This window comes from Rhodococcus sp. MEB064 (genome assembly GCF_000834565.1).
GTDB lineage: Bacteria > Actinomycetota > Actinomycetes > Mycobacteriales > Mycobacteriaceae > Rhodococcoides.
In genome coordinates this window covers 1-85,811 of sequence record NZ_JXQS01000020.1, presented here as the reverse complement: position 1 = coordinate 85,811, position 85,811 = coordinate 1, and the positions used below count along the sequence as shown (strand labels likewise).

Genomic DNA, 85,811 nt, shown 5'->3' with positions numbered 1-85,811 from the left:
AGCGACGTTCGCGCATCATCGGGGTCCTCGGAGCCGTGGTGCTCCTCGGGCTCGTCGCCGTGGGAGGGGTGTGGGGAGTGTCGAAGGTGTTCGGCGGTGGCGCCGCGCAGGCCGAGGACTATCCGGGCCCCGGTGGCGCCGCAGTCGTCGTCGAGGTCAACCCCGGCGACACAGCTCAGGAGATCTCGACCGCGATGGCGGACAAGGACGTGACGGCCAGTTCCGCCGCGTTCTACGAAGCTGCCGTGCAGAACACGGCCATGAACGCTGTACAGCCCGGCTTCTACCGGCTGCAGTCCCAGATGACCGCGGCCGACGCCGTCGCCACGCTCGTCGATCCGACCTCCCGCGTCGGTCAGATCCAGATCGCGGAGGGTCGACAGCTCCACGACTCGACCGACGTCAACACCGGTGCGCTCCGCAAAGGCATCTACACGCTGATCTCCGAGGCCAGTTGTGCTGTCGGAGAGGGTATTCCGTGTGTGAGCTACGACGACCTGAACCTCGCCGGAGCCGGTGAGGACCCGTCGGCACTCGGTGTCGCCGACTGGGCCACCGACGCGGTTCGCCAGGTCCCGGATCGGGACCGTCAGCTCGAGGGCCTCATCGCCGCGGGCACGTTCAATTTCGATCCCAGTGCGTCTCCCACCGACATCATCCGTCAGCTGGTGTCCGAGAGCGCCACCGTGTACGAGGACACCGGCCTTCTCGACGCCGGTGCGACATCGGGTCTCGATCCGTACCAGGTGCTGGTCGCGTCGTCGTTGATCGAGCGTGAAGCGCTGCCCCAGGACTTCGCGAAGGTTGCCAGGGTCATCCTGAACCGCCTCGCCATCGGCCAGCGTCTCGAGTTCGACTCCACCGTCAACTACTCGCTGGACACCACCGAGGTGGCCACGACGGACGACGACCGTGCGCGCGTCACGCCGTGGAACACCTACGCCAAGGAAGGCCTGCCGGCGACGCCGATCTGCTCGCCCGGTGTGGGAGCAGTGCAGGCAGCGGAAGCACCCGAGGCCGGCAATTGGCTCTACTTCGTCACCATCAACGCGGCGGGGGAAACGCTGTTCACGGACGACTACCAGGTGCACCTGGACAACATCACGAAGGTCGAGGGCGGATTCCTCGACAGCGGCCGGTGACCTCGGACGACCGCCGCGCGGCGGTCCTGGGATCGCCGATCGAGCATTCGAAGTCGCCGGTACTGCACGGAGCGGCCTACGCGGCACTCGGCCTGTCGGGATGGACCTACGACCGCATCGAGTGCACCGCCGAGCAGCTCCCCGGCCTGGTGAGCGGTCTCGGTCCCGAATGGGTGGGGTTGTCGGTGACGATGCCGAACAAGTTCGCCGCCCTCGAGTTCGCCACGGAACGCACGGAACGAGCAGAGATCGTCGGATCGGCGAACACGCTCGTCCGTAGTCCGTCCGGGTGGCGGGCGGACTGCACCGATGTCGACGGTGTCACCGGAGCACTCGCCGACGCCGGTCTGACGGACCTGACCGGGCGGACCGCGGTCGTGGTCGGCGCCGGTGGAACGGCCAGGCCGGCGTTGGTGGCGTTGGCGTCGCTCGGAGCCCGGTCGGTGCGGGTGATCGCCCGCGACGAGAGCAGGGCACAGGGTGCGATCGCGTGCGGTCACGCCGTGGGACTCGACGTTGTGTGGGTCGGCTTCGACGCGTCGGCGATCTCCACCGCCGTGTCGGACTGCGCTGCCGTGGTGTCCACGGTTCCCGCGGACGGTGCCGCGCCCTTCGCCGAGGCGTTGTCCGCGGCGCCGCTCCTGCTCGACGCGATCTACGACCCGTGGCCCACCCCGCTTGCCGACGCCGTCACACGCGCCGGGGGAGTCGTGGTCGGGGGACTGTCGATGCTGCTGAACCAGGCGTTCGGTCAGGTGGAACAGTTCACCGGCATGCCGGCGCCTCGTCGGGACATGGCGGAGGCGCTCGCAGCGGCTCTCTGACGGCCGGACCGGCAGTAGCCCGACCTGTGGCGTTTCCGCTCCTCTCGGGCCATTGCTGCGCGGGATCCCGCCGAGAACTCGTGCGAGGGGAGCAGAAACACCACTCGCGAGTTATCCACAGGCACCCTCTCGGCGAGGTGGTTCGACGGATCGCTCGTGCGAGAGTCGCCCGATGACTGTCGCGTGTGTCGCACTGATCGGCTTCGGGGCGGGCTGGTTCGCTCCGACCGTCGTCGCGCAGTGGATCGGGTCGGCCGGCAGAGCTACGGCGCTGCTGTGTGCCGTGGCGTGCGCTGCGGTGTTCGCCGTCGCCTGCGGCGTGCGATCCGGTGACGCGTTCGCCGCGATCGGCTACTGGTGCGTCTGCCTCTCGCTCGTCGACTACTCGTGCCGCCGGCTGCCCGACATGCTGACGCTGACCGGCGCCGGGGCCGTTCTGGCCGCCGCGGTGTGGGACGGATTCGTCGTCGCGGCGCTTGTCGGAGGTGGACTGCTCGTCGCGTTGTACGTGGCGGTGCATCTGGTGAGCAGGGGCGGCGTCGGATTCGGCGACGTCAAACTCGCCCTCCCACTGGGTGCGTTCGCGGCGTCGGCCGGGGGCAGCAGCTGGTCGGCGGCCGCGATCCTGGCGCCGACGGCTACCGCAGTGCTGGGGATCGCCGGTTCCGGAGCCGGCCGAGGCTCGTCGGGCCCCGTCGATCGTGCTGTTCCGCACGGTCCGTCGATGTGCGCGGCGACCCTGGTGGCGTGGGTGAGCGTCGGCTCGTGAAAAGATCGAGCCGTGCTGCGATGGATCACTGCCGGAGAATCTCACGGCCCTGCCCTGGTGTCGATCATCGAGGGCATGGTGGCCGGAGTCGAGGTGACCTCCGAGGACATAGGAGCTCAGCTCGCACGTCGACGCCTGGGCTACGGCCGCGGTGCGCGGATGAAGTTCGAGGCGGACAAGGTCACCGTCATCGGTGGTGTCCGCCACGGGTCGACGTTGGGTGGCCCGGTCGCCATCGAGATCGGCAACACCGAGTGGCCCAAGTGGGAGACGGTGATGGCCGCGGATCCCGTCGACCCTGCTGTCCTCGCAGACCTGGCGCGCAACGCTCCGCTCACCCGTCCTCGCCCCGGTCACGCGGACTACTCGGGAATGCTCAAGTACGGCTTCGACGATGCACGTCCGGTCCTCGAGCGGGCCAGTGCCCGTGAGACGGCTGCGCGTGTCGCCGTGGGTACGGTCGCGCGACAGTTCCTCAAACAGGTGCTCGGCGTCGACGTTCTCTCCCACGTCATCTCCATCGGTGCCTCCGACCCGTACGAGGGGCCGGAGCCGTCCGCCGGTGACCTCGAGGCGATCGACGCCAGCCCGGTCCGCGCATTCGACGCGGTGGCCGAGCAGTCGATGATCTCCGAGATCGAAGCGGCCAAGCGTGACGGCGACACACTCGGCGGCATCGTCGAGGTCGTCGTCCACGGACTGCCCGTCGGACTCGGATCCTTCGTCAGCGGTGACAGCAAACTCGACGCCCAGCTCGCGGCAGCGCTGATGGGCATCCAGGCCATCAAGGGCGTCGAGGTCGGCGACGGCTTCGAGACCGCCCGACGCCGCGGCAGCGCGGCCCACGACGAGATCCTCCCCGGACCCGACGGCATCGTCCGCAGCACCAACCGTGCGGGCGGTATCGAGGGTGGCATGACCAACGGCGCTCCCTTGCGTGTCCGTGCCGCGATGAAGCCGATCTCGACGGTGCCGCGTGCCCTGTCGACGGTGGACATGTCGACCGGCGAGGGCGCGGTGGCCATCCATCAGCGCAGCGACGTGTGCGCTGTCCCCGCGGCCGGTGTGGTCGCCGAGACCATGGTCGCGCTCGTGCTCGCCCGGGCCACGCTGGAGAAGTTCGGTGGCGACTCCGTCTCCGAGACCGCCGGCAACGTCGCTCGCTACATCGAGAACGCGCACGCTCGACCACCCCGATGACCGGGGAGGCCGGAGGCCGGCCGCATGTTCCCGGGGAGGCCGGAGGCCGGCCGGATGTGCCCGGGGAGGCCGGAGGCCGGCCGCATGTTCCCGGGGAGTCCGGGCAGCCTGTCGTGCCGCGGGCTGTTCTCATCGGTCCGCCGGGTGCCGGAAAATCCACCATCGGCCGTCGGTTGGCTCGTGCGCTGGGCACCGATGTCTACGACACCGATGTCGCGATCGAACGTGAGACCGGCCGTACCATCCCGCAGATCTTCGCCGAAGACGGCGAGGCGGAGTTCCGTGCGATCGAGGAACGCGTCGTCATCGAGGCGCTGAGGTCGTACCCGGGCATCGTGTCGCTCGGTGGAGGCGCCATCCTGTCGTCGCGGACCCGCGACGCACTACGGGGGCACACCGTGGTGTACCTCGAGATCAGCATCGGCGAGGGTCTGAGGCGGACCGGAGCCACCACTGCCTCCGCGACGCGTCCGCTTCTCGCGGGTGCGGATCCCCGTGCGAAGTACCGAGAACTGATGCGCATCCGTCGGCCGTTGTACCGGGCGGTGGCTACGCATCGCATCCGGACCGACGGTCGCAGCCCGGCCCGCGTCGTCACCACCGTGCTGGGTCGTCTCGGCGTGTCGTCGGTGGACCGTGCGGATACCGCACCCACCCCGCCCACCCGCTCGACGCCGCGCCGTCGGATCAGGCGCAAGGGTGGTCGACCGATTCCGACGGATCCTCGGACGCCACCGCCGAGTGCGGCACGACCGACCGGATCCCGCCCCCCGCACGACCCGCCATCAACCGAGGAGAAGCGCTCGTGACAGAACCCGTACGCATCGATGTCCGGACGGCGAACCCGTATCCGGTGATCATCGGCCGCGGTCTGCTGACCGAGTTGGTCGAACAACTCGACGGCACCCGCACCGTTGCCATCTTCCATCAGCCGCCGCTCGCCGAGACCGCCGAGGCGGTCCGGGCGGCATTGGCGGACAAGGGGATCGACGCCCATCGCATCGAGATCCCGGACGCGGAGGACGGCAAGGACCTCGCCGTGGCCGGCTTCTGCTGGGAAGTCCTCGGGCGTATCGGCCTCACCCGCAGTGACGCCGTGGTCAGCCTGGGCGGCGGCGCCGCGACGGACCTCGCGGGGTTCGTGGCCGCAACCTGGATGCGCGGAGTGCGCATCGTCCACGTGCCGACGACGCTGCTGGCGATGGTCGATGCCGCGGTGGGTGGAAAGACCGGCATCAACACCGACGCGGGCAAGAACCTGGTCGGGTCGTTCCACGAACCGGCCGCCGTCCTGGTCGATCTGGTGACGCTGGAAACGGTGCCCCACAACGAGATCGTCGCGGGGCTGGCCGAGGTGATCAAGACGGGGTTCATCGCGGATCCGGTGATCCTCGACCTGATCGAGGCCGATCCGGCAGCGGCGCTCGATCCGAAGGGCGACGTCCTGCCGGAGCTGATCCGCCGATCGATCGAGGTGAAGGCGCGCGTCGTCGCGGCGGACCTGCGTGAATCGAATCTGCGCGAGATCCTGAACTACGGCCACACGTTGGGGCACGCGATCGAGCGCCGCGAGAAATACAAGTGGCGTCACGGTGCCGCTGTGTCGGTGGGTCTGGTGTTCGCAGCCGAACTCGGTCGACTCGCGGGCCGACTGTCGGACGCCGTCGCCGACCGCCACCGGACGGTCCTGCAGTCCGTGGGTCTGCCGGTGACGTACGACCCGGACGCGTTCTCCCATCTCCTGTCGGGAATGCAGACGGACAAGAAGAACCGGAACGGTCTGCTGCGCTTCGTCGTGCTGGACGACCTGGCCAAGCCGGGACGCCTCGAGGGGCCGGACCCGGCGTTGCTGGCCGCGGCCTACTCGGCGATCGCTCGCGAGGACGGTCCGTCCACCGCCTCGGTCTTCCTCTGACCCGCCGATCCACGGACTCGCTGATCCACTGACCCGACGATCCACAGACCCCGAACAGAAAGACACCCCGACCGGAATGCCGGTCGGGGTGTCTCGTTCTGCACGCTCTAGCTGGGTTCCTGCCACGCAGATCGCTGCTGGTCGCCCTTCGACAGGCTGGGCCCCTGCGAGGACGAACGCTGGTCGCCGACGGGCGCGAAGACCTCGGTGTCGGCATCGGACTCACCGCGACGGTTCGCCGCACCGGCAGGGGCGCCCGCGCCGACACGGTCACGGCTGTCGTCGGACTTCTCCGTCTTGCCGGGGCGCAGGTTCTCGGACTTCTTGTCCCCGCGGCCCGCGAGCCAGCGGCCGATGGTGACCGCGATGACGGCCGGAACGAAGACCAGCAGGATGGTGAAGGCGGCCCCGGACGTCAGTTCGAAGAAGATGGTGTTGCTGCTCACCGCGATGTTCGCGACGGCGGTGAAGAGCCACGAGACCAGCCCGGCGAGAAGGCCCGCGACGATGGAGGCCTTCAGCCACAGCATGGTGAAGTCGGTGCGGTTGTCGCCGTCCTCACCGCGCCGGTGCGAGGAGATGCCGTCGATTCCGCCCCACACGAAGGCAATGAGAACGACCGCGACCAGCGTGATCATCCGCAGAACGGATCCCTGCGACGGCCATGAGCTCACCGCCAGCGCCAGCAGCACTCGCGCCACCACATGAACCAGCGCCATCCCCACACCACGTACAACCCACCCAGTCATGCTGCACACAGTAATCACCACCGCCGCGGCCATGTGTGTCTGCCCACATATTCGTCTCCCGCGGGGCGCTCCGGGCGAGACGGTGATCGGTCAGTAAGTTCGAAGGATGTCTTCTCCCGACCGCGTCGCACGACGCGATGCCCTTCGCGAACTGGTCCGCGAGCGCGAGGTCGACGCGCTGCTGGTGACCGATCTGCTGAACATCCGGTACCTGACGGGGTTCACCGGCAGTAACGCCTCTCTTCTGATCGACACGCACGATTCGGCGTCGGACGAGTCGAGGACCGTCCTGTGCACCGACGGTCGATACGTCACCCAGATCGGCGAGCAGGTGCCCGATCTCCGGGCCGTCATCGATCGGGCCGGGCCGACCCGTCTGCTGCAGGACGCTCTGGACGGTCGGGCCGCGGGGGACCGCGCGCTCACCGTCGGTTTCGAGTCGCACGTGGTGTCCGTGGACGAGCACCAGTCGTGGACGGACGCGGCAGCAGGCGTCGAGCTTCGTCGACTCCCGCGTCTGGTGGAGAAGCTGCGGGTGGTCAAGGACGAGTCGGAGATCGACTCGCTGCGTGCTGCCTGCGGCGTTGCCGACGCGGCTCTGGCGGCCCTGATCGAGCGCGGCGGTATCTCGGCGGGACGTGCGGAGAAGCAGGTCGCGACCGATCTCGAGTTCCTGATGCTCGAACTCGGTGCGGACGCCATCTCCTTCGAGACGATCGTCGCGGCGGGCGCCAACTCGGCGGTGCCCCATCACCGTCCGACGCGGGCCGTTCTTCAGCAGGGCGATCTGGTGAAACTCGACTTCGGTGCGACCGTGGACGGGTACCACTCGGACATGACGCGGACCTACGTTCTGGGCGAGCCCGCGGAGTGGCAGCGTGAGCTGTACGACCTGGTCGCCCGCTCCCAGGCGGCCGGACGTGACGCTGTCGCGCCGGGCGCCGACGTGCAGGCCGTCGACGGAGCGGCGCGGTCCGTGATCGTCGCGGCCGGCCACGGCGACAAGTTCCTGCACGGCCTCGGCCACGGCGTGGGGCTCGAGATCCACGAAGCGCCGGGAATCGGTGCGACATCCACCGGTACACTGCTCTGCGGTGCAGCGGTGACGGTCGAGCCCGGCGTGTACTTCTCCGGTCGCGGAGGCGTACGGATCGAGGACACGCTCATCGTCCGAGAGGGCGAGCCGGAGTTGCTCACACTCACCGGCAAAGAGTTCACCGTTCTGTAGGCCTCTCGCGGGGCCTCGCGGGAACTTCAACGAACGACACGCACAACCGACATGACAGAGGAGACGCGAAGCAAGTGGCTTCCACCAGTGATTTCAAGAACGGTCTTGTGCTCAGCATCGAGAACCAGCTGTGGTCCATCATCGAGTTCCAGCACGTCAAGCCCGGCAAGGGTCCGGCCTTCGTGCGCACCAAGCTCAAGAACGTCACGTCCGGCAAGGTCGTCGACAAGACGTTCAACGCGGGCGTGAAGGTCGAGACCGCGACGGTCGACCGACGCGACATGACGTACCTGTACCACGACGGCACCGACTTCGTGTTCATGGACGGCGACACGTTCGATCAGATCTCGGTGGCCGAGGCCACCATCGGCGAGGTCTCGCGTTTCCTGCTCGAGAACATGAAGGTGCAGGTCGCGATGCACGAGGGCGTGCCGCTCTACGTCGAGCTCCCCGTCACCGTCGAGCTGATCGTGCAGCACACGGACCCGGGCCTGCAGGGAGACCGCTCCACCGGTGGCACCAAGCCGGCAACGCTCGAGACCGGCGCCGAGATCAACGTCCCGCTGTTCATCAACACCGGCGACAAGCTGAAGGTCGACTCGCGTGACGGCAACTACCTCGGGCGCGTGAATTCCTGAGTGAGCGAGACTGCTGGTACTCCGGACCGGTCCGCGGGCGCGGGCAAGCCGGCGACGAAGAAACTGGGCGCGCGTCACAAGGCACGTAAGCGCGCTGTCGACTTCCTGTTCGAGGCCGAGGCGCGGGATCTCGATCCCGTGACTCTGGCGACCGAACGGAGCGAGCTCTCCGCTCACGAGGAGACGGTGGCCCCGGTCAACGCCTACACCACGACACTGGTCACGGGTGTCGCGGAGAACCTCGACCGTGTCGACTCGGTGATCGGTGATCACCTGCATCAGTGGACGTTGGCGAGGCTTCCCGCCGTCGACCGCGCGATTCTGCGGGTCGCGGTGTGGGAGCTGCTCAACGCCACCGATGTGCCCCCGGTCGTCGCGGTGGACGAAGCCGTCGAACTGGCCAAGCAGCTGTCCACCGACGACTCGCCGTCCTTCGTGAACGGTGTTCTCGGCCAGATCGTGCTCGTGGCTCCGCAGGTCCGTGCCGCCGCCGCAGCCAGACCCGCCTCCGAGCGGGCGGCCGTCACGACCGACGACGTGACGGATACCACGGACGACGACGCCCGGCCGGCCACCTCGAGCTGATTCGAGGGCCGGTCGCATTGCTATGCTGATCGCGCCAGATTTCCTTTAACGATCCGTCCAGTGAGGCGGAGAAGGAGGTCACCCACTCTCGTGTCCTCAGACGAGCCAGGTACCCCACCCCAGCCCCGGGAATTGTTGTCGTCGGCAGATGTCGGCCGCACGGTCGCCCGGATGGCCCATCAGATCATCGAGAAGACCGCGTACGGCTCGCCCGACGCCGCGCCCCTCGTCTTGATCGGCATCCCGACACGCGGATCCATCCTCGCCACGCGGTTGGCGGATCGGATCGAGGAGTTCTCCGGAACCCGTCCTCCGGTCGGATCCCTCGACATCACGCTCTACCGCGACGACCTGCGGAGCAAGCCGCACCGTGCCCTCGAACGCACGTCCGTTCCCGATACGGGTGTCGACGGCGCGCTCGTCGTGATCGTCGACGACGTGCTGTTCTCGGGTCGCTCGGTCCGCGCCGCGCTGGACGCGCTCCGCGACCTCGGTCGTCCCCGCGCTGTCCAACTGGCCGTGTTGATCGACCGTGGTCACCGCGAGCTTCCGCTCCGCGCCGATTACGTCGGCAAGAACGTACCGACGGCGCGCACCGAGGACGTGTCGGTACTGCTCGACGAGCACGACGGCCGAGACGGGGTGCAGATCTCGTGACCACGAGGCACCTGTTGTCGACGATGGATCTGAGTCGCAGCGATGCGACCGACATCCTCGACGAGGCGGAGCGGTTCGAACAGGCACTGCTGGGACGCGACGTCCGCAAGCTGCCGACGTTGCGCGGCAAGACGGTGATGACCGTCTTCTACGAGAACTCGACACGCACACGCGTGTCCTTCGAGGTCGCGGGCAAGTGGATGAGTGCCGACGTCATCAACGTCAGCGCGAGCAGTTCGTCGGCGTCCAAGGGCGAATCTCTGCGGGACACGGCGTTGACGCTGCGCGCGGCGGGTGCGGACGCTCTGATCGTCCGCCATCCAGCGTCGGGTGCGGCGCATCGCATCGCGCAGTGGACCGCGCTTCCCGACGGTTCCGGACCGGCCGTAATCAACGCCGGTGACGGCACCCACGAACATCCGACACAAGCACTGCTGGACGCGTTGACCCTGCGCCAGCGTCTCGGCGGGATCGAGGGGCGTCGCATCGCGATCGTCGGCGATGTGCTGCACAGTCGCGTCGCACGGTCCAACGCCTTCCTGTTGGCGACGCTGGGCGCGGACGTCATCGTGGTCGCGCCGAGGACTCTGCTGCCGGTCGGCATCGAGACGTGGCCCGTGACGGTCGCGTCGTCACTCGACGCCGAACTGCCCGCCCTCGACGCCGTCATGATGCTGCGGGTCCAGGCCGAGCGGATGAACGGCGGTTTCTTCCCATCGGCCCGCGAGTACTCCATCGGCTACGGGTTGTCCCAGAAGCGGTTCGACATGCTCCCGAGTCACGCGGTGGTGCTGCACCCGGGTCCGATGCTGCGCGGAATGGAGATCGGTTTCTCCGTCGCCGATGCGCCGGAAACCGCTGTCCTGCAACAAGTCCAGAATGGAGTCCACGTGCGCATGGCCGTGCTGTTCCGTCTCCTCATCGGGTCCGACGTCTCGGGCACGACCGCATCGGGGGTGTCGTGATGAGCGGCTCCGTGATCATCCGGGGAGTGCGCCCGTACGGCGAGGGTGAGCCGGTCGACGTGCTGATCACCGACGGAATCGTCGACGCCATCGGTGCCGACGTGTCCGCGCCCGACGACGCCGAGGTGGTCGAGGGCGGTGGGGGAGTTCTCCTGCCGGGCTTCGTCGACCTGCACACGCACGTCCGTGAACCGGGACGCGAGGACACCGAGACGATCGAGACCGGTTCCGCGGCAGCAGCTCTCGGTGGATACACCGCCATCTTCGCGATGGCGAACACGTCGCCGGTAGCGGATTCGGTCGTCGTCACCGACCACGTGTGGCGACGCGGACAGGAAGTCGGCCTCGTCGACGTGCACCCCGTCGGTGCCGTGACGGTGGGGCTGAAAGGCACTGCTCTCGCAGAGATGGCGACCATGAACGCCGGGGTCGGCGCCGTGCGCATGTTCTCCGACGACGGGCACTGTGTCGCGGATCCGCTGCTCATGCGGCGTGCGCTCGAATACTCGGCCGGCCTGGGCGTGCTCATCGCACAGCATGCAGAGGAACCTCGACTCACCGAAGGCGCTGTCGCACACGAGGGTCCGACCGCCGCGCGGCTGGGGCTTGCCGGGTGGCCTCGTTCGGCGGAGGAGTCCATCGTCGCGCGCGACGCCATCCTGGCTCGTGATGCGCGAGCGCGCGTCCACATCTGCCACGCGTCCACCGCCGGCACCGTCGAACTTCTCGACTGGGCGAAGAAGCAGGGAATCTCGATCACCGCCGAGGTCACCCCGCATCACCTGTTCCTCGACGACTCCCGCCTCGAGACATACGACGCGGTGAACAAGGTGAACCCCCCACTGCGCGAGAGCAGCGATGTCGACGCGCTGCGCAGGGCCTTGGCCTCGGGCGTCGTCGACTGCGTCGCCACGGACCATGCGCCGCATGCGGAGCAGGACAAGTGCTGCGAATTCTCGCAGGCGCGTCCGGGCATGCTCGGACTCGAGACGGCGTTGTCCATCGTGGCATCGACGATGGTCGAGACCGGTCTGCTCGACTGGCGCGGCGTCGCGAGGGTCATGAGCGAGCGTCCCGCGGAGATCGTGGGACTGACCGATCAGGGCCGGCCCATCGCCGTGGGGGAGCCGGCCAACCTGACCGTCGTCGATCCCGACGTCCGGTGGACGGTCGACTCGCGCGCCCTGGCGTCGTTGTCGTCGAACACCCCGTTCGAGGCACTCGAACTGCCTGCCAAGGTCACCGCAACCCTGTTGCGTGGCCGCATCACCAGCCGCGACGGTGTCGCCGCTGCTCCTTCAGGAGGCGTGAACTAGATGGACAGAGTGTTGCTGGTCGCCGGATTCCTGGTGTTCTGGGCCGCGATGATCGCCCTCATCCTGTGGGGGTGGAGAAACCGCCAGAAGCGTCAGAGCGACGCGATCGGAACGCTTCCGAGCGCACCGGACGCCCTCGGCGACGTTCGCGTGGCGTCCTGCACCGGCCTCTACGTCGGCTCGACGCTGGCTCCGAGCTGGCAGAACCGCATCGCCGTCGGTGACATCGGCCATCGCGCCACCGGAACCCTCACGCGGTACGAGACGGGCATCCTGCTCGAACGTCACGGGGAAACCGACATCTGGATGCCGCAGGACGCCCTGCGGGCGATACGCACCGAGCGCGGGCTGGCCGGGAAGGTCATGACCAAGGACGGCCTGCTGGTCGTGCGATGGGAACTGCCCACCGGCACCGAGATCGACACCGGCTTCCGAGCCGACGACAAATCCGTCTACCCCGACTGGGTCGACGACACCACTTTCAGCAGCGAAGACGAGAAGGAGACCGCGTGAGCACTCAGGACGCTGCGGCATTGGTCCTCGAGGACGGGCGGGTCTTCCGCGGAACCGCGTTCGGTTCTCGGGGTTCCACCCTGGGCGAGGCCGTGTTCTGCACCGGGATGACCGGCTACCAGGAGACACTGACCGACCCCAGCTACCACCGGCAGATCGTCGTGGCCACCGCGCCGCAGATCGGCAACACGGGGTGGAACAGTGAGGACAACGAGTCCGTCGGACCGACAGGAGAGGCCGACGACTCGAAGATCTGGGTCGCCGGATTCGCGATCCGGGACATCAGCCGACGCAGCTCGAGCTGGCGGTCCAGCGGAACACTCGGCGACGAGATGGACCGACAGAACGTCGTCGGCATCGCCGAGATCGACACCCGCGCCGTGGTGCGCCATCTCCGCACGCGCGGGTCGATGAAAGCGGGCATCTTCTCCGGTGACGCCCTCTCCGACGTCGACTCCCTCGTCGCGACGGTGCGCGACCAGCCGAGCATGGCGGGCGCCGACCTCGCCGGCGAGGTCAGTACCGACACCGGGTACACCGTCGAGCCGGTGGGCGAGGCGCGCTACTCCGTCGTCGCCGTCGACCTCGGCATCAAGTCCAACACCCCCAGAATGTTCGCGCAGCGCGGTATCCGTGTGCACGTCGTTCCGGCGGACGCCGACATCGATCGGGTGCGCGCGCTCGGTGCGGACGGGGTGTTCCTGTCCAACGGGCCGGGTGACCCCGCGACCGCCGACTCCGTCGTGCGGCTCACCGAGCAGGTGCTGGGAGACGGAACGCCGCTGTTCGGTATCTGCTTCGGCAACCAGATCCTCGGTCGCGCCCTCGGCCGCAGCACCTACAAGATGACCTTCGGACACCGCGGCATGAACATCCCGGTGATCGAACACGGCACCGGTCGCATCTCGATCACCGCGCAGAACCACGGATTCGCGCTCGAAGGCGAGGCAGGGGAGGAGTTCGACACCCCGTTCGGACGCGCCGTGGTCAGCCACACGTGCGCCAACGACGGCGTCGTCGAAGGTGTCCGCCTGCTCGACGACTCGGCCTTCTCGGTGCAGTACCACCCCGAAGCCGCGGCCGGTCCCCACGACGCCGAGTACCTCTTCGACCGTTTCCTGCAGCTCCTCGACAAGAAAGCCGGCCAGTAATGCCACGGCGCACAGACCTCCAGCACATCCTGGTCATCGGATCGGGACCCATCGTCATCGGCCAGGCTTGCGAGTTCGACTACTCGGGCACCCAGGCCTGTCGCGTGCTGCGCGAGGAGGGGCTGCGTGTCAGCCTCGTGAACTCGAACCCCGCGACGATCATGACCGACCCGGAATTCGCGGACGCCACCTACGTCGAGCCCATCACCGCGGAATTCGTGGAGAAGGTCATCGCGAAGGAGAAGGCGGAAGGTCACCCGATCGACGCCGTCCTCGCGACTCTCGGCGGACAGACCGCGCTGAACTGTGCGGTCGCATTGCACGAGCAGGGCATCCTCGAGAAGTACGACGTCGAGCTCATCGGCGCCGACTTCGAGGCCATCCAGCGCGGCGAGGACCGGCAGAAGTTCAAGGACATCGTTGCGAAGGTCGGTGGCGAGAGCGCACGCTCGCGCGTCTGCTACACGATGGACGAGGTTCACGACACCGTCGCCGAACTCGGCCTCCCCGTCGTCATCCGCCCCAGCTTCACCATGGGCGGTCTCGGTTCCGGCATGGCGTACACGACGGAGGATCTCGACCGCCTCGCCGGCGGCGGCCTCGCGGCGTCGCCGTCGGCCAACGTGCTCATCGAGGAGTCCATCTACGGATGGAAGGAATTCGAACTCGAGCTGATGCGCGACAACCGCGACAACGTCGTCATCGTCTGCTCCATCGAGAACGTCGATCCCATGGGCGTGCACACCGGCGACTCGATGACCGTCGCGCCGGCCATGACGCTCACCGACCGCGAGTACCAGACGATGCGCGACCTCGGCATCGCCATTCTCCGCGAGGTCGGGGTGGACACGGGTGGCTGCAACATCCAGTTCGCGATCGACCCGAAGGACGGTCGCCTGATCGTCATCGAGATGAACCCGCGTGTCTCCCGGTCGAGCGCCCTCGCGTCGAAGGCGACCGGCTTCCCGATCGCGAAGATCGCGGCGAAGTTGGCCGTCGGCTACTCGCTCGACGAGATCGTCAACGACATCACGGGCGAGACTCCGGCATGCTTCGAACCCACGCTGGACTACGTCGTCGTCAAGGCGCCCCGGTTCGCCTTCGAGAAGTTCCCCGGCGCGGACCCCACGCTGACGACCACCATGAAGTCGGTCGGCGAGGCGATGAGTCTGGGCCGCAACTTCTCCGAGGCGCTCGGCAAGGTTCTCCGGTCCCTCGAGACCAAGGCCGCCGGCTTCTGGACACTGTCGGACGACGTGCTGGCGGGGGATCGCGCGCGCGATCTCGATGCCGTGCTCGCCGATCTGAAGGTTCCGACCGAGGGACGCATCTACGACGCGGAACTGGCCCTGCGCCTCGGCGGCACCGTCGAGGAGGTCGCCGCCGCGTCGGGCATCGACCCCTGGTTCGTCGACGAGATCGCCGGTCTGGTCGAGCTGCGAGGTCGCCTGCTCGACGCCCCTGTTCTGGACGAGAACCTGCTCCGCCGCGCCAAGCACTCCGGACTGTCCGACGGGCAGATCGCCGCACTGCGTCCCGAGCTGGCCGGTGAGGACGGCGTGCGGTCGCTGCGGCACCGCCTGGGCGTGCGGCCGGTGTTCAAGACCGTCGACACCTGCGCAGCCGAGTTCGAGGCCAGGACGCCGTACCACTACTCGACGTACGAGCTCGATCCCGGCGCCGAGTCCGAGGTGGCGCCCCAGACCGAGCGCGGCAAGGTGCTCATCCTCGGCTCGGGCCCCAACCGCATCGGACAGGGCATCGAGTTCGACTACTCGTGCGTCCACGCTGCGACGACACTGTCCGCGGCCGGGTTCGAGACCGTCATGGTCAACTGCAATCCCGAGACCGTCTCCACCGACTACGACACGGCCGACCGGCTTTACTTCGAGCCCCTGACGTTCGAGGACGTGCTCGAGGTCTATCTCGCCGAGAAGGAGTCCGGCGAGGGCGGACCGGGAGTCGTCGGCGTGCTGTGCCAGCTCGGCGGTCAGACCCCGCTGGGTCTCGCGCAGCGCCTGCAGGACGCCGGTGTGCCCATCGTCGGAACGTCGCCCGAGGCGATCGACCTGGCCGAGGACCGCAAGGCCTTCGGCGAGGTCCTCGTCGCGGCGGGGCTTCCCGCGCCGAAGTTCGGTACCGCCACCACCTTCGAGGGCGCCAAGCGCATCGCCGGTGAGATCGGCTACCCGGTGCTGGTCCGGCCGTCGTACGTCCTGGGTGGGCGCGGCATGGAGATCGTCTACGACGAGGCGTCGCTGGACGACTACATCTCGCGTGCCACCGAGCTGACACCCGAGCACCCGGTCCTGGTGGACCGGTTCCTCGAGGACGCCATCGAGATCGACGTGGATGCGCTGTGCGACGGCACCGAGGTGTACCTCGGTGGAGTCATGGAGCACATCGAGGAGGCCGGCATCCACTCCGGCGACTCGGCGTGCGCACTGCCGCCGATCACGCTGGGTCGGACCGACATCGACGCGGTCCGCCGCTCGACGGAGGCGCTGGCGTTCGGCATCGGCGTCCGCGGACTCCTCAACGTCCAGTACGCGCTCAAGGACGACATCCTGTACGTGCTCGAGGCCAACCCGCGCGCCAGCCGAACGGTCCCGTTCGTCTCCAAGGCGACGGCGGTGCCGCTGGCCAAGGCTGCCGCGCGCATCGCGTTGGGAGCGACCATCGCCGAACTGCGTGCCGACGGTGTGCTGCCCGCGACGGGCGACGGCGGGCACTCCTCGTTCGACGCTCCCGTGGCCGTCAAGGAAGCGGTGCTGCCGTTCAACCGGTTCCGCAAGGCCGACGGCAGCGGTGTCGACACCCTGCTCAGCCCGGAGATGAAGTCGACCGGCGAGGTCATGGGTATCGACGCCGACTTCGGTACCGCGTTCGCGAAGTCACAGACCGCCGCCTACGGCTCGCTGCCGACGACGGGGTCGATCTTCGTCTCGATCGCCAACCGCGACAAGCGCTCGATGGTGTTCCCCGTCAAGCGACTCGCGGATCTGGGTTTCCGGATCCTCGCGACCGAGGGCACCGCAGAGATGCTGCGGCGCAACGGTATCCGCAGCGACGTCGTGCGCAAGCACTCGGACGTGCTGGCCGAGGGCGAGCGCACCATCGTCGATCTCATCCGCGAGGGCGAGGTGGACATGGTGTTCAACACACCGTTCGGCAACTCCGGGCCCCGCGTCGACGGCTACGAGATCCGCAGTGCCGCGGTGGCGCGCAACATCCCGTGCATCACCACCGTGCAGGGCGCCGCGGCCGCGGTGCAGGGCATCGAGGCGAGCATCCGGGGCGACATCGGTGTGCAGTCGTTGCAGGACCTGCATCGGACTCTGTCGACGTACGAGCGCGCCGGGACCGGACCGTCGGCGACGACCGAGCCGGTCACGGCCCGGTGACTCCGGCGACGCCCGTCGGCGGCGTCTGGCGTTCGCGTCTGACGGCCGCCGTCCGGGCGCGAGGCCGACTGTGCGTCGGCATCGATCCGCACGCAGCGATGCTCGACTCGTGGGGTCTCGACGACTCGGTCGACGGGCTCGAGCGATTCTCACGGATCTGCGTGGAGGCGTTCGCCGACGACATCGGCGTCGTCAAGCCGCAGGTGGCGTTCTTCGAGCGGTTCGGGTCCGGCGGATTCGCCGTACTCGAGCGCACGATCGCCGATCTGCGCTCGGCGGGTGTGCTGGTGATCGCCGACGCCAAGCGCGGCGACATCGGCAGTACCTCCGAGGCATACGCGCGGGCATGGCTCGAACCGTCGTCACCTCTCGCGTCGGACGCAGTCACGGTCTCGCCCTACCTCGGGGTCGGTGCGCTGTCCCCGTTCGTGGAGCAGGCTGCTGAGCACGGCTGCGGGCTGTTCGTGCTCGCGCGGACGTCCAATCCCGACGGCGCGGGCCTGCAACGGGCCGTCACGGACGGCGGAGCCAGCGTCGGGCAGTCCGTCGTGGACGAGGCCGTGGTGGTGAACACCCGCCTGAACGACGACGTCATGGGCCTCGTGGTCGGCGCGACACGCGGACACGGGCTCGATCTCGAGAATTTTTCGGGGCCGATTCTGGCGCCGGGTCTCGGCGCCCAGGGGGCGACGGCGGCGGAATTGCCGGGCTTGTTCGGCGGATCGTCAGAGTTGTTGTTGCCCAACTCTTCCCGCGACGTGCTTCGGCACGGACCCGACGTCGCGGAATTGCGGGACGCGGCGAGACGGGTGCGCGAGCAGGTCGAGGACGCGCTCGCCTAGCCCACCGCCGGACCGACACGGCCGCGGGGGGCGGGTTCGCAATCGGCGCCCTCCGACGGGTACGGTCGCTATCGCCGCTGGTCAATCCGGTGGCAGTGACTGGATCCACCAGAACAAGTGATGCATGCCACACCGTGGCGCAGCACGAACGCACAAGAGATTCACCGACGAGACGGAGGAACCGTGGCCCTTCCCCAGTTGACCGACGAGCAGCGCGCTGCTGCTTTGCAGAAGGCGGCAGCTGCACGTCGTGCCAGGGCTGAGCTCAAGGAGCGCCTCAAGCGCGGCGGCACCGACCTGAAGCAGGTACTCAAGGATGCCGAGACGGACGAGATTCTCGGCAAGATGAAGGTGTCCGCACTGCTCGAGGCCCTGCCGAAGGTTGGCAAGGTCAAGGCTCAGGAGATCATGACCGAGCTCGAGATCGCGCCGACGCGCCGCCTGCGTGGCTTGGGCGACCGTCAGCGCAAGGCGCTTCTCGCCAGGTTCGATTTCGAAGCCTGACGAGGACCGTGTCGACAGATAACGAGTCGACGGCAGTGTCGAGCGACAACACGTCGTTCAGGAGGGGTCGGCTGGTAGTACTGGCCGGCCCTTCCGCCGTCGGTAAGTCCAGTGTGGTCGCGAAGGTGCGCGAGCAGCTTCCCGATCTGTACTTCAGCGTGTCGGCGACGACACGTGCACCCCGACCCGGTGAAATCCATGGCCGGGACTACCGGTTCGTCGACTCCGCCGAGTTCGATCGCATGATCGCCGACGGAGAGCTGCTCGAGTGGGCCGAGATCCATCGCGGACTGCATCGCAGCGGCACTCCCGCCGCGCCGGTGCGCGACGCTCTCGCCACCGGTGAACCCGTTCTGCTCGAGGTCGATCTCCAAGGTGCGCGGGCAGTTCGAGCCGCAGCACCGGAGGCGCTGCTGGTCTTCATGGCACCGCCGTCCTGGGAGACCCTGGTGGGTCGACTGACCGGACGGGGCACCGAACCGCAGGACGTCATCGAGCGCAGACTCGAGACGGCGCGCGAGGAATTGGCGGCTCAGAGCGAGTTCGACACGGTCATCGTCAACGACGATGTCGAGCGGGCTTGCGCCGAGTTGGTATCCTTGTTGGTCGGTGGCGCTCCGGACGCTTAGTTCGGGGCCGTCACCCACGGAAGTCGTTCAGTTTTCATGTCCGGAGCATCCGCCCCGGTCAATCTTCAGGAGCATTGTGAGTAGTCCCTTGGCGAATGTGTCCGATTCCTTCACCAGTATCGACGTGGCGACGTACGACACCCCGCTGGGCATCACCAACCCGCCCATCGACGAGCTGCTCGAGCGCACGTCGTCGAAGTACGCACTGGTCATCTACGCAGCCAAGCGCGCGCGTCAGATCAACGATTACTACAACCAGCTCGGTGACGGAATCCTCGAGTACGTCGGACCCCTCGTCGAGCCGGGTCTGCAGGAGAAGCCGTTGTCCATCGCCCTGCGCGAGATCCACGCCGACCTTCTCGAGCACGTCGAAGGCGAGTGAGTTCCCTGTCTCCCTCGGTGGGAGCGCAGCGGCCGCGGCGGCACGTCGTCGTCGGAGTCGGGGGAGGAATCGCCGCCTACAAGGTGTGCGGCCTCATCCGACACTTCACCGAGGCGGGCGACGACGTCCGCGTCGTACCGACGGAATCGGCTCTGCAGTTCGTGGGCAGAGCCACATTCGAAGCATTGTCGGGTAATCCCGTCCACACCGGAGTCTTCGCCGACGTTCCGGAGGTGCCGCATGTCCGGCTCGGCCAGAACGCCGACCTCGTCGTCGTGGCTCCGGCCACGGCCGACCTCCTCTCGCGTGCCGCGGCGGGTCGTGCGGACGATCTGCTGACGGCCACGCTGCTCACCGCTCGGTGCCCGATCGTGTTCGCCCCGGCGATGCACACCGAGATGTGGGAACACCCCGCGACGGTCGACAACGTCGCCACGCTCCGCCGGCGCGGCGTCACCGTCATCGAGCCCGCATCGGGTCGTCTGACCGGCAAGGACACCGGCCCCGGCCGTCTCCCCGAAGCCGACGAGATCGCGGGTATCGCGGAACTCCTCCTCGAACGGCCCGATGCGCTGCCCCGCGACCTCGAGGGCCGCCGCATCGTCGTCTCCGCCGGCGGCACACGCGAACCCCTCGATCCGGTGCGTTTCCTGGGAAACCGCAGTTCGGGCAAGCAGGGCTACGCCCTGGCCCGGGTGGCCGCCCAACGCGGTGCCGACGTCGTGCTCGTCAGTGGCTACACCAGCGACCTCGCGCCGCCTGCGGGAGTGCGCGTCGAGACGGTCCGCACCGCCGAGGACATGCGCGCAGCCGTCACCGCGGCAGCGGTCGGAGTCGACGCGGTCGTCATGGCCGCCGCCGTCGCCGACTTCCGTCCCACCACCCTCGCGGCGAGCAAGATCAAGAAGGGCGCGAACGAGCCCGACACCATCGCGCTGACGCGCAACACGGACATCCTGGCCGGTCTGGTGGCCTCCCGTGACTCCGGCGAGCTGCCGGGCGACCTCGCGATCGTCGGCTTCGCCGCCGAGACCGGCGACGAGCACGGCGACGTCCTCACCCATGCCCGCGCGAAGTTGGCACGCAAGAAGTGCGATCTCCTGGTTGTGAATGCAGTCGGAGAGGGTAAAGCCTTCGAGATGGATGTCAACGACGGGTGGATTCTGTCCGCGGACGGGACCGAGACGGCTCTCGAACACGGATCCAAAGCCCTTATGTCGTCGCGAGTGCTCGATGCGCTCGTGGCGCTTCTTCCCGTCGCGGACTCGTCGTCCCTGTGTGAAGACTGTACGAGCGCCGACGACTCGAGGTGACCCGCACTGCCCGAGACGTCGGTGGGCCCCGCTATCGTCGACAATCAGCTCGGGGAGCCGTTCGATCATGTCGACACACTCAGTCATGCGTGTACGAGAGGAAACATCTGTGAGCACGTCCGCAAGTCGGCTTTTCACCAGCGAATCGGTCACCGAGGGGCATCCGGACAAGATCTGTGACGCCATCAGCGATTCGATTCTCGACGCGCTCCTGACCGAAGATCCGCGCGCCCGCGTCGCCGTCGAGACACTGGTCACCACCGGCCAGGTCCACGTCGCCGGCGAGGTCAACACCACGGCATACGCGGACATCCCGCACATCGTGCGCGAGAAGGTCCTCGAGATCGGATACGACTCGTCGGCCAAGGGCTTCGACGGCAATTCCTGCGGCGTCAACGTCGCCATCGGAGCACAGTCGCCCGAAATCGCTCAGGGCGTCGACAATTCGCACGAGTCGCGCGTCGAAGGTCTGACCGACGACGAGATCGACCGTCAGGGCGCCGGTGACCAGGGCCTGATGTTCGGCTACGCCATCAAGGACACGCCGGAGCTCATGCCTCTGCCGATCGCGTTGGCGCACAGGCTGTCCCGTCGGCTCACCGAGGTGCGCAAGACAGAGGTGCTGCCGTACCTGCGTCCGGACGGCAAGACCCAGGTCACCATCGAGTACGAGGGCAACAAGGCAGTCCGCCTCGACACCGTCGTCATCTCCACCCAGCACGCTGCCGACATCGACCTCGACAACATGCTGACTCCCGACATCCGCCGGCACGTCCTCGAGTCGGTGCTGTCCGAGCTCTCCCACGATTCGCTGGACACCTCGTCGGTGCGGTTGCTCGTCAACCCCACGGGCAAGTTCGTTCTCGGTGGACCGATGGGCGATGCGGGCCTGACCGGCCGCAAGATCATCGTCGACACCTACGGTGGCTGGGCCCGCCACGGCGGCGGCGCGTTCTCGGGCAAGGATCCGTCGAAGGTCGACCGCAGTGCCGCGTACGCGATGCGGTGGGTCGCCAAGAACGTGGTGGCCGCAGATCTGGCCGAGCGCGTCGAGGTCCAGGTCGCGTACGCCATCGGCAAGGCAGCGCCGGTCGGCCTGTTCGTCGAGACCTTCGGCTCGGAGAACGTCGACCCCGTGAAGATCCAGTCGGCCATCAACGACGTCTTCGACCTGCGTCCGGGCGCGATCATCCGTGACCTGGACCTGTTGCGTCCGATCTACGCGCAGACCGCCGCGTACGGCCACTTCGGCCGCACCGACATCGATCTGCCGTGGGAGAACACCGACCGCGCGGACAAGCTGAGGTCCGCCGCCGGCCTGTGAGCCGAGTCCGGTCGATTCCACGAGGAGTGTTCGAGAGCTGAGGGGGTCGGGGTCGGTGAGTGCAGCCGCCGCGGGTGGTGTGCGCGCACCGGCCCCGTCCGCCCCGGTGGCGCGGGTGCTTCCGATGCTCGCGCTGTCCCATCTCGATCGCGACTTCGACTACCTCGTCCCCGCCGACCTGGACGAGGTGGCGCAGCCCGGCGTCAGAGTGCGTGTCCGTTTCGCGGGTCGGCTCGTCGACGGGTTCCTGCTCGAACGAATGGATGCCAGCGAGCATCCGGGCAAACTCGGGTTCCTCGACAAAGTGGTGTCCGCGGAACCCGTTCTGAACGACGAGTTGCTCGGTCTCACCGAGGCCGTGGCGGCGCGGTATGCCGGAACGCGCTCGGACGTCCTGCGTCTGGCGATTCCTCCACGGCATGCTCGCGTCGAGAACGAGATGGTCTCGCAGGGCGTCCACGCGACGCCGATCCTGCGTCGCGACGGGTGGAGCGCTTACCGGCACGGCGGCGAGTTCCTCGACGCGCTCGCCGACGACCGAGCGCCCCGAGCGGTGTGGCAGGCACTCCCGGGGGAGGACTGGCCCGCCCGGTTGGCCGATCTGGCGGCGGTCACCGCATCCGTCGGCCGCAGCGCGATCATCGTGGTGCCGGACCAGCGTGACCTCGACCGGGTCGATGCTGCATGTCGTGCTGTCCTCGACGACTCCTCCGTCGTGGCGCTCGCGGCCGGTCTCGGGCCGGCCGAACGCTACCGACGCTGGCTCGCCGCCTCACGGGGAAGCGCCCGCGTGGTTCTGGGTACCCGCAGCGCGGTCTTCGCGCCGGTACGTGATCCTGGCCTCGTCGTCGTGTGGGACGACGGAGACGATTCGCTCTCCGAGCCACGCGCTCCCTACCCCCACGCTCGGGAGGTGGCGCTTCTGCGCGCCCACCGCAGTCGCTGCGCTGCCGTCGTCGGCGGAATCTCGCGTACCGCGGAAGCCCAGGCGTTGGTCGACACCGGGTGGGCACACGATCTGGTCGCTACTCGCGACACGGTGCGCGCGCGGGTTCCGCGGATCGTGGCGCTGGCGGACAGTGATCACGCACTCGCGCGGGACCCCGGCGCGCGGGCGGCCCGACTACCGGCCATCGCCTTCGCCGCAGCCCGAGCATCCTTGACGGCCGGACACTCGGTGCTCGTACAGGTTCCTCGCCGCGGGTACGTTCCGTCCCTGGCCTGCAGCAAGTGTCGAACTCCGGCTCGCTGCCGTCGGTGCCACGGACCGCTGGCGCTCCCGTCGGCAGCCGGTGCCGACGGCGCGGGCAGCCCGACCTGCAAGTGGTGTGGCACGGCCGATCCCGCCTATTCGTGCCCCACCTGCGGGTCCCGCGCCCTGCGTGCCGTCGTCGTCGGCGCCGGACGTACCGCGGAGGAACTGGGTCGCGCGTTCAGCGGGGTCACCGTGCGGCAGTCCGGCGGCTCCGCGGTGTTGGACACCGTGCCCGCCGGTCCCGCCATCGTCGTGTCCACCGTCGGCGCCGAACCCGTCGCCGACGGCGGCTACGGAGCAGCACTGTTGCTCGACGGGTGGGCCCTGCTCGGCCGAGCCGATCTGCGTGCCACGGAACAGACTCTGCGTCGCTGGATGGGCGCGGCCGCTCTGGTCCGACCGTCGTCGGACGGCGGGGAAGTCGTCGTGGTCGCCGACTCGTCGCTAGCCACCGTCCAGGCCTTGGTCAGGTGGGATCCGGTCGGACATGCTCAGGTCGAACTGGCCGAACGCACCGAGGTCGGATTCCCGCCCGCCGTGCACATCGCCGCGGTGGACGGAACGTCGGAAGCGCTGCATGCGCTGCTCGACTCCGCCCGGCTGCCGGACGACGCCGTGACCCTGGGCCCGGTGGATCTCCCTCCGGGCGAACGACTGCCGTTCGGTAGCGAGGTGGATGCGGACTCGTCGGCGGCCATCGAACGGATGCTGGTGCGGGTACCTCGGGGTTCGGGTGGGGCACTGTCGCGCTCGCTCGGCGAAGCGCGCGCTGTGGTGGGCGCGAAGAAGACGGCGTCGGCGCTGCGAATCCAGGTCGATCCGCTCCGCATAGGGTGAACGGCGTGCGCCTCGTCTTCGCCGGTACTCCCGAGCCTGCTCTCCCGTCCTTGCGACGACTCCTCGAGTCGAGTCGGCACGAGGTGGTCGGCGTCCTCACCCGGCCCGACACCACCGCGGGGCGAGGCCGCAAGGTCGTACGCTCACCTGTTGCGCAGCTTGCGGACGATCACGGGATTCCGGTCCTGCAGCCCGCCAAGCCGTCCGATCCCGAGGCCCTCGCGACTCTGCGTGAATGGGCCCCCGACTGTTGCCCCGTCGTCGCGTACGGCGCACTGCTGCCGCGTTCGGTGCTCGACATCCCACGGTTCGGCTGGGTCAATCTGCACTTCTCGTTGCTGCCGGCGTGGCGCGGTGCGGCGCCCGTCCAGGCCGCGATCGCGGCAGGCGACGACGTCACCGGTGCTTCCACGTTCCTCATCGAGGAGGGCCTCGACACGGGGCCGGTGTTCGGCATCGTGACCGAACGTGTGCGACCCACCGACACTGCCGGCGATCTGCTCGGCCGCCTCGCCGACAGTGGGAGCGTGTTGCTCGAGTCGACGCTCGACGGGCTCGAAGAGGGTGCGCTGCAGGGTGTTCCGCAGTCGACGGATGGTGTGTCGCACGCGCCCAAGGTGTCGGTGGACTCCGCGAGGGTGGACTTCTCCCGCGCCGCGCATCTCGTCGACCGCCACATCCGGAGCGTGACACCGGCGCCCGGCGCGTGGACGGAGATCGGTGACGTCCGCGTCAAGGTCGGTCCGGTGACGATGACCGAGGACGTACTCGAACCCGGTGTGGTCGAGGTGCGCAAGAAGGTGGTGCTGGTGGGCACCGGGACGACGGCTGTCGCACTGGGAACGGTGCAGCCGCACGGGAAGAAGCAGATGGCAGCGACGGATTGGGCGCGCGGCGCCCGCGATGTGAACGGAGCGATCGCGCGATGAGTGGCGAACAGACGCCCGGAGCCGGCGGTGGCGGCCAGCGGAAGAGGAACGGCGGGAAGGCCGGAGGCCGGCCGGGAGGGGGCAGCGGGAAGGCCGGCGGGAAGTCGCGGTCGGGGAATTCCCGGCCGAAGCAACCCGGTCGCCCGAATCCGGCCGATGCGGGTCTGGATCCGGCGAGGATCGCGGCGCGCGATGTGTTGCGCGCGGTGCGGGAGCGGGATGCGTACGCGAACCTGGTTCTGCCAGGGCTCTTGCGCGACCGCAAGCTCGACGAGCGTGACGCGGCGTTGGCCACGGAGCTGGCCTACGGTTCGGCGCGCGCACAGGGCATTCTCGATGCCGTGATCGAGCACGCGGCGTCGCGGCCGGTGTCCGACATCGACGGTCGGCTTCTGGATGTCCTCCGCCTCGGCGCGTACCAGTTACTGCGCACCCGTGTCGCGCCCCACGCTGCCGTTGCCACGTCGGTGGACATCGTCCGGAGCGAGGCGGGCCAGGGCCAGGCGGGTTTCGTCAACGCGGTCCTTCGACGAGTGTCGGAGCGTTCGAGCGAGGAATGGATCGAGCTGCTCGCGCCGTCGGCCGATCGTGATCCTGTCGCGCACTCCGCCTTCCGTCACGCCCACCCCACCTGGATCGCGCAGGCGTTCAACGACGCGCTCGGTGCCGATGCGGGCGAACTCGACGATGCGCTCGCGGCGGACGACGCACGGCCTCTGGTGCACCTCGTCGCCCGGCCCGGCGAGATCTCGGCGGACGAGCTGGCGTCGATCACCGGCGGCGAGGTGGGTCAGTGGTCTCCCTACGCAGTACACCTCGACAGTGGTGGAGACCCCGGTCGCCTCGACGCAGTCCGTGAGGGTCTCGCGGCCGTGCAGGACGAGGGCAGCCAGCTGGTCGCACGCGCGCTGACGCTGGCCGAGCTCGACGGGCCGGACGGTGGCCGCTGGCTCGACCTGTGTGCCGGACCGGGCGGGAAGGCTGCTCTGCTGGGCGCCATCGCGGCGATCGACGGTGCCACCGTCGATGCCGTCGAACCCTCCGAGCACCGGGCCGATCTGGTCCGCAAGACCGTGCGGGATCTACCCGTCACCGTGCACGCCGTCGACGGTCGGGACAGTGGCCTCGAGGCGGGATACGACCGCGTCCTCGTCGACGCCCCCTGCACCGGTCTCGGCGCCCTGCGGCGCCGCCCCGAAGCTCGGTGGCGTCGGCAGGCGTCGGACGTGGCGGGACTGGTCACGCTGCAGCGGGAGTTGCTCGCGGCGGCGGTCGACCTGGTGCGTCCGGGCGGCGTGATCGTCTACTCCACGTGCTCACCGCACCTTTCGGAAACCGTGGGCGTCGTCGCCGACGCGATCCGGCGGCACGGACTGACCCCCCTCGACACGTCGACGTTGGTCCCGGAGGTGCCCCGCGCGGCGTCGGGGACCTCGGTGCAGCTGTGGCCGCACCGGCACGGCACCGACGCGATGTTCTTCGCGGCACTGCGGAAGGCCGTGTGACGCGCGGTCGTCACGGGTCGGTAACGACCTCGGGGTACAACAGGGGAGTGACATCGTCCCGACGTTCCCACCGACACCGGTGGCCTCGCGCCGCGGTGGTGGGGGCGACAGTGCTGGTGTCGGCTGCGTGTTCGACGGGTGGGCAGAGTCAGCCTCGTCCCACCGATCACGTCGACCGCGTGATGGCCGAGCAGACCGCAGCGGCCACCGAGGACGCCGTCACGACTCGACGAGTGACCGTGTCGGTGATCGGCGACTCGTTCTCGGCCGGGTCGATGAACGACGTCGTGTGGCCCGACATCCTGGCCGAGGAACACGACTTCGCGGTGACCAATGCGAGTCTCGGCGGCGCGGGATACGTCGCCGGTGACGACTACCTGGGGACCTTCGCCGACCAGGTGCCGCTGGCGACCGACGGCGAACCGTCGGTGATTCTCGTGGTGGGCAGTGAGAACGACGCCGACGCGGACCCGTCGGACGTGCTGTCGAACGCGGGTGACCTGTACGCCGAGTTGCAGGAGCGATCACCCGGCTCGCGCATCGTCGTGATCGGGCCGATCTGGAGTGGGGGCGATGTCAGCGACGCGATGTTCGACGTCGACGCCGCCGTGGAAACGGCCGCGCTGTCCGCGGGACTGGACTACGTCGACACCCTCGACGCCGGGTGGCTGGCCGACCCGACGATCATCCAGGACGACGGTGACCACCCGACCGACGAGGGACAGTATCTGCTGGCCGGGTACATCGACGACGCCGTTCTGGGTGTGGACCCCGATCTATTAGGCTGACCGCTCGTGGCCGACCAGACTCCAGCGCACCCGATGATCGCTCCGTCCATCCTGTCCGCGGATTTCGCGCGGCTCGCTGACGAGGCCGCTGCCGTGGCCGGCAGCGACTGGTTGCACGTCGACGTCATGGACGCTCATTTCGTTCCCAACCTGACTCTCGGGTTGCCCGTCGTGAAGAGCCTGTTGAAGGCCACCGACATCCCCATCGACTGCCACCTCATGATCGAGGATCCGGCCCGCTGGGCCCCGCCCTACGCGGAGGCCGGCGCCTACAACGTGACGTTCCACGCGGAGGCAAGTGACGACCCGCGGGCGGTGGCCCGCGACATCAGGGCGGCCGGCGCGAAGGCCGGCCTCTCGGTCAAGCCCGGAACCCCCATCGAGCAGTACCTCGAGATCCTGCGCGACTTCGACACGTTGCTCATCATGAGTGTCGAACCAGGATTCGGCGGACAGAGCTTCATGCCGTCCGTGCTCGACAAGGCTCGGACCGTGCGGCGCCTTGTCGACTCCGGTGAACTCCGTCTCGTCGTCGAGATCGACGGGGGCATCAATGCCGACACCGTCGAGCAGGCCGCCGAGGCCGGAATCGATTGCTTCGTCGCCGGATCGGCCGTCTACTCCACCGAGGATCCGGCGCAGGCCGTGCGGTCGCTGCGCGCCGCTGCCGCAGCCGCGTCGCCGCACCTCAGCGCGCCGTGATGTCGCTCCCGACCGACAGCCCGATCGAGGCGGCGATGCGCCGGGCCATCCTCGCCTCGGAGTCGGCTCGGGGGATCAGCACGCCCAATCCGCCCGTCGGAGCGGTGATTCTCGACACGGACGGCCGGGTCGTGGGCGTCGGTGCGACGTCGGCTCCGGGCGGCCCCCACGCAGAGATCGTGGCGCTCGCGCAGGCCGGCGAGACGGCGCGCGGTGGTACGGCCGTCGTCACACTCGAACCCTGTGACCACACCGGACGCACGGGACCGTGCTCGGTCGCGCTCGTCGACGCAGGGATCGCTCGCGTCGTGCACGCGCTGTCGGACCCCAATCCGCTCGCGGCGGGAGGCGCGGGCACTCTCGCTCGCGCCGGCGTCGTGGTCGACTCGGGGATTCTGGCCGAGGAGGCCGCGGCGGGTCCTCTCCGGGCGTGGCTGCACCGCCAGCGCACCGGGAGACCGTTGATCACCTGGAAGTACGCGGCGACTCTCGACGGACGGACAGCGGCGCCGGACTCCACCAGCAAATGGATCACGGGGGAGACGGCACGCGAGCACGTCCACGCCGAGCGATCGCGGATAGACGCCGTCGTCGTGGGAACCGGCACCGTGCTGGCCGACGACCCGGCGCTCACCGCTCGGATGCCCGACGGGTCACCGGCGCAGCGTCAGCCGTTGCGCGTCGTCGTCGGCACCCGCGACATCCCGCCGACGGCACGAGTGTTGGACGATTCCGCGCCTACCCGGCTGATCCGGACCCGCGATCCGCTCGAGGTGGTGGCTGCTCTGTCCGACGTGAACGACGTGCTGATCGAGGGCGGATCCGTTCTCGTCGGCGCATTCCTCCGGGCCGGAATGGTCGACCGCGTCATGGCCTACATCGCGCCGATGGTGCTGGGCGAGGGCCCCTCGGCGGTGCGCGGCACGGGCGTCGGAACAATCGGGGACGCACTGAGGTTCCGACGAGTGTCGATGCAGGAACTGGGGGAGGACATCCTCCTCGAGCTCGTCCCGCGAGTGCTGTAAGGATGGACGGATGTTCACCGGAATAGTCGAGGAACTCGGCAGTATCACCGCGAAGGAAGACCTCTCGGACGCAGCCCGTTTCACGGTCAGCGGGCCGTTGGTCACGTCGGATGCGTCCCACGGGGACTCGATCGCCGTCAACGGAGTCTGTCTGACCGTCGTCGACGTGGTCGACGGAGCGTTCACCGCGGACGTGATGCAGGAGACTCTCGATCGGTCGTCGCTCCAGGCGTTGGCGGTGGGCAGTCGAGTCAACCTCGAGCGTGCGGCGTCCTTGGCGTCGAGGCTCGGCGGACACCTGGTGCAGGGACATGTCGACGGAACCGGCATCGTGCTCTCCCGCAACCCGTCGGACAACTGGACCGTCGTGCGCATCTCGCTGCCGCGCGACATCGCCCGGTACGTCGTGCACAAGGGATCGATCACGGTCGACGGAGTATCGCTGACGGTGTCGGCGCTGGGCGGTCAGGGTGACGACCAGTATTTCGAAATCTCCCTGATTCCAACCACCCTGTCCCTGACCACGCTGGGCACGGCCGAGCCCGGGACGCCGGTCAACCTCGAGGTCGACGTGATCGCGAAGTACGTCGAGCGGCTGCAGACCGCCGAGTAGAGGAAGGGCCCCTCGCGTAGGGGTCGTAGGCTGGAAGCAAGAAACAGATCTGTCCGAGACTGCGGACAGCAGACGTGGGGAGCGCACGGCGTGACCAGGTTCGACACCATCGAGCGCGCTGTCGCCGACATCGCCGCCGGCAAGGCCGTCGTCGTCGTCGACGACGAGGACCGCGAGAACGAAGGCGATCTCATCTTCGCCGCAGAGAAGGCAACACCCGAGTTGGTGGCCTTCATGGTGCGGTACACATCGGGATACCTCTGCGTGCCGCTGTCCGGTGAGGACTGTGACCGCCTCGGTCTACCTCCGATGTATTCGACGAACCAGGACAAGCACGGAACCGCGTACACGGTGACCGTTGACGCACGCGTCGGAATCGGCACGGGCATCTCCGCGTCGGATCGCGCTGCCACGATGAGGCTGCTGGCCGACCCCGAGACCGGGGCGAACGACTTCACCCGGCCCGGACATGTCGTGCCGCTGCGCGCGAAGGAGGGCGGAGTGCTCCGCCGTCCGGGTCACACCGAGGCCGCAGTCGACCTCGCCCGGATGGCCGATCTCCGTCCTGCCGGCGTCATCTGCGAGATCGTCAGTCAGAAGGACGAAGGCGAGATGGCGCGGACGGACGAACTCCGAGTCTTCGCCGACGACCACGACCTGGCGCTGATCTCGATCGCCGACCTCATCGCGTGGCGCCGCAAGCACGAGAAGCACGTGGTCCGCATCGCCGAGGCTCGGATTCCCACCTCGCACGGCGAATTCCGCGCCGTCGGCTACCAGAGCGTCTACGAAGAGGTCGAGCACGTCGCGCTGGTGCGCGGCGACATCGCCGGCCCGGACGGCGACGGCAGCGACGTGCTGGTCCGCGTGCACTCCGAGTGTCTGACGGGCGACGTCTTCGGCTCGATGCGATGCGACTGCGGTCCGCAACTCGACGCGGCGCTCGACATGGTGGCGCAGGAAGGCCGCGGAGTCGTGCTCTACATGCGCGGGCACGAGGGTCGGGGCATCGGACTGCTGCACAAGTTGCAGGCCTACCAACTGCAGGACGCAGGATCCGACACCGTCGACGCCAACCTCGCGCTGGGTCTGCCCGCGGATGCTCGCGACTACGGCATCGGCGCCCAGATCCTGGTCGATCTCGGCATCTCGTCGATGCGGCTGCTGACCAACAACCCGGCCAAGCGTGTCGGCCTCGACGGGTACGGCCTCCACATTACCGAGCGCGTCCCGATGCCGCTGCGGGCGAACGCCGAGAACCTGACCTACCTCAAGACCAAGCGCGACCGGATGGGTCACGACCTCGTCGGGCTCGATGCGTACGACACGCCGGTCGAGGCTCCCGACGCGGGAGGTCTCTGATGAGTGGCGCGGGTGAACCGTCGCTCCAGCTCGAGGGCGCGGAGAAGCTCCAGGTCGCCATCGTGGCCGGGCAGTGGCACGAGAAGGTCAGCACGGCTCTGGTCGACGGTGCGTTGCGCAAAGCGGACGAGGTGGGCTTGCAGAACGTGACGCTCGTGCGAGTGGCGGGTGCCATCGAGATTCCCGTCGTCGCTCAGCAGTTGGCGCGCACCCACGACGCCGTCGTCGCTCTCGGCGTCGTCATCCGGGGCGGGACACCGCACTTCGAGTACGTGTGCGACGCAGTCACCGCGGGCCTGACGCGCGTGTCCCTCGACGAGTCCACGCCGGTCACCAACGGCGTCCTGACCGTCAACGACGAGGAGCAGGCACTCGACCGCGCGGGTCTGCCCGGCTCGCGCGAGGACAAGGGCGCGCAGGCGGTCGCCGCCGCAGTGGACACGGCGTTGACACTGGAAAGCCTTCGTCGAGGTGAATCGGCATGACCGAGTCGGGATCCGCCGCGCCGACCGCGGACGAGTGGGAACTCGAAGCGCACCCGCGCAAGAGCGCCAAGTATGCGATCGCGGTCGCCGTCCTTCTCGTCGTGATCCATACGACGCTCGGCATCCTGCTCAGGACGGGCAACACCGGTGTGTTCTTCCAGCGCGCCGATCAGGTCGCGATGATCGCCATCGGATGCGGCCTGGCCGGCGGTGTTCTGCTGCTCACGCGCCCTCGCATCAAGGTCGGGGCGCAGGGAGTGCTGGTACGCAATCTGGTCACCGAGAAGTTGATCCCGTGGGATCTGGTGCGCGGCCTGTCCTTCTCGGCCGGCGCGACATGGGCGCGAGTCGAGCTGCCCGACGACGAGTACGTGCCGGTGATGGCGATCCAGGCGAACGACCGTGAGTACGCGGTGCACGCGGCCCGCACGTTCCGCGCCCTGGAGAAGAAGTACGCGACGCCCGTCTCCTGACCTGCCGTTCGCGCGATCAGGCGCTCACCCGACACCGTCACCCATCACGACGCCCTCGCGACGCGGATCCGCTCCGCCCGTCCATCCGTCGTCGGTTCTGACCAGCGCGCTCGACCCGCTCGACTGGTCGGCGACCGAGACCTGGTGGCCCATGGCGCGCAGTCGCGTGACCAGGGGATCGGCGGCCCCGTCGGCGGCGGCGTCGATGTTCGGGTGCTCGCCGCCGACGTTGGTCGTCGGGGCGTTGGCCGCACCCACGTTCGGCGCGGAGACCGCCTGCTGCGGGTCGAGTCCCCAGTCCAGCATGCTCACGAGGTTCTTGACGACGAACTGGATGATCACCGATCCGCCCGGTGAGCCGGTGACGAGACGGACGTCCCCTCGACTGCCGTCGTCGCCACGCTCGAAGACGATGGTCGGCGCCATCGAACTCCGTGGACGTTTGCCCGGTTCGACTCGGTTGGCCACCGGCACTTCGTCGGGTCCCGCGGGTTGCGCGGAGAAGTCGGTCAGCTGATTGTTCAGGACGAACCCCTCGGTCATGTGGAACGAGCCGAACGCCGATTCGACGGTGGTCGTCATGGCGGCGACGTTGCCGTAGCTGTCCGCGACGCTGATGTGACTCGTGCCCGCCTCGGGACCGGCGTAGCTGCTCAGCGGAACGGGACCGAAGTCTCCCGGCTGAGCGGTGCCCATGCTGCGCTCCGGATCGATCGACTTGGCCCGCTGTTCGAGGTAGCCGGGGTCCAGCAGACGGTCGGGGCTTCCACCCGGCAGCGGGATGTAGTCCGGATCGGCCACGTACTTGTCGCGATCGGCGTAGGCGAGCCGTTCCGCCTCGGCGATCAGGTGCACGCCCTCCGCGGTGGGAACCCCGCCGTCGGCATCGAGCGTGGTGGGTGCGTATTTCGCCATGTCGAAGTTCGAGAGGATGCCCATCGTCGACGCGACCGCGATGCCACCGGACGACGGCCCCGGCATCCCGCAGATGTCGTTGTCGCGGTACGGGGTGCAGATCGCATCCCGCTCCTCGGCCTCGTAGGAGGCCAGGTCGTCGAGCGTGATCCGACCGGGCGTGCGTCCGCCGGTGGTGTCGGCGGTCGCGTCGACGATCGACCGGGCGATGGCGCCGGTGTAGAACGCGTCGGCGCCGTCGGTGGCTATCGCACCGAGCGTCTTGGACATCGCCGGGTTCGTCAGGACGGTGCCGACGGCTTTCGGTGCGCCGTCCGGTTCGAGGAAGTACGCCGCCGATGCGGGATCGAGCGCCAGTTTCTGCGCGGAGTCCGCGATGGACGACGCCATCCGCGGACTGATCTCGAACCCGTTGTCGGACAATGTGATCGCAGGATCGAACAACGACTTCCAATCCTTGTCGCCGTGGTCGCGGTGAACGTCGTCGAGCATGCGCACCACACCGGGCACGCCGATGGACCGGCCACTTCCTCGCGCGTCGGGCAGCGGAGCGGACAGGTTCGCCGGGGCTCCGGGGGCGGCCGCGTCGTCGACGAACCGGAGATAGTTCTCGGTGGCCGAGGCCGGCGCCGTCTCGCGGCCGTCGTACGCCTGCAGGTTCTTCGACTCCGCGTCGTAGTACAGCAGGAACGCGCCGCCGCCGAGGCCGGAGCTCTGCGGTTCCACCAGGCCCAGAACGGTCTGCGCGGCGACCAGCGCATCGGCTGCCGTGCCGCCGTCGCGAAGCACCTCGCAGGCGGCCTCGGTGGAGACGGGATTGGCGGTGGACACCGCGTACGTCGCCGTCTTCACGGCAGTCATGCCGCTGCGGTAACCGGTCGCGACCTCCGGTGCGCCGTCCGCACCCGTTCCCGGCTCTGCCGTCACGGGTGTTCCCCCGCCGCCGACGACACACGTCGGCGCGTCCTGGGCGGTGTCGGTGGTGGACGAGCACGCGGTGGCGACGAGCACGGTCGCGGCGGTCAGGGCGACGAGGCGCAGAGGAAGTCCGGTCACGTGTCCATGAAACCGCGAACAGGCCGGCGCCGCCGGGTATCGGACCGATCGCTGCCGCCCGAGGTGCTCGTCGCCCCGGGGCACGGTGTCACACCCGGCGACTACCGTGGGGGTGTGTCCGACCCTGCTACCTACCGCCCGGCCACCGGAACCATTCCGGTCGAGCCAGGTGTCTACAAATTCCGCGACCCACACGGTCGAGTGATCTACGTCGGCAAGGCCAAGAGCCTGCGCAGCCGTCTCAACTCCTACTTCGCGGACATTGCCGGTCTGCACCCCCGTACGCGGCAGATGGTCACGACCGCGGCCAGCGTCGAGTGGACGGTGGTCACCACCGAGGTGGAGGCGCTGCAGCTCGAGTACAACTGGATCAAGGAGTTCGATCCTCGCTTCAACGTCCGCTACCGGGACGACAAGAGCTACCCGATGCTCGCCGTCACTCTGAACGAGGAGTACCCGCGGCTCTTCGTCTATCGCGGGCCGCGTCGCAAGGGTGTCCGGTATTTCGGCCCGTACGCCCACGCGTGGGCCATCCGCGAGACGCTGGACCTGCTCCTGAGAGTCTTTCCCGCGCGCACGTGCTCGGCCGGAGTGTTCAAGCGGCACAACCAGATCGGTCGTCCCTGCCTGCTCGGATACATCGACAAGTGTTCCGCACCGTGCATGGGCCGTGTGTCCGCCGCTGAACACCGCGCCACCGTCGAGAACTTCTGCGACTTCCTCTCGGGCAAGACGGACAAGCTGGTCCGCGAGCTCGAGGGCAAGATGCAGACCGCGTCGGAAAACCTCGACTTCGAGGCCGCCGCACGCCTGCGCGACGACGTGGGGGCGCTGCGCCGCGCCTTGGAGAAGCAGGCCGTCGTTCTGGGAGACGGCACCGACGCGGATCTCGTGGCGTTCGCGAGCGACGAGCTCGAGGCGGCCGTCCAGGTGTTCCACGTGCGCGGCGGCCGAGTGCGCGGTCAGCGTGGATGGGTGGTCGAGAAGGCCGGTGACGTCATCGACGCCGCGGCGCCTGCCGCAGACGAAGTGGACGACGAGGCCGACGCGACGACGGACGAGGCGACCGCATCGGACCTTCCGGCTCTCGTGGAGCAGTTCCTGACCCAGTTCTACGGCGAGCAGGCATCGTTGTCGGCGTCGACGGAGGACGGAGCGACCAACGCGGTGCCGCGTGAGGTGCTGGTTCCGGTGCTGCCGCCGAACGCCGACGAGGTGCAGGCGTGGCTGTCCTCCTTGCGCGGCAGTGCCGTGCAGCTGCGGGTGCCGCGTCGTGGCGACAAGCGTGCGCTCGCGGAGACCGTGCACCGCAATGCGATCGAGGCTCTGCAGCAACACAAGATGAAGCGCGCGGGAGACTTCACGTCTCGATCGGCGGCACTGCAAGGCATCCAGGAAGCTCTCGACCTCGACAGTGCCCCGCTCCGCATCGAGTGCATCGACATCTCGCACGTGCAGGGCACCGACGTCGTCGCGTCGCTCGTGGTCTTCGAGGACGGTCTTCCGCGCAAGAGCGACTACCGGCACTACTCCATCAAGGAAGCTGCCGGGGACGGTCATTCCGACGACGTCGCGAGCATCGCGGAGGTGACGCGTCGTCGCTTCCTGCGGCACGGCAAGGACTCCGGCGGTGACCTCGCTCCCGAGGCGTCGCTCGACCCGCAGACCGGGCGTCCCCGTCGGTTCGCGTATCCGCCCAACCTGTTCGTCGTCGACGGCGGCGCTCCTCAGGTCGCGGCGGCCGCCGAGGTGCTGGGCGAACTCGGTGTGACGGACGTCGCGGTCGTCGGTCTCGCGAAGCGCCTCGAAGAGGTGTGGGTGCCGGGCGAAGCTGATCCGGTCATCCTTCCCAGGACCAGCGAGTCACTGTTCCTGCTGCAGCGCGTCCGGGACGAGGCCCACCGGTTCGCCATCACGTTCCATCGCAGCAAGCGCTCGAAGCGCATGACGGCGTCGGCTCTGGATTCGGTCCGAGGACTCGGCGAGGCCCGCCGCACGGCTCTGGTCACGCACTTCGGTTCGGTGGCCAAGCTGAAGCAGGCGAAGGTCTCGGAGATCGTCGAGGTGCCGGGCATCGGGGAGACCACCGCCCGCGCCGTGCTGGAGGCGCTCGGGGTGCCCGCGGAGACTCCCGATGTCGGTTCTGTCGGAAACGAGAACGGAGCGGATGCGGTCGCAGTAGGCAATGATGAAGCGACCGACGAGGCCGGCGGGACGGCGTACCGCGACACGGTGACGGCAACGCAGCGAGGAACAGGACACCCGGGCGAGTGAACATGCAGCGAGAGCAGGTGGGGTTCACCGCCGAACCGGAGTCGCTCGCCGACATCGACGTGGCCCTGGTGACAGGGCTGTCCGGCGCGGGACTGGGAACGGCGGCCAAGGTCCTCGAGGACCTGGGGTGGTACGTGGCGGACAACATGCCGCCCGAACTCATCACACGGATGATCGAGATCGGTCGCACGTCGACACCGGGCATCGAGCGCCTCGCCCTGGTCGTCGACGTCCGCAGCCGCCTGTTCAACGGTGATGTCGCCACCCTGCTGTCGGATCTGACGGCGGTGGGTGTGCGACCTCGCGTGCTGTTCCTCGACGCGTCCGACGGTGTGCTGATCCGACGGTTCGAGTCCGTGCGTCGCAGCCACCCGTTGCAGAACTACGGCTTCGACGGCACCCTCACCGAAGGCATCGCGGACGAGCGCGAGCGTTTGGCGTCGGTCAAGGAAGCGGCCGACATCGTCATCGACACGACGTCACTGTCGGTGCACGGTCTCCGGGACCGCATCGCAGCCGGCTTCGGCACCGACATGGCGAACACCATCGCCGTCACGGTCGAGTCCTTCGGTTTCAAGTACGGCGTTCCGTTGGACGCGGACGTGTTGTGCGACATGAGGTTTCTGCCCAACCCCCACTGGATTCCCGAGTTGAGGGCGCTCACCGGTAAGGACGAGGGAGTGCGCGACTACGTCCTCGGGCAACCGGGCGCCGAGGAGTACCTCGACCTGTACCACCGGTTGGTCGGCATGACGCTCGCCGGCTACCGGCGGGAGGGAAAGAGATACATGACCATCGCCATCGGGTGCACCGGCGGCAAACACCGCAGTGTCGCGATGGCCGAGGCGTTCGCGGACCGCCTGCGCGACGACGCGGACACCAGCGTGCGCGTCGTCCACCGCGACCTGGGTCGCGAGTGAGTGCGGCCGGACCACGCGACGAGAACTCCCCGAGCATCGTCGCGTTGGGAGGTGGGCACGGGCTGTACGCCACGTTGTCCGCCGTGAGAACCCTGTCGAGGAACGTCACCGCTGTCGTGACCGTCGCCGACGACGGCGGGTCGTCCGGGCGCCTGCGGGCCGAGCTCGGGATGATCCCGCCCGGTGACCTCCGGATGGCGCTCGCTGCGCTGGCCGCGTCGGATCCCCGCAGCGCGCTGTGGGCCGACGTCCTCCAGCACCGGTTCGGCGGAAGCGGCGCTCTCGCCGGGCACTCCGTCGGCAATCTTCTTCTCGCCGGATTGACGGAGGTCGTCAAGGACCCCGTGGTCGCACTCGACGAGGTCGCCCACCTCCTCGACGTCGACGGACGTGTCCTGCCGATGTCGCCCATCGCCCTGGACATCGAGGCCGACGTCTCCGGGCTCGAGTCGGATCCGCGAGTGAGCCGGGTCATCCGAGGTCAGGTAGCGGTGGCCACCACGCCCGGCAAGGTCCGACGCGTGCGTCTGCTGCCCGTCGATCCACCGGCGACCGAACAGTCGGTGCGCGCGATCGAACGCGCCGACCTCGTCGTTCTCGGACCGGGATCGTGGTTCTCCAGTGTTCTGCCCCACGTTCTCGTTCCCGACCTGGCGGCGGCTCTGCGCAGAACAGACGCCCGCAAGGTGCTGGTACTGAACCTCGGACCGGAGCCGGGGGAGACCACAGGATTCTCGGCGGAGCGCCATCTCCACGTACTGTCCCAACACGCACCGGGTTTTCGGGTGCATCACGTGGTGGTCGACTCGGCGTCGGTACCGCCGGGTTCCGAGCGCGAACATCTGGCACGGGCCGCCGCAGTCTTCGGTGCGGACGTGATCTACGCCGATGTCGCGGGGGCGACACCACACGCACACGACGTCGCCAAGCTCGCGGCCGTGTTCGGCGCCGTTCTGGGCGCGGGTAGTCCCGCGTCCGCGGTCGACGACACGCGCCCTACCGACGGCGACACCAGCAGTGACAGCAGGAAGGAACCGACATCGTGGCCATGACAGCCGATGTCAAGGACGAACTCAGCAGGCTCACGATCACGCAGGTCAGCTGCCGCAAGGCAGAGGTCGCCGCGTTGCTGCGCTTCGCCGGAGGCCTGCACATCGTGGCCGGGCGCGTCGTGGTGGAGGCGGAGGTCGACCAGCTGTCCATCGCCCGGCGCCTCAAGCGCGAGGTCTTCGAGTTGTTCGGGTACAGCGCCGACGTGCACTCCATCGGCGCGGGCGGACTGCGGAAATCGACGCGCTACATCGTGCGCGTCGCCAAGGACGGTGAGGCGCTCGCGCGTCAGACGGGTCTGCTGGACATGCGCGGCCGTCCCGTTCGCGGGCTCCCGGCGCAGGTGGTCGGCGGCACGGTCGCCGATGCGGAAGCCGCCTGGCGAGGCGCCTTCCTGGCACACGGCTCGCTGACCGAACCCGGGCGCTCCTCGGCTCTCGAGGTCAGTTGCCCCGGACCGGAGGCAGCGTTGGCTCTCGTCGGTGCCGCTCGTCGGCTGGGTGTCGCCGCCAAGGCGCGCGAGGTCCGCGGCGCCGACCGCGTCGTCGTTCGCGACGGCGAGGCCATCGGCGTGCTGCTCACCCACATGGGCGCCCAGGACACCCGCCTGACCTGGGAGGAGCGACGCATGCGCCGCGAGGTGCGGGCGACGGCCAACAGGCTCGCCAACTTCGACGACGCCAATCTGCGCCGGTCCGCGCGGGCCGCCGTCGCCGCCGCCGCGCGCGTGGAACGGGCGCTGGCCATCCTCGGGGAAGACGTCCCCGACCATCTCGCCGCGGCCGGTCATCTGCGCGTCGAGCACCGGCAGGCGTCGCTCGAGGAACTGGGGCAGCTCGCCGACCCGCCGATGACCAAGGACGCCGTCGCCGGTCGGATCCGCCGGTTGTTGTCGATGGCGGATCGCAAGGCGAAGGACACGGGCATCCCGGACACCGAGTCCGCCGTGACCGCGGACCTGCTCGACGACGCCTGAGCGGGACGAGGCGGCTGACCGAGAGATGCACCACCCCGAACCATTAGGGTGGACACGTCACAGATCGAGCGCACCGCCCCCGGGCCGGCACGCTCGCGTGACGCAGACGTCCGCACCACCACGTGCGGGAGACGAAACGGTGCACGACCCGTGCACCGACGCGGAACACCAGTTTCAACACTAAGGAGCGAACAGTGACGGTTCGGGTTGGCGTGAACGGCTTCGGTCGTATCGGTCGTAACTTCTTCCGGGCGGTCGATGCGCAGAAGGCGCTCGGCACCACGGACATCGAGATCGTTGCGGTGAACGATCTCACCGACAACGCAACGCTCGCTCATCTGCTCAAGTACGACTCCATCCTCGGCCGCCTGCCGTACGACGTCTCGCTGGAGGGCGAGGACACCATCGTCGTCGGCGATCAGAAGATCAAGGCGCTCTCGCTCCGTGAGGGCCCGTCGGCTCTTCCGTGGGGCGATCTGGGTGTCGACGTCGTGGTCGAGTCCACCGGCATTTTCACCGACGCATCGAAGGCTCAGGGCCACATCGACGCCGGCGCCAAGAAGGTCATCATCTCCGCGCCCGCCAAGGGCGAGGACATCACCATCGTCATGGGCGTCAACGACGACAAGTACGACGGCAGCCAGAACATCATCTCCAACGCCTCGTGCACCACGAACTGCCTCGGCCCCATCGCCAAGGTGCTCGACGACGAGTTCGGCATCGTCAAGGGCCTGATGACCACGATCCACGCGTACACCCAGGACCAGAACCTGCAGGACGGCCCGCACAGCGACCTGCGTCGCGCCCGCGCCGCAGCCCTGAACGTCGTCCCCACCGGAACGGGCGCCGCCAAGGCCATCGGCCTGGTTCTCCCGCAGCTGCTCGGCAAGCTGGACGGCTACGCGCTGCGCGTGCCCATCCCCACCGGCTCGGTCACCGACCTGACGGCGAACCTGAAGAAGTCCGCCACCGTCGAAGAGATCAACGCCGCGATGAAGGCTGCTGCCGAGGGTCCGCTGAAGGGCATCCTGAAGTACACCTCGGACCCGATCGTGTCCTCCGACATCGTCACGGACCCGCACTCGTCCATCTTCGACTCGGGCCTGACCAAGGTCATCGACGACCAGGTCAAGATCGTCTCCTGGTACGACAACGAGTGGGGCTACTCCAACCGTCTCGTCGACCTCATCGGACTCGTCGGAAAGTCGCTCTGACCCGATGGCTGTCAAGACACTGCAGGACCTGATCGACGAGGGCGTCGACGGACGTGGCGTCCTCGTGCGGGCAGACTTCAACGTTCCGCTCGAGAACGGGCAGATCACCGACGCGGGTCGCATCGAGGCGTCGCTCCCGACGCTGCAGACGCTTCTCGAAGCCGGTGCCAAGCTCATCGTCACCGCCCACCTCGGTCGGCCCGACGGCACTCCGGACGCCAAGTTCTCGTTGGCACCGGTGGCCGCCAAGCTGGGTGAACTGCTGGGACGCCACGTCCAGCTCGCCGGTGACGTCGTCGGCCAGGACGCCGAGGCTCGCGCCGAGGGTCTGACCGACGGTGACGTTCTCCTCCTCGAGAACATCCGCTTCGATCCTCGTGAGACCAGCAAGGACGATGCCGAGCGGCTGGCGTTGGCGAAGGAACTGGCCACGCTGGCCGGCGACGACGCCGCGTTCGTCTCCGACGGCTTCGGTGTCGTGCATCGCAAGCAGGCGTCGGTGTACGACGTGGCGACGCTCCTCCCGCACTACGCGGGAAACCTGGCCGCCACCGAGGTCGACGTGCTGACCAAGCTGACCGAGACCCCCGAGCGGCCGTACGCGGTCGTGCTCGGCGGCTCCAAGGTGTCCGACAAGATCGGTGTCATCGAGGCACTCGCTCCCAAGGTCGACACCCTGGTCATCGGCGGCGGCATGGCCTTCACGTTCCTTGCGGCACAGGGATATTCGGTCGGAACCTCCCTGCTGCAGGAAGATCGCATCGAGACGTGCAAGGACCTGCTCGAGCGTTTCGGTGACGTCATCCACCTCCCGACGGACTTCGTCGTCGCCGACAGCTTCTCCGCCGACGCGGAGTCGAAGACGGTGAAGGCGTCGGAGATCCCCGACGGCTGGATGGGTCTGGACGTGGGACCCGACTCGGTGGATCGGTTCGAAGCGGTGCTCAGTAACGCCAAGACCATCTTCTGGAACGGTCCCGCCGGAGTCTTCGAGTTCGAGAAGTTCTCGAAGGGCACCGAGGGTATCGCCCGGGCGATCATCGCGGCGACCACGAAGGGCGCGTTCAGTGTCGTCGGTGGTGGCGACTCCGCCGCGGCCGTACGCACTCTGGGTCTCCCGGATGCCGGCTTCTCCCACATCTCCACCGGTGGCGGTGCCTCCCTCGAGTACCTCGAGGGCAAGCAGCTCCCCGGCCTGTCGATCCTGGAGGGCTGACACATGGCACGGACCCCGTTCATCGCCGGCAACTGGAAGATGAATCTCAACCATCTCGAAGCCATCGCGCTGGTGCAGAAGATCGCGTTCTCACTGCCCGCGAAGTACTTCGAGAAGGTCGACGTCGCGGTCATCCCGCCGTTCACGGACATCCGCAGCGTCCAGACGCTGATCGAGGGCGACAAGCTGCTGCTCACCTTCGGTGCGCAGGACCTGTCGCCGCAGGACTCCGGCGCGTACACCGGTGACATCAGCGGCGCGTTCCTGGCGAAGCTGGGATGCACCTACGTCGTGGTCGGTCACTCCGAGCGTCGCGCCGGACACGGCGAGGACAACGAGACGGTGCTGGCCAAGACCAAGGCTGCGCTCAAGCACGGACTGATCCCGATCGTGTGCATCGGCGAGGGCCTCGAGGTCCGCGAGGCGGGCGAGCACGTGGCCTTCAACGTCGAGCAGCTCCGCGGTTCGCTCGCGGGACTCGGGGCGGACGAGATCGCCAAGATCGTCGTCGCCTACGAACCCGTGTGGGCCATCGGGACCGGGCGTGTGGCCAGTGCTGCGGACGCCCAGGAAGTCTGTGGGGCCATCCGAGAAGAGCTGGTCTCCCTGGCCGACGTGGACACCGCCGCGAAGGTTCGCGTGCTGTACGGAGGTTCGGTCAGCTCCAAGAACGTCGGCGAGATCGTCGGCCAGACCGATGTCGACGGGGCACTCGTCGGCGGAGCGTCGCTCAAGGCGGACGAATTCGCCACCTTGTGCGCCATCGCTGCCGGGGGACCGCTTCCCTGACACACCGCGCATCACCGATCGAAGGGCACGTCGCGCACGCGACGTGCCCTTCGTCGTCCCGCCCGCTCCGACCTGTAGGATTGCCGATCATGCGCACGTTCCTGGACATCCTGCTGGTGATCACCAGCATCGGCCTGCTCGTCTTCATCCTGCTGCACCGCGGCAAGGGTGGCGGCCTGTCCAGCCTCTTCGGTGGCGGCGTCCAGTCGTCGTTGTCCGGATCGAGCGTCGTGGAGAAGAACCTCGACCGCGTCACCGTGTTCACCGGCGTCGTGTGGCTCATCTGCATCCTCGGCATCGGCCTGGAGATCAAGTTCGCCTGACACGCCGGGCCTGACATCCCTGCGCTGCGCCGGACAGCGAGGCCGACAATACTGTTCCCATGACAGTCGTCGATCCAGGTCTGCCCGCCACCGAACCTCTGCGAGAGGACATTCGGCTCCTCGGAGGGATCCTCGGTTCCGTCATCCGGGACCACGAGGGTGAGTCGACGTTCGACCTCGTGGAGAAGGCCCGCGTCGAGTCCTTCCGCGTCCGGCGGTCGGAGATCGACCGCGGCGTGTTGACCGACCTCTTCGACGGCATCGACATCGCGTCGGCCATTCCGGTGATCCGCGCGTTCAGTCATTTCTCCCTGCTCGCGAACCTGGCGGAGGACATCCACCGGGAACGCCGGCGGGCCGTGCACGTCCGCGCGGGGGAGCCTCCCCAGGACAGCAGCCTGGCCTCCACCTACGCCAAACTCGATGCGGCGAACCTCGACGCCGAGACCGTGCAGAACCTGCTGCGCGACGCGCTGGTGTCGCCGGTCATCACCGCGCACCCGACCGAGACCCGTCGCCGCACGGTCTCCGAGATCCAGAGCCGCATCACCGATCTGATGCGATTCCGTGAGCGCACGGAACTGGACGACGTCGAGGTTGCCGACACCGAGGCGAAGATCGAGCGGCAGATCCTCGCACTGTGGCAGACCGCATTGATCCGCTTGTCGCGGCTCCGTATCCAGGACGAGATCGAGGTCGGCCTGCGCTACTACGACATGTCGCTGTTCGACGTCATTCCCCGTATCAACACCGAACTGCGTGCGGCGCTGCGCAGCCGGTGGCCCGATGCGGATCTGCTGGCGCAGCCGATGCTGCGTCCGGGGTCGTGGATCGGCGGCGACCGCGACGGCAACCCCTTCGTCACCGGGGAGATCGTGCACCGGGCGACCAACCGTGCGGCGCAGGTCGCCTTCACCCGGTACCTCGCCGATCTCGTCGGCCTGGAGCACGAGCTCTCGATGTCGGCGCGACTGATCGATGTGGACGCGGACCTGCAGGCTCTGGCCGACGCGTCGAAGGACGACTCGGCGTTCCGGTCCGACGAGCCGTTCCGACGCGCGGTGCGCGGCATCCGCGGCCGTCTGACGGCGACGGCGCACCGGATGCTGGACGTGGTGCCCGACAACACCCTCGACACTCCCGAGCTGGAGCCGTACTCGTCGCCGCAGGAGATGCTCGACGACCTCGACCTGCTGGATCGCTCGTTGCGTCGTACAGCCAACGGTGTCATCGCGGACGACCGGCTCGCGACGCTGCGCCAGGCGTTGGAGACGTTCGGGTTCCACCTGTCCGGCCTCGACATGCGTCAGAACTCCGACATCCACGAGGAGGTCGTCGGCGAACTCCTGGCGTGGGCGGGTGTGCATTCCGACTACTCGTCGCTCTCCGAGGACGAGCGCGTGGCGATCCTGTCCGCGGAGCTCGAGACTCGGCGCCCGCTGATCGGGCCTCGCGCGGAGTTCAGCGAGCAGACGACGAAGGAACTGGCGATCGTCGCCTCGGCTGCCGACGCCGTGCGCACGTTCGGCGGTGGGGCCGTACCGAACTACATCATCAGCATGTGCACGTCCGTGAGCGACATGCTCGAGGCCGCGGTGCTGCTGAAGGAGGCCGGCATCCTCGATCCCGGCGACTCGGAAACAGGTCCGTCGTCCCCGGTGGGGGTGGTGCCGCTGTTCGAGACCATCGACGACCTCCAGCAGGGCGCGGCCACGCTCACCGCGACCTTGGCCGTTCCGGTGTACCGCGCGCTGGTCACATCGCGAGGCGAGAACCAGGAGGTGATGTTGGGGTACTCGGATTCGAACAAGGACGGCGGGTACCTCGCAGCCAACTGGGCTCTCTACCGTGCCGAGCTCGACCTCGTCGAGGCCGCTCGGGACGCCGGGATCCGGTTGCGCCTCTTCCACGGGCGCGGTGGCACCGTCGGTCGCGGCGGCGGCCCGAGTTACGACGCGATCCTCGCGCAGCCCACCGGTGCTGTCACCGGGTCGCTGCGCATCACCGAGCAGGGTGAGGTCATCGCCGCGAAGTACGCGGAGCCGCGCCTCGCACGTCGCAACCTGGAGACTCTGCTCGCGGCGACGATCGAGAGCACTCTCCTCGACGTCGAGGGACTGGGCGACGATGCCGAACCGGCCTACGCACTTCTCGACGATCTGGCAGCCCGCGCGCAAGCCGCCTACGGCGCGCTGGTGCACGAGACTCCCGGCTTCGTCGAGTACTTCCGGATGTCGACGCCCGTCGCCGAGATCGGTGAGCTCAACATCGGTAGCCGACCCGCCTCGCGGAAGCCGACCAACTCCGTCTACGACCTGCGGGCCATTCCCTGGGTCATGTCGTGGAGCCAGTCGCGCGTGATGCTTCCGGGTTGGTACGGAGTCGGTACGGCCTTCGAGGACTGGGTGGGCGGCGACGACGACCGGTTGGCGACGCTGACCGATCTGTACCGGCGCTGGCCCTTCTTCCGGACCGTGATGTCGAACATGGCGCAGGTGATGGCGAAATCCGATCTCGGTCTCGCCGCGCGCTACTCGGAACTGGTCCCGGACGAGAAGCTCCGCAAGACCGTGTTCGACATGATCTCGACCGAGCATGCGAAGACGGTGTCGATGTACCTGAAGGTCACCGGTCACGACGGTCTGCTGGACGACAACCCGGCTCTCGCCCGGTCGGTGTTCAACCGCTTCCCGTATCTCGAGCCGCTGAATCACCTGCAGGTCGAACTGCTGAAGCAATTGCGTGCCGGCGACGACCGCGAACAGGTGAAGCGCGGAATCCTGTTGACGATGAACGGTCTCGCGACGGCCTTGCGGAACAGCGGCTAGAGGGAACCGTCGGGGCTCTCCCGGCGTCGAACAGAGCAGGACCACATTCGACGCCGGGAGGGCACCTCGACATGAAGCAGTTCAGCGACAACCGTTGCAGCGCATCAGCATCCGCGTGGCGGCGCGGAGTTCCCCGTCGTCGCCACGCGCCGGTTCCCACGCAGATACGCCAGGATGGCCCGGCCGACGAGTGGCCGGGCCGATCGCCGACGTGACGGTCACAGACGGGAGGCGGACCCCTCGTCGAGGAACCAGACGGTGGACTCGGTGCCGTGGGCACCGGCAGCCGGGTGCTCGATCGGATTCGCCCCGCCGACACATGCCGCGACCGCGTCGGCCTTCCCCTCACCCGACACCAGGAACCACACGTGCCGGGAACGGTTCACCGCGGGAAGGGTGAGAGTGATGCGGACCGGCGGCGGCTTGGGGGAGTCGGTGACGGCGAGGACGAGGCTGCTGTCCTCGCGCACCGCATCGCTGTGGGGGAACAGCGAGTTGATGTGGGAGTCCGGACCCATGCCCAGGAGGTGCACGTCGAACACCGGGCCGTCGGTGCCGCCGAATGCGGCGACGGCCTGAAGGTAGGCCACGGCGGCCGCGTCGACGTCGTCACCCAGCGGGGAGTCCGACGGCGCCATGACGTGCACGCGTGCCTCGTCGACGCCGACGTGATCGAGCAACGCGTTCTTCGCCTGGACGTAGTTCCTCTCCGAGTCGCCCTCGGGAAGAAAGCGTTCGTCGCCGAAGAAGACGTCGACCGCCGACCAGTCGATGTCACCGCCGAGATCTTTGACGGCCTTCAGCGTGGCGACGCCGGTACCGCCACCGGTCAGCACCACGGACGCACTGCCGCGAGTCTTCTGTGCGTCGACGACGACGGCCACGAATCGTTCGGCCGCGGCGCGTGCGAGTGCCGCGGTGTCCGGGGAGCGGTGTATCTCACTCATAGGTCACCTTCGCGAGGCCGGCGAGCGCCTCTTCGTAGATCTCGTCACGGTCGAGTCGCCGCAGCTCTTCCGCCAGGCAGTCACGCGTCTCCCGTCGTGCGAGAGAGACCAGAGTGTCGGGTTGTCCCGTACGGATCAGCGTCGCCGTGGTTCCGGTCTGCGGACGGCTGATGGACACGGTGCTGTCGGCCAGCACCATCTCGACGCGCAGATCACCGACGTTGCGGTGCACGGGAACGCCCAGTCGGCCGGCGAGCCATCCGGCGAGGATGTCGAGCGCCGGCTCGTCCCGCAGTCCCGAGACCGTGACCGAGCGCACCGCCTCGGCCTGCTGGTCGAGCGCAGTGGTGAGCAGCGCTCGCCAGTACGTGATGCGGGACCACGCCAGATCGGAGTCGCCCTCGGAGTAGGACTCGAGCCGCGACGCGATCGCGGCACGCGGATCGGGGGCCATGGTGGCGTCGGTGATCCGTCGGATGGCGAGGCGTCCCACCGGGTCCTTGGCGGGTACCTCGGGCGCCCCACCGGGCCACCACGCGACGACGGGTGTGTCCGGCAGCAGGAAGGGGAGCACCACGCTCTGCTCGTGTTCGGACAGCTCGCCGCGCAGACGCAGCACGACCACCTCGGAGGCACCCGCGTCACCTCCGACGCGGATCTGCGCGTCGAGACCGTCCTCGTCACTGCGCTCACCGCGCGCCAACACGATCACGCGGCACGGATGCTCGCGGCTGGCTTCGTTGGCTGCTTCGATCGCCGCTTCGAACTTGGACGGGTCACGGATGACGACCACGAGAGTGAGAACGCGTCCGAGCGTGACGGCGCCTCCCGACTCGCGGAGTTCGACGAGTTTCTTCGAGACGGCGCGGGTACTGGTGGCCGGAAGGTCGACGATCACGGTCTTCTCCATTCGCGTCCGGTGCGCTGCATCATCTCGTTCGCGGAGTCCGGACCCCACGTCCCGGCCTGGTAGGGGTCGGCAGTGCCGCCCGACGCCCAGTACTCGAGGATCGGATCGAGGATCTTCCAGGACAGCTCGACCTCGGCATTGACCGGGAAGAGCGACGGTTCACCGAGCAGGACGTCGAGAATGAGACGCTCGTACGCCTCGGGGGAGGATTCGGTGAATGCCTGCCCGTAGCTGAAGTCCATGCTGACGTCGCGCACCTGCATGCTCGAGCCCGGCACCTTCGACCCGAAGCGAAGCGTCACGCCCTCGTCCGGCTGCACCCGGATCACCAGCGCGTTCTGACCCAATTCCTCGGTCATGGTCGCGTCGAACGGTAGATGGGGAGCGCGCTTGAAGATCATCGCGATCTCGGTGACCCGTCGTCCCAGCGATTTGCCGGTACGCAGGTAGAACGGGACTCCGCCCCACCGTCGGGTGTCGACCTCGAGCGTGATGGCTGCGTACGTCTCGGTCGTGGATTCGGCGTCGAAGCCTTCTTCTTCCTTGAGTCCCTTGACCTTCTGACTGCCCTGCCATCCGCTGGTGTACTGGCCGCGTGCCGCGGTTTCCGCGAACGGTTCCGCCAACCGCGTCGCCGACAACACCTTGATCTTCTCGGACTGCAGCTCGCTGGGGCTGAAGCTGACGGGCTCTTCCATCGCGGTGATGGCGAGCAACTGCAGCAGGTGATTCTGGATGACGTCGCGGGCAGCGCCGATGCCGTCGTAGTACCCGGCTCGGCCGCCGAGACCGATGTCCTCGGCCATCGTGATCTGCACGTGGTCCACGTAGTGGGCGTTCCAGATCGGGTCGAACAACTGGTTCGCGAAGCGCAGCGCCAGGATGTTCTGGACCGTCTCCTTGCCCAGGTAGTGGTCGATGCGGAACACCCGGTCCTCCGGGAACACCCGGTTGACGACGGCGTTGAGTTCCTTCGCGCTCTGCAGATCGTGGCCGAAGGGCTTCTCGATGACGACGCGTCGCCACTGGTCGGGCCCACCCTCGACGACCTGACCTGTCGCCAGGCCGGACGTGGAGAGTTGCTCGAGGACGACGGGGAACGCGCTGGGCGGGATCGACAGGTAGAACGCGTGATTGCCACCCGTTCCGCGTTGGACATCGAGTTCGGCGAGCGTCGTCGCCAACCGGTCGAAGGCGTCGGCGTCGTCGAAGGTGCCCTGGACGAAGCGGATGCCCTCGGCGAGACGCTCCCAGACGCTCTCACGGAACGGCGTGCGAGCATGCTCGCGAACCGAATCGTGGACGATGGTCGAGAAGTCCTGGTCCTCCCATTCGCGTCGTGCGAAACCGACGAGGGCGAAGCCGGGGGGCAACAGCCCGCGGTTCGCCAGGTCGTACACGGCCGGCATCAGCTTCTTGCGCGCGAGATCGCCCGTCACCCCGAAGATCACCAGGCTGCAGGGCCCGGCGATCCTCGGGAGACGCTTGTCCCGGTTGTCACGAAGCGGATTGACCCAGGGGGCGTCCTCCGTCGTCGTCATGTGTCAGCTCTTGCTCTGTGCCTGATCGAGCTGCTGGCGAGTGGCCTCGTTGAGTTCGGCCCAGGCGCTCTCGAACTTCTCGACACCCTCGTTCTCGAGGACGAGGAACACGTCCGTGAGGTCGATGCCGAGGGCGCTGATCGCGTCGAACACGGCCTGCGACTCGGGACCCTTGCCCGAGATCGTGTCGCCCGTGATCTCACCGTGGTCCGCCACCGCGTCCATGGTCTTCTCCGGCATCGTGTTCACCGTGTTGGGTGCGACGAGTTCGGTGACGTACAGGGTGTCGGGGAGCGTCGGATCCTTGACGCCGGTCGAGGCCCACAGCGCGCGCTGCGGACGTGCATTGCTTTCCAGGAGGCCCTGGAACCGCGAGCCGACCTCGAAGACCTGCTGGTAGGCGACGTACGCGAGGCGCGCGTTGGCCAGTCCGGCCTTGCCCTTCAGCTCGGTGGCCTCGGGGGTGCCGATGGCATCGAGACGCTTGTCGATCTCGGTGTCGACGCGCGAGACGAAGAACGATGCCACCGAGTGGATCGAGGACAGGTCATGTCCGGCGGCCTTGGCGGACTCGAGTCCCTCGAGGTACGCGTTCATGACGGCTTCGTACCGCTCGACCGAGAAGATCAGCGTGACGTTGACGCTGATGCCTTCGCCGATGACCTTGGCGATCGCGGGAATGCCGGCTTCGGTCGCGGGAATCTTGATGAGGACGTTGGGGCGGTCGACGATCTTCCACAGCTCGATCGCCTGCGCCACGGTCTTGTCGGTCTCGTGCGCCAGGCGAGGATCGACCTCGATGGACACGCGGCCGTCGACACCGTTGGACGCCTCGTAGACGGGTGCGAAGATGTCGCACGCGTTGCGGACGTCGTCGGTGGTGACGGTGCGGATGACCGCGTCCACGTCGGCGCCGCGGGCCGCGAGCTCGTTGACCTGATCGTCGTAGGCGGTGCCCTTGCTGAGCGCAGCCTGGAAGATCGACGGGTTCGTGGTGACACCGACGACCGACTTGCCCTCGATCAGCTCGGTCAGGTTGCCGGACGAGATGCGGTCACGTGAGAGGTCGTCGAGCCACACGGACACTCCGGCGGCCGACAGATCTGCGAGATTCTTGTTCTGGGTCATGGCGGTTATCCCTTCACATTGGTGATGGAGCGCTGCGCGGCGGCGACCACGGCCTCGGCCGTGAATCCGTACTCGCGGAACAGCGTGGCTGCGTCGGCGGACTCGCCGAAGTGCTCGAGCGAGATGATCTCGCCGAAACCGCCGACGAGCTTGTACCACGGCATCGCGATGCCGGCCTCGATCGAGACGCGTGCCTTGACGGTGGGCGGCAGCACCTGGTCGCGGTAGTTCTGGTCCTGGCTCTCGAACCACTCGACACACGGCATGGAGACCACGCGCGCGGCGATGTCCTGCGCCTCGAGCAGCTTCTGGGCCTCGACGGCGTACTGCACCTCGGATCCGGTGGCGATCAGGATGACGTCGGGAGCAGCCTTCGACGACTCGACCAGGGTGTAGCCACCCTTGGACACGCCCTCGTAGCTGGTGCCCTCGAGCACGGGGATGCCCTGACGCGTCAGCGCCAGACCGACCGGGCCGCTGCTCGATGACTTCGCCAGCACGGCGCGCCATGCGTGTGCGGTCTCGTTGGCGTCACCGGGACGGACGACGGACAGGTTCGGGATCGCCCGCAACGCAGCGAGATGCTCGACCGGCTGGTGGGTCGGGCCGTCCTCGCCCAGACCGACGGAGTCGTGAGTCCAGACGTAGATCGGGTCGATGTCCATCAGCGATGCGAGTCGGACGGCCGGGCGCATGTAGTCGCTGAACTGCATGAACGTGCCGCCGTAGGCGCGCGTCGGTCCGTGCATGACGATGCCGGACAGGATCGCGCCCATGGCGTGCTCACGGATACCGAAGTGCAGGGTGCGCCCGTACGGCTCGGCGTCCCAGTCGTCGGTGGAGATCGACGTGGGGCCGAACGACTTCGCGCCCTTCATCGTCGTGTTGTTGCTGCCGGCCAGGTCGGCGGAGCCGCCCCACAGCTCGGGCAGCACGGGCGCGACGGCACTGAGCACGTCACCGGATGCGGCACGCGTGGCGACGGCCTTGCTTCCCGGCTCCCAGGTGGGGAGGACGTCCGACCAGCCCTCGGGCAGCTCTTCCGCCGTGAGGCGGTCGAGCAGCTTCTTGCGCTCGGGTTCACGTGCCGCCCAGGCATCGAACTGCTCGGTCCAGGCAGCGTGCGCCGCACGTCCGCGCTCCTGCAACGAGCGGGTGTGCGCGATGACCTCGTCGGTGACCTCGAAGGTCTTGTCCGGATCGAAGCCGAGTGCCTTCTTGACCGCGGCGACCTCGTCGTCGCCGAGTGCCGCGCCGTGCACTGCGCCGGTGTTCATCATCGTCGGCGCGGGGAAGCCGATTATGGTGCGCAGCACGATGATCGACGGCTTGTCGGTGACGGCCTTCGCGGCCTCGACAGCCTCTTCGATGGCGGTGACGTTCTCGCCGCCCTCGACGACCTGGACGTGCCAGCCGTAGGCCTCGTAGCGCTTGGCCGTGTCCTCGGACAGGGCGATGTCCGTCGAGTGCTCGATGGAGATCTTGTTGTCGTCGTAGAACAGGATCAGGTTGCCGAGCTGCTGCGTACCGGCCAGCGACGACGCCTCGGAGGTGATGCCCTCCTCGATGTCGCCGTCGGAGGCGATGACGTAGATGAAGTGGTCGAACGGGCTCTCCCCGAGGGCGGGCTCCGGGTCGAAGAGTCCACGTTCGCGGCGCGACGCCATCGACATGCCGACGGCGGAGGCCAGGCCCTGCCCCAACGGGCCGGTGGTGATCTCGACGCCCTTGGTGTGGCGGAACTCGGGGTGGCCCGGAGTCTTCGACTTGAACGTACGCAGCGCCTCGAGGTCGGACAGTTCGAGCCCGAAGCCGCCGAGGTACAGCTGGATGTAGAGGGTGAGGCTCGAGTGGCCGCACGAGAGCACGAACCGGTCGCGACCGATCCACGTCGTGTCGGTGGGGTCGTGGCGCATGGTGCGCTGGAAGAGCGTGTAGGCGAGAGGCGCGAGGCTCATCGCGGTACCGGGGTGGCCGTTGCCGACCTTCTGCACGGCGTCGGCCGCGAGCACTCGAACAGTGTCCACCGCCCGCGTGTCCAGATCGGTCCAGTCGCTCGGATGGTGAGCGCTGGTGAGAACGGTGATGTCGTCTGTGATCGACACGAGCGGAAATCTCCTGACACTGTCGGGGTGTGTGGCCAGTACCTGCGTGCGAACGGCGCGACTGATCGCATCGTCCGCGGGTGGAGCCTAGTTCCCCGACGGATCCGTCGGAGATACCCGGTTCGGGGCCCAGCCTAGTTCCGTCGGGGACCCCCCGCCGACTCGTACGAGCAACGCCCGCGCAGATCGTCGTGGTGACTCCGACCTCAGGACTACCCGCCGATTGGGGTGATGACACAGGCGGCGTCTACCATCGCTTGTAGTAGCGCCACCTGTTCGGTGGTGAAGCGCAGGTCGTGTGAGGGAGATTCGAGTGGGGATGCGGCAGAGCCCGAGCGGACACGGGTTCGCCGACAGTCCGGCCGCGGACTCGTCTCCGGCGCCCACGACGCTCCCGGGACGACTCCTCGCGCGGGCCGGCGCCTACATCGCACTGACCAAGCCTCGTGTCATCGAGTTGCTCCTCGTCGCCACCATCCCCACGATGCTGCTGGCCGATCGTGGCTCGGTGGACCTGCCTCTGCTCTTCGCCACACTGTTCGGCGGTTGGATGGGTGCAGCCAGCGCGAACACGTTGAACTGCGTCGTCGACGCCGATATCGACAAGGTCATGAAGCGCACGGCGCGCCGTCCCCTCGCCCGTGAGGCAGTGCCCACGTCGCACGCCTTCGTCTTCGGCACACTGCTCGGCATCGCGTCGTTCGCCTGGTTGTGGTGGGCCGCGAACCTGCTCAGCGGCGTTCTCGTCGTCGTGACCATCCTGTTCTACGTGTTCGTCTACACGATGGGCCTCAAGCGTCGGACCTCGCAGAACGTCGTCTGGGGCGGTGCTGCGGGTTGCATGCCGGCGTTGGTGGGATGGTCGGCGGTCACCGGAACCGTCGGCTGGCAAGCCGTCGTGCTGTTCCTGGTCATCTTCTTCTGGACGCCGCCGCACACCTGGGCCCTGGCCATGCGTTACAAGGACGACTACGCCGCAGCCGGTGTGCCCATGCTTCCCGTCGTTGCCACCGAGCAGGTCGTCACACGGCAGATCGTCATCTACACCTGGCTCACCGTCGCCGCGACCGCCGCGCTGGTCCCCGCTGCGGGCGTCGTGTACGCCGCGGTGGCACTCGTCGCGGGCGCCTGGTTCCTCCTGATGGCCCACCAGCTCTACGCGGGTGTACGCCGCGGCGAGCCGGTCAAGCCGCTGCGTCTGTTCCTCCAGTCGAACAACTACCTGGCCGTCGTCTTCATCGGCCTGGCCGTCGACTCGGTGCTCGGCATGAACACCGTGTCGCAGTTCTTCTCCTGACAGCCGTGACTCAGGGCTCCAGAACCAAGGAGCCCGTGGTTCGGCGTGCTTCGAGATCTGTGTGCGCCCGGCGGGCCTCCGCCAGCGGGTAGCGGTGCTCGACCCGCACCGACAACGTCCCGTTCGCGACGGCGCCCATGACGGCCCCACCGCGCCACTCGAGCTCGGCTCGGTCGCGAATGTGGTGGGCGAGGGTCGGCCGAGTCAGGAATACCGATCCGGCCTTGTTGAGCCGCTGAGGGTCGACCGGCGGAACCGGTCCGCTGGCCGCCCCGAACAGGGCGACGGTGCCGCGGATCCGCACGCTGTCGAGACTTGCGTCGAAGGTCGTCCTGCCGACGCCGTCGTAGACCGCCGCCACCCCCTCGCCACGGGTGATGTCGCGTACCCGGGCTGCGATGTCGTCGTCGTACCGCAGGACATGGGACGCTCCCGCGTCGCGGGACAAGGCGTCCTTGTCGTCCGACGAGACGGTCGTGATCACCTCGACCCCCTTCGCGACCGCGAGCTGGGTGAGCAGCAACCCGACTCCGCCGGCCCCGGCGTGCACCAGCACGGTGTCCCCGGACACGGCCGCGTAGGTCGACTCGACGAGGTAATGCGCCGTCATCCCCTGCAGCAGCACCGACGCTGCTCGAGGGAAATCGACGCCGTCGGGAACCGGGACGGCCGCGGCCACGGGCACGACCGCGAGTTCGGCGTAGCTACCGGGCGCGCTGGCCCATGCGACCCGGTCACCGACCCGGATGTCGGTGACGTCGGATCCGATCTCCTCGACGACCCCGGCGCCCTCGTCGCCGGGAACGTACGGCAATTCTCGGGGGTAGGCCCCGCTCCGGAAATAGGTGTCGATGTAGTTGATGCCGGCGGCCTGCACTCGGACGAGGAGGTCGGTGGGGCCGGGACGTGGATCGGGGGCCTCGGTGTACTCGAGAACGTCGGGTCCGCCGGTCCTGGTGATCACCACTGCTCGCATCACCGGAGTCTTGCACTACCGGCGCGGACGCGGGGGACGGGACACGAGGTTACCGATGGGTAGGAGTGCGGCGGAGGCACCGGGTATTCTCACGGCATGAGTACCGAGAGCATCGAGAACGCACCCAAGGGCTCGTCCGGCATGAGCACCGAGACGGCTGCACCACCGTCGAGTCTGGTGTCGTCCATCGAGTCGTTCGTCGCCGCCCACGGCGGCTCGGCGACGATCGTGCTGCAGCCCCTGGGGCGCGCAGGCGTTCGCATCACGCTGGTCGGTGAGGACGGCGTCCTGGGGGACCGCGTCGCCGCCGATCTCGCGATCGCGCACGCGGTGGTGGATTCGTTGGAGTCGGTGACGATCGGCGAGTGGGATCGCGAACTGACGAGCATCGTCACCCCCCGCAAGGGTCACTTCGCGCAGATGGCCGGCTGGGTCGCGGGCCAGACCAAGTTCCCGAAGGCCCGCAACGGCCAGTAGGGACCGCTCAGCGAACGTGCTCGGGTCGCACGTTCTCGGCGTCGGGTGCCGGGATGGACTCCCGGTGACGTGATGCCGACCAGACCGCAGCGGTCGCCGCGGTACACGCGGCGGCTCCCGCGACGTGCACCGCCACCAGCGCGGCAGGCACGTCGGTGAAGTACTGGACGATGCCGACCGACGCCTGCGCAACCACCAGCGCGATCAGGATGTGCAGCCGCTTCTTCACGGCAGTCGCTCCCGAGGGGCTGACCGCGTAGACGCCGAAGGTCAGTCCGACGAGCAGGGCCAGGTAGCCGACCAGTAGTTCCGCATGCAGATGCACGAGGGTGACGATCTCCACCTCGAGTCGCGCCACGTCCGCGTCGCCGGCGTGCGGTCCGGCTCCGGTGACCATCGTGCCCGCCACCAGAACACCGGTGAGCAGGACCGCGGACAGAACTGTCAGCCACCGCAGGGGAGCCGGAACGGACGGCACGGACACACCGTCGTCGGCCTCGCCGATCTTGTGGAACAGCAGAGTCGCCAGCCACACCATCAGCATCGAGATGATCAGGTGCACGGCGACCGTCCACCACAGCAGGCCGGTGAGCACGGTGATTCCGCCGACGCCGGCCTGCAGCACCGTTCCGGCGGGCATCAGCCACGCGTAGACGACCACTTCGCGCCGACGCCGTGCGCGGATGACGGCGAGCACGATCGCCGCGGCTGTCAGCACGACAGCGAATGTCAGCATGCGGTTGCCGAACTCCACCGCCTGGTGCAGCACCGGTACCTCGGACACCCCCACGGGCGTGAAGCTGCCGGGGAAGCACTGAGGCCACGTGGGGCACCCCAGCCCGGATGCCGTGACGCGCACGATGGCGCCGGTGACAGAGATGCCGCCCTGGGTCACGATCACGACGAACGCGATGATCCGCTGCACGCGCACGGAGGGCAGCGGCAGGCGATCGACCAGGGACAGGAACGCACGAGAAAGCACGACTCGATCGTAGACGCCGAGTCCTACACGGTGTAGTTGGCCCGCGTCCGGCCGGACGGTTCGCCTAGGTGAAGGAGAACTTGCGGGTGGCCCAGAACCCGCACACCGCGGCCCACACGGCAAGCACGAGGACGCCGAACAGGTCCACGCGCCCCACCACGGCCTGCTCGAGTGTTTCCGCCATCGCGCCCGACGGCACGAGACGCGCGATCATCCGCACGGCCCCGGGAAGCGAGTCGTCGGCGAAGATCACACTGCCGATACCGAGCATCACGAACCACGCGATGTTGGCCAGAGCGAGCACGATCTCCGCGCGAAGTGTTCCGCCGAGAAGCAGGCCCATCGTCGCGAACGTCACGGTGCCCAGGGCGATGACGACGGCCCCGAGGAGCAGCCCGCCCGGCGTCGGACGCCATCCGAGGACGAGCCCGATGACACCCAGCAGAACCGACTGCGCGGCGACGACGATCAGGACGGCGATCGACTTGCCCGCGATCGCGCCCCACTTCGGCAGAGCGGTCGCCCCCAGTCTTTTCAGGGCGCCGTAGCGTCGATCGAAGCCCACAGCGATGGCCTGACCGGTGAAGGCCGTCGACATCACGGCGACCATCATCACGGCGGGAACGACTGTTCCGACGCGCTCGGAGCCGAAGTCGCCGAACGGCAGAAGTGTCAGACCGATGAGCAACGTGACCGGGATGAACATGGTGAGCAGCAACTGCTCACCGTTGCGGAGGAGCAGGACGAGTTCGAGTCGGGACTGCGCCGCGAGCATGCGACCGCGAGGCGCCGCCTGCGGATTCGGTGTGAACGTCCCCGGTTCGAATCTGTCCGTCGTGCGTTCGGACCGTGATGTCACGCTCACCCTCTCAGTTCCCGCCCCGTCAGATCGAGGAACACGTCCTCGAGGCTGCGCTGCTCCACGCGGAGATCGGTGGCCAGCACGTTGAGTCGAGCACACCACGAGGTCACCGTCGCCAGTACCTGGGGGTCGATGGTTCCTTCGAGCAGATAGGACCCCGGCGAGCTCTCGACGGGGTCGAAGCCCTCGGGCAGCACCATCTGCAACAACGAGAGATCGAGTCCGGCCGGTGCGGAGAACCGCAGCTGCCCCTCGGCACCGCGCCGCGTGAGTTCCGTCGGTGTCCCCGACGCCACGACGCGGCCGTGGTCGATGATCACCAGATCGTCGGCAAGCTGTTCCGCCTCGTCCATCAGGTGGGTGGTCAGCAGGATGCTGACGCCGTCCCTGCGGAGGGCGTCGATCATGTCCCACACCAGAAGTCGCGCCTGCGCATCGAGTCCGGCGGTGGGCTCGTCCAGGAAGACGAGTTCCGGTCGTCCCACCAGCGCGCAGGCAAGGGAGAGGCGCTGCTGCTGTCCGCCGGACAGGCGTCGGTACGGGGTACGGACTGCATCGGTGAGACCGAGCTGCGCCATCAACCACGTCGGGTCGAGCGGATCGGCCGAGTAGGACGCGACCAGGTTCAGCATCTCGCCTGCACGGGAGCCCGGGTAGGCGCCGCCGCCCTGGAGCATCACACCGATGCGGGGCTTGACACGCTCCGCGTCTCCGACGGGATCGAGCCCGAGCACGCGGACGTCGCCGGAGTCGGGGGAGAGGAACCCCTCGCACATCTCGACGGTCGTCGTCTTGCCGGCGCCGTTGGGACCGAGCAGAGCGAGCACGCGGCCGCGGTGGAGAGTCAGGTCGAGACCGTCGACCGCCGTCGTCGATCCGAAGTGGCGGACGACGTTCGTGAGCGACACCGCAGGCGTCAGCGTCGCGGACGAACCGGACGAGGGTGGGGAGGCGGGTCGCGAGGTCACGATGATCCAGCGTAGGCGTCCGCGGAGGGCTCGGACGCCGCCGCCCCGTCGCGTGCTCTCCACGGAAGGATTCTTCTGGTCGCGGCGATGATCAGGGCGACGGTCAGAACCGTCGCCACGGCCGCCTGCACGATCACGAACGGCTGCACCTCGCCTCCCGTCGGCATGACGATGAGAGAGACGAAGGCGGAGAATACGATGACGGGCACGCGGAACGCGGGCCGGGTGGCCCAGGCCGCCAGCGGAGTGACGGCCCACAGCAGGTACCAGGGCTGGACGACGGGGAAGAGCAGCACCAGAGCGCCGAGCGACACCCCGAGAGCACCGATCGGATGCAACCGTCCGAGAAGCACCGAGACGAGCATCCGGACGATGATCACGGCCGCGACGAACGATGCGATCGGACGGGTCAGCGACAGCACGGCAGTGGTGTGGTCGCCGATACCCAGAAGCACCCCGGCACCTCCGGTCGCGAGACCGAGAAGTGTGGGCAACGACATCCAACTGCGTACGGCACTGGCCGTGTTCAAGGTGCCCAGCCATCCGAATCCGAGGCCGCTCGCCGTGCTCACCGCGAGGAACACCACCAGGGTGACGGCCCCGAGCACCGCCGCGGCGACGGCGACGTCGCGCGCCCTGCCGCCGCGCCGTCGTGCCAGCGCCATGCCGACGAAGCCCAGGGCGAGGATCGACGGGATCTTGATGGTCGCGGACAACGCGATGATCGCCGCCCCGGCGAGAAGCAGTCCGATCTCCCGTCGATTCATCGGTCCGGTCCGGCCGGCCGACTCGATGGCCCGGAAGGCGATCTCGAGGCCGGCGAGCATCAGGCCGAGCATGGCCGCCTCGTTGTGGATCCCGGCGACCAGATGGAACAGCAGCAACGGGTTCGCGGCGCCGAGCCACAGTGCCGCCACGCTCGATACCCCGCACCGGGCCGCGAGTCTGGGCAGCGCCCACACGATGAGGACGACTCCGGCCAGGGCGACGATGCGGTGAAGAAAGATGCCGGCCACGATGTTGTCGCCGGTGATCGCGGTGATTCCCCGCCCGATCCACAGGAAGAAGGGCCCGTACGGCGCCGGGGTGTCGCGCCAGATGTTGGGAACCGTCCGGGTCAGCACGTGGTCGACACCGAGCGCGGCCTGCGGTCCGATGGAGTACGGATCGAGGCCACGGGCCGTGATCTCGCTCTGCGCCAGGTACGAGTAGACGTCCTTGCTGAACATCGGGGGAGCGACGCACAGGGGAACGATCCACAATGCGAGAGTCCGGTCGAGCTGCGACCTGGACAGACGTCGCGGCGACGAGCCCGCACCGAACGATCCGACGGCGAGCCGGCCGAGCAGGAGCCACGCGAGCACGACGATCGCCGTGCCGATCATCGTGACGGTCAGCGCGGCGGGGAGTGCGCGCGCGAACAGGCCCAGGACGCGGACGCCCTGGACGGGGTTCTGCAGGACGGGTTGCGCGCCGGCCCCCAGAGCGCCGAGCGCCATCATCGCGGCTCCGGTCGCACCGAATCGGCGGATGTGGCTCAGGTCGCGCTCTTCCGCGGCGTTCAGTCCTGGACGGTCGGGTTCGTTGTCGTGCAGGAACGCGACACGGTCGCTGCGCGGGGAGCCGTCGATGCCGAGGACGCGGCGCGTCACGCGAACGACCGTCGTCCGGGTCGTCCGCGCCGACTGCGCGACGCGCGACTCCGTCACCGGGACGACGTCGTCGGAGGGGGGCACAGGGCGAAGCGTATCGACACCTCGGTCACCGCCACCACAACGCCCGAGTCGCGCGCGTGCGAGGGCGGCGTCCGTCGACCCAGGGTGCCCTTGCTGGAACCTGTCCGGTAATTCGGTCACACTGGTGTTGTGAAAACGACTACCGAACGTTCCAGCGAGCGCGCAGGCGCCCGCGACGACGTCGCGTCGGTCACGTCCGCAGCCGGATCCGCGGTCGCCGCCGAGGGGCGCACGCGCTCGTCGGTCATCACCCTTCTGCTGGAGGAGGGGCCGATCAGCGCGACCGACGTCGGTTCCCGGCTCGGGATCAGCGCGGCCGGTGTGCGCAGGCACCTCGATGCTCTCATCGACGCGGGCGACGCGCGCGTCACCATGACTCCGCGGCCCGGCTCCCGCACTCGTGGCCGACCGGCCAAGATGTTCTCGCTCACCGCTCGAGGACGATCGCGGCTGGGGCACTCGTACGACGACCTGGCCGGCGCCGCCATGCGTCACCTCCGGGAGATCGGAGGCGACGACGCGGTCCGCACCTTCGCGCGTCGTCGCATCCAGTCCATTGTCGCCGACGTCGAGCCCGCGGACACCTCGTCGCACGACTCGGTGTCACGCACGGCCGATGCCATCGCCGAGGCGCTGACGGACTCCGGATTCGCCGCCTCCACCAGGCCGGTCGGGAACGGCGTCCAGATCTGCCAGCACCATTGCCCGGTGTCGCACGTCGCCGCCGAGTTCCCGGAACTGTGCACCGCGGAGAGGGAAGCCTTCGCCGACCTCCTCGGAACGCACGTCCAGCGCCTCGCGACCATCGCCAACGGCGATTGCGCGTGCACGACACATGTGCCCCTTCGCACACCGTCGACCCCCGATTCAGGCAATACCGACGACGACGTCGGTGTTGCACCAGGTGAAGTTGCACACGACGACACCGCCACCGACCCCACAGTCAGTCTCACGCTCGATCGCCTCCGGAAGGAGCCCGCATGACCGTCACACCAGACCAGGTGACCCCCACGGTGCCCGCGACACTCACGCAGGACGAGACCATCGCCTCGCTCGGTACGTACGGCTACGGCTGGTCGGACTCCGACGTCGCCGGCGCGAGCGCGAAGCGAGGGCTCTCCGAGGCCGTCGTGCGTGACATCTCGCAGAAGAAGAGCGAGTCCGAGTGGATGCTCGAGACGCGACTGAAGGCCCTGAAGACCTTCGACCGCAAGCCCATGCCCAACTGGGGTTCGAACCTCGACGGCATCGACTTCGACAACATCAAGTACTTCGTGCGCTCCAGCGAGAAGCAGGCTGCGACCTGGGACGACCTGCCGGCGGACATCAAGAACACGTACGACCGTCTCGGCATCCCGGAGGCGGAGAAGCAGCGCCTCGTGTCCGGTGTCGCGGCTCAGTACGAGTCCGAGGTCGTCTACCACTCGATCCGTGAGGACCTCGAGGAGCAGGGTGTCATCTTCATGGACACCGACACGGGCCTGCGTGAGCACCCGGAGATCTTCAAGGAGTACTTCGGCTCGGTCATCCCGGCCGGCGACAACAAGTTCTCGGCGCTGAACACCGCCGTGTGGTCCGGTGGATCCTTCATCTACGTGCCCCCGGGCGTCCACGTCGACATCCCGCTCCAGGCGTACTTCCGCATCAACACCGAGAACATGGGCCAGTTCGAGCGGACGCTCATCATCGTCGACGAGGGTGCCTACGTGCACTACGTCGAGGGATGCACCGCGCCGATCTACAAGTCCGACTCGTTGCACTCCGCCGTCGTGGAGATCATCGTCAAGAAGGGTGGTCGGTGCCGCTACACCACCATCCAGAACTGGTCGAACAACGTCTACAACCTGGTGACCAAGCGCGCCAAGGCAGAGGCCGGCGCGACGATGGAGTGGATCGACGGCAACATCGGCTCCAAGGTCACCATGAAGTACCCCGCAGTCTGGATGACCGGCGAGCACGCCAAGGGCGAGGTTCTGTCCGTGGCGTTCGCCGGTGAGGGTCAGCACCAGGACACCGGGTCCAAGATGCTGCACCTCGCGCCGAACACGTCCTCGAACATCGTCAGCAAGTCCGTGGCACGCGGCGGCGGCCGCACGTCCTACCGTGGTCTGATCCAGATCAACAAGGGCGCGCACGGGTCTCGCTCCACCGTCAAGTGTGACGCCCTGCTGGTCGACCAGATCAGCCGCAGCGACACCTACCCGTACGTCGACATCCGCGAGGACGACGTGACGATGGGCCACGAGGCCACCGTGTCCAAGGTCAGCGACGATCAGCTCTTCTACCTGATGAGCCGCGGGCTCACCGAGGACGAGGCGATGGCCATGGTCGTCCGCGGCTTCGTCGAGCCCATCGCGAAGGAACTCCCCATGGAGTACGCCCTCGAACTCAACCGCCTGATCGAACTGCAGATGGAGGGATCGGTCGGATGACCTCGCCCCACAGTGATGTCACCACCGGCTCTGCCGGCGTGATCGGCGCCGTCGTCGGCGAGAACAAGCGTGAGATCGTCGCCAACAAGGGCGCGCAGTTCTCGTCGTACGACGTCGAGGCGTTCGAGATCCCGTCCGGTCGCGACGAGATCTGGCGTTTCACGCCGCTGCGTCGACTCCGCGGTCTGCACGACGGGTCGGCGACAGCGACCGGTACCGCCCGTGTGACGGTGTCCGACGCTCCGGAGTCGGTGCGCGTCGAGACCGTCGGTCGTGAGGACCAGCGTCTCGGCAAGGCCGGCGTGCCCGCCGACCGTGTCGCGGCGCAGGCCTACTCGTCGTTCGAGTCCGCCACCATCGTCACCGTCGCCGGTGAGGCCGAGCTCTCCGAGCCTCTCACCATCACGGTCGACGGCCCCGGCGCCGACTCGGTCGCCTACGGACACCTCCAGATCCGGGTCGAGGCGTTCGCTCGCGCCACCGTCGTGCTCGAGCAGCGCGGCGGCGGCACCTACGCCGAGAACGTCGAGTTCCTCGTGGCCGACAGCGCACAGCTCACGGTCGTGGCGCTGCAGGAGTGGGACGACGACGCCGTGCACGTGGCGTCGCATCACGCCTCGGTCGGACGCGACAGTGTCCTGCGGTACTTCTCGGTCAGTCTCGGTGGAGACCTGGTGCGGCTCACCCCGACCGTCAACTTCACCGGTCCGGGCGGCGACGCCGAACTGCTCGGCCTGTACTTCGCCGACGACGGTCAGCACCTCGAGCAGCGATTGCTGGTCAACCACACGGCGCCCAACTGCAAGTCGAACGTCGTCTACAAAGGCGCGCTGCAGGGTGACCCCACGTCGAAGAAGCCCGACACGCGCACGGTGTGGATCGGCGACGTCGTCATCGGCGCGAAGGCCGAGGGCACGGACACCTTCGAGCTCAACCGCAACCTGATCCTGACCGACGGTGCGCGCGCGGATTCCGTGCCGAACCTCGAGATCGAGACAGGGGAGATCGCCGGCGCCGGGCACGCGAGTGCTACCGGACGGTTCGACGACGAGCAGCTCTTCTACCTGCGGTCGCGCGGTATCCCCGAGGATCAGGCGCGCAAGCTCGTGGTGCGTGGGTTCTTCCACGACATCATCGCCAAGATTCCCGTCGAGTCGATCCGCACACGGTTGTCCGACGCGGTCGAAGCAGAACTCGCCATCACCGGCGTCTGATCGCTCGACCCCCCACACTCTCGTCACCATTTCCGACAGGCAAGGAACTTCATGTCCACTCTCGAAATCCGCGATCTGCACGTCGACGTCGCGAACACCGACGACGCTTCGCAGCCGATCGAGATCCTGAAGGGTGTGAACCTCACGGTCTCGTCCGGTGAGACGCACGCGATCATGGGCCCCAACGGCTCCGGCAAGTCCACGCTGTCCTACGCGATCGCAGGCCACCCCAAGTACCGCGTCACCTCGGGCAGCATCATGCTCGACGGTGAGAGCGTTCTCGACATGTCCGTCGACGAGCGCGCTCGCGCCGGCCTGTTCCTGGCCATGCAGTACCCGGTCGAGGTGCCCGGCGTCTCGATGTCGAACTTCCTGCGTACCGCCGCCACCGCCGTGCGCGGCGAGGCCCCGAAGTTGCGCCACTGGGTCAAGGAAGCCAAAGAGGCGATGACCGAGCTCGAGATCGACCCGAAGTTCGCCGAGCGCAGTGTCAACGAAGGCTTCTCCGGTGGTGAGAAGAAGCGCCACGAGATCCTGCAGCTCGGTCTGCTCAAGCCGAAGATCGCCATCCTCGACGAGACCGACTCGGGCCTCGATGTCGACGCGCTGCGTGTCGTGTCGGAGGGCGTCAACCGGTACAAGGAGCGCGAGAACGGCGGCATCCTGCTGATCACGCACTACACCCGCATCCTGCGCTACATCACGCCCGATCACGTCCACGTGTTCTCGGCCGGCCGCATCGTCGAGTCCGGCGGCGCGGAACTGGCCGACGAGCTCGAGACCAACGGGTACGAGCGCTTCACGAAGACCACCGCGGGCGCATGACGGCCGCCGCGACAGTCGGGACGCTCGACGTCGCGCGGCTGCGTGAGGACTTTCCCATCCTGGGCCGCACGGTCCGGGACGGGAAGCCTCTCGTGTACCTGGATTCCGGCGCGACCTCGCAGCGCCCCGTTCAGGTACTCGACGCGGAGCGCCACTTCCTGACCACGTGCAATGCCGCGGTTCACCGAGGTGCGCACCAGCTCGCCGAGGAAGCCACCGACGCGTACGAGGGTGCTCGCGCGGCCATCGCCGCGTTCGTCGGAGCGCAGCCGGACGAGATCGTGTTCACGAAGAACGCCACCGAATCGCTGAACCTGGTGACGTACGTCCTGGGCGACGATCGGTTCGACCGATCGCTGCGTCCGGGCGACGAGATCGTGATCACCGAGCTCGAACATCACGCGAATCTCGTTCCTTGGCAGGAACTCTCTCGTCGTACCGGCGCGACGCTGCGGTGGTACGGAGTCACCGACGACGGTCGCATCGACCTCGATTCGCTTGAGCTGACCGAGCGGACCCGCGTGGTCTCGTTCACGCACCAGTCCAACGTGACCGGCGCCGTGGCACCTGTGGAGGAGATCGTCCGGCGCGCCCGCGCCGTCGGTGCCCTCGTCGTGCTCGACGCGTGCCAGTCGGTGCCGCACATGCCGGTCGACGTCGCGGCGCTGGACGTGGACTTCGCGGCGTTCTCCGGCCACAAGATGCTCGGTCCGTCGGGTGTCGGTGTCCTGTACGGCAAGGCCGCCCTGCTCGCCGCGATGCCTCCGTTCATCACCGGTGGCTCGATGATCGAGACGGTGACGATGGAGCAGACCACGTACGCCGCTCCTCCTCAGCGCTTCGAGGCCGGGGTGCCCATGACGTCGCAGGTCGTCGGTCTCGGTGCTGCCGTGGACTACCTGAACGCCCTGGGCATGGATGCGGTCGCCGCCCACGAGCACACCCTCACCGAGGCGGCACTCGCCGAACTCGGCGGTATCGACGGGGTGCGCATCATCGGCCCGACGGACACCCGCGATCGCGGTGGGGCCGTCTCGTTCGTCGTCGACGGCATCCACGCTCATGATCTCGGGCAGATCCTCGACGACGAAGGTGTCGCCATCCGCGTGGGACATCACTGCGCCTGGCCGCTGCATCGTCGCTTCGGAGTCGCCGCCACCGCACGTGCGTCGTTCGCGGTGTACAACACCGTCGACGAGGTGCGAGTTCTCGGCGCCGCGATCCGTACCGCGCAGTCGTTCTTCGGTGTCACCGGTGGTGCCGCATGAGAATGGAACAGATGTACCAGGAAGTGATCCTGGATCACTACAAGCATCCGCACGGCCGCGGTCTGCGTGAGCCGTTCGGCGCCGAGGTGCATCACGTCAATCCCACCTGCGGTGACGAGGTCACCCTGCGAGTCGACCTGGTCGACGGAGTCGTCAAGGACGTGTCGTACGACGGGCAGGGATGTTCGATCAGCCAGGCCGCGACGTCGGTGCTCACCGACCAGGTCGTCGGTCTGACCGTCGAGGACGCGTTGACGACGGTCGATGCCTTCTCGGCGATGGTCGGCAGCCGTGGAACCGTCGAGGGTGACGAGGACGTCATCGGTGACGGCATCGCCTTCGCGGGCGTGGCGAAGTACCCGGCACGCGTGAAATGCGCGCTGCTCGGATGGATGGCATTCAAGGACGCCGTTGTTCGTACTGTGGAGACGCAGGACGAGCACGCGAACAGTGGAGGACGATCATGACCGATACCGACAGCAGCGCAGCGGCGCCCGATTCCGTCATCGAGGACCTCGAGGAGGCCATGCGTGACGTCGTCGACCCCGAACTGGGCATCAACGTCGTCGACCTGGGTCTCGTCTACGGGATCTCCATCGACGACGCGGCAGTGGTGACACTGGACATGACGCTCACGTCCGCGGCGTGCCCGCTGACCGACGTGATCGAGGATCAGAGCCGCACGGCCTTGGTGCGGAGCGGGCTGGCCGAGGAACTCAAGATCAACTGGGTCTGGATGCCGCCGTGGGGTCCGGACAAGATCACCGACGACGGACGCGAACAGCTTCGCGCCCTCGGATTCACGGTCTGATCGTCTTGCTGAAGATGCGGTACGTCCTGCTCGGGTCCACCGGGTAGGACGCCCGCACCGAGCGGAACCAGCCGCCGTCGGCGAGTACCGGTGCAGCTTCGATGGAGTTGTATCCGCGGTCGTGGATGCGCTGGAACAGTTCGAATATCAGCAACGCCGAGGTGCCCTTGTCCGGGCACTCGGGATCGACGAACATCATGTCAAGACGAACGTGCGTACGGTGCTTGCGACCGCCGGGCCCACGCCATCGTGCGATGGTGTGAAGATCTCGCAGGATGCCGAAGCGTGAGCGCACCGCTCCGAGCGCAGCCTTGTTGACGTCGGGAATGCCCATGACGAAACCGACCACCTTGCCGTCGAGCTCGGCGAAGAGCACTATGTCGCGGTCGAGGATGGGTCGCATCGTCGCGACCAGCTCCTGGATCTCGTCGGGTTCGACCGGGGTGAATCCCCAGAACGAGCTGAACGCCGAGTTGTAGAGCACGCGCAGCTTCTCGACGTCCTCGTCGAAGGTGGCGTCGTTCATCGGTCGGATGGTCACCGACGACCGAGCTTTCCACCGCTGGCCCATCGCGTACTTGCGTTCGAACGGCTTCGTCTGGACCAAGCTGTGCGGATCGTCGTGATAGAAGCTGTGGAACTCCTTGACGCTCGTCATGCCCCAGCTCTCGACGAGCTCGGCGTAGTACGGCGGGTTGTGCGGCATGCCGACCAACGGCGGAATGTCGTTGCCGTGCACCACTATTCCCGCGCTCCACAACAGCGACGGGCTCATCGGGCCCACCAAAGTGGTCAACGACTTCGCAGTGGCCCACTCGGCTGCCGCATCGAGCAGCGCGTGTGCGGCCTCGACATCGTCGAGGCATTCGAAGTACCCGAAGTACGCCGTGGGTTCGTCGTAGTGGGCGATGAACACCAGGTCGGCGATGGCGGCGATGCGCCCCACCAGCGTCGAGCCGCGGTAGGCGAGGAAAGCCTGGCTGGTCATGCGACCGCTCGTCTTCTCCGACGGCTTCCGCAACATCGTGCCGACGTCCGCGATGTCGCCGGGGATCCAGTTGCGATCCGACGCGTACACGACGAAGGGGACCTTCGAGAACGCCGCCCAGTCCCGTCGAGAACGGACGGGCGTCACGGTGACCGTGCCGACGGCCGTGTCGGTCTTCGTTGTCATGACACTCCTCCGAGTACCTGTGCGTGTGCCTGGACGCGAGCGCGGGCCACCACCGACTCCCCGGCCCACACGTACTGGCCGGGTCGGACCAGGATCGCGTCGTCGCCGTCGAGGAGGTCGTCGGGCAGGAACACGTCGCACTGGGAGCCGAATCGGATGAGGCCGTACTGTTCGCCGCGCTCGAGTCGGTAGTCGACGTCGGTGTGGGCGACGATCCGGTCGACCCACAGGTCTGCGATCTGAGTGACGAAGACCGTGGAACCGGCGTCGTGACGGATGCCGATGGTGAGGCGTTCGTTGGTCAGCAAGTAGTCGCAACCCTCGTCGTACGGGGTGCGGTGCAACACCAGATTGGCCGTCATGCGGGCCATCGACCTGTTGAACGGGGCGGCGCCACGATGTTCACGGAGCACGACTGTCCCTCCGACGGGGGCGCGGTTGCGGTGGACGGAGTGCTCCGTCATGTATGTCCCGATCAGCCACCCGCTGGCATCGGACTCGACGCCCGCGTACTCGGACAACCGTATGGAGCGTCGCTTCTTCACGGCGATGGGCAGTTCGCCGCGCTCGACCCGTTTGACGTACGTGATGTAGCCGTCTGCCGCCGACACGATCGACGACGGGTCTGCCGGTGGTGTGCGGTCGGGGTCACGTAGGAAGGCCGCGGTCCGCCAATACGAGTAGCCGCCGACGAGGAGCGCGGCGGCGGCCGATCCGAGGACCCCCACTGAGGGGAATCGGGGCGTCACGAGGCGCTCTTTCCGTGATCGATGCGCTCGACGAGGGCGATGAACGCCTCGTAGAGCCGTGTGCGGAGGACGCTGTCGATCGCGACAGCCGCCAGTCCGAGTGTGCCCAGGGCGACGTAGTAGAGAAGGCCCAACGTGAACTCGACGAAGTCGCCGGCGAACACGCGTACGCGGTAGCGCAGGCCCGCCTCGAGGAAGATCGGCTGAGGGGGCACCCGGCCGGCGCGTGCCGGCCGGGGAGTGGGGCGCACCGTCACGCAGTGACCAGCCGCGTCCGGGTGCCGGCGTGACGGAACTGGATCTTCGACAGGTAGAGCGCGAACAACGCGTCGTGATCCCACGTCGATCCGTCGAAACCTGCCGGCATACGCGACGGGGCGTTGGACCGCCGGATGAGGTCGTTGACATCGGAGCCCAGCAGGGATGCGGTCCTCTCGACGGGGACCTTGCTGTCGACGATCGCCTTGAACTCCGTCCACGGCACCAGCTTCAGTCCGAGTGCGTTCGCGATCACCGCGTTGCTGTACTCCACGGGATTCGACGGCACCAGGTGATGCATCGTGTCGTCGCCGAGTGCGTTGTCGGTGAGCACGCGCGCGAGAACGTCGACCGGCGCGTAGTTCATGCCCGGTCCGTCCCACATGACTCCGACCGCGTTCGCGAGTTCGATGGCGCGCCAGAAGCTGTACACGCGACCCGGGTCCTTACCCACCGTCGTGCTGCCCAGGACGTAGGGGGACTGCGCCAGGGTCACGGACGCGACGCCGTCGCGTGCGAGCCACCCGAGCAGTTCACCGTTGATCCACTTCATCTGGCAGTAGCCGGAGTACCACCAGGAATCGGGTCGCTGGAAGTCCTCGGGGCTGGTGTAGATGAAGGCGCCGATCGACCCCATGTACGTCAGATGCTTGCGACGGTCCTCGAGGGTGAACTGGACGACACGCAGGAGGCTCTCGAACCAGTCCTGGCGCAGTTCGACGTAGGAGGAGTCGTAGTCGGTCGAGCTGGCCGAGTTGAACACCTGGTCGACGGTTCCGCGGAGTTCGAGGTAGGTGTCCTCGTCCAGACCGAACCGCGACCGCGTCGGCACCGCCTCGAGAACGACGATCTTCGATCGGTCGATCGCGGTGATCGAATAGTTCTCGACCGTCTCGTAGAACCGCTCCACCGCGGTGGAGTCGCCTGCGGACCGCACGCCGGCGTAGACGCGGGTCACCCCGGGACGCGTCGACAGTTCGGCGACGAGGTGAGCGCCGACGAATCCGTTCGCGCCGAAGACGAGGGCGACCTCCGCGGCCGGGGCGGCCATCTGCTGCACGAGTTCCACGGTGGCCGGGTCGATGACCGGCCGCAGAAGCTCCGGAGAGCCGGCGCTGAGTGCGGCGATGTCCGCGTACTTCCGGGAGAACAGCAACGACGGTGCGTCGGCTGTCAGCGGAACGACAGGGCTGACGAGGTGGCCGTCGTTGGCAACGGTGGTGAACGTGTAGTCGTCGAACATGTGACTCCCCCGAGTAGTTGTGCGCGTGTGCGATGACGACGCACGATTTCTTCTACGACGACAGTAGGAGCGTCGCTCGGGTGACCAACCGTGTTCTGCGTTGTGAGCCACACGGATTCAGGGCGCCGCGTTTGTGAAGGTCGTGCTCGCGTGCACGTCGGGGCGGAATCGTCGTCAGGCACCCTTGCGGTGCTGCTCCTGCGAGTCGGCCTTCTTCGCCGCGGTCTTCTTGGCGGGTGCTTTCTTGGCGGGAGCCTTCTTCGCGGCTGCTTTCTTCGCCGGAGCCTTCTTGGCGGGTGCCTTCTCGGCCGGAGCCTTCGACGACTCGCCGCCCGAGGTGTCGTTGCGACCCTTGCCGGAGCGACCGGCCGCTTCGACGCTGCGCTGCAGCGCGGCGACGAGGTCGACCACCTCGGCGTCCTCGCCGGAGTCCGCGTCGTCGTCGCGTTCGGCGTGAATGACCTTCTCGCCACCGTTCTCGATCGCCTCGTCGAGCACCTTGCGGAGCTCGATCTGGTAGTCGTCGGTGTACTCGGACGGGTCGAAGTCACCGGACATGCTCTCGACGAGCGCACCGGCCATCTTCAGCTCCTGGGGCCGGGGAGCGGTGACGTCGTCCAGGGACGAGAACTCGGCCGCGCGGACCTCGTCGGGCCACAGCAATGTCTGGATCATGAGCACGTTCTCGTGAACACGCAGCGCAGCCAATCGCGTCTTCTGACGGAGAGTGAAGTGCACCAGCGCCGTGCGATCGGTCTCGGCCAGCGTTTCGCGCAGCAGGACGTACGCCTTCGGCGAGGTGGAGTCCGGTTCGAGGTAGTAGCTCTTGTCGAAGAGGATGGGGTCGATCTGCTCGGTGGGCACGAACTCGAGTACCGGAATCTCGTGCTTCTCCGCTGCGGGGAGCGTGGAGAAGTCCTGATCGGTCAGGACGACCCGGTCACCGTCCGGCGACTCGTAGGCCTTGTCGATGTCCGCGAACTGGACCGACTCGCCGCAGACCGAGCACTTGCGGTCGTACTTGATGCGCCCGCCGTCCTTGCCGTGGACCTGGTGGAATTTGATGTCGTGGTCCTCGGTGGCGGTGTACACCTTGACCGGCACGTTCACCAGGCCGAAGGCGATGGCGCCTTTCCAGATCGATCGCATGTGTCCAATCTTGGGCCACGCGCGGTCACATTTCCACCACCCGTCACCCCGAGTGTGACCGCATGCCCGGAAGTGCCGACATCGCGGTGCGCCGGACCGCCCCCAGAATGACCCGTCTGTCCGCGTGGTCGATGCGCGAGAACACCGTCAGCATGGCGCGCGACATGCCGGTCACGTCGTCGTCGGACGACAGGTAGGCGCGTTGCGACGCGTCGCTCATGTCGAAGAAGGTGTCGAAGAACGTCGCGATCGCGCTCGGGGAAAGATCGAGCAGCGCATCGGCGCCGATGGACCTCAGCCGATTCACGGTGCGGGACCGGACCGTGTCGACGCGGCCTCCGGTCAGGACTGCGCCGGTGATGGCGTCGGCGCGCCGGAGCGACGCCGCCACGCTGTATCCGGTGGCCGTGTGCAGAGCGGGGCTCCGCGTGCCCGTGGTCAACACCCTCGGGACGGTGATTGCCGGCGGACGCATCGCGAAGCGGACTCGTTCGACCGGTTCGTCGCCCGTGAGGGACAGTCCGCGGCCTTCCAGCCGAACCGTGAGTCGACGCGACAGCTCGCCGAACGGCAGGCCCGGTCGGCCGACCAGACAGGTTTCCTCGAGCAGTACCGAGCCGTCGCCGAGCGGGACCGCATAGAGGAAGGACGGGGTCGCACCGACCACCGAACCGTTGTCCTGACGCCAGTCCATGACCAACGTGGGCGCATCGTCCATGGTCCGGGCCGCGACGTCGGAATCGACGACTATCCCGTAGGCGGTCTGTTCGGGTATCCCCGGTCCGATGGCCGAACCGCGGGCGTCGACGACTGTTCCGGCCGTCACGACGGTCCCGTCGGCGGTGGTCGCCGATCGCGAGTCGACGGCCGCCGCGTGCGCCGCGACGACCGTCACCCCGTCGAGGGTCAGGGAGTCCTGGAGCCGCGAGGTGTCGAGGACCGTGTAGCTGCGACCCACCACGTGACGTCGCTCGCCGATCACGACGGGGGAGTCGACTGTGCTCGCGCGGACGGACGCGGGTACCCAGCCGGGCATCTCGTCCGCCCACGTCCCGTAGGTGTTGATCCACCGCCGATCGGGATGGGGATCCATCAAGGTCACCGACGCGCCCGCTCGCGCGCAGCGGTGAGCCGCAGCACGGCCGGACGGGCCGGCCCCGAGGACCAGGACGTCGGTCAGAGGGACCCCGTCGCCAACAGTCCGCCGTCGACGCGCACCGTCTCTCCGGTGATCCACGACGAGGCGTCGGATACCAGGAAGCCGACCAGTTCGGCGACATCCTCGGGAGTTCCGAGCCGCTTCATGGGGTAGCCCGCGGCCGCGGCCTCCTCGCCCCCGGCGACGAGCGCCTCGGCGAACTTCGTCTTGACGACGCCGGGAGCCACCGCGTTGACCCGGATCGACGGTCCGAGCTGCCAGGCGAGCTCCTCCGTGAGGCGGATGAGTGCCGCCTTCGACGCACCGTATGCCGCGATGACACCGGTCGACCGGATGCCCGCGACGCTGGCGAGGTTGACGACGGCGCCGCCGTGTTCGCCCATCCACGCTCGGTGCGCCTGCTGGATGTAGGCGAGTGACGCGACGACGTTCACCTCGAAGATCTTCCTGACGCCGTCGAGGTCGGCGTCCATGAGGGACCCGTAGACCGGGTTGATGCCGGTGTTGTTGATCAGGATGTCGAGCGACCCGAGTTCGGCGACGGTCCGGTCGACGGTCTCGCGTCGTGAATCGTCGTCTCCGGCGTTGCCCGCGATGGTCAGAATGCGCGCACCGGGTACCTCGGCGCGCAGTTCCTCGGCCGCGGCGTCGAGCGGCTCCTTCTTGCGCGCGGTGATGGTGACCGATGCGCCCCGCGCGAGCAGATTCGCCGCCACGGCCTTGCCGATACCGCGACTCGCGCCGGTGACCAGTGCGACGCGGCCCTGCAGATCCTGTTCCTTGTCCATGGCTCGAACGTTAGCGGAGTCACTTCCTGGTGGCCCGCGACCGGCCGGGGAGGCGTTAAAATGAAGGTTTGCCGCGGTTGTCGTCCCACGTGGCAACGTCGAAGTCTGAGGAGTCAAGCACCGTGATCACCGCCACCGACCTGGAGGTTCGTGCCGGCGTGCGTACTCTTCTGTCCGCTCCCGGCCCCGCGTTACGCGTGCAGGCCGGTGACCGCATCGGTCTGGTCGGGCGCAACGGCGCCGGCAAGACCACCACCCTGCGCATCCTGGCAGGTGAAGGCGAGCCCTACGCAGGCTCGGTGACGCGGTCCGGTGAGCTCGGATATCTGCCCCAGGATCCGAAGGAGGGCAACCTCGATCTGCTGGCCAAGAACCGCGTGCTGTCCGCGCGTGGTCTGGACACTCTGCTCGACGACATGGAGAAGCAGCAGGCGCTGATGGCCGAGGTGGCCGACGAGGAACGACTGGACAAGGCCGTACGGAAGTACGGAGAGCTCGAGGAGCGTTTCGCCTCGCTGGGCGGATACGTGGCGGAGAGCGAGGCCGCGCGCATCTGCAACAGCCTCGGACTGCCCGATCGGATCCTCGGTCAGCAGCTGCGCACGTTGTCCGGCGGCCAGCGTCGTCGCGTCGAACTGGCCCGCATCCTCTTCGCCGCGTCCGACGGCAGTGGTGGCCGCTCCGGCACCACACTGCTGCTCGACGAGCCCACCAACCACCTCGACGCCGACTCCATCACCTGGCTGCGCGGGTTCCTGCAGAACCACGAAGGCGGCTTGATCGTGATCAGCCACGACGTCGAGCTGCTGGCCGACGTCGTCAATCGTGTGTGGTTCCTCGACGCCGTGCGCGGTGAGCCCGACGTCTACAACATGGGGTGGAAGAAGTACCTCGACGCGCGCTCCACGGACGAGCAGCGCCGCCGTCGTGAACGCGCCAACGCCGAGAAGAAGGCCGGTGCCCTGCGCGTGCAGGCTGCCAAGATGGGCGCCAAGGCGACGAAAGCTGTTGCGGCACAGAACATGGCGAAGCGCGCCGACAAGCTGATGGCGAACCTGGACGAGGAGCGTGTGTCCGATCGGGTGGCGCACATCCGATTCCCGGAGCCCGCTGCGTGCGGCAAGACACCGCTGATGGCCACCAACCTGACCAAGATGTACGGCTCCTTGGAGATCTTCGCGGGCGTCGATCTCGCGATCGACCGTGGGTCACGCGTGGTCGTCCTCGGACTCAACGGTGCGGGTAAGACCACGCTGCTCCGCATTCTCGCCGGCACCGAGAAGAGTGATTCGGGACAGATCGAACCCGGGCACGGCCTGCGCATCGGTTATTTCGCGCAGGAACACGACACTCTGGACGACATGGCATCGGTGTGGGAGAACGTGCGTCACGCAGCGCCGGACACTCCCGAGCAGGAGTTGCGATCGCTGCTCGGCGCGTTCATGTTCACCGGGCCTCAGCTCGAGCAGCCGGCAGGAACACTGTCCGGTGGTGAGAAGACGCGCCTCGCGCTCGCAGGTCTGGTGTCGTCCGCTGCCAATGTCCTGCTCCTCGACGAGCCCACCAACAACCTCGACCCGATCTCGCGCGAACAGGTTCTCGAGGCGCTGCGCAGCTACAAGGGCGCCGTCGTCCTGGTGACGCACGATCCGGGTGCGGCCGAGGCCTTGTCACCCGAACGCGTGATCCTGCTGCCCGACGGCAACGAGGACCACTGGTCCGAGGACTACCTGGAGCTCATTCAGCTCGCCTGACCCGGCTCACGAACGGTCGCGGCGGACCGACTCCTCGACCAGATCCAGCACCGCCGAGAGGTTCTCCGTGTTCTGGCCCGAGGCGATGCGGGTGACCAGTCCGTCCATGACGAGGTCGAGATACCCCAGCAGCACGTCGGTCGGGACGTCGTCCCGCAGGCGACCTGCCGACTTCTGACGTTCGAGCCGTGAGAGCACCGCGTCCTGCAGCTCGACGGACCGCTCGGACCACCCGGCACGGAATTCCGCGTCCGTCTTGAGGCGACGCGCGATCTCCAGGCGTGTGCCGAGCCAGTCGAACTCTTCCGGCGCCGCGAGCATGTCGCGCATGACCTGCACCAGGCCCTGCTCGGCGGCGACGTCCGCCATGCGCCGGGCATCCTCGCGCGCGAGGGCGAGGAACAGCCCGTCCTTGTCCTTGAAATGGTGGAAGATCGCGCCCCGCGACAGCGAGGTGGCCTCCTCGAGCCGACGCACGGTGGCGCCCTCGTACCCGAACTCGGCGAAGCAGCGCCGGGAACCGTCGAGGATCTGACTCCGGCGTGCGGCCAGATGGTCGTCGCTGACCTTCGGCACTCGGTGCTCCTGTCGTGTGCTGGGGGGACATGGTGCCGATCGCAGAACGCGCACGGCCGAACCGGCGATACACGCGGTATCGCGGCGCGGTCGTGCGCGTTCTGCTCCCCTCACGGGGTGCTGTTCACGGAGGTGATCAGCCGATCATGTTGCGCAGCACGTACTGCAGGATGCCGCCGTTGCGGTAGTACTCCGCCTCGCCGGGGGTGTCGATGCGGACGACGGCGTCGAACTCGACGGCCGAGCCGTCTTCCTTCGTCGCGGTGACGTGCATCGTCTTGGGCGTGCGGCCCTCGTTCAGCTCGGTGATGCCCGAGATGTCGAAGGTCTCGGTGCCGTCGAGCTTCAGCGACGCCGCGGACTCACCGGCGGGGAACTGCAGCGGGACGACGCCCATGCCGATGAGGTTGGAGCGGTGGATGCGCTCGAACGACTCGGTGATGACGGCCTTGACGCCGAGCAGGCGGGTGCCCTTGGCAGCCCAGTCACGCGAGGAGCCGGAGCCGTACTCCTTGCCGCCCAGGACGACCAGCGGGATGCCGGCGTTCTGGTAGTTCTGCGACGCGTCGTAGATGAAGGCCTGCGGGCCACCGTCCTGTGTGAAGTCGCGGGTGTAGCCACCCGAGACGTCGTCGAGGAGCTGGTTGCGCAGTCGGATGTTCGCGAACGTTCCGCGGATCATGACCTCGTGGTTGCCGCGACGCGAGCCGAAGGAGTTGTAGTCCTTGCGCTCGACACCGTGCTCGTCGAGGTACTGCGCGGCCGGCGTGCCTGCCTTGATGTTGCCGGCGGGGGAGATGTGGTCGGTGGTGACCGAGTCTCCGAGGTACGCCAGAACGCGTGCACCGGAGATGTCGGTGACAGCCTCCGGATCCTTGGGCATGCCGTCGAAGTACGGGGGCTTCCGCACGTAGGTCGACTGCGGATCCCACTCGAACGTCTTGCCGTCCGGGGTGGGCAGTCCGCGCCAGCGCTCGTCGCCCTTGAAGACGTCGGCGTAGCCCTTGGTGTACATCTCCTTGGAGATGGACGAGTCGATCGTGTCCTGAATCTCCTTGGGGGACGGCCAGATGTCCTTCAGGAAGACGTCGTTGCCCTCGTTGTCCTGACCCAGAGCGTCGTGCTCGAAGTCGAAGTCCATCGTGCCGGCCAACGCGTAGGCGATGACGAGCGGCGGGGACGCGAGGTAGTTCATCTTCACGTCGGGGGAGATGCGACCCTCGAAGTTGCGGTTACCGGACAGGACGGCGGTGACCGTGAGGTCGTTGTCCTGGATGGCTTCGGAGATCTTGGGATCGAGCGGACCGGAGTTACCGATACACGTGGCGCAGCCGTATCCGACGAGGAAGAAGCCGAGCTTCTCCAGGTACGGCCACATGCCGGCCTTGTCGTAGTAGTCGGTGACGACCTGCGAACCCGGCGCCATGGAGGTCTTGACCCACGGCTTGCTGGTCAGGCCCTTGTCGACGGCCTTCTTGGCCAGCAGGGCAGCGCCGAGCATGACCGACGGGTTGGAGGTGTTGGTGCACGAGGTGATCGACGCGATGGCGACGGCGCCGTGATCGAGCACGAAGGAGCCCTGCTCGTCCGAGTCGACGCGCACCGGGTTGGTCGGGCGACCCTCGGCATTGCCGGCGGCGGAGTGCAGCGGAGCCGCATCGTCGTCGGCGAAGGACAGCGTGGCCGGATCCGAGCCTGGGAACGTCTCGTCGAGTGCCTCGTCCAGCTTGGACGGAGTCGCGTCGACGTCCTCACCACCCACGTAGTTGTGGATGTCCTTGCGGAACGCGATCTTGGACTCCGACAACAGGATCCGGTCCTGAGGACGCTTCGGTCCGGCGATGGACGGAACGACGTCGCCGAGGTCGAGCTCGAGGTACTCGGAGTACGTCGCCTCGTTCTCGGGGTCGTGCCACATGCCCTGCTCCTTGGCGTACGCCTCGACGAGAGCGAGCTGCTCGTCGGTGCGTCCGGTGAGGCGCAGGTAGTCCACGGTCTCGGAGTCGATCGGGAAGATCGCGGCGGTGGAGCCGAATTCGGGGCTCATGTTGCCCAGCGTCGCGCGGTTGGCCAGGGGGACCTCGGCCACGCCCTTGCCGTAGAACTCGACGAACTTGCCGACGACGCCGTGCTTGCGCAGCATGTCGGTGACGGTGAGCACCACGTCGGTCGCGGTGACGCCCGGCTTGATCTCGCCGTTGAGCCTGAAGCCGACGACGCGCGGGATGAGCATGGAGACGGGCTGGCCCAGCATGGCCGCCTCGGCCTCGATGCCGCCGACGCCCCAGCCCAGCACACCCAGGCCGTTGACCATGGTGGTGTGCGAGTCGGTGCCGACGCAGGTGTCGGGGTAGGCCTGACCGTTCCGGACCATGACGGTACGCGCGAGGTGCTCGATGTTGACCTGGTGCACGATGCCGGTGCCGGGGGGGACGACCTTGAAGTCGTCGAACGCGCCCTGGCCCCAGCGCAGGAACTGGTAGCGCTCGCCGTTGCGCTGGTACTCGATGTCGACGTTGCGCTCGAACGCGTCGGCACGGCCGAACACGTCGATGATGACGGAGTGGTCGATGACCATCTCGGCGGGAGCGAGAGGGTTGACCTTCTCCGGGTCGCCACCGAGAGCGGTGACGGCTTCACGCATGGTGGCGAGGTCCACGATGCAGGGGACTCCGGTGAAGTCCTGCATGATCACGCGCGCCGGCGTGAACTGGATCTCGATGCTGGGCTCGGCGGACGGATCCCACGCTGCGATCGCGTCGATGTGGTCCTTGGTGATATTGGCGCCGTCCTCGGTGCGCAGCAAGTTCTCTGCGAGCACCTTGAGGGCATAGGGCAACTTCTCGGTGCCGGGAACAGCGTTCAGTCGGAAGATCTCGTACGAGTTCTCTCCGACCTCCAGCGTTCCCTTCGCGCCGAACGAATCGATACTTGAGGTCACGTCAGCTCCACTCGTCTTCAGGGCTGCCGTCGACGGGGCTGTGTCGACGGCCTTACGAGAGCAGGCGGGCGTCGCCGGTGGGCCGGGTGAGGGTGCACCCGGCGGCGTCGAGTCCGCCGCTGTCTCTGTGTTCGATTCTAACAGTACGCTTGTCCTGTGAGAATGGCGGGCAGATCGCCGATGTCTTTCTCACCGCGTACGACGTCATCGTTCTCTACAGTCCCGACACGCGCAATCACCGCCCCGCGGAACCGAGTGCGCCTCCGAGGGGTCGCGGGATTCGTACCGTAGGGTTTCGCACGCAAGTACGAGTCACGCATCGACAGTCGATGCTCGATCCCGGACGGACGATGTCACCCTCACCCAGCGACCACATCCTGTCCATGCCGGCGCCCGCCGAGGTGCCGACATTCGTCGACCTGTCGTCGACGCTGGCGGATGTCGCCGACGACGGTGTCGCCGCTCCCGGAAAGGACGTCGCCGGTCTCGAGGGCGTCGTTGCTCGGGCGAGCGAGCACGGTATCGACCTGTCCATCGTCGTGGTGGACGCGCCCGCACCCCTGGACTCCCAGCTCCGCGACCTCGCGACGTCCGTCGGCGCGACGGACGGCGGCACCGTTCTCGTCCTCGGGCCGGGCCAGGTGGGGACCTTCAGCGATTCGATCGACCGAGTGACACTCGAGGCCGGACAGGATCAGGCCTACACGGGGGACCCGGTGGCGTCCGCGAACAATTTCCTGGACGTCGTCCTCGAGCCCGGTACGCCGTGGACCGCCCTGACCGTTGCTCTCGTCCTGGTCGTCGCGGCGGTTCTGTCCGGTACCTGGTGGGCGAACGCCCGTCGCTATGACGCCGCCCGGGTGACAGCAGACCGGCGCGCTCGAGGACAGGTCACCGACGGCGGGGCCATTCCCGCCGACGATCTGTGACCATTCCTGAAAAAAGTCCGAACGAATCTTTTTCGTACAACGTCCTGATCAGGGCGGATGTCGTACGGCGAATCTCAACTGTGTCATTTGTGACTGGAGTTCCGTAAGCGTTCGAAGTGTCGTACGGTTCGCAAGGCACTGCTTGGGGAAGAAGTGTCGCAGAGGGGCTGATCATTGCTCCCGGGGTCGGCCACGCACGGCCGTTGTTCGGGATCGCGTCGCGCTGCGTCATGCCTCCCCACGCATGCACGTGGGTGATTCCGCTCTGCGGACGTGAGGGAGACACAGTTGAAGCGATACGACCGACGCTCATCGATGCGGTCGCGAGCAGTTCGTCGCACTGTCGGGGGAGTAATCGTCGCGACGGCTCTGATGCTGTCCGGTACCGGTCTTCTGACGCCCACACTCGCGTCCGCGGTCCCTCCGCCGCCGCCCAACCCGTCCGATTCCGACATCGCCGCCGCCGGCGCTCGCGTCGGAGATCAACTGGGGCGCGTCGGCCAACTCATCGACCAGGTCGCGTCGGCCAACCAGCAACTCGCCGCGATCGACGCGCAGGTCGCCATCAAGAGGGAAGACGTCAACAAGGCGCTCGTCGATCTGCAGAACGCGCGAACCGTCGCAGACGCCGCGGCCGCCGCCGTAGGCATCGCGCAGCAGGCACTTCGCGACGCGGGCCGGATGATCTCGGACGCGCAGACCAAGTTCGACGCCTTCGCCGTCACGGACTACGTGAAAGGCACCGGATCCGCGGGGTTCTCGTCGCTTCTCGACGCGCAAGGTCCCCAGGACGTACTCGACCGTGCGCAGATCCTCCGCATGCTGTCGTCGAAGCAGAACGCGACGCTCGACGGCCTGCAGCGTGCGCGCACCGAGGAAGCGAACCGCGACTCCACGGCCCGCGCGAGCAAGATCGAAGCCGACCGCGCCTCCGCCGAAGCCGATGCCAAGAAGTCCGAGGCGGAAGACGCCATCGCCGCCGCCGTGACGGCTCAGCAGGAACAGGCCGCACAGAAGGCGGCCGTCGAGTCGCAGCGTGACAGCGCCGCTGCCGAGCTCGACCAGGCCAGGAACGCTGCCGCCGGCCTCGAGGGTCAGCGCGATGCCTACTCGCAGTGGGACCAGCAGCGTCAGGCGGAGGAAGCAGCTGCGGCAGCAGCGGCCGAAGCCGCCCAGCAGGCAGCCGTCGCAGCAGCCGCTCGGGTCGCGGCCGACCAGGCGTCCGCGGATCGTGCCGCAGCACTGGTGACGGGCGAACGGGACCACACCGATCTGGCAGGCAGCACGACCTCGTCGGGAACGACCTCCACCGGAACAGCCTCGTCGGGCAGCACCAGCTCGTCGGGCAGCACCAGCTCGTCGGGCAGCACCAGCTCGTCGGGCAGCACCAGCTCGTCGGGAAGTACGTCGTCGGGGACGAGTTCGTCGGGTGGCACGAGTTCGGGTGGGGGCCGCGGCAGCAGCGGCAAGGATCCGTCGCTGACGGGGTCGGCTGCCATCGAACTGGTCATCGACCGAGGCATGTCGGTGCTGGGAACGCCCTACTCCTGGGGCGGCGGCAACGAGAACGGTCCGACCAAGGGGATCCGCGACGGCGGTGTCGCCGACAGCTACGGCGACTACAACAAGGTGGGGTTCGACTGCTCCGGCCTGATGATGTACGCCTTCGGTGGACTCGGCATCTCCTTGCCGCACTACACCGGGTACCAGTACACGGCCGGTAAGCAGGTGCCGTCGTCCCAGATGCGACGCGGGGACATGATCTTCTACGGCCCCGGCGCATCCCAACACGTCGCCCTGTTCCTCGGGGACGGCAAGATGCTCGAAGCTCCGCAGTCGGGTTCCGTGGTCAAGGTCTCACCCGTGCGGTTCGACGGCATGACGCCGTACGCCGTGCGCATGGTCGAGTGACACCCCGTCCGAGCAGGTAGAACGTCGTGTGTCCTCGTCACCTGCCATAGTGGAACCCGGCAGGAAACGTTCCGGGCAGAAAGCGGTGGTTCCACAGGTGACGTCACGAGAGACCGACACGACCGATATCTCTCGGGATGTGCAGACACTCGAGAAGGCCGTCTACGAGGTCAAGCGCGTGATAGTCGGGCAGGACCGGCTCGTGGAACGCATTCTCGTGGGGCTTCTCGCACGAGGACACGTTCTGCTCGAAGGTGTACCCGGCGTGGCGAAGACACTGGCGGTCGAGACCTTCGCGACGGTCGTCGGCGGGTCGTTCTCGCGCGTCCAGTTCACTCCCGACCTCGTCCCTACCGACCTCATCGGTACGCGTATCTACCGGCAGGGCAAGGAAGAGTTCGACACCGAACTCGGTCCCGTCGTGGCCAACTTCGTTCTGGCGGACGAGATCAACCGCGCGCCGGCCAAGGTGCAGTCCGCGCTTCTCGAGGTCATGGCGGAGCGGCAGGTGTCCATCGGTGGCCACACGTACCCGATGCCCGACCCGTTCCTCGTCATGGCGACGCAGAACCCCATCGAGAACGAGGGTGTGTATCCCCTTCCCGAAGCACAGCGTGACCGCTTCCTGTTCAAGATCGTCGTGGACTACCCGTCGGTCGAGGAAGAGCGCGAGATCGTGTACCGCATGGGTGTCGCGGCGCCCACGCCGAAACAGATCCTCGACCCCGTCGAGTTGGTGCGCCTGCAGAACGTGGCCGCCTCGGTCTTCGTCCACCATGCACTCGTCGACTATGTGGTCCGCGTCATCGCCGCCACCCGTACGCCCCGCGACATCGGTCTCGAAGATGTGGCCGGGTGGATCGCGTACGGCGCGTCACCGCGCGCCACGCTGGGAATCATCAGCGCTTCCCGCGCCCTCGCCTTCGTGCGCGGCCGCGACTACGTGGTGCCGCAGGACGTTCTCGACGTCGTGCCGGATGTTCTCCGCCACCGGCTCGTCCTGTCGTACGACGCGCTGGCCGACGAGGTCACCCCGGAGCAGGTCATCACCCGCATCCTGCAGACGGTCGGACTGCCGCAGGTGGGTGCACAGCCGGTCCAGCAGCCGCAAGCTCCCCAGCAGAATCCGAACAACGGTGCTGCGCCGCAACAGTTCCCGCCCCAGCAGCAGGGACCGCAGCAGCAAGGTCCCCAGCAGCAAGGTCCCCAGCAGCAAGGTCCCCAGCAGCAAGGACCGCAGCACCAGAATCCCCAGCCGCCCCAGCAGGGTGGTCCGGCACCGTGGATGCAGAAACAGGCTCCTGCTTCCGATCCCACGAGGTGAGCGTGGCGTCTCCAGGCGCCGGTTCCGGCACGCCGCCGCGCGCTCAGCGTGGTGCGCCCCCGTCGTTCGCGTCCGGCACTCTCGAGGATCCGCGACTGTCCGTCGCGTTGCGCACCCTGGAACTGACGGTGCGCCGTCGGCTGGACGGCGTGCTCCACGGTGACCACCTCGGTCTGATCCCGGGACCGGGATCGGAACCGGGGGACGCACGTGAGTACCAGCCGGGCGACGACGTCCGGCAGATGGACTGGTCGGTCACCGCCCGGACGACACACCCGCACGTGCGGCAGAGTGTTGCCGATCGCGAGCTCGAGACGTGGATGGCCGTCGACCTGTCGGCGTCGCTGGACTTCGGGACGGCCGGGTGCGAGAAGCGGGATCTGGCGGTCGCTGCGGCCTCCGCTATCGCGCACCTGACCAGTGGCGGCGGTAATCGCATCGGCGCCGTCATCGCCAACGGTGCCGACATCACGCGTGTTCCGGCTCGCGGGGGCCGTGCCCACATCCAGTCGATGCTCCGCACCGTCGCGACGACCCCGCACGCCCCCGACGGGGTTCGCGGCGACTTCGCCGGCGCCATCGACGCGTTGCGTCGACCGGAGCGTCGACGGGGAATGGTCGTGGTGATCAGCGATTTCCTCGGCACCACCGAGTGGGAACGTCCTCTCCGTGCTCTCGCGGCTCGCCACGACGTGTTGGCGGTCGAGGTACTCGATCCCCGCGACCTGGAGTTGCCCGACGTCGGTGACGTGGTTCTGCACGATCCTGAGACCGGGCGCACGCGCGAGTTCAGTACCACTCCGCAACTGCGCGCCGACTTCGCCCGCGCCGCCGCGGCGCATCGGACCGATGTCGAGAAGATCCTTCGTGGGTGCAGCGCACCCCGTCTGACGCTGCGGACCGACGGTGACTGGATCGCCGACGTCGTCCGTTTCGTTTCACGCCGTCGCCACGGCGCCAGTCTGGGAGCGAGTACGCGGTGAGCCTGCAGGATTTCTCGTCGCCCTGGTGGCTGCTCTTCCTCGCGGTCGTCGCCGGCCTCGTCGCCGCCTACGTTCTGGCGCAGCGCCGACGCCAGCGCAACACGATGCGCTTCACCAACATGGAGCTGCTCGAGAAGGTGGCTCCCCGTCGCCCGGGCATCGTCCGCCACGTTCCGACCGCCCTGATTCTCGCGGGTCTGCTGTTCCTGACCGTCGCCCTCGCGGGCCCGACGGCCGATCAGCGTGTGCCGCGGAACAGGGCCACGGTCATGCTCGTGATCGACGTGTCGTTGTCGATGGAGGCCACGGACGTCGAGCCGACGCGTCTGGCCGCGGCGCAGCAGGCCGGTAAGGAATTCGCCGACGGTCTGACTCCGGGCATCAACCTGGGTCTCGTGGCGTTCGCCGGCACGGCCTCGGTGTTGGTGTCACCCACGACCGATCGTGAGGCGACGAAGTCGGCCATCGACCGGTTGCAGCTGGCAGAGCGCACGGCCACCGGCGAGGCGATCTTCACCTCGATGCAGTCGATCGAGACCCTGGGCGCCGTACTCGGTGGTTCCGACGCGGCACCGCCCGCCCGGATCGTGCTGCTGTCCGACGGCAAGCAGACCGTCCCCGAGAATCCCGACGACCAGCGCGGCGGGTACACCGCGGCGCGTGAGGCCGAGACCAAGGGGATCCCGATCTCGACGATCTCGTTCGGCACCAGCTACGGCACCGTCGACATCACCGACGAGCAAGGTGACACCCAGCGCGTCGCCGTGCCTGTCGACGATCCGTCGCTCGAGGAGATCGCGCAGCTGTCGGGCGGCAGTTTCTTCACCGCGTCGAGTCTCGAGGAACTGACCGAGGTCTACGACACCCTCGAGGAACAGATCGGGTACGAGACGACGCGCGGCGATGCCAGCCGGCCCTGGCTCATCGCCGGAGTCCTGTTCATCACGGCGGGACTTGTCACAGCATTGTCCCTACGTCAGCGAGTGCCCTGAGCCGGATCGGTAGAGTACTGCCGGGCCGAGCGATGTCCTGTTCACGACGTCGGCCCGCCCACCGTCGATTCCACCGTGCTCCGAGAGAAGGTCCACTCGAATGTCCTCTGTTCCCGAGTCCTCCACAGCCGACGCGGCGTCCGCCGGAGCGTTCGTCTCCCGGTCCGTGCTCGTGACCGGAGGCAACCGGGGCATCGGCCTCGCCGTCGCGCGTCGTCTCGCTGCGGACGGCCACAAGGTCGCTGTGACGCACCGCAGTTCCGGTGCGCCGGAGGGCTTGTTCGGCGTCCAGTGCGACGTCACCGACTCCGCCTCCGTCGACGCCGCGTTCACCGAGGTCGAGAAGCATCAGGGTCCGGTCGAGGTCCTCGTCGCCAACGCCGGCATCACCGACGACACCCTGCTCATGCGCATGACGGAGGAGCAGTTCACGTCGGTCATCGACGCGAACCTGACGGGCGCGTTCCGCGTCGCCAAGCGGGCCAGTCGGTCCATGCTCCGGGCGCGGTTCGGCCGGTTCGTCTTCCTCGGTTCCGTCGTCGGGCAGGCCGGTGGCCCCGGTCAGATCAACTACGCCTCGTCGAAGGCCGGAGTCGTCGGTATGGCCAGGTCGCTCACACGCGAGCTGGGCTCACGGTCCATCACCGCGAACGTCGTGGCTCCGGGCTTCATCGAGACGGACATGACCGCCGAACTCGACGACAAGTTGCGCGATCAGGCGCGCGAGTACATCCCGCTCAAGCGTCTCGGAACGCCCGAGGACGTGGCCGCAGTGGTCAGTTTCCTGGCGTCCCCGGACTCGAGCTACGTCTCCGGCGCCATCATCCCGGTCGACGGCGGCATGGGCATGGGTCACTGACCCGTTCTGCCGACTCACCGTCACCCGATTCCACTCTCACTCACCGAAAGGTCACATCGATCATGGGCGGACTGCTCGAAGGAAAGACCATTCTGGTCACCGGCATCATCACGGACGCGTCCATCGCGTTCCACGCCGCCAAGATGGCGCAGGAACAGGGCGCGAAGGTCATCATCACCGGCTTCGACCGTCTGCGTCTGATCGACCGCATCGCTCAGCGTCTGCCGCAGCCGGTCCCGCCGGCCATCGAACTCGACGCCACCAACGAGGAGCATCTCGCCGCTCTCGCCGATCGCATCACCGAGGTCGCACCCGAGGGAATCGACGGAGTGCTGCACTCCATCGCGTTCGCGCCGCGCACCCTGATGGGGCCGGGATCGAAGCCGTTCCTCGAGGGACCGGGTCCGGACGCCGCCGCGGCCTTCCAGATCTCCGCGTGGAGCTACGCGTCGCTGGCACGCGCCGTGCTGCCCGTCATGAACGAAGGCGGCTCCATCGTCGGTATGGACTTCGATCCGCGCACGGCGATGCCGTTCTACAACTGGATGGGTGTCGCGAAGGCGGCCCTCGAATCGGTCAATCGCTACGTCGCCCGCGAGGTGGGTGAAGCGAAGAAGGTGCGGTCGAACCTCGTCGCTGCCGGACCGATCAAGACGCTGGCCGCCAAGGCCATCGCGGGAACCGCCACCGGTGACGCCGACAAGATGAACCAGCTCAACGAGTACTGGAACGGCGCATCGCCCATCGGCTGGGACTTCAACGACCCCACCGCCGTGGCGAAGTCGATCTGCGCGCTGCTGTCCGACTGGTTGCCGGCCACCACCGGCTCGATCGTCTACGTCGACGGCGGCGCCAGCCACAACACCTGGCTTCCCGAGAACCTCTGAGCCAGTAGGGCGCCTGCGGTGCCCGCGCGAGGTCGCGGCACAATGAGGTCATGACCTACGACGCTCTTCTG

At 67.8% G+C, this 85,811-nt stretch carries 77 protein-coding genes and 1 pseudogene; 57 read left to right on the top strand and 21 right to left on the bottom strand.

Annotated elements, in window-relative coordinates; all coding sequences use genetic code 11:
* The 6 genes and pseudogenes from RU01_RS11230 to aroB form a co-directional block, all read left to right on the top strand.
* On the top strand, positions 1–1,142 hold a 1,142-nt coding region (locus tag RU01_RS11230; protein WP_042574651.1), incomplete at its 5' end, for an endolytic transglycosylase MltG.
* On the top strand, positions 1,139–1,966 hold the full coding sequence (locus tag RU01_RS11225; protein WP_042574633.1) for a shikimate dehydrogenase: 828 nt from the start codon (positions 1,139–1,141) through the stop codon (positions 1,964–1,966). The genes RU01_RS11230 and RU01_RS11225, both read left to right, overlap by 4 nt.
* A gap of 172 nt (positions 1,967–2,138) precedes the next feature.
* Entirely contained in the window at positions 2,139–2,735 is a 597-nt protein-coding gene (locus RU01_RS11220) for a prepilin peptidase (RefSeq protein WP_042574632.1), read from the top strand.
* A gap of 12 nt (positions 2,736–2,747) precedes the next feature.
* Positions 2,748–3,935 carry a chorismate synthase gene (gene aroC, locus RU01_RS11215; protein ID WP_042574631.1) on the top strand — a complete coding sequence of 396 codons (1,188 nt, stop codon included), beginning with the start codon at positions 2,748–2,750 and terminating at the stop codon, positions 3,933–3,935.
* Between the two features lie 56 nt (positions 3,936–3,991).
* Positions 3,992–4,552 (top strand): annotated as a pseudogene (locus tag RU01_RS11210) (shikimate kinase); the annotation flags it as partial.
* A 188-nt stretch (positions 4,553–4,740) separates the two neighbouring features.
* Entirely contained in the window at positions 4,741–5,850 is a 1,110-nt protein-coding gene (gene aroB / locus RU01_RS11205) for a 3-dehydroquinate synthase (protein WP_042574630.1), read from the top strand.
* A 107-nt stretch (positions 5,851–5,957) separates the two neighbouring features.
* Here aroB and RU01_RS11200 read toward each other — a convergent pair whose 3' ends face one another.
* Positions 5,958–6,599 carry a B-4DMT family transporter gene (locus tag RU01_RS11200; protein ID WP_042574649.1) on the bottom strand — a complete coding sequence of 214 codons (642 nt, stop codon included), beginning with the start codon at positions 6,597–6,599 and terminating at the stop codon, positions 5,958–5,960.
* Between the two features lie 106 nt (positions 6,600–6,705).
* Between RU01_RS11200 and RU01_RS11195 the strand changes: the two genes are divergently transcribed.
* The 25 genes from RU01_RS11195 to RU01_RS11075 all read left to right on the top strand — a co-directional run bounded on the left by RU01_RS11195 (position 6,706) and on the right by RU01_RS11075 (position 32,024).
* On the top strand, positions 6,706–7,827 hold the full coding sequence (locus RU01_RS11195; protein WP_042574629.1) for a M24 family metallopeptidase: 1,122 nt from the start codon (positions 6,706–6,708) through the stop codon (positions 7,825–7,827).
* Between the two features lie 74 nt (positions 7,828–7,901).
* Complete coding sequence (gene efp / locus RU01_RS11190; RefSeq protein ID WP_042574628.1) at positions 7,902–8,465, top strand: elongation factor P; 564 nt, start codon at positions 7,902–7,904, stop codon at positions 8,463–8,465.
* Positions 8,466–9,050 carry a transcription antitermination factor NusB gene (gene nusB, locus RU01_RS11185; RefSeq protein WP_042574627.1) on the top strand — a complete coding sequence of 195 codons (585 nt, stop codon included), beginning with the start codon at positions 8,466–8,468 and terminating at the stop codon, positions 9,048–9,050.
* Positions 9,051–9,140: 90 nt separating this feature from the next.
* A complete protein-coding gene (gene pyrR / locus RU01_RS11180; protein ID WP_042574626.1) occupies positions 9,141–9,707 on the top strand; it encodes a bifunctional pyr operon transcriptional regulator/uracil phosphoribosyltransferase PyrR in 567 nt (188 codons plus the stop codon).
* A complete protein-coding gene (locus RU01_RS11175; protein ID WP_268793338.1) occupies positions 9,704–10,672 on the top strand; it encodes an aspartate carbamoyltransferase catalytic subunit in 969 nt (322 codons plus the stop codon). Before pyrR ends, RU01_RS11175 begins: the two co-directional genes overlap by 4 nt.
* The gene (locus tag RU01_RS11170) at positions 10,672–11,988 is read left to right on the top strand and encodes a dihydroorotase (RefSeq protein WP_042574625.1); all 1,317 of its coding nucleotides are present in this window, start codon (positions 10,672–10,674) and stop codon (positions 11,986–11,988) included. Before RU01_RS11175 ends, RU01_RS11170 begins: the two co-directional genes overlap by 1 nt.
* A complete protein-coding gene (locus RU01_RS11165; protein ID WP_042574624.1) occupies positions 11,989–12,501 on the top strand; it encodes a PH-like domain-containing protein in 513 nt (170 codons plus the stop codon). It begins immediately after the preceding gene.
* On the top strand, positions 12,498–13,652 hold the full coding sequence (carA, locus tag RU01_RS11160) for a glutamine-hydrolyzing carbamoyl-phosphate synthase small subunit (RefSeq protein ID WP_042574623.1): 1,155 nt from the start codon (positions 12,498–12,500) through the stop codon (positions 13,650–13,652). The genes RU01_RS11165 and carA overlap by 4 nt, the downstream gene beginning before the upstream one ends.
* Positions 13,652–17,056, top strand: a complete 3,405-nt coding sequence (gene carB, locus RU01_RS11155; protein WP_042574622.1) for a carbamoyl-phosphate synthase large subunit — start codon at positions 13,652–13,654, stop codon at positions 17,054–17,056. The genes carA and carB overlap by 1 nt, the downstream gene beginning before the upstream one ends.
* A complete protein-coding gene (pyrF, locus tag RU01_RS11150; RefSeq protein WP_042574621.1) occupies positions 17,053–17,898 on the top strand; it encodes an orotidine-5'-phosphate decarboxylase in 846 nt (281 codons plus the stop codon). The genes carB and pyrF overlap by 4 nt, the downstream gene beginning before the upstream one ends.
* 183 nt (positions 17,899–18,081) lie before the next feature.
* The gene (gene mihF / locus RU01_RS11145) at positions 18,082–18,402 is read left to right on the top strand and encodes an integration host factor, actinobacterial type (RefSeq protein ID WP_042574620.1); all 321 of its coding nucleotides are present in this window, start codon (positions 18,082–18,084) and stop codon (positions 18,400–18,402) included.
* Positions 18,403–18,437: 35 nt separating this feature from the next.
* A complete protein-coding gene (gene gmk / locus RU01_RS11140) occupies positions 18,438–19,031 on the top strand; it encodes a guanylate kinase (protein ID WP_042574619.1) in 594 nt (197 codons plus the stop codon).
* A 73-nt stretch (positions 19,032–19,104) separates the two neighbouring features.
* A complete protein-coding gene (gene rpoZ / locus RU01_RS11135) occupies positions 19,105–19,413 on the top strand; it encodes a DNA-directed RNA polymerase subunit omega (protein WP_056075124.1) in 309 nt (102 codons plus the stop codon).
* A complete protein-coding gene (gene coaBC / locus RU01_RS11130; protein ID WP_042574617.1) occupies positions 19,410–20,726 on the top strand; it encodes a bifunctional phosphopantothenoylcysteine decarboxylase/phosphopantothenate--cysteine ligase CoaBC in 1,317 nt (438 codons plus the stop codon). Before rpoZ ends, coaBC begins: the two co-directional genes overlap by 4 nt.
* 109 nt (positions 20,727–20,835) lie before the next feature.
* On the top strand, positions 20,836–22,050 hold the full coding sequence (gene metK, locus RU01_RS11125; RefSeq protein ID WP_042574616.1) for a methionine adenosyltransferase: 1,215 nt from the start codon (positions 20,836–20,838) through the stop codon (positions 22,048–22,050).
* A 124-nt stretch (positions 22,051–22,174) separates the two neighbouring features.
* The gene (locus RU01_RS11120) at positions 22,175–24,142 is read left to right on the top strand and encodes a primosomal protein N' (RefSeq protein WP_197074748.1); all 1,968 of its coding nucleotides are present in this window, start codon (positions 22,175–22,177) and stop codon (positions 24,140–24,142) included.
* Between the two features lie 5 nt (positions 24,143–24,147).
* Entirely contained in the window at positions 24,148–25,071 is a 924-nt protein-coding gene (fmt, locus tag RU01_RS11115; protein WP_042574646.1) for a methionyl-tRNA formyltransferase, read from the top strand.
* Positions 25,068–26,576 carry an RsmB/NOP family class I SAM-dependent RNA methyltransferase gene (locus RU01_RS11110; RefSeq protein WP_042574615.1) on the top strand — a complete coding sequence of 503 codons (1,509 nt, stop codon included), beginning with the start codon at positions 25,068–25,070 and terminating at the stop codon, positions 26,574–26,576. Before fmt ends, RU01_RS11110 begins: the two co-directional genes overlap by 4 nt.
* Before the next feature lie 47 nt (positions 26,577–26,623).
* Positions 26,624–27,364 carry an SGNH/GDSL hydrolase family protein gene (locus RU01_RS11105; protein ID WP_156148881.1) on the top strand — a complete coding sequence of 247 codons (741 nt, stop codon included), beginning with the start codon at positions 26,624–26,626 and terminating at the stop codon, positions 27,362–27,364.
* Between the two features lie 33 nt (positions 27,365–27,397).
* Positions 27,398–28,066, top strand: a complete 669-nt coding sequence (gene rpe / locus RU01_RS11100; RefSeq protein WP_042574613.1) for a ribulose-phosphate 3-epimerase — start codon at positions 27,398–27,400, stop codon at positions 28,064–28,066.
* On the top strand, positions 28,066–29,091 hold the full coding sequence (gene ribD / locus RU01_RS11095) for a bifunctional diaminohydroxyphosphoribosylaminopyrimidine deaminase/5-amino-6-(5-phosphoribosylamino)uracil reductase RibD (protein ID WP_042574645.1): 1,026 nt from the start codon (positions 28,066–28,068) through the stop codon (positions 29,089–29,091). The genes rpe and ribD overlap by 1 nt, the downstream gene beginning before the upstream one ends.
* Before the next feature lie 10 nt (positions 29,092–29,101).
* Positions 29,102–29,704, top strand: a complete 603-nt coding sequence (locus RU01_RS11090) for a riboflavin synthase (RefSeq protein ID WP_042574612.1) — start codon at positions 29,102–29,104, stop codon at positions 29,702–29,704.
* Positions 29,705–29,794: 90 nt separating this feature from the next.
* Complete coding sequence (locus tag RU01_RS11085; protein ID WP_042574611.1) at positions 29,795–31,066, top strand: bifunctional 3,4-dihydroxy-2-butanone-4-phosphate synthase/GTP cyclohydrolase II; 1,272 nt, start codon at positions 29,795–29,797, stop codon at positions 31,064–31,066.
* Positions 31,066–31,551 (top strand): 6,7-dimethyl-8-ribityllumazine synthase, encoded by a 486-nt coding sequence (gene ribH, locus RU01_RS11080; RefSeq protein ID WP_042574610.1) that lies wholly within the window; start codon positions 31,066–31,068, stop codon positions 31,549–31,551. Before RU01_RS11085 ends, ribH begins: the two co-directional genes overlap by 1 nt.
* Positions 31,548–32,024 (top strand): PH domain-containing protein, encoded by a 477-nt coding sequence (locus RU01_RS11075; RefSeq protein ID WP_042574609.1) that lies wholly within the window; start codon positions 31,548–31,550, stop codon positions 32,022–32,024. The genes ribH and RU01_RS11075 overlap by 4 nt, the downstream gene beginning before the upstream one ends.
* Before the next feature lie 24 nt (positions 32,025–32,048).
* Here the strand turns inward: RU01_RS11075 and ggt are convergent, their stop codons facing one another.
* A complete protein-coding gene (ggt, locus tag RU01_RS11070) occupies positions 32,049–33,995 on the bottom strand; it encodes a gamma-glutamyltransferase (RefSeq protein ID WP_042574608.1) in 1,947 nt (648 codons plus the stop codon).
* A 114-nt stretch (positions 33,996–34,109) separates the two neighbouring features.
* Here ggt and uvrC point away from each other — a divergent pair, with 114 nt between their 5' ends.
* The 9 genes from uvrC (at position 34,110) to ppc (ending at position 45,585) form a co-directional block, all read left to right on the top strand.
* Positions 34,110–36,269 carry an excinuclease ABC subunit UvrC gene (gene uvrC / locus RU01_RS11065; protein ID WP_042574644.1) on the top strand — a complete coding sequence of 720 codons (2,160 nt, stop codon included), beginning with the start codon at positions 34,110–34,112 and terminating at the stop codon, positions 36,267–36,269.
* Positions 36,270–36,271: 2 nt separating this feature from the next.
* A complete protein-coding gene (rapZ, locus tag RU01_RS11060; RefSeq protein WP_042574643.1) occupies positions 36,272–37,189 on the top strand; it encodes an RNase adapter RapZ in 918 nt (305 codons plus the stop codon).
* Positions 37,186–38,241 carry a gluconeogenesis factor YvcK family protein gene (locus tag RU01_RS11055; protein WP_042574607.1) on the top strand — a complete coding sequence of 352 codons (1,056 nt, stop codon included), beginning with the start codon at positions 37,186–37,188 and terminating at the stop codon, positions 38,239–38,241. Before rapZ ends, RU01_RS11055 begins: the two co-directional genes overlap by 4 nt.
* On the top strand, positions 38,232–39,215 hold the full coding sequence (whiA, locus tag RU01_RS11050) for a DNA-binding protein WhiA (RefSeq protein ID WP_042574606.1): 984 nt from the start codon (positions 38,232–38,234) through the stop codon (positions 39,213–39,215). Before RU01_RS11055 ends, whiA begins: the two co-directional genes overlap by 10 nt.
* Positions 39,216–39,409: 194 nt before the next feature.
* Complete coding sequence (gene gap / locus RU01_RS11045) at positions 39,410–40,429, top strand: type I glyceraldehyde-3-phosphate dehydrogenase (RefSeq protein WP_042574605.1); 1,020 nt, start codon at positions 39,410–39,412, stop codon at positions 40,427–40,429.
* Positions 40,430–40,433: 4 nt separating this feature from the next.
* Complete coding sequence (locus RU01_RS23375; RefSeq protein ID WP_042574604.1) at positions 40,434–41,645, top strand: phosphoglycerate kinase; 1,212 nt, start codon at positions 40,434–40,436, stop codon at positions 41,643–41,645.
* Positions 41,646–41,648: 3 nt separating this feature from the next.
* Positions 41,649–42,434, top strand: coding sequence for a triose-phosphate isomerase (tpiA, locus tag RU01_RS23370; protein WP_042574603.1), 786 nt, complete (start codon positions 41,649–41,651; stop codon positions 42,432–42,434).
* A gap of 89 nt (positions 42,435–42,523) precedes the next feature.
* Positions 42,524–42,757 (top strand): preprotein translocase subunit SecG, encoded by a 234-nt coding sequence (gene secG, locus RU01_RS11030; protein ID WP_042574602.1) that lies wholly within the window; start codon positions 42,524–42,526, stop codon positions 42,755–42,757.
* A gap of 59 nt (positions 42,758–42,816) precedes the next feature.
* Positions 42,817–45,585, top strand: coding sequence for a phosphoenolpyruvate carboxylase (ppc, locus tag RU01_RS11025; RefSeq protein ID WP_042574601.1), 2,769 nt, complete (start codon positions 42,817–42,819; stop codon positions 45,583–45,585).
* A 218-nt stretch (positions 45,586–45,803) separates the two neighbouring features.
* Here the strand turns inward: ppc and pgl are convergent, their stop codons facing one another.
* From pgl to tkt, 5 genes are read right to left on the bottom strand one after another with little or no spacing between them, the layout of a single operon-like run.
* Positions 45,804–46,532 carry a 6-phosphogluconolactonase gene (gene pgl / locus RU01_RS11020; RefSeq protein ID WP_042574600.1) on the bottom strand — a complete coding sequence of 243 codons (729 nt, stop codon included), beginning with the start codon at positions 46,530–46,532 and terminating at the stop codon, positions 45,804–45,806.
* The gene (gene opcA, locus RU01_RS11015; protein WP_197074745.1) at positions 46,525–47,430 is read right to left on the bottom strand and encodes a glucose-6-phosphate dehydrogenase assembly protein OpcA; all 906 of its coding nucleotides are present in this window, start codon (positions 47,428–47,430) and stop codon (positions 46,525–46,527) included. The genes pgl and opcA overlap by 8 nt, the downstream gene beginning before the upstream one ends.
* A complete protein-coding gene (zwf, locus tag RU01_RS11010) occupies positions 47,427–48,983 on the bottom strand; it encodes a glucose-6-phosphate dehydrogenase (protein ID WP_042574598.1) in 1,557 nt (518 codons plus the stop codon). Before zwf ends, opcA begins: the two co-directional genes overlap by 4 nt.
* Positions 48,984–48,986: 3 nt before the next feature.
* The gene (gene tal, locus RU01_RS11005; protein WP_042574597.1) at positions 48,987–50,111 is read right to left on the bottom strand and encodes a transaldolase; all 1,125 of its coding nucleotides are present in this window, start codon (positions 50,109–50,111) and stop codon (positions 48,987–48,989) included.
* A gap of 5 nt (positions 50,112–50,116) precedes the next feature.
* The gene (gene tkt / locus RU01_RS11000) at positions 50,117–52,216 is read right to left on the bottom strand and encodes a transketolase (protein ID WP_042574596.1); all 2,100 of its coding nucleotides are present in this window, start codon (positions 52,214–52,216) and stop codon (positions 50,117–50,119) included.
* 307 nt (positions 52,217–52,523) lie between these two features.
* Between tkt and RU01_RS10995 the strand changes: the two genes are divergently transcribed.
* Positions 52,524–53,513, top strand: a complete 990-nt coding sequence (locus RU01_RS10995; RefSeq protein ID WP_042574642.1) for a heme o synthase — start codon at positions 52,524–52,526, stop codon at positions 53,511–53,513.
* A 10-nt stretch (positions 53,514–53,523) separates the two neighbouring features.
* Here RU01_RS10995 and RU01_RS10990 read toward each other — a convergent pair whose 3' ends face one another.
* Positions 53,524–54,489: a quinone oxidoreductase family protein gene (locus tag RU01_RS10990; RefSeq protein ID WP_042574595.1), complete on the bottom strand. Its 966-nt coding sequence runs from the start codon at positions 54,487–54,489 to the stop codon at positions 53,524–53,526.
* 141 nt (positions 54,490–54,630) lie between these two features.
* On the opposite strand from RU01_RS10990, the gene RU01_RS10985 reads away from it, so the two are divergent.
* Complete coding sequence (locus tag RU01_RS10985; protein ID WP_042574641.1) at positions 54,631–54,966, top strand: hypothetical protein; 336 nt, start codon at positions 54,631–54,633, stop codon at positions 54,964–54,966.
* 7 nt (positions 54,967–54,973) lie between these two features.
* Here the strand turns inward: RU01_RS10985 and RU01_RS10980 are convergent, their stop codons facing one another.
* The 4 genes from RU01_RS10980 to mptB all read right to left on the bottom strand — a co-directional run bounded on the left by RU01_RS10980 (position 54,974) and on the right by mptB (position 59,430).
* Positions 54,974–55,948: a COX15/CtaA family protein gene (locus tag RU01_RS10980; protein ID WP_042574594.1), complete on the bottom strand. Its 975-nt coding sequence runs from the start codon at positions 55,946–55,948 to the stop codon at positions 54,974–54,976.
* A 64-nt stretch (positions 55,949–56,012) separates the two neighbouring features.
* Positions 56,013–56,807 (bottom strand): ABC transporter permease, encoded by a 795-nt coding sequence (locus RU01_RS10975; RefSeq protein ID WP_042574593.1) that lies wholly within the window; start codon positions 56,805–56,807, stop codon positions 56,013–56,015.
* 2 nt (positions 56,808–56,809) lie between these two features.
* Complete coding sequence (locus tag RU01_RS22855) at positions 56,810–57,778, bottom strand: ABC transporter ATP-binding protein (RefSeq protein ID WP_442970495.1); 969 nt, start codon at positions 57,776–57,778, stop codon at positions 56,810–56,812.
* Complete coding sequence (gene mptB, locus RU01_RS22850; RefSeq protein ID WP_156148882.1) at positions 57,775–59,430, bottom strand: polyprenol phosphomannose-dependent alpha 1,6 mannosyltransferase MptB; 1,656 nt, start codon at positions 59,428–59,430, stop codon at positions 57,775–57,777. Before mptB ends, RU01_RS22855 begins: the two co-directional genes overlap by 4 nt.
* Before the next feature lie 213 nt (positions 59,431–59,643).
* Here mptB and RU01_RS10960 point away from each other — a divergent pair, with 213 nt between their 5' ends.
* The 7 genes from RU01_RS10960 to RU01_RS10930 are packed head-to-tail and all read left to right on the top strand — an operon-like array spanning position 59,644 to position 66,064.
* On the top strand, positions 59,644–60,498 hold the full coding sequence (locus RU01_RS10960; protein WP_082043045.1) for a helix-turn-helix transcriptional regulator: 855 nt from the start codon (positions 59,644–59,646) through the stop codon (positions 60,496–60,498).
* Entirely contained in the window at positions 60,495–61,946 is a 1,452-nt protein-coding gene (gene sufB / locus RU01_RS10955; protein WP_042574592.1) for a Fe-S cluster assembly protein SufB, read from the top strand. Before RU01_RS10960 ends, sufB begins: the two co-directional genes overlap by 4 nt.
* Entirely contained in the window at positions 61,943–63,160 is a 1,218-nt protein-coding gene (sufD, locus tag RU01_RS10950) for a Fe-S cluster assembly protein SufD (protein ID WP_042574591.1), read from the top strand. Before sufB ends, sufD begins: the two co-directional genes overlap by 4 nt.
* Positions 63,161–63,211: 51 nt before the next feature.
* Entirely contained in the window at positions 63,212–63,985 is a 774-nt protein-coding gene (gene sufC, locus RU01_RS10945; RefSeq protein ID WP_042574590.1) for a Fe-S cluster assembly ATPase SufC, read from the top strand.
* Positions 63,982–65,253, top strand: a complete 1,272-nt coding sequence (locus tag RU01_RS10940) for a cysteine desulfurase (RefSeq protein ID WP_042574589.1) — start codon at positions 63,982–63,984, stop codon at positions 65,251–65,253. Before sufC ends, RU01_RS10940 begins: the two co-directional genes overlap by 4 nt.
* Positions 65,250–65,720 carry a Fe-S cluster assembly sulfur transfer protein SufU gene (gene sufU / locus RU01_RS10935; RefSeq protein ID WP_042574588.1) on the top strand — a complete coding sequence of 157 codons (471 nt, stop codon included), beginning with the start codon at positions 65,250–65,252 and terminating at the stop codon, positions 65,718–65,720. The genes RU01_RS10940 and sufU overlap by 4 nt, the downstream gene beginning before the upstream one ends.
* Positions 65,717–66,064 carry a metal-sulfur cluster assembly factor gene (locus RU01_RS10930; RefSeq protein WP_042574587.1) on the top strand — a complete coding sequence of 116 codons (348 nt, stop codon included), beginning with the start codon at positions 65,717–65,719 and terminating at the stop codon, positions 66,062–66,064. Before sufU ends, RU01_RS10930 begins: the two co-directional genes overlap by 4 nt.
* Here RU01_RS10930 and RU01_RS10925 read toward each other — a convergent pair.
* The 7 genes from RU01_RS10925 to RU01_RS10895 form a co-directional block, all read right to left on the bottom strand.
* Positions 66,054–67,238, bottom strand: coding sequence for a GNAT family N-acetyltransferase (locus RU01_RS10925; RefSeq protein ID WP_042574586.1), 1,185 nt, complete (start codon positions 67,236–67,238; stop codon positions 66,054–66,056). The genes RU01_RS10930 and RU01_RS10925 overlap by 11 nt on opposite strands.
* Entirely contained in the window at positions 67,235–67,987 is a 753-nt protein-coding gene (locus tag RU01_RS23160) for a phosphatidylserine decarboxylase (RefSeq protein ID WP_052493238.1), read from the bottom strand. The genes RU01_RS10925 and RU01_RS23160 overlap by 4 nt, the downstream gene beginning before the upstream one ends.
* The gene (locus RU01_RS23155; RefSeq protein ID WP_197074749.1) at positions 67,984–68,244 is read right to left on the bottom strand and encodes a hypothetical protein; all 261 of its coding nucleotides are present in this window, start codon (positions 68,242–68,244) and stop codon (positions 67,984–67,986) included. The genes RU01_RS23160 and RU01_RS23155 overlap by 4 nt, the downstream gene beginning before the upstream one ends.
* Positions 68,241–69,488, bottom strand: coding sequence for an SDR family oxidoreductase (locus RU01_RS10910; protein WP_082043044.1), 1,248 nt, complete (start codon positions 69,486–69,488; stop codon positions 68,241–68,243). Before RU01_RS10910 ends, RU01_RS23155 begins: the two co-directional genes overlap by 4 nt.
* Positions 69,489–69,662: 174 nt before the next feature.
* Entirely contained in the window at positions 69,663–70,637 is a 975-nt protein-coding gene (gene ku, locus RU01_RS10905; RefSeq protein ID WP_042574584.1) for a non-homologous end joining protein Ku, read from the bottom strand.
* 43 nt (positions 70,638–70,680) lie between these two features.
* Positions 70,681–71,874, bottom strand: a complete 1,194-nt coding sequence (locus RU01_RS10900) for a lycopene cyclase family protein (RefSeq protein ID WP_197074744.1) — start codon at positions 71,872–71,874, stop codon at positions 70,681–70,683.
* Positions 71,814–72,584 (bottom strand): SDR family oxidoreductase, encoded by a 771-nt coding sequence (locus RU01_RS10895; protein WP_042574583.1) that lies wholly within the window; start codon positions 72,582–72,584, stop codon positions 71,814–71,816. Before RU01_RS10895 ends, RU01_RS10900 begins: the two co-directional genes overlap by 61 nt.
* Before the next feature lie 122 nt (positions 72,585–72,706).
* On the opposite strand from RU01_RS10895, the gene RU01_RS10890 reads away from it, so the two are divergent.
* On the top strand, positions 72,707–74,338 hold the full coding sequence (locus RU01_RS10890) for an ABC-F family ATP-binding cassette domain-containing protein (RefSeq protein WP_042574582.1): 1,632 nt from the start codon (positions 72,707–72,709) through the stop codon (positions 74,336–74,338).
* Between the two features lie 6 nt (positions 74,339–74,344).
* Here the strand turns inward: RU01_RS10890 and RU01_RS10885 are convergent, their stop codons facing one another.
* Together RU01_RS10885 and RU01_RS10880 are read right to left on the bottom strand one after the other, a co-directional pair.
* Positions 74,345–74,914, bottom strand: coding sequence for a TetR/AcrR family transcriptional regulator (locus tag RU01_RS10885; protein WP_042574581.1), 570 nt, complete (start codon positions 74,912–74,914; stop codon positions 74,345–74,347).
* A gap of 136 nt (positions 74,915–75,050) precedes the next feature.
* Complete coding sequence (locus tag RU01_RS10880; RefSeq protein WP_042574580.1) at positions 75,051–77,855, bottom strand: aconitate hydratase; 2,805 nt, start codon at positions 77,853–77,855, stop codon at positions 75,051–75,053.
* A 350-nt stretch (positions 77,856–78,205) separates the two neighbouring features.
* Between RU01_RS10880 and RU01_RS10875 the strand changes: the two genes are divergently transcribed.
* The 7 genes from RU01_RS10875 (at position 78,206) to inhA (ending at position 85,740) form a co-directional block, all read left to right on the top strand.
* A complete protein-coding gene (locus RU01_RS10875; RefSeq protein WP_156148879.1) occupies positions 78,206–78,784 on the top strand; it encodes an Rv1476 family membrane protein in 579 nt (192 codons plus the stop codon).
* 315 nt (positions 78,785–79,099) lie between these two features.
* The gene (locus RU01_RS10870) at positions 79,100–80,695 is read left to right on the top strand and encodes an NlpC/P60 family protein (RefSeq protein ID WP_042574579.1); all 1,596 of its coding nucleotides are present in this window, start codon (positions 79,100–79,102) and stop codon (positions 80,693–80,695) included.
* 85 nt (positions 80,696–80,780) lie between these two features.
* Positions 80,781–82,019 carry an AAA family ATPase gene (locus RU01_RS10865; protein ID WP_042574578.1) on the top strand — a complete coding sequence of 413 codons (1,239 nt, stop codon included), beginning with the start codon at positions 80,781–80,783 and terminating at the stop codon, positions 82,017–82,019.
* A 2-nt stretch (positions 82,020–82,021) separates the two neighbouring features.
* Positions 82,022–83,002, top strand: a complete 981-nt coding sequence (locus RU01_RS10860) for a DUF58 domain-containing protein (protein WP_042574577.1) — start codon at positions 82,022–82,024, stop codon at positions 83,000–83,002.
* Entirely contained in the window at positions 82,999–83,994 is a 996-nt protein-coding gene (locus RU01_RS10855; RefSeq protein WP_042574576.1) for a VWA domain-containing protein, read from the top strand. The genes RU01_RS10860 and RU01_RS10855 overlap by 4 nt, the downstream gene beginning before the upstream one ends.
* 100 nt (positions 83,995–84,094) lie before the next feature.
* On the top strand, positions 84,095–84,853 hold the full coding sequence (gene fabG1, locus RU01_RS10850; RefSeq protein ID WP_042574575.1) for a 3-oxoacyl-ACP reductase FabG1: 759 nt from the start codon (positions 84,095–84,097) through the stop codon (positions 84,851–84,853).
* A gap of 62 nt (positions 84,854–84,915) precedes the next feature.
* Positions 84,916–85,740, top strand: coding sequence for an NADH-dependent enoyl-ACP reductase InhA (gene inhA, locus RU01_RS10845; protein WP_042574574.1), 825 nt, complete (start codon positions 84,916–84,918; stop codon positions 85,738–85,740).
* The last annotated feature ends 71 nt before the right edge of the window (positions 85,741–85,811 follow it).

Excerpts from the sequence above, each read along its gene's own strand:
- sufB (WP_042574592.1), top strand. The coding sequence starts at position 60,495 with ATGACCGTCACACCAGACCAGGTGACCCCCACGGTGCCCGCGACACTC.
- RU01_RS10910 (WP_082043044.1), bottom strand. The coding sequence starts at position 69,488 with ATGTTCGACGACTACACGTTCACCACCGTTGCCAACGACGGCCACCTC.
- RU01_RS23375 (WP_042574604.1), top strand. The coding sequence starts at position 40,434 with ATGGCTGTCAAGACACTGCAGGACCTGATCGACGAGGGCGTCGACGGA.
- RU01_RS10940 (WP_042574589.1), top strand. The coding sequence starts at position 63,982 with ATGACGGCCGCCGCGACAGTCGGGACGCTCGACGTCGCGCGGCTGCGT.
- RU01_RS11170 (WP_042574625.1), top strand. The coding sequence starts at position 10,672 with ATGAGCGGCTCCGTGATCATCCGGGGAGTGCGCCCGTACGGCGAGGGT.
- rapZ (WP_042574643.1), top strand. The coding sequence starts at position 36,272 with ATGCAGCGAGAGCAGGTGGGGTTCACCGCCGAACCGGAGTCGCTCGCC.
- RU01_RS10875 (WP_156148879.1), top strand. The coding sequence starts at position 78,206 with ATGTCACCCTCACCCAGCGACCACATCCTGTCCATGCCGGCGCCCGCC.
- inhA (WP_042574574.1), top strand. The coding sequence starts at position 84,916 with ATGGGCGGACTGCTCGAAGGAAAGACCATTCTGGTCACCGGCATCATC.
- RU01_RS11195 (WP_042574629.1), top strand. The coding sequence starts at position 6,706 with ATGTCTTCTCCCGACCGCGTCGCACGACGCGATGCCCTTCGCGAACTG.
- sufC (WP_042574590.1), top strand. The coding sequence starts at position 63,212 with ATGTCCACTCTCGAAATCCGCGATCTGCACGTCGACGTCGCGAACACC.
- RU01_RS11075 (WP_042574609.1), top strand. The coding sequence starts at position 31,548 with ATGACCGAGTCGGGATCCGCCGCGCCGACCGCGGACGAGTGGGAACTC.
- RU01_RS10990 (WP_042574595.1), bottom strand. The coding sequence starts at position 54,489 with ATGCGAGCAGTGGTGATCACCAGGACCGGCGGACCCGACGTTCTCGAG.
- ku (WP_042574584.1), bottom strand. The coding sequence starts at position 70,637 with ATGCGATCGATCTGGAAAGGCGCCATCGCCTTCGGCCTGGTGAACGTG.
- ribH (WP_042574610.1), top strand. The coding sequence starts at position 31,066 with ATGAGTGGCGCGGGTGAACCGTCGCTCCAGCTCGAGGGCGCGGAGAAG.
- RU01_RS10930 (WP_042574587.1), top strand. The coding sequence starts at position 65,717 with ATGACCGATACCGACAGCAGCGCAGCGGCGCCCGATTCCGTCATCGAG.
- RU01_RS10895 (WP_042574583.1), bottom strand. The coding sequence starts at position 72,584 with ATGGACAAGGAACAGGATCTGCAGGGCCGCGTCGCACTGGTCACCGGC.
- RU01_RS10870 (WP_042574579.1), top strand. The coding sequence starts at position 79,100 with ATGCGGTCGCGAGCAGTTCGTCGCACTGTCGGGGGAGTAATCGTCGCG.
- RU01_RS11110 (WP_042574615.1), top strand. The coding sequence starts at position 25,068 with ATGAGTGGCGAACAGACGCCCGGAGCCGGCGGTGGCGGCCAGCGGAAG.
- ribD (WP_042574645.1), top strand. The coding sequence starts at position 28,066 with ATGTCGCTCCCGACCGACAGCCCGATCGAGGCGGCGATGCGCCGGGCC.
- RU01_RS11165 (WP_042574624.1), top strand. The coding sequence starts at position 11,989 with ATGGACAGAGTGTTGCTGGTCGCCGGATTCCTGGTGTTCTGGGCCGCG.
- sufU (WP_042574588.1), top strand. The coding sequence starts at position 65,250 with ATGAGAATGGAACAGATGTACCAGGAAGTGATCCTGGATCACTACAAG.
- tal (WP_042574597.1), bottom strand. The coding sequence starts at position 50,111 with ATGACCCAGAACAAGAATCTCGCAGATCTGTCGGCCGCCGGAGTGTCC.
- RU01_RS11090 (WP_042574612.1), top strand. The coding sequence starts at position 29,102 with ATGTTCACCGGAATAGTCGAGGAACTCGGCAGTATCACCGCGAAGGAA.
- fabG1 (WP_042574575.1), top strand. The coding sequence starts at position 84,095 with ATGTCCTCTGTTCCCGAGTCCTCCACAGCCGACGCGGCGTCCGCCGGA.
- carB (WP_042574622.1), top strand. The coding sequence starts at position 13,652 with ATGCCACGGCGCACAGACCTCCAGCACATCCTGGTCATCGGATCGGGA.
- RU01_RS11120 (WP_197074748.1), top strand. The coding sequence starts at position 22,175 with ATGCTCGCGCTGTCCCATCTCGATCGCGACTTCGACTACCTCGTCCCC.
- ppc (WP_042574601.1), top strand. The coding sequence starts at position 42,817 with ATGACAGTCGTCGATCCAGGTCTGCCCGCCACCGAACCTCTGCGAGAG.
- RU01_RS11220 (WP_042574632.1), top strand. The coding sequence starts at position 2,139 with ATGACTGTCGCGTGTGTCGCACTGATCGGCTTCGGGGCGGGCTGGTTC.
- RU01_RS11200 (WP_042574649.1), bottom strand. The coding sequence starts at position 6,599 with ATGACTGGGTGGGTTGTACGTGGTGTGGGGATGGCGCTGGTTCATGTG.
- RU01_RS10985 (WP_042574641.1), top strand. The coding sequence starts at position 54,631 with ATGAGCACCGAGACGGCTGCACCACCGTCGAGTCTGGTGTCGTCCATC.
- tpiA (WP_042574603.1), top strand. The coding sequence starts at position 41,649 with ATGGCACGGACCCCGTTCATCGCCGGCAACTGGAAGATGAATCTCAAC.
- rpe (WP_042574613.1), top strand. The coding sequence starts at position 27,398 with ATGATCGCTCCGTCCATCCTGTCCGCGGATTTCGCGCGGCTCGCTGAC.
- zwf (WP_042574598.1), bottom strand. The coding sequence starts at position 48,983 with ATGACGACGACGGAGGACGCCCCCTGGGTCAATCCGCTTCGTGACAAC.
- sufD (WP_042574591.1), top strand. The coding sequence starts at position 61,943 with ATGACCTCGCCCCACAGTGATGTCACCACCGGCTCTGCCGGCGTGATC.
- secG (WP_042574602.1), top strand. The coding sequence starts at position 42,524 with ATGCGCACGTTCCTGGACATCCTGCTGGTGATCACCAGCATCGGCCTG.
- RU01_RS10925 (WP_042574586.1), bottom strand. The coding sequence starts at position 67,238 with ATGACAACGAAGACCGACACGGCCGTCGGCACGGTCACCGTGACGCCC.
- pgl (WP_042574600.1), bottom strand. The coding sequence starts at position 46,532 with ATGAGTGAGATACACCGCTCCCCGGACACCGCGGCACTCGCACGCGCC.